The organism is Serratia sp. CY47280, assembly GCF_052168655.1.
Lineage (GTDB): Bacteria > Pseudomonadota > Gammaproteobacteria > Enterobacterales > Enterobacteriaceae > Serratia > Serratia bockelmannii.
Genome location: NZ_JBJNMG010000001.1, coordinates 1 through 111,133, shown reverse-complemented (window position 1 = coordinate 111,133; position 111,133 = coordinate 1). Strand labels below are relative to the sequence as shown.

The 111,133-nt window shown below is 58.1% G+C and carries 117 protein-coding genes, 3 tRNA genes, 1 other RNA gene and 1 pseudogene (1 of these 122 cut by a window edge); 51 read left to right on the top strand and 71 right to left on the bottom strand.

What is annotated here, in order from left to right; genetic code table 11:
• A protein-coding gene (locus ACJ8J4_RS00610) for a sugar ABC transporter ATP-binding protein (RefSeq protein ID WP_025302466.1) crosses the window boundary here: on the bottom strand, positions 1 to 1,341 show its 5' portion. Its footprint begins 144 nt before the window's first position; 1,341 of the gene's 1,485 nt are visible here — the first part of the coding sequence; it begins with the start codon at positions 1,339 to 1,341; its stop codon lies beyond the left edge, outside the window.
• Positions 1,342 to 1,416: 75 nt separating this feature from the next.
• Complete coding sequence (locus tag ACJ8J4_RS00605) at positions 1,417 to 2,346, bottom strand: sugar ABC transporter substrate-binding protein (protein WP_025302465.1); 930 nt, start codon at positions 2,344 to 2,346, stop codon at positions 1,417 to 1,419.
• Between the two features lie 484 nt (positions 2,347 to 2,830).
• Between ACJ8J4_RS00605 and ACJ8J4_RS00600 the strand changes: the two genes are divergently transcribed.
• From ACJ8J4_RS00600 to dcuR, 3 genes are all read left to right on the top strand, one after another.
• The gene (locus ACJ8J4_RS00600) at positions 2,831 to 3,673 is read left to right on the top strand and encodes a class I fructose-bisphosphate aldolase (RefSeq protein WP_049209431.1); all 843 of its coding nucleotides are present in this window, start codon (positions 2,831 to 2,833) and stop codon (positions 3,671 to 3,673) included.
• 125 nt (positions 3,674 to 3,798) lie between these two features.
• Positions 3,799 to 5,412 carry a sensor histidine kinase gene (locus ACJ8J4_RS00595; RefSeq protein WP_148123335.1) on the top strand — a complete coding sequence of 538 codons (1,614 nt, stop codon included), beginning with the start codon at positions 3,799 to 3,801 and terminating at the stop codon, positions 5,410 to 5,412.
• Positions 5,405 to 6,124 carry a two-component system response regulator DcuR gene (gene dcuR / locus ACJ8J4_RS00590; protein ID WP_004940959.1) on the top strand — a complete coding sequence of 240 codons (720 nt, stop codon included), beginning with the start codon at positions 5,405 to 5,407 and terminating at the stop codon, positions 6,122 to 6,124. The genes ACJ8J4_RS00595 and dcuR overlap by 8 nt, the downstream gene beginning before the upstream one ends.
• 37 nt (positions 6,125 to 6,161) lie before the next feature.
• Here the strand turns inward: dcuR and ACJ8J4_RS00585 are convergent, their stop codons facing one another.
• The 7 genes from ACJ8J4_RS00585 to fabV form a co-directional block, all read right to left on the bottom strand.
• Positions 6,162 to 6,497 carry a hypothetical protein gene (locus ACJ8J4_RS00585; protein ID WP_025302462.1) on the bottom strand — a complete coding sequence of 112 codons (336 nt, stop codon included), beginning with the start codon at positions 6,495 to 6,497 and terminating at the stop codon, positions 6,162 to 6,164.
• Between the two features lie 33 nt (positions 6,498 to 6,530).
• Positions 6,531 to 6,956 carry a hypothetical protein gene (locus tag ACJ8J4_RS00580; protein WP_025302461.1) on the bottom strand — a complete coding sequence of 142 codons (426 nt, stop codon included), beginning with the start codon at positions 6,954 to 6,956 and terminating at the stop codon, positions 6,531 to 6,533.
• Positions 6,957 to 7,017: 61 nt separating this feature from the next.
• Positions 7,018 to 7,317, bottom strand: coding sequence for a hypothetical protein (locus ACJ8J4_RS00575; RefSeq protein WP_043141607.1), 300 nt, complete (start codon positions 7,315 to 7,317; stop codon positions 7,018 to 7,020).
• Between the two features lie 170 nt (positions 7,318 to 7,487).
• Positions 7,488 to 7,727 carry a hypothetical protein gene (locus ACJ8J4_RS00570; protein ID WP_072008265.1) on the bottom strand — a complete coding sequence of 80 codons (240 nt, stop codon included), beginning with the start codon at positions 7,725 to 7,727 and terminating at the stop codon, positions 7,488 to 7,490.
• Between the two features lie 227 nt (positions 7,728 to 7,954).
• Positions 7,955 to 8,170 carry a helix-turn-helix domain-containing protein gene (locus tag ACJ8J4_RS00565; protein WP_049295399.1) on the bottom strand — a complete coding sequence of 72 codons (216 nt, stop codon included), beginning with the start codon at positions 8,168 to 8,170 and terminating at the stop codon, positions 7,955 to 7,957.
• A gap of 7 nt (positions 8,171 to 8,177) precedes the next feature.
• A complete protein-coding gene (locus tag ACJ8J4_RS00560; RefSeq protein ID WP_033642723.1) occupies positions 8,178 to 8,741 on the bottom strand; it encodes a DUF2975 domain-containing protein in 564 nt (187 codons plus the stop codon).
• Positions 8,742 to 8,898: 157 nt separating this feature from the next.
• Positions 8,899 to 10,098 (bottom strand): enoyl-ACP reductase FabV, encoded by a 1,200-nt coding sequence (gene fabV / locus ACJ8J4_RS00555; protein WP_025302456.1) that lies wholly within the window; start codon positions 10,096 to 10,098, stop codon positions 8,899 to 8,901.
• Positions 10,099 to 10,383: 285 nt separating this feature from the next.
• Between fabV and ACJ8J4_RS00550 the strand changes: the two genes are divergently transcribed.
• Entirely contained in the window at positions 10,384 to 10,686 is a 303-nt protein-coding gene (locus ACJ8J4_RS00550) for a hypothetical protein (RefSeq protein ID WP_016928136.1), read from the top strand.
• Positions 10,687 to 10,736: 50 nt separating this feature from the next.
• Here the strand turns inward: ACJ8J4_RS00550 and ACJ8J4_RS00545 are convergent, their stop codons facing one another.
• The 4 genes from ACJ8J4_RS00545 to ACJ8J4_RS00530 all read right to left on the bottom strand — a co-directional run bounded on the left by ACJ8J4_RS00545 (position 10,737) and on the right by ACJ8J4_RS00530 (position 14,964).
• Entirely contained in the window at positions 10,737 to 11,087 is a 351-nt protein-coding gene (locus ACJ8J4_RS00545) for a DUF4377 domain-containing protein (protein WP_025302454.1), read from the bottom strand.
• Between the two features lie 135 nt (positions 11,088 to 11,222).
• Positions 11,223 to 11,630 carry a hypothetical protein gene (locus ACJ8J4_RS00540; RefSeq protein ID WP_049204185.1) on the bottom strand — a complete coding sequence of 136 codons (408 nt, stop codon included), beginning with the start codon at positions 11,628 to 11,630 and terminating at the stop codon, positions 11,223 to 11,225.
• Positions 11,631 to 11,996: 366 nt separating this feature from the next.
• Entirely contained in the window at positions 11,997 to 13,229 is a 1,233-nt protein-coding gene (locus ACJ8J4_RS00535) for a hypothetical protein (protein WP_197835492.1), read from the bottom strand.
• 676 nt (positions 13,230 to 13,905) lie between these two features.
• Complete coding sequence (locus ACJ8J4_RS00530) at positions 13,906 to 14,964, bottom strand: acyltransferase family protein (RefSeq protein ID WP_197835490.1); 1,059 nt, start codon at positions 14,962 to 14,964, stop codon at positions 13,906 to 13,908.
• A gap of 77 nt (positions 14,965 to 15,041) precedes the next feature.
• On the opposite strand from ACJ8J4_RS00530, the pseudogene ACJ8J4_RS00525 reads away from it, so the two are divergent.
• Positions 15,042 to 15,233: pseudogene (locus ACJ8J4_RS00525) on the top strand (tyrosine-type recombinase/integrase); the annotation flags it as partial.
• Positions 15,234 to 15,584: 351 nt separating this feature from the next.
• Here the strand turns inward: ACJ8J4_RS00525 and ACJ8J4_RS00520 are convergent.
• From ACJ8J4_RS00520 to ftnA, 4 genes are all read right to left on the bottom strand, one after another.
• Positions 15,585 to 15,926 carry a YebY family protein gene (locus ACJ8J4_RS00520; RefSeq protein ID WP_025302452.1) on the bottom strand — a complete coding sequence of 114 codons (342 nt, stop codon included), beginning with the start codon at positions 15,924 to 15,926 and terminating at the stop codon, positions 15,585 to 15,587.
• A 69-nt stretch (positions 15,927 to 15,995) separates the two neighbouring features.
• Complete coding sequence (gene copD / locus ACJ8J4_RS00515) at positions 15,996 to 16,877, bottom strand: copper homeostasis membrane protein CopD (RefSeq protein ID WP_049209425.1); 882 nt, start codon at positions 16,875 to 16,877, stop codon at positions 15,996 to 15,998.
• A gap of 2 nt (positions 16,878 to 16,879) precedes the next feature.
• The gene (gene yobA, locus ACJ8J4_RS00510; protein ID WP_043141618.1) at positions 16,880 to 17,263 is read right to left on the bottom strand and encodes a CopC domain-containing protein YobA; all 384 of its coding nucleotides are present in this window, start codon (positions 17,261 to 17,263) and stop codon (positions 16,880 to 16,882) included.
• A gap of 324 nt (positions 17,264 to 17,587) precedes the next feature.
• On the bottom strand, positions 17,588 to 18,106 hold the full coding sequence (gene ftnA / locus ACJ8J4_RS00505; RefSeq protein ID WP_025302449.1) for a non-heme ferritin: 519 nt from the start codon (positions 18,104 to 18,106) through the stop codon (positions 17,588 to 17,590).
• Between the two features lie 344 nt (positions 18,107 to 18,450).
• Between ftnA and ACJ8J4_RS00500 the strand changes: the two genes are divergently transcribed.
• Complete coding sequence (locus ACJ8J4_RS00500) at positions 18,451 to 18,681, top strand: DNA polymerase III subunit theta (RefSeq protein WP_043141621.1); 231 nt, start codon at positions 18,451 to 18,453, stop codon at positions 18,679 to 18,681.
• 30 nt (positions 18,682 to 18,711) lie between these two features.
• Here the strand turns inward: ACJ8J4_RS00500 and pip are convergent, their stop codons facing one another.
• Together pip and ACJ8J4_RS00490 are read right to left on the bottom strand one after the other, a co-directional pair.
• Positions 18,712 to 19,665 (bottom strand): prolyl aminopeptidase, encoded by a 954-nt coding sequence (pip, locus tag ACJ8J4_RS00495; protein ID WP_141997776.1) that lies wholly within the window; start codon positions 19,663 to 19,665, stop codon positions 18,712 to 18,714.
• A 156-nt stretch (positions 19,666 to 19,821) separates the two neighbouring features.
• Positions 19,822 to 20,217 (bottom strand): RidA family protein, encoded by a 396-nt coding sequence (locus tag ACJ8J4_RS00490; protein WP_049203470.1) that lies wholly within the window; start codon positions 20,215 to 20,217, stop codon positions 19,822 to 19,824.
• A 148-nt stretch (positions 20,218 to 20,365) separates the two neighbouring features.
• Here ACJ8J4_RS00490 and ACJ8J4_RS00485 point away from each other — a divergent pair, with 148 nt between their 5' ends.
• Positions 20,366 to 21,262 carry a LysR family transcriptional regulator gene (locus ACJ8J4_RS00485; RefSeq protein WP_060432881.1) on the top strand — a complete coding sequence of 299 codons (897 nt, stop codon included), beginning with the start codon at positions 20,366 to 20,368 and terminating at the stop codon, positions 21,260 to 21,262.
• A 4-nt stretch (positions 21,263 to 21,266) separates the two neighbouring features.
• On the opposite strand, the gene dksA is transcribed toward ACJ8J4_RS00485, so the two are convergent.
• Positions 21,267 to 21,692, bottom strand: coding sequence for an RNA polymerase-binding protein DksA (dksA, locus tag ACJ8J4_RS00480; protein ID WP_049203468.1), 426 nt, complete (start codon positions 21,690 to 21,692; stop codon positions 21,267 to 21,269).
• Positions 21,693 to 22,061: 369 nt separating this feature from the next.
• Between dksA and ACJ8J4_RS00475 the strand changes: the two genes are divergently transcribed.
• Both ACJ8J4_RS00475 and exoX read left to right on the top strand, forming a co-directional pair.
• Positions 22,062 to 22,808: a carbon-nitrogen hydrolase family protein gene (locus ACJ8J4_RS00475; protein WP_049209422.1), complete on the top strand. Its 747-nt coding sequence runs from the start codon at positions 22,062 to 22,064 to the stop codon at positions 22,806 to 22,808.
• 26 nt (positions 22,809 to 22,834) lie between these two features.
• A complete protein-coding gene (exoX, locus tag ACJ8J4_RS00470; protein ID WP_004928833.1) occupies positions 22,835 to 23,503 on the top strand; it encodes an exodeoxyribonuclease X in 669 nt (222 codons plus the stop codon).
• A 35-nt stretch (positions 23,504 to 23,538) separates the two neighbouring features.
• Here exoX and ACJ8J4_RS00465 read toward each other — a convergent pair whose 3' ends face one another.
• The 6 genes from ACJ8J4_RS00465 to ACJ8J4_RS00440 form a co-directional block, all read right to left on the bottom strand.
• The gene (locus ACJ8J4_RS00465) at positions 23,539 to 25,572 is read right to left on the bottom strand and encodes a S9 family peptidase (protein WP_049209421.1); all 2,034 of its coding nucleotides are present in this window, start codon (positions 25,570 to 25,572) and stop codon (positions 23,539 to 23,541) included.
• Positions 25,573 to 25,640: 68 nt separating this feature from the next.
• On the bottom strand, positions 25,641 to 26,294 hold the full coding sequence (locus tag ACJ8J4_RS00460) for a tellurite resistance TerB family protein (protein WP_089196517.1): 654 nt from the start codon (positions 26,292 to 26,294) through the stop codon (positions 25,641 to 25,643).
• Between the two features lie 158 nt (positions 26,295 to 26,452).
• A complete protein-coding gene (locus ACJ8J4_RS00455) occupies positions 26,453 to 27,031 on the bottom strand; it encodes a TorD/DmsD family molecular chaperone (RefSeq protein WP_015377474.1) in 579 nt (192 codons plus the stop codon).
• Between the two features lie 42 nt (positions 27,032 to 27,073).
• Positions 27,074 to 27,811, bottom strand: a complete 738-nt coding sequence (locus tag ACJ8J4_RS00450) for a phosphatase (protein ID WP_025302439.1) — start codon at positions 27,809 to 27,811, stop codon at positions 27,074 to 27,076.
• A 90-nt stretch (positions 27,812 to 27,901) separates the two neighbouring features.
• Positions 27,902 to 28,843: a glyoxylate/hydroxypyruvate reductase GhrA gene (gene ghrA, locus ACJ8J4_RS00445; RefSeq protein WP_043141640.1), complete on the bottom strand. Its 942-nt coding sequence runs from the start codon at positions 28,841 to 28,843 to the stop codon at positions 27,902 to 27,904.
• Between the two features lie 126 nt (positions 28,844 to 28,969).
• Positions 28,970 to 30,436, bottom strand: coding sequence for a peptide MFS transporter (locus ACJ8J4_RS00440; protein WP_025302437.1), 1,467 nt, complete (start codon positions 30,434 to 30,436; stop codon positions 28,970 to 28,972).
• A 447-nt stretch (positions 30,437 to 30,883) separates the two neighbouring features.
• Here ACJ8J4_RS00440 and ACJ8J4_RS00435 point away from each other — a divergent pair.
• The 4 genes from ACJ8J4_RS00435 (at position 30,884) to ACJ8J4_RS00420 (ending at position 32,355) form a co-directional block, all read left to right on the top strand.
• Positions 30,884 to 30,973: transfer RNA gene (locus tag ACJ8J4_RS00435), tRNA-Ser, on the top strand.
• Between the two features lie 290 nt (positions 30,974 to 31,263).
• Positions 31,264 to 31,353, top strand: a tRNA-Ser gene (locus tag ACJ8J4_RS00430).
• A gap of 46 nt (positions 31,354 to 31,399) precedes the next feature.
• Positions 31,400 to 31,519: non-coding RNA, RtT sRNA (locus ACJ8J4_RS00425), on the top strand.
• Positions 31,520 to 31,713: 194 nt separating this feature from the next.
• A complete protein-coding gene (locus tag ACJ8J4_RS00420; protein WP_071826111.1) occupies positions 31,714 to 32,355 on the top strand; it encodes a DUF2971 domain-containing protein in 642 nt (213 codons plus the stop codon).
• A 164-nt stretch (positions 32,356 to 32,519) separates the two neighbouring features.
• Here the strand turns inward: ACJ8J4_RS00420 and ACJ8J4_RS00415 are convergent, their stop codons facing one another.
• Positions 32,520 to 32,876: a helix-turn-helix domain-containing protein gene (locus tag ACJ8J4_RS00415; protein ID WP_025302436.1), complete on the bottom strand. Its 357-nt coding sequence runs from the start codon at positions 32,874 to 32,876 to the stop codon at positions 32,520 to 32,522.
• Positions 32,877 to 33,175: 299 nt separating this feature from the next.
• Here ACJ8J4_RS00415 and sdeA point away from each other — a divergent pair, with 299 nt between their 5' ends.
• Both sdeA and sdeB read left to right on the top strand, forming a co-directional pair.
• A complete protein-coding gene (gene sdeA / locus ACJ8J4_RS00410) occupies positions 33,176 to 34,363 on the top strand; it encodes a multidrug efflux RND transporter periplasmic adaptor subunit SdeA (RefSeq protein ID WP_043141656.1) in 1,188 nt (395 codons plus the stop codon).
• 24 nt (positions 34,364 to 34,387) lie between these two features.
• Positions 34,388 to 37,531 carry a multidrug efflux RND transporter permease subunit SdeB gene (gene sdeB, locus ACJ8J4_RS00405; protein ID WP_043141659.1) on the top strand — a complete coding sequence of 1,048 codons (3,144 nt, stop codon included), beginning with the start codon at positions 34,388 to 34,390 and terminating at the stop codon, positions 37,529 to 37,531.
• Positions 37,532 to 37,596: 65 nt separating this feature from the next.
• On the opposite strand, the gene ACJ8J4_RS00400 is transcribed toward sdeB, so the two are convergent.
• The 9 genes from ACJ8J4_RS00400 to hinT all read right to left on the bottom strand — a co-directional run bounded on the left by ACJ8J4_RS00400 (position 37,597) and on the right by hinT (position 44,767).
• A complete protein-coding gene (locus tag ACJ8J4_RS00400; protein ID WP_025302433.1) occupies positions 37,597 to 38,076 on the bottom strand; it encodes an RrF2 family transcriptional regulator in 480 nt (159 codons plus the stop codon).
• 264 nt (positions 38,077 to 38,340) lie between these two features.
• On the bottom strand, positions 38,341 to 38,877 hold the full coding sequence (locus tag ACJ8J4_RS00395; RefSeq protein WP_167325016.1) for a glycine zipper 2TM domain-containing protein: 537 nt from the start codon (positions 38,875 to 38,877) through the stop codon (positions 38,341 to 38,343).
• 357 nt (positions 38,878 to 39,234) lie between these two features.
• The gene (locus ACJ8J4_RS00390; RefSeq protein ID WP_004928794.1) at positions 39,235 to 40,539 is read right to left on the bottom strand and encodes an NAD(P)/FAD-dependent oxidoreductase; all 1,305 of its coding nucleotides are present in this window, start codon (positions 40,537 to 40,539) and stop codon (positions 39,235 to 39,237) included.
• 332 nt (positions 40,540 to 40,871) lie between these two features.
• A complete protein-coding gene (gene ycfP, locus ACJ8J4_RS00385) occupies positions 40,872 to 41,414 on the bottom strand; it encodes an alpha/beta hydrolase YcfP (protein WP_015377468.1) in 543 nt (180 codons plus the stop codon).
• A gap of 79 nt (positions 41,415 to 41,493) precedes the next feature.
• Positions 41,494 to 42,513 carry a beta-N-acetylhexosaminidase gene (nagZ, locus tag ACJ8J4_RS00380; protein WP_197832177.1) on the bottom strand — a complete coding sequence of 340 codons (1,020 nt, stop codon included), beginning with the start codon at positions 42,511 to 42,513 and terminating at the stop codon, positions 41,494 to 41,496.
• A gap of 38 nt (positions 42,514 to 42,551) precedes the next feature.
• Positions 42,552 to 43,418: a phosphotransferase gene (locus tag ACJ8J4_RS00375; RefSeq protein WP_264383916.1), complete on the bottom strand. Its 867-nt coding sequence runs from the start codon at positions 43,416 to 43,418 to the stop codon at positions 42,552 to 42,554.
• Positions 43,399 to 43,989, bottom strand: coding sequence for a penicillin-binding protein activator LpoB (gene lpoB / locus ACJ8J4_RS00370; RefSeq protein WP_197832178.1), 591 nt, complete (start codon positions 43,987 to 43,989; stop codon positions 43,399 to 43,401). The genes ACJ8J4_RS00375 and lpoB overlap by 20 nt, the downstream gene beginning before the upstream one ends.
• A 26-nt stretch (positions 43,990 to 44,015) precedes the next feature.
• Positions 44,016 to 44,405 carry a YcfL family protein gene (locus ACJ8J4_RS00365; protein ID WP_264383915.1) on the bottom strand — a complete coding sequence of 130 codons (390 nt, stop codon included), beginning with the start codon at positions 44,403 to 44,405 and terminating at the stop codon, positions 44,016 to 44,018.
• A gap of 11 nt (positions 44,406 to 44,416) precedes the next feature.
• On the bottom strand, positions 44,417 to 44,767 hold the full coding sequence (hinT, locus tag ACJ8J4_RS00360; RefSeq protein ID WP_004928776.1) for a purine nucleoside phosphoramidase: 351 nt from the start codon (positions 44,765 to 44,767) through the stop codon (positions 44,417 to 44,419).
• Positions 44,768 to 44,988: 221 nt separating this feature from the next.
• On the opposite strand from hinT, the gene ACJ8J4_RS00355 reads away from it, so the two are divergent.
• Positions 44,989 to 45,894: a transporter substrate-binding domain-containing protein gene (locus ACJ8J4_RS00355; protein WP_025302427.1), complete on the top strand. Its 906-nt coding sequence runs from the start codon at positions 44,989 to 44,991 to the stop codon at positions 45,892 to 45,894.
• Here ACJ8J4_RS00355 and ACJ8J4_RS00350 read toward each other — a convergent pair.
• Complete coding sequence (locus ACJ8J4_RS00350; RefSeq protein WP_197832179.1) at positions 45,891 to 46,268, bottom strand: winged helix-turn-helix transcriptional regulator; 378 nt, start codon at positions 46,266 to 46,268, stop codon at positions 45,891 to 45,893. The genes ACJ8J4_RS00355 and ACJ8J4_RS00350 overlap by 4 nt on opposite strands.
• A gap of 99 nt (positions 46,269 to 46,367) precedes the next feature.
• On the opposite strand from ACJ8J4_RS00350, the gene ACJ8J4_RS00345 reads away from it, so the two are divergent.
• The gene (locus ACJ8J4_RS00345) at positions 46,368 to 47,117 is read left to right on the top strand and encodes an SDR family oxidoreductase (protein WP_127146653.1); all 750 of its coding nucleotides are present in this window, start codon (positions 46,368 to 46,370) and stop codon (positions 47,115 to 47,117) included.
• 51 nt (positions 47,118 to 47,168) lie between these two features.
• On the opposite strand, the gene ACJ8J4_RS00340 is transcribed toward ACJ8J4_RS00345, so the two are convergent.
• Complete coding sequence (locus ACJ8J4_RS00340; protein WP_060447386.1) at positions 47,169 to 47,687, bottom strand: YybH family protein; 519 nt, start codon at positions 47,685 to 47,687, stop codon at positions 47,169 to 47,171.
• 158 nt (positions 47,688 to 47,845) lie between these two features.
• Between ACJ8J4_RS00340 and ACJ8J4_RS00335 the strand changes: the two genes are divergently transcribed.
• Positions 47,846 to 48,769, top strand: a complete 924-nt coding sequence (locus ACJ8J4_RS00335; protein WP_025302423.1) for a LysR family transcriptional regulator — start codon at positions 47,846 to 47,848, stop codon at positions 48,767 to 48,769.
• Here the strand turns inward: ACJ8J4_RS00335 and ACJ8J4_RS00330 are convergent.
• Entirely contained in the window at positions 48,761 to 50,065 is a 1,305-nt protein-coding gene (locus tag ACJ8J4_RS00330) for an Nramp family divalent metal transporter (RefSeq protein ID WP_264383914.1), read from the bottom strand. The two genes, ACJ8J4_RS00335 and ACJ8J4_RS00330, sit on opposite strands and share 9 nt — an antisense overlap.
• 230 nt (positions 50,066 to 50,295) lie before the next feature.
• Here ACJ8J4_RS00330 and mntR point away from each other — a divergent pair, with 230 nt between their 5' ends.
• Both mntR and ACJ8J4_RS00320 read left to right on the top strand, forming a co-directional pair.
• Positions 50,296 to 50,766, top strand: coding sequence for a manganese-binding transcriptional regulator MntR (gene mntR, locus ACJ8J4_RS00325; protein WP_025302421.1), 471 nt, complete (start codon positions 50,296 to 50,298; stop codon positions 50,764 to 50,766).
• Between the two features lie 14 nt (positions 50,767 to 50,780).
• Positions 50,781 to 51,146: a DUF4180 domain-containing protein gene (locus ACJ8J4_RS00320; protein WP_089180771.1), complete on the top strand. Its 366-nt coding sequence runs from the start codon at positions 50,781 to 50,783 to the stop codon at positions 51,144 to 51,146.
• 56 nt (positions 51,147 to 51,202) lie between these two features.
• On the opposite strand, the gene ptsG is transcribed toward ACJ8J4_RS00320, so the two are convergent.
• The 14 genes from ptsG to yceD form a co-directional block, all read right to left on the bottom strand.
• Complete coding sequence (gene ptsG, locus ACJ8J4_RS00315; RefSeq protein WP_141997763.1) at positions 51,203 to 52,636, bottom strand: PTS glucose transporter subunit IIBC; 1,434 nt, start codon at positions 52,634 to 52,636, stop codon at positions 51,203 to 51,205.
• A gap of 343 nt (positions 52,637 to 52,979) precedes the next feature.
• Positions 52,980 to 53,756, bottom strand: a complete 777-nt coding sequence (locus tag ACJ8J4_RS00310) for a metal-dependent hydrolase (protein ID WP_025302417.1) — start codon at positions 53,754 to 53,756, stop codon at positions 52,980 to 52,982.
• Between the two features lie 19 nt (positions 53,757 to 53,775).
• Entirely contained in the window at positions 53,776 to 54,783 is a 1,008-nt protein-coding gene (gene holB / locus ACJ8J4_RS00305) for a DNA polymerase III subunit delta' (protein ID WP_025302416.1), read from the bottom strand.
• Entirely contained in the window at positions 54,783 to 55,421 is a 639-nt protein-coding gene (gene tmk / locus ACJ8J4_RS00300; protein WP_025302415.1) for a dTMP kinase, read from the bottom strand. The genes holB and tmk overlap by 1 nt, the downstream gene beginning before the upstream one ends.
• Positions 55,411 to 56,436, bottom strand: coding sequence for an endolytic transglycosylase MltG (gene mltG, locus ACJ8J4_RS00295; protein ID WP_025302414.1), 1,026 nt, complete (start codon positions 56,434 to 56,436; stop codon positions 55,411 to 55,413). The genes tmk and mltG overlap by 11 nt, the downstream gene beginning before the upstream one ends.
• A gap of 13 nt (positions 56,437 to 56,449) precedes the next feature.
• Positions 56,450 to 57,247, bottom strand: a complete 798-nt coding sequence (pabC, locus tag ACJ8J4_RS00290) for an aminodeoxychorismate lyase (protein WP_025302413.1) — start codon at positions 57,245 to 57,247, stop codon at positions 56,450 to 56,452.
• Between the two features lie 145 nt (positions 57,248 to 57,392).
• Positions 57,393 to 58,634: a beta-ketoacyl-ACP synthase II gene (gene fabF / locus ACJ8J4_RS00285; RefSeq protein WP_025302412.1), complete on the bottom strand. Its 1,242-nt coding sequence runs from the start codon at positions 58,632 to 58,634 to the stop codon at positions 57,393 to 57,395.
• 82 nt (positions 58,635 to 58,716) lie between these two features.
• Positions 58,717 to 58,953: an acyl carrier protein gene (gene acpP, locus ACJ8J4_RS00280; RefSeq protein ID WP_004719003.1), complete on the bottom strand. Its 237-nt coding sequence runs from the start codon at positions 58,951 to 58,953 to the stop codon at positions 58,717 to 58,719.
• A 154-nt stretch (positions 58,954 to 59,107) separates the two neighbouring features.
• Complete coding sequence (gene fabG / locus ACJ8J4_RS00275; protein ID WP_016928193.1) at positions 59,108 to 59,842, bottom strand: 3-oxoacyl-ACP reductase FabG; 735 nt, start codon at positions 59,840 to 59,842, stop codon at positions 59,108 to 59,110.
• An 11-nt stretch (positions 59,843 to 59,853) separates the two neighbouring features.
• Positions 59,854 to 60,783, bottom strand: coding sequence for an ACP S-malonyltransferase (gene fabD, locus ACJ8J4_RS00270; protein WP_197832180.1), 930 nt, complete (start codon positions 60,781 to 60,783; stop codon positions 59,854 to 59,856).
• 18 nt (positions 60,784 to 60,801) lie between these two features.
• Positions 60,802 to 61,755, bottom strand: a complete 954-nt coding sequence (locus ACJ8J4_RS00265; RefSeq protein WP_043141705.1) for a beta-ketoacyl-ACP synthase III — start codon at positions 61,753 to 61,755, stop codon at positions 60,802 to 60,804.
• A gap of 6 nt (positions 61,756 to 61,761) precedes the next feature.
• Positions 61,762 to 62,796, bottom strand: a complete 1,035-nt coding sequence (plsX, locus tag ACJ8J4_RS00260) for a phosphate acyltransferase PlsX (RefSeq protein WP_197832181.1) — start codon at positions 62,794 to 62,796, stop codon at positions 61,762 to 61,764.
• Positions 62,797 to 62,807: 11 nt separating this feature from the next.
• Positions 62,808 to 62,975 (bottom strand): 50S ribosomal protein L32, encoded by a 168-nt coding sequence (gene rpmF, locus ACJ8J4_RS00255; protein WP_004927778.1) that lies wholly within the window; start codon positions 62,973 to 62,975, stop codon positions 62,808 to 62,810.
• 16 nt (positions 62,976 to 62,991) lie between these two features.
• The gene (yceD, locus tag ACJ8J4_RS00250) at positions 62,992 to 63,513 is read right to left on the bottom strand and encodes a 23S rRNA accumulation protein YceD (protein ID WP_004927780.1); all 522 of its coding nucleotides are present in this window, start codon (positions 63,511 to 63,513) and stop codon (positions 62,992 to 62,994) included.
• A gap of 141 nt (positions 63,514 to 63,654) precedes the next feature.
• Between yceD and ACJ8J4_RS00245 the strand changes: the two genes are divergently transcribed.
• Positions 63,655 to 64,236 carry a Maf family protein gene (locus tag ACJ8J4_RS00245; protein ID WP_050505169.1) on the top strand — a complete coding sequence of 194 codons (582 nt, stop codon included), beginning with the start codon at positions 63,655 to 63,657 and terminating at the stop codon, positions 64,234 to 64,236.
• A gap of 6 nt (positions 64,237 to 64,242) precedes the next feature.
• Here the strand turns inward: ACJ8J4_RS00245 and rluC are convergent, their stop codons facing one another.
• Positions 64,243 to 65,202 carry a 23S rRNA pseudouridine(955/2504/2580) synthase RluC gene (gene rluC, locus ACJ8J4_RS00240; RefSeq protein ID WP_043141713.1) on the bottom strand — a complete coding sequence of 320 codons (960 nt, stop codon included), beginning with the start codon at positions 65,200 to 65,202 and terminating at the stop codon, positions 64,243 to 64,245.
• Positions 65,203 to 65,754: 552 nt separating this feature from the next.
• Here rluC and rne point away from each other — a divergent pair.
• On the top strand, positions 65,755 to 69,135 hold the full coding sequence (rne, locus tag ACJ8J4_RS00235) for a ribonuclease E (protein ID WP_197835477.1): 3,381 nt from the start codon (positions 65,755 to 65,757) through the stop codon (positions 69,133 to 69,135).
• 60 nt (positions 69,136 to 69,195) lie between these two features.
• On the opposite strand, the gene ACJ8J4_RS00230 is transcribed toward rne, so the two are convergent.
• Entirely contained in the window at positions 69,196 to 69,483 is a 288-nt protein-coding gene (locus ACJ8J4_RS00230; RefSeq protein WP_025302406.1) for a putative quinol monooxygenase, read from the bottom strand.
• Positions 69,484 to 69,696: 213 nt separating this feature from the next.
• Here ACJ8J4_RS00230 and pyrC point away from each other — a divergent pair, with 213 nt between their 5' ends.
• The 8 genes from pyrC (at position 69,697) to ACJ8J4_RS00190 (ending at position 75,269) form a co-directional block, all read left to right on the top strand.
• Positions 69,697 to 70,743 (top strand): dihydroorotase, encoded by a 1,047-nt coding sequence (gene pyrC, locus ACJ8J4_RS00225; protein ID WP_043141719.1) that lies wholly within the window; start codon positions 69,697 to 69,699, stop codon positions 70,741 to 70,743.
• A 75-nt stretch (positions 70,744 to 70,818) separates the two neighbouring features.
• Entirely contained in the window at positions 70,819 to 71,058 is a 240-nt protein-coding gene (gene dinI / locus ACJ8J4_RS00220) for a DNA damage-inducible protein I (protein ID WP_043141722.1), read from the top strand.
• Between the two features lie 130 nt (positions 71,059 to 71,188).
• On the top strand, positions 71,189 to 71,467 hold the full coding sequence (locus tag ACJ8J4_RS00215) for a hypothetical protein (RefSeq protein ID WP_004927809.1): 279 nt from the start codon (positions 71,189 to 71,191) through the stop codon (positions 71,465 to 71,467).
• A 201-nt stretch (positions 71,468 to 71,668) separates the two neighbouring features.
• Positions 71,669 to 71,923, top strand: coding sequence for a biofilm formation regulator BssS (bssS, locus tag ACJ8J4_RS00210; protein WP_004927812.1), 255 nt, complete (start codon positions 71,669 to 71,671; stop codon positions 71,921 to 71,923).
• Between the two features lie 140 nt (positions 71,924 to 72,063).
• On the top strand, positions 72,064 to 73,179 hold the full coding sequence (gene solA, locus ACJ8J4_RS00205) for an N-methyl-L-tryptophan oxidase (protein WP_197835475.1): 1,116 nt from the start codon (positions 72,064 to 72,066) through the stop codon (positions 73,177 to 73,179).
• 216 nt (positions 73,180 to 73,395) lie between these two features.
• Positions 73,396 to 74,022 (top strand): LuxR C-terminal-related transcriptional regulator, encoded by a 627-nt coding sequence (locus ACJ8J4_RS00200; protein ID WP_025302402.1) that lies wholly within the window; start codon positions 73,396 to 73,398, stop codon positions 74,020 to 74,022.
• A gap of 122 nt (positions 74,023 to 74,144) precedes the next feature.
• Positions 74,145 to 74,261: a DUF2770 family protein gene (locus tag ACJ8J4_RS00195; RefSeq protein ID WP_004927822.1), complete on the top strand. Its 117-nt coding sequence runs from the start codon at positions 74,145 to 74,147 to the stop codon at positions 74,259 to 74,261.
• Positions 74,262 to 74,336: 75 nt separating this feature from the next.
• Entirely contained in the window at positions 74,337 to 75,269 is a 933-nt protein-coding gene (locus ACJ8J4_RS00190; protein WP_233494388.1) for a zinc-dependent alcohol dehydrogenase family protein, read from the top strand.
• Here ACJ8J4_RS00190 and ACJ8J4_RS00185 read toward each other — a convergent pair.
• The gene (locus ACJ8J4_RS00185; protein WP_049205122.1) at positions 75,217 to 76,275 is read right to left on the bottom strand and encodes an AI-2E family transporter; all 1,059 of its coding nucleotides are present in this window, start codon (positions 76,273 to 76,275) and stop codon (positions 75,217 to 75,219) included. The two genes, ACJ8J4_RS00190 and ACJ8J4_RS00185, sit on opposite strands and share 53 nt — an antisense overlap.
• A 442-nt stretch (positions 76,276 to 76,717) precedes the next feature.
• Between ACJ8J4_RS00185 and ACJ8J4_RS00180 the strand changes: the two genes are divergently transcribed.
• The gene (locus ACJ8J4_RS00180) at positions 76,718 to 77,272 is read left to right on the top strand and encodes a cytochrome b (RefSeq protein WP_004927830.1); all 555 of its coding nucleotides are present in this window, start codon (positions 76,718 to 76,720) and stop codon (positions 77,270 to 77,272) included.
• Positions 77,273 to 77,295: 23 nt separating this feature from the next.
• The gene (locus ACJ8J4_RS00175) at positions 77,296 to 77,874 is read left to right on the top strand and encodes a YceI family protein (protein WP_016928208.1); all 579 of its coding nucleotides are present in this window, start codon (positions 77,296 to 77,298) and stop codon (positions 77,872 to 77,874) included.
• Positions 77,875 to 77,921: 47 nt separating this feature from the next.
• On the opposite strand, the gene trhO is transcribed toward ACJ8J4_RS00175, so the two are convergent.
• Positions 77,922 to 78,989 (bottom strand): oxygen-dependent tRNA uridine(34) hydroxylase TrhO, encoded by a 1,068-nt coding sequence (gene trhO, locus ACJ8J4_RS00170; protein ID WP_025302399.1) that lies wholly within the window; start codon positions 78,987 to 78,989, stop codon positions 77,922 to 77,924.
• Positions 78,990 to 79,108: 119 nt separating this feature from the next.
• The gene (locus tag ACJ8J4_RS00165) at positions 79,109 to 79,264 is read right to left on the bottom strand and encodes a histidine kinase (protein WP_236689676.1); all 156 of its coding nucleotides are present in this window, start codon (positions 79,262 to 79,264) and stop codon (positions 79,109 to 79,111) included.
• A gap of 264 nt (positions 79,265 to 79,528) precedes the next feature.
• Between ACJ8J4_RS00165 and ACJ8J4_RS00160 the strand changes: the two genes are divergently transcribed.
• The 4 genes from ACJ8J4_RS00160 (at position 79,529) to ACJ8J4_RS00145 (ending at position 84,302) form a co-directional block, all read left to right on the top strand.
• Positions 79,529 to 80,449, top strand: coding sequence for a Kdo(2)-lipid IV(A) acyltransferase (locus ACJ8J4_RS00160; RefSeq protein WP_025302397.1), 921 nt, complete (start codon positions 79,529 to 79,531; stop codon positions 80,447 to 80,449).
• Between the two features lie 101 nt (positions 80,450 to 80,550).
• The gene (locus tag ACJ8J4_RS00155; RefSeq protein WP_025302396.1) at positions 80,551 to 80,835 is read left to right on the top strand and encodes a YciI family protein; all 285 of its coding nucleotides are present in this window, start codon (positions 80,551 to 80,553) and stop codon (positions 80,833 to 80,835) included.
• 199 nt (positions 80,836 to 81,034) lie between these two features.
• Positions 81,035 to 82,273 carry a multidrug efflux MFS transporter MdtG gene (mdtG, locus tag ACJ8J4_RS00150; RefSeq protein ID WP_197758956.1) on the top strand — a complete coding sequence of 413 codons (1,239 nt, stop codon included), beginning with the start codon at positions 81,035 to 81,037 and terminating at the stop codon, positions 82,271 to 82,273.
• A 475-nt stretch (positions 82,274 to 82,748) separates the two neighbouring features.
• Positions 82,749 to 84,302, top strand: a complete 1,554-nt coding sequence (locus ACJ8J4_RS00145) for a peptide MFS transporter (protein ID WP_043141745.1) — start codon at positions 82,749 to 82,751, stop codon at positions 84,300 to 84,302.
• Positions 84,303 to 84,351: 49 nt separating this feature from the next.
• Here ACJ8J4_RS00145 and ACJ8J4_RS00140 read toward each other — a convergent pair whose 3' ends face one another.
• From ACJ8J4_RS00140 to ACJ8J4_RS00125, 4 genes are read right to left on the bottom strand one after another with little or no spacing between them, the layout of a single operon-like run.
• Positions 84,352 to 84,750, bottom strand: coding sequence for a VOC family protein (locus ACJ8J4_RS00140; protein WP_049205120.1), 399 nt, complete (start codon positions 84,748 to 84,750; stop codon positions 84,352 to 84,354).
• Positions 84,741 to 85,169 carry a YeeE/YedE family protein gene (locus ACJ8J4_RS00135; RefSeq protein ID WP_197835473.1) on the bottom strand — a complete coding sequence of 143 codons (429 nt, stop codon included), beginning with the start codon at positions 85,167 to 85,169 and terminating at the stop codon, positions 84,741 to 84,743. Before ACJ8J4_RS00135 ends, ACJ8J4_RS00140 begins: the two co-directional genes overlap by 10 nt.
• A 2-nt stretch (positions 85,170 to 85,171) precedes the next feature.
• Positions 85,172 to 85,606, bottom strand: coding sequence for a YeeE/YedE family protein (locus tag ACJ8J4_RS00130; RefSeq protein ID WP_049208439.1), 435 nt, complete (start codon positions 85,604 to 85,606; stop codon positions 85,172 to 85,174).
• Positions 85,596 to 85,913: an ArsR/SmtB family transcription factor gene (locus ACJ8J4_RS00125; RefSeq protein ID WP_033638023.1), complete on the bottom strand. Its 318-nt coding sequence runs from the start codon at positions 85,911 to 85,913 to the stop codon at positions 85,596 to 85,598. Before ACJ8J4_RS00125 ends, ACJ8J4_RS00130 begins: the two co-directional genes overlap by 11 nt.
• A gap of 136 nt (positions 85,914 to 86,049) precedes the next feature.
• Here ACJ8J4_RS00125 and ACJ8J4_RS00120 point away from each other — a divergent pair, with 136 nt between their 5' ends.
• Positions 86,050 to 86,850, top strand: a complete 801-nt coding sequence (locus tag ACJ8J4_RS00120; protein ID WP_197835471.1) for an AraC family transcriptional regulator — start codon at positions 86,050 to 86,052, stop codon at positions 86,848 to 86,850.
• On the opposite strand, the gene leuA is transcribed toward ACJ8J4_RS00120, so the two are convergent.
• Complete coding sequence (gene leuA / locus ACJ8J4_RS00115) at positions 86,801 to 88,489, bottom strand: 2-isopropylmalate synthase (protein ID WP_197835469.1); 1,689 nt, start codon at positions 88,487 to 88,489, stop codon at positions 86,801 to 86,803. The two genes, ACJ8J4_RS00120 and leuA, sit on opposite strands and share 50 nt — an antisense overlap.
• 210 nt (positions 88,490 to 88,699) lie before the next feature.
• On the opposite strand from leuA, the gene ACJ8J4_RS00110 reads away from it, so the two are divergent.
• Both ACJ8J4_RS00110 and ACJ8J4_RS00105 read left to right on the top strand, forming a co-directional pair.
• On the top strand, positions 88,700 to 89,077 hold the full coding sequence (locus tag ACJ8J4_RS00110) for a MysB family protein (RefSeq protein WP_043141761.1): 378 nt from the start codon (positions 88,700 to 88,702) through the stop codon (positions 89,075 to 89,077).
• A 33-nt stretch (positions 89,078 to 89,110) separates the two neighbouring features.
• A complete protein-coding gene (locus tag ACJ8J4_RS00105; RefSeq protein WP_025302387.1) occupies positions 89,111 to 89,656 on the top strand; it encodes a GNAT family N-acetyltransferase in 546 nt (181 codons plus the stop codon).
• Between the two features lie 6 nt (positions 89,657 to 89,662).
• Here the strand turns inward: ACJ8J4_RS00105 and ACJ8J4_RS00100 are convergent, their stop codons facing one another.
• The 3 genes from ACJ8J4_RS00100 to mdoG all read right to left on the bottom strand — a co-directional run bounded on the left by ACJ8J4_RS00100 (position 89,663) and on the right by mdoG (position 94,191).
• On the bottom strand, positions 89,663 to 89,860 hold the full coding sequence (locus tag ACJ8J4_RS00100; protein ID WP_049205154.1) for a YceK/YidQ family lipoprotein: 198 nt from the start codon (positions 89,858 to 89,860) through the stop codon (positions 89,663 to 89,665).
• 211 nt (positions 89,861 to 90,071) lie between these two features.
• Complete coding sequence (gene mdoH, locus ACJ8J4_RS00095) at positions 90,072 to 92,630, bottom strand: glucans biosynthesis glucosyltransferase MdoH (protein WP_025302385.1); 2,559 nt, start codon at positions 92,628 to 92,630, stop codon at positions 90,072 to 90,074.
• Entirely contained in the window at positions 92,623 to 94,191 is a 1,569-nt protein-coding gene (gene mdoG, locus ACJ8J4_RS00090; protein WP_025302384.1) for a glucans biosynthesis protein MdoG, read from the bottom strand. Before mdoG ends, mdoH begins: the two co-directional genes overlap by 8 nt.
• Before the next feature lie 259 nt (positions 94,192 to 94,450).
• Between mdoG and mdoC the strand changes: the two genes are divergently transcribed.
• From mdoC to ACJ8J4_RS00070, 4 genes are all read left to right on the top strand, one after another.
• A complete protein-coding gene (gene mdoC / locus ACJ8J4_RS00085; RefSeq protein ID WP_043141764.1) occupies positions 94,451 to 95,581 on the top strand; it encodes a glucans biosynthesis protein MdoC in 1,131 nt (376 codons plus the stop codon).
• A gap of 303 nt (positions 95,582 to 95,884) precedes the next feature.
• On the top strand, positions 95,885 to 96,109 hold the full coding sequence (locus ACJ8J4_RS00080; protein WP_033633376.1) for a hypothetical protein: 225 nt from the start codon (positions 95,885 to 95,887) through the stop codon (positions 96,107 to 96,109).
• A gap of 281 nt (positions 96,110 to 96,390) precedes the next feature.
• Positions 96,391 to 98,112, top strand: coding sequence for a potassium/proton antiporter (locus tag ACJ8J4_RS00075; RefSeq protein ID WP_015377414.1), 1,722 nt, complete (start codon positions 96,391 to 96,393; stop codon positions 98,110 to 98,112).
• A 248-nt stretch (positions 98,113 to 98,360) separates the two neighbouring features.
• The gene (locus ACJ8J4_RS00070; protein ID WP_016928228.1) at positions 98,361 to 98,489 is read left to right on the top strand and encodes a hypothetical protein; all 129 of its coding nucleotides are present in this window, start codon (positions 98,361 to 98,363) and stop codon (positions 98,487 to 98,489) included.
• A 62-nt stretch (positions 98,490 to 98,551) separates the two neighbouring features.
• On the opposite strand, the gene ACJ8J4_RS00065 is transcribed toward ACJ8J4_RS00070, so the two are convergent.
• The 5 genes from ACJ8J4_RS00065 to cho form a co-directional block, all read right to left on the bottom strand.
• Complete coding sequence (locus ACJ8J4_RS00065) at positions 98,552 to 98,683, bottom strand: hypothetical protein (protein ID WP_256376330.1); 132 nt, start codon at positions 98,681 to 98,683, stop codon at positions 98,552 to 98,554.
• A gap of 69 nt (positions 98,684 to 98,752) precedes the next feature.
• Entirely contained in the window at positions 98,753 to 99,256 is a 504-nt protein-coding gene (locus ACJ8J4_RS00060; protein ID WP_043141770.1) for a YlaC family protein, read from the bottom strand.
• Between the two features lie 123 nt (positions 99,257 to 99,379).
• Entirely contained in the window at positions 99,380 to 99,679 is a 300-nt protein-coding gene (locus ACJ8J4_RS00055; RefSeq protein ID WP_025302380.1) for a sigma-S stabilization anti-adapter protein IraP, read from the bottom strand.
• Positions 99,680 to 99,863: 184 nt separating this feature from the next.
• Positions 99,864 to 99,960, bottom strand: a tRNA-OTHER gene (locus tag ACJ8J4_RS00050).
• Between the two features lie 112 nt (positions 99,961 to 100,072).
• A complete protein-coding gene (gene cho, locus ACJ8J4_RS00045) occupies positions 100,073 to 100,921 on the bottom strand; it encodes an excinuclease Cho (RefSeq protein WP_025302379.1) in 849 nt (282 codons plus the stop codon).
• Positions 100,922 to 101,137: 216 nt separating this feature from the next.
• On the opposite strand from cho, the gene ACJ8J4_RS00040 reads away from it, so the two are divergent.
• The 8 genes from ACJ8J4_RS00040 (at position 101,138) to ACJ8J4_RS00005 (ending at position 111,000) form a co-directional block, all read left to right on the top strand.
• Positions 101,138 to 102,343, top strand: coding sequence for an efflux RND transporter periplasmic adaptor subunit (locus ACJ8J4_RS00040; RefSeq protein ID WP_080271250.1), 1,206 nt, complete (start codon positions 101,138 to 101,140; stop codon positions 102,341 to 102,343).
• Positions 102,340 to 104,277 carry a MacB family efflux pump subunit gene (locus ACJ8J4_RS00035; protein ID WP_442515973.1) on the top strand — a complete coding sequence of 646 codons (1,938 nt, stop codon included), beginning with the start codon at positions 102,340 to 102,342 and terminating at the stop codon, positions 104,275 to 104,277. The genes ACJ8J4_RS00040 and ACJ8J4_RS00035 overlap by 4 nt, the downstream gene beginning before the upstream one ends.
• A 3-nt stretch (positions 104,278 to 104,280) precedes the next feature.
• A complete protein-coding gene (locus ACJ8J4_RS00030) occupies positions 104,281 to 105,648 on the top strand; it encodes a TolC family protein (protein ID WP_043141775.1) in 1,368 nt (455 codons plus the stop codon).
• Between the two features lie 414 nt (positions 105,649 to 106,062).
• Positions 106,063 to 107,565, top strand: a complete 1,503-nt coding sequence (gene proP, locus ACJ8J4_RS00025; RefSeq protein ID WP_025302375.1) for a glycine betaine/L-proline transporter ProP — start codon at positions 106,063 to 106,065, stop codon at positions 107,563 to 107,565.
• A gap of 99 nt (positions 107,566 to 107,664) precedes the next feature.
• Positions 107,665 to 108,591 (top strand): LysR family transcriptional regulator, encoded by a 927-nt coding sequence (locus ACJ8J4_RS00020; protein WP_025302374.1) that lies wholly within the window; start codon positions 107,665 to 107,667, stop codon positions 108,589 to 108,591.
• Positions 108,592 to 108,701: 110 nt separating this feature from the next.
• A complete protein-coding gene (locus ACJ8J4_RS00015; RefSeq protein WP_025302373.1) occupies positions 108,702 to 110,330 on the top strand; it encodes a GMC family oxidoreductase in 1,629 nt (542 codons plus the stop codon).
• A 169-nt stretch (positions 110,331 to 110,499) separates the two neighbouring features.
• Complete coding sequence (locus ACJ8J4_RS00010) at positions 110,500 to 110,628, top strand: hypothetical protein (protein WP_256376329.1); 129 nt, start codon at positions 110,500 to 110,502, stop codon at positions 110,626 to 110,628.
• A 102-nt stretch (positions 110,629 to 110,730) separates the two neighbouring features.
• Complete coding sequence (locus tag ACJ8J4_RS00005; RefSeq protein WP_025302371.1) at positions 110,731 to 111,000, top strand: hypothetical protein; 270 nt, start codon at positions 110,731 to 110,733, stop codon at positions 110,998 to 111,000.
• Positions 111,001 to 111,133: the final 133 nt, after the last annotated feature.

Here is a 111,133-nt window from a genome sequence, read left to right as displayed (position 1 = left end):
GACGCCGCGGTTGGCCAGCTCGCTGATCAGGCGGTAGATTTCCGCTTTCGCCCCCACGTCGATGCCGCGCGTCGGTTCGTCGAGGATCAGGATTTTCGGCTGCGCCAACAGCCAGCGCGCGATCAGCACCTTCTGCTGGTTGCCGCCGCTGAGGTTATTGATGATCTGATCCATGGTCGGCGTTTTGATGTTGAGCTTTTTGATCTGATCCATGCAGTCTTTGGCCATCTGCACATGGCTGACGAAACCGTTCTTGCCGATGTATTCCGACAGGTTGACGATGCTCATGTTCTCGACCACCGACAGCACCAGAAACAGGCCGGATTTCTTGCGGTCTTCGGTAAGAAACGCCAGCCCGCTCTCGATCGCCTTCGCCGGGGAATCCACCTTCACCGCCTGGCCTTCGATAAAGATCTCGCCGCCGTCCGCCGGGTGCATGCCGAACAGGCTTTCCATCACTTCGCTGCGCCCGGCGCCCACCAGCCCGGCGACGCCGAGGATCTCGCCGCGTTTGACGCTGAACGACACGTCATGAAACCAGCCGCTGCGGCGCAGCCCCGCCACCCGCAGCACTTCCTCGCCGATATTGTTGTTGAATTTGGGGAACATCTGCGTCAGTTCGCGCCCCACCATCATGGTGATCAGCGACTGTTTGGTCAGGTTTTCGGTTTTGTCGCAGGCGATGAAGGTGCCGTCACGGAAAATGCTCACTTCGTCGGTGATGGCGAAGATCTCGTCCATCTTGTGGCTGATATAGATGATGCCTTTGCCCTGCTCGCGCAGTTCACGGATGATGGCGAACAGGTGCACCACTTCGCCTTCGGTCAGCGCCGAGGTCGGTTCATCCATGATCAAGACGTCGGCGTTGTAGGACACCGCCTTGGCGATCTCCACCATCTGCTGATTGGCGATGCTCAACTCGCCCACCAGCGTATCCGGCTGCAGTTTGATGTTCAGCCGCGCCAGCAGCTCGCGGGTCTGTTCGTTCAGCTGCTCGTGGTTGACGAACCCCAGCCGCGCCGGCTCGCGCCCCAACCAGATGTTTTCCGCGACCGTCATGTCAGGCACCAGGTTCAGCTCCTGGTGGATCATGGAAATGCCCGAATGCAGCGCCTGCAGCGTGTCGCTGAAGGTGACCGGCCGGCCTTTGATTTTGATCGAGCCTTCGTCCGGGTGGTAGATGCCGATCAGGCATTTCATCAGCGTCGATTTGCCCGCGCCGTTTTCCCCCATCAGCGCGTGCACGCTGCCGGGTTTGATTTTAATCGAGACCTTATCCAGCGCTTTGACGCCGGGGAACTGCTTACTGATGCCTTCGGCCTCAAGAACATAAGGGTACATACCGCTTACCTCCGCACTGACCCACGTTTTCCGCCGCGATCGCCCCACACCGGCGCCCGCGGCGGGCTTCAAGGCTTATTTCTTGTTTTTATCGGCGAATTGCTGGTAATTGGCCTGGGTGATCAGCTGGTAAGGGATCAGCACGTTGCTCTCCACTTTCTCGCCTTTCACCAGTTGAACGGCGGTTTGCACCGCGCCCTCGCCCTGGCCTTTGGCGTCCTGGAACACGCTCAACGCCAGATCGCCCTTCTTGATGAACTCCAGCGCGTCCGGCGTGCCGTCAACGCCGGCCACCAACACGCCGGATTTCTTGGCTTGCTTCAGCGCCAAAATAGCGCCGATGGCCATTTCGTCGTTGTTGGAGGCGATGGCGTCAATCTGCTGGCCGGACAAAATCCAGTCGGTGGTGACGTCCACGGCCTCTTTACGGAAGAACTTGGCGGTTTGTTTGTCGACTATTTTGATGCCGGGGTAGTTGGCCGCCACCTCTTCCACGCCGCGAGTGCGGTCGCGCGTGGCTTCGCTCGACAGCTCGCCCATCAGGATCATCACGTTGCCCTTGCCGTTCATCAGCTTGGCCAGCTCTTCCATCTGGAGCTTGCCGGCCAGCTTGGAATCGGAGCCGACGTAGGCCATGCCGGCCGGCAGCGCCACTTCCGGCTTGCGGTTGACGAACACCAGCGGGATCTTGGCCTTCTCGGCCAGCTTGATCATCGGCTTGACGCCCTGGGTATCCACTGGGTTGAGGATGATGGCGTCGACGCCCTGGCTGACGAAGTTTTCGATTTGTTGAATTTGCTGCGCAATGTCGCCCTTGGCGTCTTCGAACTGGCCGCTGACGTTGCCGTCGGCCTTCATTTTGCTTTGCATCGACTGGCGCAGAATGGTGAGGAAGTTGTCATCGAAGTAAGCCATGGAAACGCCGATCTTGATGTCTTTCGCCAACACGCTGGCCGGCAGCATACACATCAGTACCGAGGCGGCGATCAGTTTCTTCAGCTTCATGTTCGTTACCCTTTAATCGTTAGAATGAAGAGGTCTGTTGGTTGACAGCTAATGAAAAATATTTTTTACATTCAAACAACAATACGGTCGGTGTTATCCCTTTGATACGGCGAAATTACCGCGTTATCGCCGTATTAAGGCCGTGAAAAAAATGGTGATCGATATCTCAAAACAGATTAAAAACAATCAATTGAAATAAACCCCTGGCACAGCAAACGGCGTCTTTATCGCGTTTTTAAATGTTTATTTCATAATTTAGATTATTGAAACTTTTTAACCCAAACAAGCGAAACATGCATTTTGGAATGGCTTATTAACAAAAACATGACACGGATCTAACAAATGAAATGAAAGCCACCGGCGAGCGTTCCCCTTTCGTGCGCCGGCAAAAACTGCGAGCGGCTACGCAGTTTGCGGTTTCCGCGTTTCCCGACCATTCTTACTCGGCAATAATGGACATATCCCTATCTCAGGAGGACCTGACATGCAGCTCAGCAGTAAGGTGCGGATGAACCGCCTGTTCAACAACGGCAAGTGCCTGGATGTGGCGATCGATCACGGCATCGCCAACGAACCGGATTTTTTAATCGGCCTGGAAGATATCGAACGGGTGATGGGTAACCTGATCGCCGCGCGCCCCGACGCCATTCAGGTCAACTACGGCCAGGCGGAGCTGCTGCAGCGCGCGCCGCAGCGCGAAAAGCCGGCGCTGGTGATGCGCACCGACGTCGGCAACGCCTATAACGCCGCGCGCCACCGTGAGATGTGGGCGGTGTTGCACAACCCGGAAGCGCCGATCCTCGCCGCGCTGCAAATGGACGCCGCCGCGGTGGTGGTCAATCTGTATATGATCCCGGATGAACCCGGCATTTTCCGCCAATGCGTGGAGAACATCGGCCGCCTGCGCCACGCCTGCGATCGCTACGCCATGCCGCTGATGATCGAACCGCTGGTAATGGCGCCAGCCGGCCAGGGCGCCGCCTACGGATCGCTGGGTGACGTGGAGAAGATCGTGCCGCTGGTGCGGCTGGCGCGCGAGCTGGGTGCCGACATCATCAAGGCCGATCCGACCGATCGGGTGGAGGATTTTCACCGCGTGGTGGAAGCGGCGCGCTGCCCGACGCTGGTGCGTGGCGGCGGCAAGGGGGAGCTGGGGCCGGTGCTGGAAAAATCCGCCGCGCTGATGGCCCAGGGCGCTTCCGGCATGGTCTATGGCCGCAACGTTTACCAACACAGCAATCCGTCGCAGGTGGTGCGCGCCCTGATGGCGATCATCCATCAAGGTGCCAGCGGCCAACAGGCGCTGGAGCTCTACCACCAGCAATGACCCGCTTTTGTAACTAAAATAACCCCTCCGCACCCCGGCAGCATGCTATAACCTGCTGCCGGTAACTGCAGCTTGCCTCATTCCTCGCTAGAATATGCCGTGAAATCGCCATTCGGAGAACCGCCATGCCAAAACAACGGGTGCCGCTCAAGCTGAGCACCTCCATCACGCTGATGGTGTCCGCCATCATCGCTTCGGTGCTGCTGGTGGTATTCGCGCTGTTTTTCGTGCAGATGAGCCGCGAAGGGCAAGATCAGCTGCAGCAAAAAGCCATCGCCGTCGCCAACACGCTGGCGCTCTCCAACACCGTGATCGACGGCTTGCAGCGGCGCGATCAAAGCGGCGCCATTCAGCACTTCGCCGAGCAGGTGCGCCATCAAAACGAGCTACTGTTCGTGGTGGTGGTGGATATGCAGGGCATCCGCTATTCGCACCCTAAACCCTGGCTGATCGGCAAGCATTTTATCGGCGACGATCTGGCGCCCGCGTTGCAAGGCAACGTCAACAGCGCCATCAACCGCGGCACGCTGGCCCCGGCGCTGCGGGTGTTCGTGCCGGTGTATGACGATCAGAAAAAACAAATCGGCGTGGTGGCGCTCGGCATCGCGCTGGACACCGTGCAGCGGGTGGTGGCGGAGAGCCGCTGGATCATCTATTGGACCATCGCCTTCGCCGCGCTGGTCGGCAGCCTGGGCACCTTTTTCCTGGTCTCCGCGCTCAAACGCATCATGCTGGGTTTCGAGCCTTACGAAATCTCCAACCTGTTCGAGCAGCGCAACGCCATGCTGCAGTCGATTAAAGAAGGCGTGATCGCGGTCGATAATGAATCCCGCATCACCATCGTCAATGACGAAGCCAAGCGCCTGCTGCGCCAGAGCGGGCCGGTGGAAAACCTGCTGCTGGAAGCCGCCAGCAAGCATTGGCCGGCGCAGCTGCATCTGGCGGAGGTGCTGGCCAGCGGCGAACCGCTGCGCGATCGGCAGATCAGCTTCAACGGCAGCGAACTGCTGACCAATACCGTGCCGGTGATCGTCAACGGCAAGGTGACCGGCGCCATCGCCACCTTCCGCGACAAAACCGAGGTCAGCCGCTTGCTGCAGCGCCTGAGCGGCATGGCACACTACGCCGACGCCCTGCGGGTGCAGTCGCACGAATTTATGAACAAGCTGCATGTGATACTCGGCATGCTGCACATGAAGGCCTATCAGCAGTTGGAAAACTACATCATCAACACCGCCAGCAACTACCAGGAAGAGATCGGCGCGTTGCTGCGCAAGATCCATTCGCCGGAAGTGGCGGGCTTCTTCATCGGCAAGATCAGCCGCGCCCATGAGGCCGGCATCGAACTGACCATCGAGGAAACCAGCCTGCTGCCAGAAACCGACGATGCGGAGACCACCCATGTGCTGATCAGCGTGCTCGGCAACCTGATCGAAAACGCCATCGACGCCATCGACGGCGTTGAGGGACACGAGATCGGCCTGAGCTTCCATCACCACGACGATCAATTACACTGTATCGTCAGCGACGACGGCCCCGGCATCGATCCGGCGATCGCCGCGCGCATCTTCGAACACGGATTTTCCACCAAGGGAACGGGACGCGGCATCGGCCTGGCGCTGATCCGCAGCCATCTGGAGAAACTGGGCGGCAGCATCGATTTCGAATCCGAACCGGGTGAGCTGACCCAATTTTTCGTGCACCTTCCCTATCAGGCCAAGAGCAGAGCCCATGATTAACGTACTGATTGTCGACGACGACCCGATGGTGGCGGAGCTGAACAAATACTACCTGAGCCAGGTCGGCGGTTTTCACTGCCAAGCGACGGTCGCCACTCTGAGCCAGGCGCGCGCCCTGCTGGCCGATGCCAGCGTCAGCATCGATCTGGTGTTGTTGGATATCTACATGCAGCAGGAGAACGGGCTGGATCTGCTGCCCGGCCTGCGCGAACTCGGCGAGAAGACCGATGTGATCATCATCTCCTCCGCCAGCGACGTGAACACGGTGCAAAAAGCGCTGCACTACGGCGTGGTGGATTATCTGATCAAACCGTTCCAGTTCAGCCGCTTTAAGGAGGCGCTGAGCCACTACCGGCAACAGTCTCAGCTCTTGGCGCAGCGCGAGTTTTCGCAGGCCGACGTCGACAGCCTGCTACGCCGCCAGCCCGGCGGCCAGGAGAGCAAGAAGCTGCCGAAAGGGCTGACCAGCATCACCCTGAGCACGGTCTGCGAGTGGATCGAACAGCAGCACGACAGCGAATTTTCCACCGACAACCTGGCCAACGCCATCGGCATTTCGCGGGTGTCCTGCCGCAAGTACCTCATCTATCTGGCGGAGAGCGGCATTCTCGGCACCCGTATTCTGTACGGCGCCACTGGCCGACCGGTCTATCTGTATCAGTTGAAACCGGATGCGATCGCCATGCTGAAAGAGCATTGCCGCCCGGCCTAAACGACGCCGGGCGCTGCAAGCGCCCGGACGTTGAAGGCTAGAAGTTGTGCATGTAACACTTCGCCTCGGGGTGAGGATCTTTCGAGTGTCTGCGCAGGCAACGCTGCTTTTTCTCCTGCTGTTCCAGGTTCCGCTGCTGCCGCTCGGCGGCCTCTGCTGCCTCGCGCTGCTGTTCCCGTGCAATCGCCTGCTCGTTGACCAGCGTCAGGTTATCGACATTCCACACCTTGTGACGCAATGCATCACGCTTTTTCTGGTATTCCTCGGTGATCTTACTGTCCTTCGGCGCCGCCGCATGGTATTCCAGATCCACCCGCGCCTGCGCGAAGCTGGCGCAACACAAGGCCACGCCGGTCAACACTATCATTTTCATCGATAAACTCCTGACAAGTCCCTGTTCTCATCTTTAGCAATTCAGCGGCCGACCATTCAGCCAGGCCCGGCAATATGCGCCGACAAACGGCCGATGCGGCCCCATCAGGGACGTCCGGCGCAGACGCAGCGACAGGCAGCGAACAATATCGGCTCCCTGTTCGCAGGCCGATCGGGCGCTCTGGTGCCCCTGCGCAGAACGTCTCGCCGTTTTCTGTGTTTGCAACCACATTTCCAACGCTTCCCGCTCCGCACGCAGCCGCGCCAGCTGCATGCGCTCCGCCTGAATCTGTTCAACCAACCAAATATGCTGCAACAAGCCATCCAGCCGCGCCGGGCATCCCGCCGCAGAGGGACTTTCCGTCGAGGCGCCGGGCGAGGAATGGCGATCGATGAACGCCTGACTGCAAAATGAGGCCAGCAGCGCCAGCGCCGCAGCGATTAACGAGGGTATTTTCAATACACAAGCTCCATGAATAAGCCGACTGGGGCGCGCCACGAAAAATGACGCAGAGAACCGTTCAACAGCCATTGAGTGAAGACATATGAGGCTCTGCGGGATCGGGCGCATGTTGCCCTCCCGTCGCCGGCGTTTTCGCGTTTTCGGCAGCGCATTCCGCCAGACGCGCCAAGGTTTCAGCCTCGTTCTCCGTGGGTGGTGTCGGCACCGCCATCTCTTGTCGCAGGCCATGCGCCAGCTCTTTCAATTTCTTCTGAAACAGCACGGGAGAAACTCCCTCGCATTGCCGATCGTAACGGGCCGCATTTGCTTGCAGACTCAACAACGACATTATCAACATGGCGACAATACGCTTTGCCATTGAAAACTCCTGTAATGATGTCTAGGTATGTCGATATAAATTCAACAAGCAAAGATTCATCGTTTAAAGATAAATAACGCATCGGAAAAACAGAGTAGCGAATTAATAATAAACCGCTCCATAATATCTCTGAGATAACGTCTGGCGCCACGCTGAATAAAGAGTGGCGATTAGCGCCCCCCTATTTTCGACCAGTCCAGCGTACCGCCGATACCGACCCGGCCTTCATTCAGCACGGAAGCGGCGGATTCACCGGCGATAATACGCTGTTTTTGTTCTCGCGTTGCGGGCTGCGGTGCTCCCCAATTCCCCCGATGAGTGGAGGAGGATGAGGATGAAACCGTGGGGTAAATGGCACTGCATCCGTTTAATACCAGACACAATGCCAGAAGATAATTACGCCATGTCATACTATTCCCCTTAAAATAACGCCATTGGTAGTGACGGTAAATGAAAAATGAGTTTATTTAGTTTAATAACGTTCGCCGCATGCCATCGCCAGCGACAAAAAGAATACGCAAGTGTTAATCACCCGTTATTTTAATTAACCTGAATAAAACAAATATCGCTCAATAAGATAACGCTAATCGCAGAAATGGGCCAGCAGGTTCAGCGCACTTCCGAGTGCGCTGGGATCTTACTCTTCGCCGTCCGGCTGCCAGGTCAACAGATCGCCAGGCTGGCAGTCGAGAATGCGGCAGATCTTGTCCAGCGTTTCCAGCCTGACTCCCTTGACCTTGCCGTTTTTCAACAGAGACAGGTTTTGCTCGGTGATCCCCACCTGCTCCGCCAGCTCCTTTGAACGCATCTTCCTTTTGGCCAACATGACATCAAGACTTACGATTATTGCCACTCTATTCTCACACGAAAGAAAGCTGTTCTTCATTCAGCCGCAACGCTTCCAGAAATACCCGGCTAAATACCAGGATTGCGCAGCCTACGATCAGCGAGCGCACCGACTCGCTATTGACGCCATAATAAAGGATAAACAGCATTTTTTCATCGGCGGTCAATACCATCACCTGCAACAGACCAGCTAACGACGGGAACAACACATCGACGATCAGCAAGATGCCGATGATCTGCAACAGCACCATATTGTTGCGATGCCACACGTTGCCGCGGAAAAATTGATAAAACAGCCCGGCGCCGCACAGCAGCGCGCTGTAATAGGGCAAATAACCGAGCATGTCGATAACCAGCGTGGCGAACAGCGCCCAGCGTTGCTGCGGGATCGCGTAGGCAAGCAGCTCCGGGTAATATTCCCGGTAAGAGGCGACGATATCGCGATAGGCTACGCCCTGCAGCCAATCCCGCACAATGATGAACATCTCAACGCCGGTGCTGACGATCAGCATCGCCATAATGAGCAAACACAGACAACGCACGTACAGCGGCAGATGGATCCTTGGCGCAGCGCCCATAATTTTCTATCCCTTAATCAACAGCAATAAATTATCGTAAAACGATAATTTATTGCTGTCAATGATCAAGTGGACTGATGAGTCAGACGGTGGGCGCCAATGCGCGGGCAATAAAAAAGGCCGGGCTAACCCGACCTTGTTTGACTGCTCGACGCGCTTAGACCAGTTCGATCACGTCGAAGTTGGCTTCGCCGCTCAGATCGGCATCGTAATCAACGCCCTGCAGACCGAAGCCGAACAGGCGCAGGAATTCCGCCTTGTAGCCCTGGTAATCGGTCAGTTCGTTGATGTTATTGTCGTTCAGCTGCTGCCAGATTTCACGGCAGGTTTCCTGCACGGCATCGCGCAGTTCCCAGTCATCCAGGCGCAGACGGTGTTTCTCGTCGGTGTCCGGCGCCGCACCGCTGTACAGCTTGGTCGCGAACAGACGCTGGATCTGCTCGATGCAGCCTTCGTGAATGCCCTGCTCCTTCATGATTTTGAACACGATGGAGATATACAGCGGCATCACCGGAATGGCGGAGGAGGCCTGAGTTACCACCGACTTGAGCACCGCAACGTAAGCCGCGCCGCCTTTGGCCTGCAGCTTCTGGTTGATGGCCTGCGCCGCGCGATCCAGATCTTCTTTCGCCTTGCCCAGCGTACCGTGCCAGTAGATTGGCCAGGTCAGATCGGTACCAATGTAGGAGTAAGCGACAGACTGCGCGTTATCCGCCAGCACGCCCGCTTCGTCCAGCGCGTCCATCCACAGCTGCCAGTCCTGGCCGCCCATCACCTTCACGGTGTCGGCGATTTCTTGCTCGTTGGCCGGCTCGACCACGGCTTCAACCAGCACGTCTTTGTTGGTGTCCAGCGCAACGGATTTGTACGGCTCGCCGATCGGCTTCAGTGCGGAACGCACCACTTCGCCGGTTTCCGGCATTTTACGCACCGGCGAAGCCAGCGAGTAAACCACCAGGTCAACCTGACCCAGGTCTTTTTTGATCAGATCGATAACGGTCTGACGGCACTCGTTGGAGAATGCGTCGCCGTTGATGCTTTTCGCGTACAGGCCTTCTTCTTTAGCTGCCTTGTCGAAACCGGCGGAGTTGTACCAACCGGCGGAACCGGTTTTGCCTTCGCTGCCAGGCTTCTCGAAAAATACGCCGATGGTGGCCGCACCGCTGCCGAAAGCGGCATTGATGCGCGAGGCCAGACCGTAACCGGTGGATGCACCAATGACCAGCACCTTTTTAGGCCCGTTTTTCAGTTCGCCGCGCGACTTAACGTAGGCGATTTGCTCACGGACGTTGGCTTCACAGCCTGCCGGGTGAGCGGTGGTGCAGATAAAACCACGAATTTTAGGTTTGATAATCATAGTAATTTTTTCTTGGTAGCTAAAAACCGAAGGACAATATACCTGATTTTCTCGATATACTTAAGAAAGTGCGAAAACAAGCGCAGTGAACAGACCAGTTTAGTCGAGGGATCAGGGTTGCCCAACTCCGCATCGTGATGCCTCCACGCGCCACGCTTCGCACCCTCAGCGCGTTCAAGCCTTCCCTCTTAAATCAGCAAAAGTTGATCATGCTTCTGGCGTTGCGTTATGGTGTGGCTGTTTTTCGGTCGAATATCAGGGAAGATAAAATCACCAGGAACAGTGATGGAACCAACTTTATATTATATTCTTTCTACTCTCGCTGCCGCGGCCTGTCTGGCCGTGAAATACGGCTTCAGGCCGCCTCTGGGTTCCAAGGGTTATGTCGTTCTGGTTACGATATGTTTTTTAATCCTTTGCTGGCAATTTACCCTTTTTGCCAACGGCAACGCGATGTTTATTGCTGACTCTGAAACATGGACCAAAGAAAATTGGCCTCTACGCTACTGTGCGTTGGGGTTTGCTCTTGCACATGCCTTCGCCACTTTCGAATCCTCCAGAAGAAAGAAAAAAGACAAACTTTCCTGAAGTCGTCACCACCAAATGAAACGCCATTTGGTGGTGACAAGGTAGATCCATTACGCCTTGTTCTTTTCCAGCTGCTCAATCAGCGTATAACGCAGCGATGAGGCATCGGCCGGCACGTTCTCCACCGGGGTAACAAGCACTTTCAGCCGATACTGATAACCCGGTTCGAAGGTGAAACCCTCGATGCCGGTATAGAACAACTCCCACGGCTGCTGCGCGGAGCGGCGCACCTGCATGCACTTCATCGGGCCGACGCCCACGCAGTCCACCAGCGCGCTGTTCACCAGCAACACTTCCGTTTGGCCGCCTTTCTCATTTGCGGGCTGATTCATCGAGGTTCCCTCCTGGCTGCAGCCGGCCAATGCGGCCAACGCAACAAATAACAACGCTTTGATTTTCAATGTACTGCACCAATAGTCATGTAGGTCAGGCGATCCTAACAAATTGACTGGATGAATTGAACCTTGCTCCGTATCACAGGGGCGACATTATTCGCTCGCGCTTATTCTCCAAACTCATGCGTTACAGGACAGAGGTCATGACGGTAAGCTGTCGTTTTTATCATCGCAGTCAATGAGAAAACCGGCATCGCGAATCGCCGCCTTCACCTGCCTGGCGTCCATCACCGCCGTTTTCACATAGCCAAAAAAGGCCACCCGCGCGCCGGGCAAACGGACTGGCGTCGCCAGTTGGGCACTGAGTTCGCGATTGCGCTGCGCCATCAACTCGGCACGCGTCTGCCAAAATGCAGCCGGTTCGGAGGGAGTTTCAGTGGCGGTTTCGAACCGAGACGCCAATTCGCTTAGCGCCTCCCACTCCGCCAACAGGGCGGCAACCACTTCAGGATTAGCCACCTGCCCCCAGTCAGAGGGTAAAATCCCCTCACGCCACGCCTCAAGGTAGCCGGGCAACGCCCTCTTCAACCGACTCAGCCGATCGTTCAACGCAGGTTTCCTTTTACAACGCCTAATGTCTTGATATTCCCCATAATGTCACTCTCGTTTAATCGGTGATGGGTGCATTGACCGGAGCTTATCAGCGCCATAGATGACGTAATGACTTTTAGTGCGGCTAAATTAGCGATATGTGCGGGTGGGGATGGAGATCGGGTTGGTGGCTGTGATTCGAAAGAGGAGCGGGGAATTGTTGCTGGAGGATCAAGAGGAATTTAATTATAAATTAATCACAAACAAAAACGAATACGATACCTATATGTACAAAAGAATGAACACATCTCTATAAAAATACAAAAAACCCCGGATTCTCCGGGGTGAATTATTAAATCAATAGTAAATTAATAGGAGGGAAGGTTATTTTATGGATTCTTTTATCCCATACATGTTCCGATCGCTATCCATCGAAATCCCACCGGGGAACTGCTGAACAGCGTTGGGCCCAGACGTTGCCACATAGTCAGTATTTGAGGGGCTCCCCTCAAAGTACCTCTGGCTAGAGTCATTAGGAAATACAACAGCATTAATCATATTATGGCCTGCGTTATTCCCCCATTTGAGTTGTGCTATTTTATTGTTATGGAGTTGAAGATTGAGGTTATTAACACCAGAATAAGACTCATCATCACCTATTTGAACACCATAAGTTCTGTTGGCATAAAATGTTCCTTGTACGATAGAATCATTAGAACGCAGCAGCAAACCTACACCTTTATTGGCCTCACTTTCAATCCCATAAGCAAGAATATTTGCCCCTGACTCAGTCCTCATGCCATTACCGTTAGCATACAGATGGGTATTAGTAAGCATTAAACCTCCGCCGCTATAAAAGCCCTCCTTATGCAGAACATCAATCCCCCACCCTCCATTGTTAGCAGCAATCATCCCAGAAACGATCGAATCATGCGGTCCTCGCATCGTCCATCCATTACCTTTATTGCTAATTAATTTTACTCGAGTAAAGTAAGACTCCATTGCATCATTTTCATCTGGATGAACAGAACCGCTTGGAATAAATTGAGTAACTAATGCATCTCCAGAGAACCGCTCGATTGATACATCTTCAAGCCAGAACCATAAACCATATATTTCAACACCATTAACGCTGGCTTTTTTTCCATCACCACCATCAATAGTAATGTCTTTTATTTTTATGTATTTAACACCAGGGAGGCTTTTTCTATCACCATCTAATGGCGATGCAATTTTCAATGCATTTTTTTCGCTCAGGCTTGATAGTTTTTCATAGTCAGCACTTTGAATAATAGGCCCAGAAGAAGCCGAGGATAATTTCAACTGAGTGCGATAGATTCCAGAACCGATAACTTGGGATGCATTATCAATTACAATGCAAGGTGACGCACTGCAAGTCCACACGCCTGGCGAAAACTCAATTACTTGCCCAACACCAAGCTTTATTGTAGATTTAATCTCACCCGGTTCATTGGCTTTGATAGTAATTTGCTTGCCATTGGCGGCAATTATCTCTTTATTAATAATGTCGCCAACATCTGCCGTAGAAAATGCATATGCATAATTAGCCACCATAAACGGAATAATTGATAAAAAAGACACATACCCCTTTGTCATTGTTAGACATCCTTTTAACTTAAATTTGAGAGCCAATAATTTAATGATAGATAACAAAATGTCAACTTCAAAATACTTCAAGCGTCACATTTATCGAGGTGTTAGCAACACATCACCATTACTAGCATGGCCTGTCTATCCGAAGTTCGCTCGTCCCCAAATACACCATTACGAGAATTATTTCCTGGTGATGTGATGCTAAGGTTCCTGTGCATCCGTGGTTACAGTTGACCGTCCCCATTGCTGTACTAGTTCTAATGCGGGTTCCTGATAACCATTGACCCTATCCCAAAATCAGTGCAGTGCTAAATCAGAGAGGAGCTCAAAAGTAGGTATTGGCGTCCGCGATGTTCTTAGCATTTCTGCGGCCCCCTCAGCACGATCTGCATCGTCAGATACTCCACTGCTGCTACTTTCGCCTCACGACTAAACTTAAACGCGGCATCAGTCGACTGAGCTGCGCTATCTGCAGACTAGCTACTCTTTGCTTCGTCTGTTGCTTGTTGCGTACTGCAGGCTCCCAGCATAATTTTTTTGCCAACGACGCCATCAACGGGCAATCCTTCAGATGACATAGATGATTCCCCGAGATAATTCAGATTATGAAATGGTTGTTTTAATTGGGACGCGGATAAAAAAGCCCCGAATTACCCAGGGCTTACATTGATTTTTTTATTTATTGCACTGCAAGTTTAACCTCTGCTTTTCTTATGGCTTTTTTCCTTAATTTCTCTGATTGCCTTTCAACGGCTAGATACATTAAAATGCCAAACCCTATCACGAAAGCAAAAGCCATAAATAACTTAACCGGGGTTAAGTCAGTTCTGTCTAGCGCCCAGAAAATATAGTTATACAAATAAATAGAAAACGAGCACTTCCCTACAAATGCTACACTGCGCACAACGTGCGGCACACGCTTTCCTGAGAACCGATTAATAAGTGATACCATTAACAATGCAAAAACCGATGAAATCAACACTTCATATAGTTTAATCTTGTTATTAAAGCCATGCCCTTTGTAGAAAAGAAGCAATACAAATAACGCGATCAATATCCATTGAGCTTTCAATTTTCTTATAAATGAACCTATTCTGTTTTGATATATGGCGCAAAGCCACCCCAAAACGAAAAGTGAAAGGTAAGATGGAATGCCCCATGTTAACAATTGATTCTCACTGTAAACATTAATCAAAATACTAACAGCAAACACACTGACCAACAAAACAACTCTTCCCAAAACAGTGGTAAATAAAACAACCAGAGCAGGGAGAATTAAATAAAACTGCATCTCAACAGCGAGCGACCAATAAACCCCACTAATTGAGAAAAATGTCTTTTCTGAAAAATTGTGAATAAATAAAGCATGGGATATTACATCAAAGCCCCCTGTAGGTTTTGTTGCAATGCCAAAACCTCGAATTAGAACAAACCAAACCGCGATTGATATGTAAAATGGAATAGCTATCCGCAAGTATCTTTTTAAAAAATAGATGCCATACTTCTTTGCTGAAAAGCCACTTGAAAATGCTTTTCCACTTGACCCAGCCATACAATAGCCTGAAATTACAAAAAACATTCCAACGCCGATCCACCCGTTACCAAAAAGCCCCATCACATCGAAGCCGAATGGTAGCGGTCGGCCTAAAGAACCGGACCATAGGAAAAGGTGAAAGGCGGTAACGAGCATAACCGCTACACCTCTAAAAAAGTCAATAATATCATTGCGCTGAGACATGTCATTTCCTTTAGTTATTGACGCAATGATAAGCCACCTACCAGCAGATTACCAACCTATCGGAACATAGGAGTAACTCAATCCATCCCAACGGGCTAACGAAAAAGTTTATCGCCGCGCGGAAAGCATCAGGTTTGGAATTTCAGGCAAGCCCGCCGACGTTCCACGAGATCCGAAACCTGTCCGGCCGCCTGTACGAAAAGCAGAACGACAAGGCATTTGCCCAAAAGCTGCTGGGGCATACAACGGAAATGAAGACGCTGAAATAGCTTAAAACGAGGGGGAAGGAGTACGTGATGCTGTAAAAAACCGAATATCAAAATTCGAGTAAATTTCGACTAATTCCGATTTTTTCAAAAAAAGACTTATAAATCAATCACACAAAAAAAGACCGAATACGATTCCTATATTCGGTCTAGGGAAATGGCTCTTGGGAGAGAGCCGTGCGCTAAAAGTTGGCATTTAATGCAGGGCTTGTTCAGCCGTGCACTTTAAGAGTAGCCTACCGCGCCAGTTTTGCCAGCCGCCCGACGGCCGCGTGATAGTTTCGTGACGAAATAACTATGCGGCAAATGCGCATCAATCCGCGCACGTTGGGCAAGGCGTTGGCAAACAAGCGGTTAGTCAGCGCACAGCTTCTCGGCGCGTTCAATGAACGGCGCCAGGCTCATTTTTTTCCCTGGTTCGGCAGGGTCGTCCAGCAGGAGCACCTCCAGCGGCTGCGCACGCTGATGGCCCTTCTTCACCTGCTGCTCCGCTGCATCGTTGAGCGGGTATTGCATCAAGGTGCTGTTGTTGAGCACGAACAGCGCGCCGCCGCTGCGGCACTGCAGCGTCACCTCTTCCTTGGTGAACGCCCACTGTTTGCCGTACTCCAGTTTAGTGATGTTCACCAGTTTGTCTGCCGCCAGCGCGCCGGTCGCGGTTGCCAGCAGCGTAATGCCGAGTAATACCGATTTCATGTGTTGGCCTTAAGGTTGCTATTCGCGTCGATTTTCCCGCAGCTTGCCTGCCTGCGGCAAGCTGAAATGTCATACCGGCGCATAGGTTGCAAATAAACTGACCAGCAGCAGCACCGCCATCCCCAGCCCGACTTCGAGCCAGCAGGCCAGCACCACGCCGCGCTGCGCCAGCGCCGGCACGCGGCTCATTGCCGGCACGATAGCGTAGCGATTGGCCAGCGCCACCATCACCATCAGCGCCACCAGCGCAGTTTTAATCAGCAGCAGGCGCTGATAAGGCGAGCTGAGGTTAAGCGGCCAACCACCGAGAATGATCAGGCTGTTGACGATGCCGGTGACGATCACCGCCGCCACCGCCAGGTGCCCCCAGCGCGAGAAACGGATCAGCGTGGTGATGGCGTCGCTGCGCCACTGCGGCGGCTGCAGGTAACGCAGGCAAACCAGCAGCGGCGCCAGGCTGCCGAACCAGTAACCGGCGGCCAGCAGGTGTATCGCATGGTTGGCGCGGTGCAGCGCGCCCAACGTGCCTTCGTGCATCGCCGCGTGGCCGATAAACGCCAGGCTCACCAGCAGCAGCGCCGAACACAGCGCCAACGCCTGCGCGCGCGGCCGCTCCGGCAGCAGCAGGCTCAGGATCGCCAGCAGCGACAGGCCCAGATGCCAGCGCCACACTTCGCCGAAGGTGGTGCCGAGCACCGCCCACCAAACCTCCAGCCGCCAGGCGTCTTGCCAACCGTCGCCCATCTGCCCGGCCTGAATAGCCAGCAGCGCCACGGCAGAAAGCCCGGCAGCCCAGGTGCCGGCAAGCAGCAGCGGGCGCACATCGCGGGAGAGGATCGGGGAGAGGCGCTGCGGTGACAATAAGGCGGTGAACAGACTGATGCCGAACATCAGCATCACCGCCGCAAAGTGCACCAAGCGACACAGAACGAACAGGGTCGCCAGAGTCACGATCAGTTTACGGTGAAGCTGTACTGGCCTTTGGTTTTATGCCCGTCGACCGACACCACATGCCAGCTGACGTTGTATTTGCCCGCGCTCAGCTCGCCGTCGATCGGCACGTTGACCTGGGTGTTATTGTTCGGATCGAGCTGCAGCTTGCCGGTTTTCACCACGGTGTTGTCCGGGCCGGTGATTTTCACGCCGCTGAAGTTCGGCTCGATGCCTTCGGAGAAGCTGAGGGTCAGCGCCTTCGGCGCCGGGCTGACGCTGGCGTCGGCCTTCGGCGTTTCCACTTTCAAGTGGGCGTGTGCCAGCGCTTGCTGTGAAGATAGGCCAACGAACAGGACGAAAACGGTGGAAAGCAGGCGACAGGAGGAACGAATTTTACCGATCACAGTGGTATCCCTTAACAGTAAAAGAGGGTCATAAGGGTTAAGGCCACAGCCAAGGCGATGTATCAGCGGCCCCAACCCACCGCAAGTGATTGCGCCACGGGTAAACAGAAAAACGGGTTATATCGGCTAACCCGCTGTTTTGACTCTACCATCCCTGTAGCGTATCGCGGTAAATCATAACGACCACGCCTCAGCAAGTCGAGCGCATCACTGGCATTTTGCGATCCGGCAGCACGTATCGCCGCATAACCGCGATAAACGCAGGGTAAAAAAAACCGCGCGTCAGGCTCGCCTGCGCGCGGTTTTTCGATGTTCTGGTGCAGATTAAGCCTGGCCGTTGCCGCCCTGGCCCATCGCGCCCATTTTCTTCAGATCTTTGTCGATGAAGAACAAGCCTTTGCCGCTGGTGCCCACCAGCGCCAGCTTATCCAGCACGGATTTGAACAGTTTCTCTTCTTCATGCTGCTCCGCCACGTACCACTGCAGGAAGTTGAAGGTGGAGTAATCGTGCGCGGTCATGGCGGCGTGCGCCAGTTCGTTGATCTGACGGGTGATCAGCTGTTCGTGTTCGTAGGTCTGCTGGAACACGTCCGCCAGCGATTCGAACGCCACCGGCGGCGCGGCGATGCTGCCCAGCAGCGGTAGAGAACCGGTGTCGCTCAGGTAGTCGAACAGGCGTTGCATATGCTGCATCTCTTCCTGAGAGTGCTCTTTAAGAAATGCGGCGGCGCCTTCAAAGCCTTTATCGCTGCACCATGCGCTCATCTGCAGGTACAGGTTGGCGGAGTAGAACTCCAGATTCAGTTGCTCATTCAGCTTTTGAGTCATTTCTTGCGTCAGCATAATGATTCCTTTTATTTTGCAGGTCATGAATTTAATTTCCGCGCATTATGCCCTGCTGCCGTAAAAATAAAAACACCTTATTTACACTCAAATCAAATTAATTATAAAAACCATAAATATCAATAAATTAAAATATCACCAATACATTGAGAATTAACATGATAATTATTTTCATCTTTTATTTTAATCATAAAGCGAATCATTCTTATTTAAAAGAATAAATAGATTGCATTACTGCTGGATAAATATCTCCCGCGACGACGGCGCAACGGGCTTGCCAAGCGCCGCCGGGTGGATTACCTTCTGCGCAGATTCAATGCGGCAAAGTAAGTAAGGAGCATAGCGTGGGTTACAATCTGGCCGAGTTGTCCAAAGAAGAGATGGACAGGGTGAACGTGGATCTCGCCGCCTCAGGCGTGGCGTACAAAGAGCGCTACAACATGCCGGTGATCCCGGAAGTGGTAGAGCGCGAGCAGCCGGAGCCGCTGCGCGACTATTTTCGCGAGCGCGTGGCGCACTACCGCGCGGAATCCCACAGATTTTCGCGCCTACCGTACGAGCCGAAGGTCAAATAACAAAACCCGCCATTACGGCGGGTTTTTGCGTCACTTGCCGGCGAACCGGTCGGTGGCGATCATCAGCTGGTGCAAAATACCCGGCTCATCATACGAATGCCCCGCCCCTTCCACGATATGCAGCTCCGCCTCCGGCCAGGCCTTGGCCAGATCCCAGGCGTTCTGCACCTGGCAGGCCATGTCATAGCGGCCGTGGACAATCACCGCCGGAATATGGCGGATCAGCGGCACGTTACGCAGCAGCTGGTCGTCGCTCTCCAGGAAGCCCAGATGCGTGAAGTAGTGGTTTTCAATACGGGCGAACGCCAGCGCGAAATCATCCTCGCCAAACGAAGCAGATTCACGGCTCGGCAACAGCGTGACCGTCTCCCCTTCCCACACGCTCCACAGCTTGGCCGCTTCAAGCTGCACCTGCGGATCGGCCGAGGTCAGCCGCTGCCGGTAGGCGGCGATCACGTCTTTACGTTCTTCATCCGACAGAATGGACAGCACGCGCTCCCATTTGTCCGGGAAGAAGCGCGAAGCGCCGTCCTGGTAATACCAATGCAGCTCCTGCTTGCGCAGGGTGAAGATGCCGCGCAGCACCATTTCACTGACGTGCTCCGGGTGGGTCTGTGCATAGGCGAGCGCCAGCGTAGATCCCCAGGAGCCGCCGAACACCAGCCACTGCTCGACGCCGGCCATTTCGCGCAACCGCTCGATATCGGCCACCAAGTGCCAGGTGGTATTGTTGTCCAGGCTGGCGTGCGGGCGGGAACGGCCGCAACCGCGCTGATCGAACAGCAGCACCTTGTAGCGTTCGGGATCGAACAGTTGACGATGATGCGGGGAGATACCGCCACCCGGTCCACCGTGAATGAAGACCGCCGGTTTACCGTTCGGGTTACCGCTCAGCTCCCAGTAGATCCGGTGGCCATCCCCAGTGTCCAGCCAACCGCTGTCGTATGCCGCTAACGGCGGGTACAAACCTCGTAATTGTTCCATGGCGCTTTCCGTCTCTCTGTGAGTCATGCTTTCATCAAAGCGGAAGCCGCCCGGCAGGTCAACGGTAAAACCCGAAAACTCGAACGCGCGCCGAGAACTCGGCGCGCGTTTGCTCAAAATCACATCGACCTGCCTGCAAAACGCCCACAGGCCCGATCAGTTAAGGTGCGCGATCGCACTGATCTCCACCAATTGCTCAGGCGAAGCCAACCCGGTGACGCCGATCAGCGAACCGGCGGGCCGGTGATCGCCGACATAGCGCTTGAACAACGCAACGCACGGTTCAAAGTGCGCCAGTACATCGGTCAGGTAGATCTCCACATACGCCAGGTTCGAACGTTCGGCACCGAATCCCGCCAATACCCGATCCAGATTGTCCAACGTCTGTTGGGTTTGCCGTTCGATATCGCCCGCACCGACAAACTCCCCCTGCATATCATGGGAAAACTGCCCAGAGATGTAGAGGGTATCCTTGACGCGATAGCCTTGGGACACGCCATTCTCCTCTTCCCAAATGACCCCGTGGTGGTAGTGCGTGATGCCATTTTTCATGCTGTTTCTCCAACCGCTTATCGTTTCCATGACGACTATAATCGTTTGATTGGCGAATGGATGTCGTCACTGAAACGACGTTGGCAATGCATTTAATATATTGAATATGTTAAATTTATTGTCTTTTCACCGGTTCTCGGAGGGCAGCATGCTACGGGCGAATCTCAATGACATTCAGGTTTTCATGGCCGTCGTCGACGCCGGCAGTTTTGTCGCCGGCGGACAGACGATGGGGCTATCGCGTTCGGCGGCGGGCAAGGCCATCGCGCGTCTGGAGCAGCGGCTGAGCGTGCGGCTGTTGCATCGCACCACGCGTTCGCTTGGCCTGACCGACGAGGGACGAGAGTTTTATCGACGTGGCCTGCAGATCCTCGCTTCGGTCGACGATGCCGAGGCCAGCGTGGCCGGCGACAAGGGCACCGCACGCGGAGTGCTGCGGTTGACCGCCCCTTCCGCCTTCGGCAGACGGATCCTGTTGCCGCTGGTGCCGAAATTTCTCGTCGCCTGGCCTGAGGTGCAGGTGGAGATCAGTTTTTCCGATCGCCTGGCGGATGTCGTGGAAGAAGGATTTGATTTGGCAGTACGGATCGGCGTCACGGCGCCGGATACCCGGCTGGTGTCCAGAACCCTCGCCAGGTATCGCGCCCTGCTGTGCGCCTCCCCCGCCTACCTCGCCGCCCGTGGCGAACCACATACCGTCGAGTCGCTCGCCGGGCACGAGGCTCTGCTGTTCAGCAGCCGCAACCAAAAACAGCCCTGGCGGCTGCGTGACGAGCGCGGCGAATGGGTCAAGGCCCCAGTTCGCGGCCGCCTGCGGCTGGACAGCGGAGAAGCGCTGCACGATGCAGCCTTGGCCGGGTTGGGCATCGCGTATCTGCCGGACTTTATGATTGCGGAGGATTTGGCCGCCGGTCGTCTGCAGCAGGTGCTGCGCGCCGTGGAGGGTGAAGAAGTCAGGATTGTGGCGCTCTATCCGAATAAGCGCCTGCTGGAACCCCGCGTCAGGCGCTTTCTCGATCTCTTGGTGGATACGCTCGGCGGCTGAAACCTTACCCGCCTTTGCGCATATGCGGCTCGCGCATCTCCTGCGCGGTTTTCGCCTCGATACTCAGCTCCGCCGTCGGGCGCAACATCAGGCGTGCCAAGCCGATGGGTTCGCCGGTTTCCCGGCAGTAGCCGTACTCGCCGTTCTGCAACCGCGCCAGCGCCGCATCGATTTTCGGCAGCAGGCGGCTTTCGCGATCCAACTGGCGGAACAACAGGCGCAGCTCTTCTTCGCGCGCCGCCTTGTCGGCTTCATCGCCCGTCGCTTCGCCGCTGTCGATCGCCTTCTTCAGCTCATCGATGTGCAGCAGCAGTTTTTGCCGCTCATCCTGCAGCAGCTGGCGGAAAAAAGCCCGTTGAACCGAGTTCATGTAATCAGAATCCGGCATGGCCAGCAGTTGCTGCGCATCCGGTAATGTCATCACTGTCATTGCGTTCTCCGAACCCTAAAAGTGTAATATTATAACATAATAATTATTTTAAGCACCCGGTCATCCAAAAACAAAATTTCACGTACAAACAGCCAGTTACACACTACTGGCACTTTGTCGCTTGCATCCTGTCGGCTTTAGGCGGTTAATGGCTGAGCAAGCCACCCAATCATAGGTAACGAGAGGCCATCATGAGTAAGGGAATGGATAGCAAAAAAAATGCGAAGAAGAAGCCGTTGAAAACCCCAGCAGAGAAACGTGCGGAGAAACGCGCCAAAAAAGCGCATCCGTCTGGTGAGTAAGCGTCCTTCCATCCGTCATTAAACCCGCCAAGGCGGGTTTTTTATTGCCTCACTGGAGAGATGGCCAATGCCCTGCTTTACCCTCGCCGCAGCCCAATACCCCGCCGCTGCGGCCAATATCGCCTGCAACCTTGAACGTCACCTTGAATTTGTCGCGCAGGCAGCCGAACAGCAGGTGCAACTGCTGGTTTTTCCCGAACTGTCGCTAAGCGGCTATGAGCTGGCCGATGCTGCCGAACTGGCGCTGACGCTGGGCGATCCGCGTCTGCAACCGCTCGCTGCGGCGGCGCAATCGCATCAGATGACGATCATCGTCGGCGCGCCCTTGCGCAGCGGCCAGGCGCTGCATATCGCCGCCTTGATCTTTCACCCCAACGGCGCGGTGGCCGCCTATACCAAGCAACATCTGCACGGCGCGGAACAACAACGGTTCTTGCCCGGTAATGGCGGCACGCTGCTGGAAATACATCGGCAACGCATCGCGCTGGCTATCTGCGCCGACACCTCGCAAGCCGGCCACGCAAGCGCCGCCGCGCTGGCGGGTGCGCAGATTTATGCCGCCGGCGTGCTGGTATCTGAAGCCGGTTACGCGAAAGACAGCGCCGCGCTGGCAGGCTATGCCCGTCGTTATGGCATGGTCACGCTGATGGCCAACCATGCAGCGCCAACCGGTGGCTGGATCCCGGCAGGCCGCAGCGCCATCTGGGATGAAACGGGAGCGCTTTTGGTTGCCGCACCGGATGACGCCCCTGGTCTTATCATCGCCGACAAGACCCGCGACGGTTGGCACGGCCGCCTGTGCCGGTTAAGCTGAAGCCTGACGGCAACGCGGAGGAAAACATGACGTTACGCGTAATAGATACCGAGACCTGCGGGCTGGACGGCGGCGTGGTGGAAGTGGCCTCCCTCGATCTGCTCGACGGCCAGTTAACCAACCCGATGAGCGATCTGGTCAGCCCGGATCGCCCCATCAGCCTCGACGCGATGGCGATTCATCACATCACCGAACAGATGGTGGAAGGCAAACCGCGCATTGCGGTGGCGATCGGCCGCTATCAGGGCAGCCCATACTATGTGGCGCACAACGCCGCCTTCGATCGCGGCGTGCTGCCAGAGATGAACGGCGCCTGGATCTGCACCCTCAAGCTGGCGCGCACGCTGTATCCGGACATCAAGTACGGCAACCAGTATCTGCGCTACGCGCTGAATCTGGACGTGCAGCTGCCGGCAGATGCCACGCTGTACCCGCACCGCGCGCTGTATGACTGCTACGTCACCGCCGCGCTGCTGCAACGCATCATCAAGGATTCGGGCTGGACGCCGGAGCAAATGGTGCAGATCACCGAACAGCCGGTGCTGCTGAAGAAGTTCAAGTTCGGCAAGTATCGCGGGCAGGAGATTGATCGCATCGCCCAGGAAGATCCTGGCTATCTGCGCTGGATGCTGAAATCCATCGACGATCTGAGCCCGGACATGAAGCACACGCTGAAATACTATCTGATTGGCTAACACGGCGGGCGGCGCAGGCCGCCCGCCGAACGCTATTATTCCGCCAGCGCCAGAATGAAGGCGTACTCCAGTGCAATATCCTCATAGGCCTTGAAACGGCCGGATTTTCCGCCGTGGCCGGCATCCATGTCGGTATACAACAGCAGCTGCCGATCGTCGGTTTTCAGCTCGCGCAGCTTGGCCACCCACTTGGCCGGCTCCCAATACTGCACCTGCGAATCGTGCAGACCGGTGGTCACCAGCAGATGCGGGTACTCCTGCGCCTTCACCTGATCGTACGGGCTGTACTGTTTGATGTAGTCGTAATAGGCCTGCTCGTTCGGGTTGCCCCACTCGTCGTATTCGCCGGTGGTCAGCGGGATGGACTCATCCAGCATGGTGGTCACCACGTCGACGAACGGCACCTGCGCCACCACGCCGTGGAACAACTGCGGCGCTTGGTTGATCACCGCGCCCATCAGCAGACCGCCGGCGCTGCCGCCCATCGCGAACACCCGCTTACCGTCGCCGTACCCCTGGGCGATCAGCGTTTCGGTCACGTCGATAAAATCGTTGAAGGTGTTCTGCTTGTTGAACAGTTTACCGTCTTCATACCACAGCTGCCCCAGCTCACCGCCGCCGCGAATGTGCGCCAGCGCGAACACGACACCGCGATCCAGCAGGCTCAGGCGGCTGGCGCTGAACGCCGGATCCATACTGCTGCCGTAAGATCCGTAGCCATACACCATCAGCGGGTTGGTGCCGCGCTGGAAGCTGTCCTGGCGATACACCAGCGAGACCGGCACTTCGACGCCGTCGCGCGCCTTCACCCACACCCGCTCGCTGCGGTAGTTTTCTGGCGTGAAGTTCTTCACTTCCTGCTGTTTGAGCATCGTCCGCTCGCCGCTGTCCATGTTCAGCTCGTACAGCGTGGTCGGGGTGGTCATCGACGAATAGCCGTAGCGCAGCAGCGCGGTCTCCGGATCCGGGTTATACGCCAGCCAGGTGGTGTAGGTCGGATCGTCGAAGGCGATGCGCTTCTCTTCGCCGCTTTGCCAGTGGATCTGGCGCAGCAGCGTCAGGCCGGCATTACGCTCTTCCACCACCAACCAATCACGGAACAGGCTGAAGCCCTCCAGCATGACGTCGCCGCGCGGGGCGATCAGCGTCTGCCACTGCGCTTCATCCGCCTGTTCGCTTTGGTACAGGCCGAAGTTCTTGCCGTCCTTGTTGGAGCGAATATAGAAATGCTGGTGATAGTGATCGATGGCGTACTCGTGATCCTTGCGGCGCGGCACGAACAGCTGCGGCTTGGCGTCCGCGCGATCGGCATCCAGCAGCAGGATCTCCGAGGTGGTGGTGCTGCTCAGGTGGATCAGGATAAAGCGCTCGGAGGTGGTCTTCTCCAGCCCGACGTAAAAGGTATCGTCCCGCTCTTCGTAGATCAGCTCGTCCTGCTGCGGATCGCTGCCCACCACGTGGCGATAGACCTGATACGGCAGCAGCGTCTTGGCGTGCTTGCGCACGTAGTAGACCGTCGAGGAGTCGTTGGCCCACTCGAAGCTGCCGGAGGTGTTTTCCAGCACTTCGTCGGCCCAGCTGCCGTCGGCCAGGTTCTTGAAGCGAATGTCATACTGGCGGCGCGACAGGAAATCCTCCGCCACCCCCAGCCGCTGGTTGTCTGGGCTGACGTCCAGCCCGCCCAGGGTATAAAACTCGTGATTCTCGGCGCGCTGGTTGCCGTCAATAAGCACCTCCCAGTGCTCACTCTCGGCCTGAGGCTGGCGCACGGAAATCGCGTATTCGTTGCCCGGCTCGTAGCGCGTCTGATAGCGATAGCCGTGGCGCACATAAGGCACCGAATGTTCCTGCTGCGGGATACGCGCCACCATCTCTTCGTACAGGGTTTCACGCAGCGCCTGCTGTGGCTTCAGCATCGCATCGGTATAGGCGTTCTCCGCCTGCAGGTAGTCCAGCACCTGGCGGTCTGCGCGCTCATCGTCGCGCAGCCAGTAGTAGTCATCCACGCGCGTGTCGCCGTGGATAGTGATGGGATAAGGACGTTTTTCCGCTTTCGGTGGGGTCATCATTGCTAAATCATCCGCTTACATAGATTGCGGCAAGAGTGACACGATTCCCCCCGGCTTGCCAAGCGGCGCTACGCCAGCTCGCGCTTTTTCTCGTTGACGTCGCTCTCGATGCCCTGCTTGACGTCCGCCGGGATCTTCAGCGCCTGTGCCAACGCATCGAGATAGCCGCGCTCCATAAAATGATCGACGTCGATCACCAGACAGCTCAGGTAATAAACCTCCAGCGCCTCGTCTTCGTTTTGCACGCTGCGGGCGATCAATTCCGGGTTGAGCGGCTGATCGAGCGCTTCCTGTACCCAACCCTGCGCCTCTTCCCCCACCTGCAACTGCGCCAGGCTGTGATCGATGGCACGCTGCTCGTCGGCATCGATATGGCCGTCGCTCTTGGCGGCAAACACCAGCGCCTGCACCAGGCGTTTGGCGCGCAGATCCACCGGCGTGGTTTGCAAACCGAACTGCGGTTCGTCCTGATGGGTCTCTTTCACCCGCTGTTTGTACTTGTTCCACAGCACTGCGCCCACCGCCGCGCTGCCACCGATAATCAGCGCATTCTTGCCGAACTTGCCCACCAGCTTGCGCGAGGACTTGTTGGCCAACAGCACGCCGACCAGGCCGCCCAGCGCCGTGGGCGCCAGCAGCTTGCCGATGCCTTCCGCCCCGCCTATCGCGCCGGCCTTCTGCCCGATCAACGTTTGAATCTGCTGCATCCAGTTACTTTTCATCATCTACCCCTTGCGTGAAAAAACGCGGCGCGCAGGCGCGGCCGAACCGACGGTAAACCGCCAGATTAGGGGATCTTTTGTCAATTTACGTCTGGGGGATGCAAACCTGTGTTTAGCGGATCGGCGGGCCGGACGGCCCGCCGGGATAAGCTGCGGCGTTACGCGTCTTCGTCGCCCGCTTCGTCGTCCTGCTCGTACTCCGCCAGCTCGTCGCGCATCGCCTGGATGGCGTCACGAGTCATCAGCGCCAGCGTGCGGTAGAAACCGGTGGTGGCGTGCGCTTCCACTTTACCGAGGAAACGGCCGCACCACGGCAACAGGAACTCGTCGAACAGCGCGATCTGCGCCTGTGCTTCATCTTCCTGCGACTGATCTTCCAGCCAGGACGCCGCCAGCAACAGCTGGCCGAAATGGTCGGCCGGTGCCTCCGCCAGCGGCATGCCGCGCTGCTGCAAGAAGGTGCGCACTTCCGCTTCGCTGGCGCCTTCGACGTAGTCGGAGCGGAACGGCGACACGCTGCACTCGCTGCCGACGAACATCGCGTTGAAGTCGGTCGCCAGTTGGTTGACATCGCAGCCCTGCTGCAGGCGCTTCAGCAGGTCATCCTGCTCCAGCGGCCAGTGCTGCTGCAGCTTGCCCTCTTTGATCAGCGCAAACAGCGGCACCAGCAGCGGATCCTGCGGCTGGCGGTAGAACAGCGTACCCAGCACGCGGCAGACAATCGAAAACTCATTCATGATAAAGCCTTATTCAATACGGAAAATTTTGCCGGGACGATGTCACAAATCGGCCAATTCCGCAATCGCCGGCTTGCCGCGCCGTTCGAGAAAATCCAGCAGCCGGCGCGGGCTGACGTTGAGAATGCGCTCCTGCGGGAAGCCCACCTCGTCGATGATGCGCTCGCAGTGCTCAAAGTTACCCAGCGAAAAGGCAACGTGCGAATCCGAACCCAGCGCCAACCAACCGCCGGCATCGCGCACGGCGGCGGCGATCGCCCGGCAGTTGGCCTCGCTGCCCTTGCGGGAGTGGGTGAACGACGAGTTATTCAGCTCCAGCGCCACCTCGTATTTGGCCGCCGCCGCCGCGACGGCGGGAATGTCGATCGGATAACGTGGGTTGCCGGGGTGGCTGATGATATGCACGTCCCCCTGCGCCATCGCGGCGATCATCGCTTCAGTATTGGACGCTTTATCCTGCGGCGCAAACACCGGCTCGTGGAAACCGGCGATGATCACGTCGGTGGCGGTCAACATCGGGCCGGTGCAGTCGATGTCGCCCTGTAGGTTTTTGATGTTGGCTTCGATACCGCGCAAGATGCCCACGCCGTTCACCCGGCGCGGCCAGACGTGCATGTTCATAAAGTGCCAGTAGTGCGGCGCATCGGCCATGTCCGGGCCGTGATCGGTGATGGCGAACAGCTTGATGCCCTTCTGCTGGGCTTCGGCGATGTAATCGTGCAGCGTGCTGTAAGCGTGGGTGCTGGCGACGGTGTGCATGTGCAAATCAACGGGGTACATTGTTTCTCCTTCCAGAGGGCCCGCCCGCAAAGGTACGGGCAGGCGCGATGACGATAACAGCTTATCAGTTACCGAACGGCGGCTGAAGGATCAGTAACCCCGCTGCCTGTCGACCACGCCGGCCGGGGTGTGCCCCGCCTCCAGCGCGCGGATGTTGGCGGCGATCTGATCCATCGCCTGCTGCGGCAACGTGATGGCAGCAATATGCGGGGTTATGGTGACACGCGGATGACGCCAGAACGGGTGATCCTGCGGCAGCGGCTCGCGGGTGAACACGTCCAGCGTGGCGGCGGCCAGCTGCCCCTGCTCGAGCGCCGCCAGCAGATCGGCCTCCACCAGGTGTGCGCCGCGCGCGATGTTGATGAGATAGGCGCCCGTGCTCAACTGCGCGAACAGCTCGCGGTTGAGGATGCCGACGGTCTCCGGCGTATTGGGCAGCAGGTTGATCAGCAGTTTGACGCCGTCGAGGAAGGCCGCGCGCTGCGCCTCCCCGGCGAAACTTTGCACGCCGTCGATCTGTTTGGCGCTGCGGCTCCAGCAGCGCACGCGAAAGCCAAACTCGGTCAGCTTGCGCGCCACGCTCTGCCCCAGCACGCCGGCGCCGAGGATGCCGATGGTGAAATCATCCAGCGAGTGAGGATCGAGCGGCTGCCATTCCTGCCGCTGCTGCAGCGCCTGATACTCGTCGAAACGGCGGAAATAGCGCAGTACATAGCTCAGCGCATATTCCTGCATCTGCTGCGCCATGCCGGTATCCTCCAGCCGCAGCAGCGGCACGCCGGCGGGCAGCGTGCCGGGGTGTTTGCGCTCCTGATCAAGAATGGCATCGACGCCGGCGCCGAGGGCGAACACCGCTTTCAGATCGCGGCGGTTGGCCAGCATTTCGTGCGGCGGGCGCCACACCAGCGCGTAATCGGCTGGCCGCTCGTCGCCGCGCTGCCACTCGCGGATCTCGGCCTGCGGTAGGCGTTGCTTGATGCCGGCCAGCCATTCCTGGGCGTTAAACAAGGGGTGGTAATAAATGATGTTCATACTGCGGGCTCCCGTTTGTTTTTATTGGTTTTCCTCCAGCCTTCCGCGATTCGCCGCCGGATGCAAGCGTTAAAGCCCAAAATAAAAACAGCCCCGACCAGTGGGGCTGTTGCGCATACTCGCCAATCAGGCGGCAGACGGGCCGTCGCGCCGGATAAGGCGCCGCAGCAGCGGAATGAGAATCAGCATCGCCACGCCGACGCCCGTCGCCCCCCAGCCCAGCGCGCTGAAGATTTCGCTGTAGCCGGGATTGGTTTGCAGCGGCGTGTTGCCGCTGTTTTCCGGCATCAGGCCGGAGACGTAGCCCGCCAACACCGAAGCGACGCCGGTCACCATCATCCAGCAGCCCATCATCACGCCCTGATAGCGCGGCGGCGCCAGCTTGCCGATCATCGCGTAACCGATCGGCGAGATCATCAATTCGCCAACGCTTTGCAGCACATAGCTGATGACGATCCATTTAAACGCCACCAGCCCGTCGCCGCCCACCATGCTGATGCCCAGCGGCAGCACCAGCATGCCGAGCCCGATACAGAACAGCGATCCGGAGAACTGCAGCGGAATGTCGATGTTGCAACCGCGAGCGCGCAGGCGATTGAACCACCAGGCCAGCAGCGGGCCGCCCACCACGATCACCAGCGTGTTGATGTTCTGGATCCACTGCGGCGCCACCTGAATGCCGTAAACGTTCAGATTGATGTTGTGCTCGGAGAACAGCATCAGCCCCATCGGCGCCAGCTGGTACAGCGCCCAGAACACCAGCGAGCCCAGCGCCAGGATCAGATAAGCCGCCATTCTGCGGCGCTCATCGCGCGGATGGTGGCGCAGCGTCACGACGCACAGCATCAGGAAGATCAGCGCGCCGAGCACAATCACGAAATGGCCGCTGAACTCGGCGTGGGTCAGCATCACGCGGATGATCGGCACCAGCGCTACCAGCACCGCCAGCCCGACCAGCATGCGCCAACGGTATTGGCTGCGGCTGGCATCGTGCAGCGGCGTATTGAGATCGGCCAGAATGCGCCAACGGCAGACGGCGACGATAATCGCCGCCGCGTTGCCCAGCGTGGCAAACAGGAACAGCGCGCGGTAGTTTTCCGTCAGTTGGAAATAACCGGCGACGGTAAAGCCGACGAAGAACCCGAGGTTCATGCCGGCGTAGTTCCACAGGAAGGCCGATTCGCGCCGATCATCGTCCGGCTTGAAACGCTGCGTCAGCATCATATTAATGCAGGTCACGTTAAGGCCGCTGCCGGTCAGGAACATCGCCAGCCCCCAGTACAGCCCCCACACGCCCGCGACGGCAATCAGCGCGCAGCCGATCACCTGCAGCACCATGCCGAGCACGAACAGGTTGCGGTTGCTGAGGAAACGGCCGCCGAGATAGCCGCCGAACATGTGCAGGCCATAGTTGAAGGCGCCGAACACGCCCATCATGGCGTTGGCGCTGCTTTCGTTGAAGCCCAGCCGCTTGGTGGCGTACAGCACCAGCGTGGAATAGAGTACGGCGAAACCCAGCGTGGCGAAGATCTGGATGAAGAACAGCGCCCCCGCACCGGGGGGAATGGCATGGCGCGCTTGCGGCGCCGGCATGGCATCTGAAGGAGTCAAAACGAACCTCTACTGCATTATTATGTAATGAGTCTGTCCCTGTCTGCGATATCGCCGGCCTGTCACCCGGCAATCTGCGCGGCGTTGTGATGTTCCTTGCCAAAAACGCCGCGCCGACACAATTCCATTTAGCGACACATCTGACTAATAATCCAGTATTAATGCATATAACAGCAGACAACCTAACGTCAGTGGCGATATATTGAGCTACCTGTACAGAAAAAGGTCAAACAATCGTCTTTTATGGATTCCGACTGCGGTCTACCCTGCCCACGTGTGGCCACGAGTGGGAATATCGTTCGGTAAATCAGCAAATTGCTGCAAGTTTGGCTAAACAGTCATGAGAATGAAATAAGAGGGTTGACGCTGAGATCAGATTCTCCTACATTAGCGCCCGTCGACAGCGCAAAGCGTTATCGACAACAAAACGGTGAGGTGTCTGAGTGGCTGAAGGAGCACGCCTGGAAAGTGTGTATACGCGAAAGTGTATCGAGGGTTCGAACCCCTCTCTCACCGCCAAATTTAAAGAGAAAGCCTGGATTCGCGTCCAGGCTTTTTTTTTTGCATGGCGCTCTGCGCATCTCCCCCCCCTCAGCAACCGTGTTTCCCATTTCCGCCGGTTATCCACGAGCCTTACTTCTGATTTTCTCACCCTTTCATGGCTTCTGCCCTACCGTTCGCCGCAGTTTTCAGCAAAGTGCACACGGCTTGAGCGGACGAACAAAAACACAGAAATTATTCTTGACCGGATCGGCCCCACTCCCTATAGTAGCGCCCCGTTGCAGCGATGATTTCGCAACAAAAAATATGGTGAGGTGTCCGAGTGGCTGAAGGAGCACGCCTGGAAAGTGTGTATACGCGAAAGTGTATCGAGGGTTCGAATCCCTCCCTCACCGCCATATTCTACGAAGAAGCCTGAACTCACGTTTAGGCTTTTTTGTTTGCATAGCGCACCGACCGGGAGGGTGAGAATCCTCGACAGGGTTCGACAAAACGCCCGCGTTTTGGACCGCCAACGGCGGCCCGCAGGGTGAGCGCAGCGAATCTATCCCTCCCTCACCGCCATATTCTAACGAGAAAGCCTGAGCGAAAGCTCAGACTTTTTTGTTTATGATTGTATACTAATCGCCAGATAGAAAATTGGTGTTCAAACAGAGTCATGCGCAACTAGTATAAATTACCGCAATACGTAGCGACAAGAACAAGCTGCAACCATTCAAAATTTCCGCAAAACACGGTATAAGGTTATAAATAAAAATATGATTGTTTATTACTTCACATCAGCAAAGTATGGAATTGATAATCTCAAGCATAAACGATTAAAGATATCAAACTTTTTAAATGTCAATGATCCATTTGAGCTACTAGGTGTCGAATTAGGTGATAAAAAAGTACGGAATGCTGCAAATTTTGAGAAAAATAAAATATCCGAAGAATATGGGTTAATATGCTTTAGTGAAGATAAATATAACCCAGTTCAGTGGGCCCATTACGGCGATAATCACAAAGGTGTTTGTCTCGGGTTCGAGATCCAAGAAGAACTCCTCCAAAAAGTCAAATATGTTTCCGAACGCCTATTGAAAAAAACAATAGAAGAATCAGAATTTAACAAAAAGATACTCACTACTAAATTTAGCCACTGGAATTACGAGAAAGAAAGAAGATTAATAATTAAGAATTGTAATTTCCCTGAAGATAGTAACGGCATAAGATTTAAAGAGTTTGACACTGACATCGTACTTAAAGAGATTTATATCGGCTGTAAATCTAAGCTAACATATCAAGATATTACTTCTTCATATAGCAGTGCAAACAAGAGTGTTGTCGTAAAGATGACAAGGCCAGCATTTAAAACCTTCCGTATTGTCTGGGATAAAAGGAATAAAAGCACGCGTACTTAGCATTATATACAACCCCTACAATAGATAAATAGAAGCATTGTAAATAAAACACAGAATAGAAAAACTCAATAGAACTATTGAATAGCTTTAATAGATAGAATCCTGTCACTGACAAAAAAGCCCGAACGCAAATTCAGGCTTTTTTATCCCCACTGCCCAACCGATCAGTGGTGCGTGCATCTCACCGACGTTGGCTGCGCCAACGCACGGCGCCAGTCACCCGGCGTTTGGCCGAACTGGCGCTTGAAGCTGCGGTTGAACGACTGCTGTGAGTCGAAGCCGAGCGAGATCGCCACGCTGACAATCGGTTCACCGCTGTTGGCCAAACGCTCCGCCGACACCTTCAATTTTTGCATACGGATATACTCCCCCAACGCGTAGCCGGTCTGGCGCTTGAACATGCGCTGCAGATGCCATTTGGAGTAGCCCGCGCGGTCCGCTACGGTGTTGATATCCAGTTTTTCTTCCAGATTGTTGTCGATCCACGTCTTCAAATCGGTAATGAAACCCGTCGTGTTCATGCTGATGCTCCCATCATTCGGCAGGGTCCCCCTCTGCCCGATGCACATACGTTGCAACAGTTTCGCTTTAAATGCAATTTTTATTATTGCATTTACCAGAAAGCCGCCTCTATACTCCACCCAATTAATGTAACCGATATTGATACATTAATGTGACACCAATATGTTTCAAAACCTAACGTTGGGCCATAACAAGGCACAACGCCCCTTCCGCCGAACGCAGGCATACATGAAGGGAAAGCCCGGAAAACAGGGCTGGGTATGGGGCCAGACAGCGCTTACTTATCGGAATAAAAATAATGGCAAATCAACCAAACTCATCGTTCAACGCCGGCGGCCGCACGCGCGCCTTCGCTCTGGGCCAGCGGCTCTCCGGGGTGGCGCTGCTGGCCGCCCTGCTCGCCGGGTGTGACAACAGCGTCGCGCACAACGCCCCGCCACCGCCGCCGGTGGTCAGCGCCGCCAGCGTGGTGGTCAAACCGATCAGCCAGTGGGATGCGTTCAATGGCCGGGTCGAAGCAGTGCAAAGCGTACAGCTGCGCCCGCGAGTTTCCGGCTACATCGAGCGGGTCAACTACACCGAAGGCGACGAGGTGAAGAAAGGCCAGGTGCTGTTCACCATTGACGATCGCACCTACCGCGCCGCGCGCGAACAGGCGCAGGCCGAGCTGGTGCGAGCGCGCAATCAGGCAACCCTGGCGCGCAGCGAATCTTCGCGCACCGAGAAGCTGATCGGCACCCAGGCCATCTCGCAAGAGGTGTGGGAACAGCGTCGTTCGTCCGCCGCACAGGCGCAAAGCAACGTGCTGGCGGCGCAGGCTCAGCTCGATATGGCGCAGCTTAATCTCGACTTTACTCGCGTCACCGCGCCGATCGATGGACGCGCCAGCCGCGCGATGATCACCGCCGGCAACCTGGTCACCGCTGGCGACAGCGCCAGCGTGCTGACGACGCTGGTGTCGCTCGATAAGGTTTACGTCTATTTCGACGTGGATGAAGCCACCTTCCTGCGCTATCAGCAGCAGGGCCGGCACGATGCCCGCCTGCCGGTGAAAGTTGGCCTGGTGGGTGAAGACGGCACCCCGCATCAGGGGCTGGTGGATTTCACCGATAACCAACTGAACGCCGGTACCGGCACCATCCGCATGCGCGCCCTGCTCGACAACCGCGATCGTCGCTTCACGCCGGGGCTTTTCGCCCGCGTGCAGATGCCCGGCAGCGCCGAGTTCAACGCCATGCTGATCGACGATAAAGCGGTGATGACCGACCAAAACCGCAAGTTCGTTTACATCGTCGATAAAGACGGTAAGGCACAGCGCCGCGACATCGACGTGGGCCGCATGGCCGAAGGATTGCGCATCGTGCAGAAAGGGTTGGCAAACGGCGATCGGGTGATCGTCGACGGCATGCAGAAAGTGTTTATGCCGGGCATGCCGGTCGACGCGAAAAGCGTCGCGATGACCACTACCGCTTCCGCACTTAACTAAGCTCCCAGCCGAGACTTCTGACCCATGGACTTTTCCCGTTTTTTCATCGACCGGCCGATCTTTGCCGCGGTGCTGTCGATACTGATTTTTGTCGCCGGGGCGATCGCCATCCCGCTGTTGCCGATCAGCGAATACCCGGATGTGGTGCCGCCCAGCGTGCAGGTGCGCGCAGAATACCCGGGCGCCAACCCGAAAGAGATCGCTGAAACGGTGGCCACGCCGCTGGAAGAAGCGATCAACGGCGTCGAAAACATGATGTACATGAAATCGGTCGCCGGCTCCGACGGCGTGCTGGTGACCACCGTCACCTTCCGCCCCGGCACCGATCCCGATCAAGCGCAGGTGCAGGTGCAAAACCGCGTGGCGCAGGCCGAAGCGCGCCTGCCGGAAGACGTACGCCGCCAGGGCATCACCACTCAGAAACAGTCTCCGGCGCTGACGCTGGTGGTGCATCTGGTCTCGCCTTCCGGCAAGTACGATTCGCTCTACCTGCGCAACTACGCCACCCTGAAGGTCAAGGACGAGCTGGCCCGTCTGCCGGGCGTCGGCCAGGTGCAGATCTTCGGCGCCGGTGAATACGCGATGCGCATCTGGCTCGATCCGAACAAGGTTGCCGCGCGCGGGCTGACCGCCTCCGACGTGGTGAGCGCCATGCAGGAGCAGAACGTGCAGGTCTCCGCCGGCCAGCTGGGCGCGGAACCGATGCCGACGCGCAGCGACTATCTGCTGTCTATCAACGCCCAGGGCCGCCTGCAAACCGAAGAAGAGTTCGGCAACATCATCCTCAAAAGCGGCGACAACGGCGAGATTGTGCGGCTGCGCGACGTGGCGCGCATCGAAATGGGTTCCGGCAGCTACGCGCTGCGCGCCCAGCTCAATAACAAGGATGCGGTTGGTATCGGCATCTTCCAGTCGCCGGGCGCCAACGCCATCGAGCTGTCGGACGCGGTGCGCGGCAAGATGGCCGAGCTGGCAACCCGCTTCCCGGACGGCATGAGCTGGAAAGCGCCGTACGATCCGACGGTGTTCGTGCGCGATTCGATCCGCGCGGTGGTGGATACCCTGCTGGAAGCGGTGATCCTGGTGGTGCTGGTGGTCATTCTGTTCCTGCAGACCTGGCGCGCGTCGATCATTCCGCTGTTGGCGGTGCCGATCTCCGTGGTCGGCACCTTCGCCGCACTGTATCTGCTCGGCTTCTCGCTCAACACCCTCAGCCTGTTCGGGCTGGTGCTGGCGATCGGTATTGTGGTGGATGACGCCATCGTGGTGGTGGAGAACGTCGAGCGCAATATCGAAGAGGGGCTGTCGCCGCTGGCGGCGGCGCACCAAGCGATGCGCGAGGTCTCCGGCCCGATCATCGCCATCGCCGTGGTGCTGTGCGCGGTGTTCGTACCGATGGCGTTCCTTTCCGGCGTCACCGGCCAGTTCTACAAGCAGTTCGCCGTCACCATCGCCATCTCGACGGTGATCTCCGCCATCAACTCGCTGACCCTGTCGCCGGCGCTGGCGGCGCGCTTGCTGAAACCGCACGGCGCGCCGAAAGATATGCCGTCGCGCCTGATCGACCGGCTGTTCGGCTGGCTGTTCCGGCCGTTCAACCGCTTCTTCGCCAGCGGTTCGCAGCGTTACCAGCACGGGGTGTCCCGCGTGCTGGGCCGACGCGGCGCGGTGTTCGTCGTTTACCTGCTGCTGCTGGCCGCCGCCGGGGTGATGTTTAAGACCGTGCCCGGCGGCTTTATCCCGACGCAGGACAAGCTGTATCTGATTGGCGGCGTGAAGATGCCGGAAGGCGCCTCGCTGGAGCGCACCGATGCGGTGATCCGCAAGATGAGCGCCATCGGTATGAGCGTGGACGGCGTCACCGATGCGGTGGCCTTCCCCGGCCTGAACGCGCTGCAGTTCACCAATACGCCGAATACCGGCACGGTATTCTTCGCGCTGGAGTCATTGAGCACCCGTACTCGCACCGCGGCGCAGATCAACGCCGAGATCAACGCGCGCATTTCGCAGATCCAGGAAGGTTTCGCCTTCTCGATCATGCCGCCGCCGATCCTCGGCATCGGCCAGGGTTCCGGCTATTCGCTGTACGTGCAAGATCGCGGCGGACTGGGTTACGGCGCGCTGCAGACGGCGATCAACACGATGTCCGGCGCCATTATGCAAACGCCGGGCATGGGGTTCCCGATCTCCTCCTATCAGGCTAACGTGCCGCAGCTGGACGCCAAAATCGATCGCGACAAGGCCAAGGCGCAGGGGGTGCCGCTCAATGCGCTGTTCAGCACGCTGCAAACCTACCTCGGTTCGTCTTACATCAATGACTTCAACCGCTATGGCCGCACCTGGAAGGTGATGGCGCAGGCCGACGGCCAGTTCCGCGACAGCGTGGAAGACATCGCCAACCTGCGTACCCGCAACGACAAGGGCGAAATGGTGCCGATCGGCAGCATGGTCAGCATCGGCACCACCTACGGCCCGGATCCGGTGATCCGTTATAACGGCTTCCCGGCGGCGGACCTGATCGGCGATGCCGACCCGCGCGTGCTCTCCTCTACCCAGGCGATGGGTGCGCTGACGCAGATGGCCGATAAGCTGTTGCCGAACGGCATGAACATTCAGTGGACCGATCTGAGCTATCAGCAATCGACCCAGGGCAACGCCGCGCTGGTGGTGTTCCCGGTAGCGGTGCTGCTGGCGTTCCTCGCGCTGGCGGCGCTGTATGAAAGCTGGACGCTGCCGCTGGCGGTGATCCTGATCGTGCCGATGACCATGCTGTCGGCGCTGTTCGGCGTATGGTTGACCGGCGGCGACAACAACGTGTTCGTGCAGGTCGGGTTGGTCGTTCTGATGGGGCTGGCCTGTAAGAACGCCATTCTTATCGTCGAGTTCGCCCGCGAGCTGGAAATGCAGGGCAAAGGCATCGTCGAAGCGGCGCTGGAAGCCTGTCGCCTGCGGTTGCGCCCGATCGTGATGACCTCCATCGCCTTCATCGCCGGCACCATCCCGCTGATCCTCGGCCACGGCGCCGGCGCCGAAGTGCGCGGCGTCACCGGCATCACGGTGTTCTCCGGCATGCTGGGGGTCACGCTGTTCGGGCTGTTCCTGACGCCGGTGTTCTACGTCACCCTGCGCCGCCTGGTGGCACGCAAGGCACAGCCGCAGACGGCGTAATCATCGTCTTAACATGCAAAAAGGTCGGGCATTGCCCGACCTTTTTTTATGCATGCGAACCGCGATTATTTATCGGCGGTTTCAGCCTCTTGCGCAGCGGCGTACTCCGCACAGGCGCGCTTGTCGCCCCGCTCCAGTTCGGCCAGCGAATCGGCCACGGTGTGGCGCGCCAGCACCGCAAGCGAAGCCTGTTCGGCCTCGTTTACCACCGACTTGAAATACCAGCAGGCGTTGGCGCTCACCAGGCAGCGAGCCGGCACTTCAGGACGGGAAGCCCAGATGCGCTTGTCGTCGATCACCGCCAGGTAGATGTCCCGCAGGGTGATCTCTTCCGCCGGGCGGCCGAGGTGGATAGAGCCGTTTCGGCCCAGGGTGGAAACGATGATGCCGTCTTTGGTCAGCGGGACCATCAGTTTGCGGATAAAGCTGGGGTTGGCTTCCAGAGCGGCGGCGAGGGTGGCGCTTGTCGAACGCATGCCCTGCTTTTCAGCTACGGCGACGCTAAGGACCATTTGCAACGCTGTCGGAAAGCGAAAATCTAACATGTCGTTATCTCTGCGAGACGAAATACTCGGGTTTGACCGGTGTGGCGATTGGCGCCGATAACACCGCTTAATTGCACAATAATATAACAAACGCGGGGGCTTTTTTGAAGTTTTGCCCAGTGATATCGCACGCAGACATTAGAACGATCGCAAATTCTTAGACAGGCAAAAAACAGAAACCCGCGTCAATGTTAACGCCACTCGCTTAACCGGGTTAAACGATCAGAACTAACACTGCCCGCGGGTTTAATTCGAATGTGGCGATCAGGCTCTGTTCAGCACCAGCTGGCCGTTTTTATCCAACGGGATTTGCGTGCCCGGATCGTGATCCATGCGGATCTTGCCCTGCTGATTGCCGATCTTGTAGGTCACGTCATAGCCCAGCATTTTCTGGGACTTGTCGTAGACCGTTTTGCAACGCTGCTGAACGCTGGTGCTGACGTCGTTGTTCTGCATCGCCCCTTGCACCTGGTTACCGGCATAGCCGCCACCCAGTGCGCCTACCACGGTCGCCACGTCGCGCCCGCGACCGCCGCCGAACTGGTGGCCGATCACGCCGCCCGCCACTGCGCCCAACACAGAACCGGCGATGCGGTTTTCATCCTGCACCGGTGCACGGTGCGTCACGGTGACGTTGCGGCATTCCTGACGCGGCGTTTTGATGGTTTCTTTTATCGGCGTTGCGGCGAGCACCTGCGCATATTGCGGACCGGCAGAAAAGACGTCGAGGCTGGCTACCGCGGCAATCCCCAGAGCGGCAGCGACACCAATTCCAACACCGGCTAACATTGACTTGTTCACAGGAAACCTCCTGAAAGTGTTACCACGCATTTTTTCCGGGGTCTGTTACCGGCATGGCACCGCGCTTATTATTTTGCGCATGGGCGGCTTGCGGTATCCCGGTTTACGGCGTGCGCGACGCGCCGTCTGTAAACGAGATAAAGTCTGCACAATGATCTGAGGACCCGCAATAAGACAAGGGGACCAAAAATGCGGGAAAACGGCTGTTTTCCCGTTGTTTAGGAGGAATCTTAAGAATTTTACCCATATCGGCGACAGCTTATGCTGAAGAATCAAGCAACCGCCGCCGCTCGCCTCGCGCTGCCATAAAAAAACCCGCGCGGGCGAACCGGCGCGGGTTGGTCGACAAAGGCGGGATCAGTGCATCTTCAGACGCGGACGGATCACCCGGTTAATGCCGCCCACCAGCATCATCAGGCCGGTTTTGATGTAGCCATGCAGCGCCACCTGGTGCATGCGGTACAGCGAGATGTAAACGAAGCGCGCGATGCGCCCTTCCACCATCATCGAGCCGCGCATCAGGTTGCCCATCAGGCTGCCGACGGTGCTGAAGCGCGACAGCGACACCAGCGAACCGTGGTCTTTGTACACGTAAGGCTTCAGCGTCTGGCCGTTCATCAGCGCCAGGATATTGGTGGCGCAGCGCGAGGCCATCTGGTGCGCCGACTGGGCGCGCGGCGGCACGAAACCGCCGCCCTCTTTCGGGCAGGAGGCGCAGTCGCCGATGGCGAAGATGTTCGGATCGCGCGTGGTCTGCAGCGTCGGCTCCACCACCAGTTGGTTGATGCGGTTGGTTTCCAGGCCGCCGATATCCTTCATGAAGTCCGGCGCCTTGATGCCGGCCGCCCACACCATCAGATCGGCGTCGATAAACTCGCCGCCCTTGGTGTTCAGGCCTTTGGCGTCCGCGCTGGTCACCATGGTGTTGGTCAGCACGCGCACGCCCAGTTTGATCAGTTCCTGGTGCGCAGCAGCGGAAATGCGCGGCGGCAGCGCCGGCAGAATGCGCTCGCCGGCTTCCACCAGCGTCACGTTGAGCGCGCTGTTGTCCAGGCCTTCGAAACCGTAGCTGTGCAGCTGCTTCACCGCGTTGTGCAGTTCGGCGGACAGCTCAACGCCGGTGGCGCCGCCGCCGACGATAGCGATGTTGACCCGCTCTTTTTGCCCCGGCTGCGCCGAGAACTTCAGGAACAGGTTGAGCATTTCGTTGTGGAAACGACGTGCCTGATGTGGGTTATCCAGGAAGATGCAGTGCTCTTTCACGCCCGGCGTACCGAAATCGTTCGAGGTGCTGCCCAGCGCCATCACCAGGATGTCGTACGGCAATTCGCGCGCCGGCACCAGCTCGCCGCCCTGCTCGTCGCAGATCTGCGCCAGCTGCAGCGTTTGCGTTTCGCGGTTGATGTTGGTCAACGACCCCAGCTGGAAGCTGAAATGGTGATTGCGCGCGTGCGCCAGGTAGCTGAGCGCATCCACGCCGTCATCGAGGGAACCGGTTGCCACTTCGTGCAACAGCGGTTTCCACAAATGGCTGTGGTTGCGATCCACCAGCGTGATCTCCGCTTTGTTCTTGCGGCCAAGTTTATGGCCCAGGCTGGTCGCCAGCTCCAGACCACCGGCGCCGCCGCCAACAATAACGATTTTCTTCTTTGGCGTTGTCAAAATAACCCCCTAAATGTGAACCATTTGTTATCCCAGGGTAAATAAATAATATCCTTAGAATACATAGGGTTCGCGTAAAATAAATCGGCTCTCTGAAGCCAGAATAGCATGTGAGGTTATTTGGTCATACCAAAATTGACGTACATCAATTTTTTTTGGTTAAAGGCTGGACGAGGGGATTTTTTGGGGATTGTGATTCAAATAGTTAGCGCTGAGTCACAGTTTTAAATTTTGCCGATTGCCACGCCAAATCTGGCTTTGTCGCACAAAAAAGCCGCACTTTCCGTCGGTGAAAAACGGGGAGAGCGGCTCGCGGCAGCGTTATGAAACTGTTAACCCAGCGCCTTGAACGCCTTGAGCCGCTGCAGATGCGGCGAGATGTTTTTGAACTTGTGCGTCTGCTGTTCATCCCAGACGATTTCGTAGTAGTGATGCAGCAATTCGGCACTGCGCCGGTTATCCAGCACCTCGTCGTGACGCGACAGCACCACCAGACAGCGATCGCGATTTTTCTCGCGGAAATCCTCCACGCACTTGGTGGCGATATCGCGATACTCTTCCGGCCGGTCTATCTTGCCGTGCATGTGTTCTTCCGGGTACAGATTGGGATTGAACATCGCCTGGCGAATGCCGCACAGGAAGCCGATGCGCTCTGCCCAGAAACCGCCGAGGCCGACCCCGCAGATCAACGGATGCGCGTCGCCGCCCTGCTGCACCGCCTTGTCCACCTCTTTCAACAGATGCTGCATGTCGTGACGCGGATGCAGCGTGCTGTAGCTGATAAAGCGCACGTCCGGATCGATAAACTGCAGCTGTAACACCTTTTCATGATTGCCGGGGCTGGTGGAATCGAAGCCGTGCAAATAGATAATCATGTGGATCCTCGCAACAAGCCAAGGGCCGCGGGCGCGGCCCTCATCATTTCCGCTCTGCGCCGCGGTGCGGCACCTGGATTCACCCTTGCGAACGCTGCTTGTGCTCCTCCCAGCGTTCGCTCAGCGCGCTGAGCGCCTTGTGCGCCTGCTGCCAGCGCTCGGAGTCGCGCAGTTCCTGACGGGTGAACTGACCGCGATGATATAACCGCTTCACCTTCTCTGCTTTGACCGGGGACAGGTTATCCAACACGCTGACCGCGCCTTCGCGGTGGTTGCACACCAGGATCATGTCGCAACCGGCATCCAGCGCCGCCTGGCCGCGTTCGGCATAGCTGCCCATGATGGCGGCACCTTCCATCGACAGATCGTCGGAGAAAATCACGCCGTCGAAGCCCAGCTCCTGACGCAGGATCTGCTGCAGCCAGTAAGGCGAGCCGCTGGCCGGACGCGGGTCCGCTTCAGTATAGATGACGTGAGCCGGCATGACGGCGTCCAACAGCTGACGGTTGATCAGCTCGCGGAAGATCGCCATGTCGTGCTCGCGGATCTGCGCCAGCGGCCGCAGATCGCGCGGCGTTTCCTTGTGCGAATCGGCGCTGACGGCGCCGTGCCCCGGGAAGTGTTTACCGGTGGTTTTCATGCCGGCGCTGTGCATGCCGAGGATGAAGCGTTCCGCCATCGCCAACGCCTGCTGCGGATCGCTGTGGAACGAACGTTCGCCGATCGCCGCGCTGCCGTGGCCGATGTCCAGCACCGGCGCAAAGCTGATGTCGATATCCTGCGCGATCATTTCCGCCGCCATCAGCCAGCCGGCCTCCTGCGCCAGACGGCCGCCTTCCTGCGCATTGTGCAACGCGGCAAACGACTGCGCCGCCGGCAGACGGGTGAAGCCCTCGCGGAAGCGCTGCACGCGCCCGCCTTCCTGATCTACCGCCACCACCAGCCGATCGTGCGATTCGGCGCGGATCTGGCGCACCAGCTCACGCAGCTGCTCCGCATCGTGGAAGTTGCGGGTAAACAAGATCAATCCACCAACCAGCGGATGTTTCAAAATCTCGCGTTCTTCTGCATCCAGCTCGTAGCCGGCGACATCTAGCATTACTGGGCCCACGGGCACCTCACTTCATTATTGTTCATTCAGAATTCGGATGATGATAAACAGAATCGCCGGCGCAGCGCCGCGCCCCAGCGCAAAAATTCGGCGTCGCCGCTCTGCTGCCAGCGCACTTCAAACCACAGCAGCATCAGATAATCCACCCACGGCAGCCAGCGCTGCACCTGCGCCTGCAGCCGGGCGACGTCGTGATAGCCCTGACGCGCGTAGTGCTGCAAAAAGCGCTGCTGCGCCTCCGCCGCCCAGCCGTTGCCGCGAAACAGCGCGGCGATATCCAACGCCACATCGCCGTCGGCGGCATACTCCCAGTCGATCAGCCGCAGCCTCTCGCCGGTCGCGAGCAAATTGCCCGGATGGATGTCCATGTGTAGCGGCGCCAGGCGTAATGGCCGCGGCGGCGCGCAGCGTAAGAAATGACGCTGCCAACTCAGCCAGGCGGGGGTTAAACGCCGCGTATCCAGCTGCTGCCAGTAGCGGCGGAACTGCCGCCGCAGATCCAACCGGTAACCACTGAGCGGCCGCCGGTGCAGCGTCGCCGCCATCGCCGCCAGCTCGCCGCGCTGATTCAGCCTGTCAAACTCAGCTTCTGTGACGACGTCACCTTCGAGCCATTCGAGGACAAGCCACTGATTATTCTGCGCGAAAACCCGTGGCCCCAGCCCCGGCGCGCAGCGCCTCAGGACCTGCGCCTCCCGCCGCCTGCTCACGCCCAGCGCGCGTTTCTCCGCGCTGTTTTGTCGCGCCAGCAGCGTGATGCCCGAACCGTCGATACGCCAGCTCTCGCCGGTCAGCCCCTGCACCGGGCTGAAATGACAACCGGCGGTATTCACCGCCGGCAGTCTGGTTTCCATCAATCGTCGCAGCGCGGCCTCAGCGTTTAACGGCGCCATTGCCCGACCAGACGATCTCGCCGGTTTGCACCAGCATCAGCTGCATATCCAACGCCGGCGACTTCACGTCGCCGCTGACGTCGCTGTACAGCACGTACTGCGCACCGACGATGCGCGCCAGGCCAATCGCCTTGCTGCGCGAGCCGAAGCTGTCATCCGCCGACAGGCCCAGCATTTGTCTGGCGCTGGTCAGCTTCGCTTCCGGCACCACGCTGAAGGTGGAGTTCGACGCCAGCGCCTTATACAGCGCCGCGGTGGCTTTGCCCATCTGCAGCGAGCCGTTGGTGTTGTTCTTGACGCTGTCCAGCAGCAGCACGCTGCCGGCCGTGACGCCATCGGCCTTCAACATCTGATTCACCAGCGGCTGAACGCTGCCCAGCCAGTCGAGCTGCTGGATTTTCGGCGGCTGCGGCACCGGCTCGGTAGTTGGCGGCTGCGGCTGCTCGACCGGCGGCGTCGGCTGTTCTGGTTCGACGGTGACCGGCGGCAACGGCTGATCCGGCTCAGGCGGACGCGACAGACAGCCGCTCAGGGTGAATGCGGCCAGCGCCACTAAGACGTACTTTTTCATGCTTTTTCTCCAAACCTGGCAAGCGCTTACAGGTACAGATACAGACGCGCGCTTTTAGCTTCCAGATTACCGTTAATCGAGTAGATTTTGGCGTCCGAGTTAGGCGCCACGACGATCTCACGCGGTTTCTCGAAGGGGCGAATATCCAGCCCCTGCGCGTCGTACCAATAGAAACGATAATGCACGGTGACCGGCGTCGGTTGGCTGTTATTGAGCACCGAAGTCGCCATCACCCGGCCGGAAGCGTTCGAGACAGAGGGCGTATCGGCAAAAATGCCGGCGGTCAGCACCGAAGGATCCATCACCACCGTTTGCCCCCGGTTAACCGCGATGCCGGATGGCGAACTGCACCCCATCAGCAACACGGCGGGCAGCGCCAACGCCATCAGACAACGCAGAGTTTTTTTACCGCGCATGATTTCCTCGCTTAACGTGACAGCAGCGGCCCCAGCGAGCGGCCACCGACCAGGTGCATATGAATATGATAGACCTCCTGACCGGCGTGGCGGTTACAGTTGACGATCAGGCGGTAGCCGTCCTCGGCGATGCCTTCCTGTTCGGCGATCTTCGCCGCGGCGGTGATCATGCGGCCCAGCGCGGCTTCGTGCTCGACGGTCACGTCGTTGACGGTTGGGATCAGCACGTTGGGAACGATCAGCACATGGGTAGGCGCCTGGGGGGAGATGTCACGGAAAGCGGTGACCAGTTCATCCTGGTAAACCACATCAGCAGGGATTTCGCGGCGGATAATTTTACTGAAAATCGTTTCTTCGGCCATCTGGCGTTCCTTGTTTTACACAATTAGCTGTACGCAGTATGAGTGACAAATTCTACTGCTTTCAACCTGATTGCGCACTTTCCACGTCGAGTGCTGCAGATTCGCGCAGGCCGTCGCCCCGCTTGTGCATCTTTTCACTTTGGTTATTCACTATTGTTGCTTTACTTGCCCCGCGCCGCCGCCAATAGTAACCCCATGATTAACAAAGGATAGAGGGCACTATGCCACTGAAGATTGCGGCGCTGTGCGCGCTGTTGCTGAGCGCTGCCGTGCAGGCGGCCACGACGGGCGGTATCGACCTGCAGGCTAACCGAGAGCCGATACGCACGGAGAAAAACCCGGCGGCTATCGCGCTGATCCCGGCGAACTTTCACTTCGCGGTGCCCGGCAAGCTGACGGTGGCGGTAGCATTCGAGAACTCCCCGCCGCTGGCGCTGTTCGCCGAAGACAATAAAACGCTGATCGGCAGCGATCCGGACATCGCCCGCCTGGTGGCCGACAGCCTCGGGCTGGAGCTGAATCTGGTGCCCACCTCCTGGGAAGATTGGCCCTTGGGCATCAGCGCGGGCAAATACGATGCGGCGATCTTCAACATCGCCGTCACCAAACAGCGTAAAACCAAATTCGACTTCGCCACCTACCGGGTGGACACGCTGGGCTTTTACGTCAAATCCACCAGCCATATCACCTCGATCAATCGCCCGCAGGACGTAGCCGGGCTGCGGATCATCGTCGGATCCGGCACCAATCAGGAAAACATTCTGCTGGGATGGGATAAGCAGAATCGCGCCGCCGGGCTGCCGCCGGTACAGCCGATCTACGTGACCGACGACGCCGCCACCAACCTCAGCATTCAGTCCGGGCGCGCCGATGCGTTCTTCGGCCCCCACTCCACCGGCGCCTACAAGGCGGCGCTGACCGGCAAAACCAAAATGGTCGGCATCGGCCCCAACGTGGCCTACGTCGCGGTCACCACCAAAAAAGGCAACGGGTTGGTGAACGCCGTCAACGCCGCGATCAATGGCGCGATCGTCAGCGGCGAATATGCGCAGGTGCTGGAACGCTGGGGCGAAGGCGACGAAAAGGTCGAGCGCTCAACCATCAACCCGCCGGGCATCGGCGACTAGCTACCGATCAGCTGCGGGGCATGTCGGCGCATCCACTCGGCCAGCGAGTCCAGCGTCGGCCGCAGCGATTTGCCGAGCGTGGTGACCTGGTACTCCACCCGCGGCGGCACTTCGGGATACACCTGCCGCGTCACAAGACCGCGCTGCTCGAACAGCCGCAGCTGGCGCGTCAGCTCTTTTTGCGCAATGGGCGCCACCGCCCGCTGCAGCTCGCTGAATCGCACCGGGCCATCGATCATAATCAGCCGGTACAGGATGGGTATCGCCCATTTGCCCGACACCAGATTGACGAAGTCCACCATCGGGCAGGATTCGCCCGCCGTCGGCAACGCCGACAAATTATTTTTCGCCGCTGAGGGCGCGCGCGCCGTCATTTCATCCCACCTCGTCCTTTAGTATCCAAAAGGTGCCTACTATGCAAAAGGAACCATAGCGCAAATAATGCCGTAACAGACATTAAAGAGGAATCGGTTATGTCACGACTGCAAGGCAAATACGCATTGATCACCGGCGGCACCAGCGGCATCGGGCTGGAAACCGCCCGCCAATTCATCGCAGAGGGCGCAACGGTGGCGATCACCGGCCGCAGCCAACGTGCCCTGGACGCGGCGGGCCAGGCATTGGCGGGCAACGCGCTGTTGCTGCTGAGCGACGCCGGCGACATCCCACAGCAACGTGCGCTGGCGCAGCAGTTGGAGCAACGGTGGCCGCGGCTGGACGTGCTGTACGTTAACGCCGGCGACGTCACGCACCGCCCGCTGCAGGAGTGGGATGAGCAGAGCTACCAGCGGCTGATGGACATCAACCTGAAGGGGCCGTTCTTTCTGATCCAGGCGCTGCTACCGCTGCTGGCCACCCCTTCCTCGGTGATCCTGTGTGGTTCGGTCAGCGCCCATATCGGTCTGCCGCAAAGCAGCGCCTACGCCGCCAGCAAAGCCGGTTTGTTATCTCTGGCCAGAACGCTCTCCGGCGAGCTGCACGCGCGCGGCATTCGCGTCAACGGCCTCAGCCCCGGCCCGACCGAAACCCCGGCGCTGGGAAAATTGGGGCTGACGGAAGCGGATGAACGGGCATTGCGCGACGATATCCGCGCGCTAGTGCCGATCGGCCGCATGGGCAGCGCACTGGAGCTGGCCAAAGCGGCGGTGTTTCTGGCGGCGGATGAGTCGGCGTTTATGGTCGGCGCGGAGCTGCAGATGGATGGCGGCGTGGGGAACCTGTAACCGCGCGCGACACCCTAAGAAGGCCGCTTGCGCGGCCTTTATCTGTCCCTCTCAGCTCACCCCTTGAATCGGGTTGGTATTAAAGGTGTAGACCACGATCTTCCATTGGCCCTGCTGTTTCTCCAATACAAATACTTCACGGTTTAAATCGATCAGGGTAGCACCGTCGCTTATTCGGGTAACCGTTGCGCCGCGATGATGGTGCGTGCGCACATAGGCCATATTCCCGTTCACGTTGACGCTGTCATAAGCAAACTCTGTTTCAAATTTCTCGTTTTTAAATAAGTCATCATATTGTTGGCGGCGCTTTTCATTGCTGTCCGCCGTCGGTTTTTCGTTCCATTGTGAGTAACTTTCTGGCGCAAAAAGTGACAAAATCGTTTGCGTATCGCCGGCGTTAAGCGCTGTCTGGTAGCGGTTTATCAGCTCATACACCGCCTTCTGTTCGGCCGCGACGCCCGCCTCTGCGGAAACCCTGTAACTTTGCGATGCGGCCTCGCTGCTTGCGGCATAAGTTTGGCCGCACAAGCCCGCGCCCGCCAATAACAATACGGCAGTTAATTTTTTCATATAAATATCCTCTTCGGCATTATTTCATTATGGCAATACAGGATGCGATTTCAGATAAATAAAAACGCTGAAAATAAATTATCCAATGCTGCGTCAAATTGACAGCCGGCATATTTAAAAATACTCTTTTAATAATTTAAATAATGGAAGCCGTTAACATGAATGAACTGCACGCGCTGCGCGTATTCTGCCAGGTGGTGGAAATGGAGGGGTTCAGCCAGGCGGCAACCAAAATGGGGCTCTCCCCGGCCAGCGTCACATACAGCATCAATCAGCTTGAAAAACAGTTCGGGCAACCCCTGTTCAAGCGTTCAACCCGGCGCTTCTCGCTGACCAGCGCCGGGGAGCGTTGCTATCGCACCGCACAAGACATCCTGCAGCAGTTTGACCGGCTGAAAAACGACATGTCGGGCGATTTTGAACAACCGCGAGGACCGCTGCGGGTCGAGATAGCCACGATGCTCAGCAGCATGCATATCGCTCCGGCGCTCCCGGCTTTTTTGGCGCAATACCCGGAATTGCAGCTCAGCGTGTCGGTTAGCGATCGCCTGGTCAATCCGGCGGAAGATCGCGCCGACGTATTTATTCGCATCGGCGCCGGCCACATACCCGAGATGGTCAGCCGTCAATTGCTGCAACCACGCTATTTGTGCTGTGCGTCTCCCGATTATTTTGCGCGCCATGGCCGGCCGGAACACCCGGAACAGCTGCAACAGCATCAGCGGCTGGGATTTATCCGTTCAGGCGCGGCGGCGGCGGACGACTGGCAGTTCATTCGTGGTGACGAGCGCTACCGTCTGGCGCCCAGCCCGCTGCTGAGTTTCAACCATTCACAATCGCTGTGCGAGGTGGCCAGGAACCACCTCGGCCTGGTTTACTTGCTGGACTGCACGCTGGAAAACTATCTGAAGGCAGGCGAACTGGAACCGATACTGCAGGAGTGGGCGCCCACAGGGGCACCGATCAATATTCTCTATCCGCGCCTGCGGGATCGCAGCCATAAAATTCGGGTTTTCGTCGACTTCATCAGCGAACTGTTCGCCAACAAATTCGCCGGGCCCCGATCCCGCGTCTCACCCTAACCCAGGGATATCGACGCCGAAAGTCTGCAACAGCAACACCACGTTAAGCAGCACGATCACCACCGTGCCGACCACTGCCGCCAGGCTGGTCCAGCGGCCGTTGGCAAACTCGCCCATGATGTCACGGCGACGGGTGAACATCACCAGCGCGATCATCGGCGCCGGCAGCGCCAGGCTCAGCACCACCTGGCTGTAGACCAGCGCGTCGGTGGCGTTGACGCCCATCGCCACCACGATAAACGCCGGCACCATGGTGACCAGGCGGCGCACCCACACCGGAATACGGAAACCGACGAAGCCCTGCATGATCATTTGCCCGGCCATGGTGCCCACCACCGAACTGGAAATGCCAGAGGCGATCAGCGACGCCAGGAAGATACCGGCGGCGGCCGCGCCGAACAGCGGCGTCAGCGTATGGTAGGCGGTGCCAATTTCGGCCACGTCGCTGTTACCGGCGTGGAAAGCGCTCGAGGCCATGATCACCATCGCGATATTCACCAGCCCGGCGAGCGCCAGCGCGATCACCACCTCAATATTGGAGAAACGCAGCAGCTTGCGCCGCTCGCCGTTGTCGCTGGCCGGGCTGCGGTGCTGGGTCAGCCCCGAGTGCAGGAAAATGGCGTGCGGCATCACGGTGGCGCCGATAATGCCGACGGCGATGGTCAGCGCCTGGGCATCCGGCAGTTGCGGCGTCACCATGCCGATCCCGGCCGCCTGCCAGTCCACCGGCACAATGAACATCTCCACCAGGTAGCACAGCGCGATGATGCCTACCAGGCCGCCGATCATCAGCTCGACCGGCCGGAAACCTTTCTTTTCCACCATCAACAGCGCATAGGTGATCACCGCCGTCACCCCCATCCCCGCCAGCAGCGGCATGTGGAACAGCAGCGCCAGCGCGATCGCCCCGCCGAGAAACTCCGCCAGATCGGTGGCCATCGCCGCCACTTCGCTAAGCAGCCACATGCCGATCACTACCGGCCGCGAAAACTGATCGCGGCACATCTCCGCCAGATTGCGGTTGGTGACGATGCCGAGCTTGGCCGACAGCGCCTGGAACAGCATGGCGATCAGGTTGGCCATCACCACCACCCACAGCAGGCTGTAGCCGTATTTCGCCCCGGCCTGGATGTTGGTGGCGAAGTTACCGGGGTCCATATAGGCAATAGAGGCAATCACCGCCGGGCCGGCGAACAGCAGCGGCGTAAAAGCGCCGCGCTTGCGCCCGGCAAGGGCGGCACCAATCGCAATGTTGGTCCGTTCGGTTAACGATGAGGGAGTTACCGCGTCTCGCATGAAGTACCCTTAATCTTTTGCTGGTTATTTTTCCACCGATCATGCTGACAATGTAGCATCGGCTACACTTTATGCAACAGGCGAAATTAATGGGCTTTGTGTAGAGATATTTCTAACTACCACAATGCGTGGCATCGAATTGATAATGTGTGCTATTTGGACTAACTTAGGGCAACCCTCCCCGCATTGCCGGGAGACGCCATTTTTATGCTTACAGGACGCCCCACGCTATGGTTACCCGCGCGCCAGATAACGCCGACCGCCCCGCCCAGACCGACATGCCGGACGAGGCCGAGCACGCCCTGCGTTTTAGCCGCGCCCGCGAAGCGCAGTCCAATGCGCTGATCGAAGATTACGTTGAGCTGATCGCCGATTTGCTGCAAAGCACCCGTGAAGCCAGAACCACCGATATCGCGCGCCGCTTCGGCGTCTCTCACCCGACGGCGATCAAAAATATCGCGCGGCTCAAAAGCGCCGGGCTGGTGGAATCGCGCCCTTATCGCGGGGTGTTTTTAACCGAGGAAGGCGAGCAGCTGGCGCAGAAGGTGCGCCGCCGTCACCGCATTGTGGTCGATCTGCTGATGTGCCTCGGGGTGCCGAGCGAAACTGCCGAGCTGGACAGCGAAGGGATTGAACACCATATCTCGGACGAAACGCTGGCGGTGTTCGAGCATTACTTGCAGCAACACGTCAAACCCTGACTCCCGGGGCGCCGATGAGCTACGCCGTGCAGCACGTTCATGGCCTGCGCCTGGTGGTTTTCGCCGAAGCCGGGCCGCTGTTGAAAGACGAAAACGACGTCAGCCTGTTTATCGCGCCCGCTTTTGAACACGAGGCCGGGATGATTGCCCTCCCCGTCAACCGCCTCGACGCCGCCTTCTTCCAGCTAAGAAGCGGCGTGGCCGGCGCCGTATTGCAGAAATTCATCAACTACCGCCTGCGCGTGACGCTGCTGGGTGATATCACCCCCTGGCTGGCGCAAAGCTGCGCGCTGCAAGATTTTGTGCGTGAAGCCAATCGCGGCGAACAGATCTGGTTCCTTCCTTCTCTCGCCGAGCTCGAACAGCGGCTTGGTACCTGACGGCAGGCAATAAAAAAGGGAGGCTTTCGCCTCCCTTGATAACTCCCCTGCCTGAATCAGTGATTACGGATGTATTCGTCCATATCGGTTTTCAGGTTGTCGGACTTGGTGCCGAAGATGGCCTGCACGCCGGAGCCAGCGACGACTACGCCGGCTGCGCCCAGTTTCTTCAGGCCCGCCTGGTCAACTTTGGACACGTCGGCCACGCTGACGCGCAGACGGGTGATGCAAGCATCCAGGTTAGTGATGTTTTCTTTACCGCCGAAGGCCTGAACCAGTGCCGCGGACATTTCGGAACCGCCCTGCGCAGTCTGCTCGGCAGCGCTGTCTTCACGGCCAGGGGTTTTCAGATCCAGTTTGGCGATCAGCACGCGGAAGATGGTGTAGTACACCAGACCGTAGACGATGCCGACGATTGGGAACAGCCAGATTTTGCTGCTGTTGCCGCTCAGTACGATAAAGTCGATCAGGCCGTGCGAGAAGCTGGTGCCGTCACGCATGCCCAACAGGATACAGATTGGGAACGCCAGGCCGGCCAGGATAGCGTGGATCACGTACAGGATCGGCGCGACGAACATGAAGGAGAACTCGATCGGCTCGGTGATACCGGTCAGGAACGAGGTCAGCGCGGCGGAGATCATGATGCCGCCGACTTTCGCGCGGTTTTCCGGCTTGGCCGAGTGCCAGATGGCGATGGCCGCAGCAGGCAGACCGTACATTTTGAACAGGAAGCCGCCGGACAGTTTACCCGCGGTTGGGTCACCCGCCATGTAGCGAGGGATATCACCGTGGAATACCTGGCCCGCCGCGTTGGTGAACTCACCAATTTGCATTTGGAATGGTACGTTCCAGATGTGGTGCAGACCGAACGGCACCAGAGCACGCTCAACCACGCCGTAAATGCCGAAGGCCACGACCGGGTTCTGATAAGCCGCCCACTGCGAGAAGGTCTGTATAGCCGTACCAATCGGTGGCCAGATGAAGGACAGCACTACGCCCAGAACGATCGCCGCCAGACCGGAAATGATCGGCACGAAGCGCTTACCGGCAAAGAAGCCCAGGTATTCCGGCAGTTGAATGCGGAAGAAGCGGTTGAACATATAGGCCGCGATGGCACCGGAGATAATCCCCCCGAGCACACCGGTATCCGCCAGGTGTTTGGCCGCAATCTCTTCAGCCGGCAGGTGCAGCACCAGCGGCGCAACCACCGCCATGGTTTTCACCATGATGCCGTAAGCCACCACCGCCGCCAGCGCGGAAACGCCGTCGTTGTTGGTGAAGCCCAAGGCGACGCCGATGGCGAAAATCAGCGGCATGTTGGCGAAGACCGAACCGCCCGCTTCCGCCATCACGTGGGAGACTACCGCAGGTAGCCAGCTAAAGTTGGCGGAACCGACGCCCAGCAGGATACCTGCGATAGGCAACACGGACACCGGCAGCATTAGCGATTTACCTACTTTTTGCAGGTTTGCAAATGCGTTCTTGAACATAGTTGAGTGTGCTCCTGAGTAATAATGCTTTGCTACTTCTTGTCGCGATTGGTCGCGCTGCAAGGGGGGGAGAAAAACCCCTGCAATTCAGGGTGTCTGAGCACCCCTTGAATTTATTACGCAGAGTAAAATAAATAGCCTGCGCAATGTTTGATGACAATCACGTTTCGATGATCGAGCCGCGGCAACTTTGCATAAACCGGCCGTTTTTTGGCAAAGCCGGCCAAAAAACACGCACCAATCCCCCTGAAACGGGAGGGAACCTTACCCGTTTCAGTGATTAATTACGAGCTTAAAAAAAATTACGCAGACAATGACCTACAGCTATAGCCTAGGTCAAAGATCACAGATCGAGGTGAAATAAGCGTGAAAAGTTGGCGGTGGTGGCTTCGGCCAGCTGTTCCAGGTTGACGCCCTTCAATACCGCCATGTATTCAGCCACATCGCGCACATAGGCGGGTTGGTTTTCTTTACCGCGATGCGGCACCGGCGCCAGATAAGGCGAGTCGGTTTCCACCAGAATGCGATCCAGCGGCACGTAGCGCGCCACTTCACGCAGCTGTTCGGCGTTGCGGAAGGTGACGATGCCGGAGAAGGAGATGTAGAAGCCCAGATCCAGCAAGGCTTCGGCCGTGGTCAAATCTTCAGTGAAGCAGTGCAGCACGCCGCCGCAGTCTTGTGCGTTCTCTTCACGCAGGATCGCCAGCGTGTCCGCGCGCGCATCGCGGGTATGGACGATCACCGGCTTGTTCAGATCCCGGCCAATGCGGATATGTTCGCGGAAAGAGTCCTGCTGCAGCTCAAGATTGTCTTTCTGGTAGAAGTAATCGAGCCCGGTCTCTCCCAGCGCTACCACCTGCTCCGCCGCCGCCAGGCGACGCAGCTCGGCGTAATCATACCCCTCTTCCAGATTGAGCGGATGCACCCCGCAGGAGAAAGCCACATCGTTGCGCTCGCCGATCAGCTCGGTCATGGAACGGTAGCCCGGCAGCGTGGTGGCGACCGCCAGCACATAGCCGACGTCGCGCGCTTTGGCTTTGGCCAGCGCATCGTCCACATTCTGATGCAGCGTTTGATAATCCAGACTGTCAAGGTGGCAATGAGAATCGACTAACAACATAATTTTTAACTCTTTTACTTTACAGCGAATGAGGGTGGGAATAGCCGGCGGCGCCAAGCATCTGTTCCCAGCGAAGTAACTGTTCGGTCAGCAGCAGCTCGCGATTGACACCCACCACGCTGAGCAGCTGATGGCGGCAGGTCAGCCACTGCTGCACGATCTGCTGCAGCGAGGCGCTGCTCAGCACGCTGGCCAGCTGATGCACCAGTGGTTGCTGATCCTGATTCAATACATAGTGATGCGCGCCCTGCTGCCACTTCATCGCGTCCACCAACAGCGCGCACAACCAGTGCAGGCGCTCGGCGACATCTTCATGGTTCAGCACCGGCAACAGCGACAGCATATCGCGCTGCGGCAGCGCGGCGCTCAACGCGGTGCACAGGGCGCTGCGCTGTTGCCACTGCTGCGGCTGTAACAGCTGTTCGGCGGCCAGCGGCGCGCCGTCGTGCAGGCGCAGCGCCGTGAGGCGGTCTGTCTGAGAACCGGCCGCCTGCCGGCCCAGCCACTGCAGGCTGAGCTGCTCATCCGGGCTGGCCAAATGCCAATAAAGACAGCGGCTGCGCAGCGTCGCCATCAGCCGCGACGGCTCACGGCAACCCAGCAGAAAATAGGTTTTCTCCGGCGGCTCTTCCAGCGTTTTAAGCAGTGCGTTGGCCGCCGCCTCGGTCAACTGTTCCGCCTGCGGCAGCCAAATCACCTTGGCGCCGCCCTGCTGCGCGTGGGCGTACAGCGTTTCAATCACCTGGCGGATCGGTTCGATACCCAGGTTGCTCTTGCCCTTTTCCGGCGCCAGCACGTGATAATCCGGGTGATTCCCCGCCAGCATCAGCCGGCAGCTGTGGCACTCGCCGCAGCTTTTTTCGCCGTTGCGCTGTTGGCAGATCAACCAACGGCTCAGGCCGTAGGCCAGCGCATCGTCACCATTGCCCGCCGCCGCATGCAGCAGCAGCGCATGGTGGCCGCGACCGTCGGCGTACTGCCCAATCAGCTGGCGATAAGGGCCATTCAGCCACGGGTACCAGTTCATTATGCGCCTTCCTGCTGCCGCAGCCAGTGGCCGACGCAGTCGCGGATCGCCGCGGTCACCTGTTCCAGCGGCTGGGCGGCGTCAACGGTAACGATCGTTTCATCCTGCGCCGCCAGCTCAAGATAGCGAGCGCGGGTGCGTTCGAAGAACGGCAGCGCCTCCTGTTCGATGCGATCCAGCTGGCCGCGCGCCTGTGCGCGTTGCAAGCCGACCAGCGGAGGCAGATCGAGATAAACCGTCAAATCCGGGCGGAAATCCCCCAGTACGGTGTCGCGCAGCGAGCTCATCAGCTGTGGGTCCACACCGCGGCCGCCGCCCTGGTAAGCCTGTGAAGAGAGATCGTGGCGGTCGCCCACCACCCAGGCACCACGCGCGAGGGCGGGTTTGATCACGGTTTCCACCAGCTGCACGCGCGCAGCGTACAGCATCAAGACTTCGGCCTTGATGGTCGGCAATTCGCCGTCGATGCCGCGTTTGAACAGTTCGCGCAGCTTCTCCGCCAGCGGTGTGCCGCCCGGTTCGCGGGTGAAAACGATGTCGTTGATGCCATGTTCGCGCAGCACATTGACTACCGTGTCACGCGCTGTGGTTTTGCCCGCGCCTTCCAGCCCTTCGATTACAACGAATTTACTTTTCATTCTTTTCCTTTAACGCCTGACGGTACACGCGCACCGCCTGGTTATGGCTCGCCAGATTGGTGGTGAAGGTATGCCCACCCTTGCCGTCGGCGACAAAATAGAGATATGGCGTTTTGGCCGGATTGGCGGCCGCTTGCAACGAGGCCTCGCCCGGCATGGCGATCGGCGTTGGCGGCAGGCCGGCGATCACATAGGTGTTGTAAGGCGTCGGCGTCTCCAGATCCTTGCGCGTGATGTTGCCATTATAGCTTTCGCCCATGCCGTAGATCACCGTCGGATCGGTCTGCAGGCGCATGCCGATGCGCAAACGGTTGACGAACACCGACGCCACCTTGCTACGCTCTTCCGGCACCGCGGTCTCTTTCTCGACGATCGAGGCCATGGTCAGCAACTCTTCCGGCGTTTTATACGGCAGGCTGGTGTCGCGGCCGGCCCAGGCGGCCTGCAGCGCTTTATTCATGCGCACGTGCGCGCGTTTGAGCAGCGCGATGTCGCTCATGCCGGCGGTATACTGATAGGTATCCGGGTACAAATGCCCTTCCGGGGTTTCTCCTGCCGCAATACCGAGCGCTGTGGCGATCTCCGCGTCGCTCTTGCCCGCCAGGGTGTGTTTCAGGTATTTGGACTGCTGCAGCACCTGCTGCCAATCACGCAGTCGTGAGCCTTCAATAAAGCGTGCGGTGAACTGCGCCTCTTTGCCACTGGCCAACAGTTTCAGCATCTGGCGCACCGTCATGCCCGGCGTGAACCGGTAGGTACCGGCTTTAAACTCCGCCAGCTCCGGCTCCAGTTTCAGCAGCCACTGGAACCAGCGGCCGTTGCGCACCAGTTTATCGCGCACCAGTAATCCTTCCAGCGCCACCCGGCCGGTGCCGGCAGGCAGTTTGAAGATGGTTTCTTGCTGGATAGCCAGCGGCGTATCGGCAAAGCGTTCGATCTTCTGGTAGCCCCAAAACAGCAGCGCCAATACCAGAACAACAATAACAGACAGGACCTTCAGCTTTCTTTTCTTCATCAATCAGCCATGGTTAACAGTGTGGACGCAAAAAATCATACAGCTGGCGCGAATGATAACGCCATGATTGAGCAACGTTTACCGGCAGCAGCGGCATCAGCGCGTTGCTCACCAGGACTTCGTCGGCATCGGCCAGCGTCTCCAGCGGTTCGCTGACGCAGTGCAGACGGTATTCCGAGCCCGCCAGCAGCGCGATCACCCGCCGCCGCATCAGGCCCGCGACGCCCGCCTGGCTCAGGTCCGGGGTAAACACCGCTTTTCCCTTACGCCAGAACAAATTAGCCGCACAGCATTCCACCAGCATACCGGCAGTGTCAAGCACCAGTGCCTCGTCGGCGGCCGTCTGGTCAAGATGCGCGCGGATCAGCACCTGCTCCAGGCGGTTCAAATGCTTCAACCCCGCCAGCAGCGGATTGCGCGCCAGCGCCACCGGGCTGAGCGCAAGCGTGATGCCCTGCTCGCGCCACTGCAAATAGTGCGCAGGGTAGCTGCTGCGGGCGACGATGCGCGTTGGATTTTCGCACCCCGTCGGGCTGTAGCCCCGCCCGCCGCTGCCGCGCGTCAGTATCGCTTTGACCACGCCGAGCGGAATTGATTCGGCCGCCTGAGCCATCTCGCGCTCGAAAGCGGCCCAATCGGTAGTGGGCAGCATCAGCCTCTGTGCCGCTTGCTGCAGCCGCTCCAGATGCCAGGGCAGCAGCTCGATTTTACCGTCGATAACCCGGGCGGTAGTAAAGCAGCCATCGCCGAACTGCAGGCCACGATCGCTCGGCGCCAGCGCATCGTGGCGTTGTCCGTTAATCCAGTACATGCTTCCTCCTGTTGCCGGGTGATTTCATTACGCTCGCAGAATAGCAGGCGACGAGGCAATACGCAGCCCTGCTGACGGCCGGACGCCAGGCGTAAAAAAGCCCGGTTAAAAAACCGGGCTTTTCATCAGCGAACAACCGCGCGAGTTACACTCGGCGGAAGATCAGCGAGCCATTGGTGCCGCCGAAGCCGAAGGAGTTGCACAGGGTGAACTCCATATCGCTGACCTGGCGCGCTTCGTGAGGCACGAAGTCCAGATCGCAACCTTCATCCGGGTTATCCAGGTTGATGGTTGGCGGTACCGCCTGATCGCGCAGCGCCAGCACGGTGAAGATGGACTCGATCGCGCCCGCCGCACCCAACAGGTGGCCGGTCATCGATTTGGTCGAGCTCACCAGCACGCGCTGGGCATCAGCGCCGAAGACGGATTTCACCGCCTGCGCTTCCGCCTGGTCGCCCGCCGGCGTAGAGGTGCCGTGCGCGTTGATGTAACCGATTTGTGACGGGGTCACACCGGCGTCAAGCAGGGCATTTTCCATCGCCAGCGCAGCGCCTGCGCCGTTTTCCGGTGGTGACGTCATGTGATAAGCATCGCTGCTCATCCCAAAGCCAACCACTTCGGCATAGATTTTCGCGCCGCGTTTTTTCGCGTGTTCGTACTCTTCCAGCACCATCATGCCGGCGCCGTCGCCCAGCACGAAGCCGTCGCGGTCTTTATCCCACGGACGGCTCGCCGCCTGCGGGTTGTCATTACGGGTGGACAGGGCGCGCGCTGCGCCAAAGCCGCCGACGCCCAATGGGGTGCTGGCTTTCTCTGCCCCACCGGCCAGCATCACGTCAGCATCATTGTAAGCAATGATACGCGCTGCATGGCCGATGTTGTGCACACCTGAAGTACAGGCGGTGGCGATGGAAATGCTTGGGCCACGCATGCCGTACATGATTGTCAGGTGGCCTGCAATCATATTCACGATGGTGGAGGGCACGAAGAACGGACTGATTTTCCGTGGGCCACCGTTAACCAGTGAACTGTGGTTTTCTTCGATCAAACCCAGGCCGCCGATGCCGGAACCGATCGCGGCTCCAATACGGCTGGCGTTAGCCTCGGTGATGTCCAGACCTGCATCCTGCATGGCTTGCATGCCGGCAGCGATACCGTACTGGATAAAGGCATCCATCTTGCGCGCATCTTTGCGGGAGATGAAATCCTCAGAATTAAAATTCTTTACCAGGCCAGCAAACTTGGTCGCATAGGCAGTGGTATCGAAATGGTCGATCAGGCTGATGCCACTCTGACCGGCAAGAAGAGCGTTCCACGTGGACTCTACCGTATTGCCGACAGGAGACAACATGCCCAGTCCGGTCACAACTACTCGACGCTTAGACACGTTTGTCCTCCAGGGAGGGAAAAATATGACACTAGGGATAGAAAAAACTTAGGCGGTCGAACGACCGCCTAGATATGTTCTCTTACTGCTGGCTGGCGTTGATGAAATCAATAGCTGCCTGAACAGTAGTGATCTTCTCAGCTTCTTCGTCTGGAATCTCGGTGTCGAATTCTTCTTCCAGTGCCATTACCAGCTCAACGGTGTCAAGAGAATCAGCGCCCAGATCTTCAACGAAAGAAGCGTTGTTCAAAACTTCTTCCTGTTTAACACCCAGTTGCTCAACAATGATTTTCTTAACGCGTTCTTCGATAGTGCTCATACTCTTAAATTTCCTATCAAAACTCGCTTTCGCGATGGTTTTCGTAGTGTATAAAATGCTGAAAAAGATGCAACTAAATCCCGGCTGGTCAAACCACGATTTTACGCTATTTTGCGGTTTTTGCCTCAAATAACGCAAATGGTTTTCACATTTTTTAAATCATGTACATGCCGCCATTGACATGTAACGTTTCACCGGTGATGTAGCCGGCCTCATCAGAGGCCAAAAATGCAACAGCGCTGGCGATTTCTTTAGCATCGCCCAGCCGGTTGGCTGGAACTGATGACAAAATGCCTGCGCGTTGATCATCTGTCAACGCCCGTGTCATGTCCGTCTCAATAAAGCCAGGTGCCACGACGTTGACCGTAATGCCACGTGAAGCAACTTCACGTGCCAAAGATTTGCTAAAACCAATCAGGCCGGCTTTAGCCGCCGCGTAGTTCGCCTGCCCTGCGTTCCCCATGGTGCCGACGACGGAACCGATGGTGATGATACGGCCAAACCGCTTTTTCATCATAGCGCGCATTACCGCTTTTGACAGGCGGAATACGGAAGTCAGGTTGGTGTCGAGGATATCCTCCCACTCGTCATCCTTCATACGCATCAGCAGGTTATCACGCGTAATGCCGGCATTATTCACTAAAATGTCGATTTCGCCAAATTCGGCGCGAATCGATGCCAGCACGCTGTCGATAGATTGCGCATCAACAACGTTCAACATAAACCCTTTGCCGTTTGCACCCAGGTAGCTGCTGATCGCTTCAGCGCCGCTCTCGCTGGTCGCGGTACCGATCACTTTGGCGCCGCGTGCCACAAACGTTTCTGCAATAGCTCGGCCAATACCGCGGCTTGCGCCGGTGACCAGAACGATTTTACCTTCGAAGCTCATCATTTTCCTCTTTATTGTTCAAGCGCCGCCGACAGGCTGGCGGTGTCGTTCACCGCCGCAGCCGTCAGGGTGTCAACAATACGTTTAGTCAGACCGGTCAGCACTTTGCCCGGCCCCACTTCCAGCAGCGACGTCACTCCCTGTGCTGCGATAAACCCTACGCTTTCGGTCCAACGCACCGGGCTGTACAGCTGACGCACCAGCGCGCTGCGGATCGCTTCCGGATCGTTTTCGGTGCGCACGTCGACGTTGTTCACCACCGGCACCTGCGGCGCGTTGAAGGTGATGTCCTGCAGCGCCACGGCCAGCTTGTCGGCGGCCGGCTTCATCAGCGCACAGTGCGAAGGCACGCTCACCGGCAGCGGCAGCGCACGTTTGGCGCCGGCAGCTTTACAGGCGGCGCCTGCGCGTTCAACCGCTTCTTTGTTGCCGGCGATGACCACCTGGCCCGGCGAGTTGAAGTTGACCGGAGAAACCACCTGCCCCTGCGCGGATTCTTCGCACGCCTTAGCGATCGCGTCGTTGTCCAGACCGATGATGGCGTACATCGCGCCGGTACCTTCCGGCACTGCTTCCTGCATCAGCTTGCCGCGCAGCTCGACCAGACGGATCGCCGCCTTGAAGTCCAGCACGCCGGCGCAGACCAGCGCCGAGTATTCGCCCAGGCTGTGACCCGCCATCAGCGCAGGCGCTTTACCGCCCTGCTGCTGCCAAACGCGGAAAATCGCCACCGAGGCAGCCAGCAGAGCCGGTTGGGTCTGCCAGGTTTTGTTCAGTTCTTCCACCGGGCCTTGCTGCACCAGCTGCCACAGGTCGTAACCCAGGGCGGAAGAAGCCTCGCCAAAGGTTTCTTCGACGATCGGGAACTGTGCGGCCAACTCGGCCAGCATGCCAACGGTCTGCGACCCCTGGCCCGGGAAAACAAAAGCAAATTGCGTCATTTTTTCTTCCTGTCCAAATCAGAAACGAACCAGCGCCGAGCCCCAGGTAAAGCCGCCGCCAAAGGCTTCCAGCAGCACCAGTTGGCCACGCTGAATTCGCCCGTCACGCACCGCTTCGTCCAGTGCGGAAGGCACCGAGGCGGCAGACGTGTTGCCGTGACGATCGAGCGTCACCACCACTTTGTCCATCCCCATGCCCAGCTTTTTCGCCGTTGCGCTGATGATGCGCAGGTTGGCCTGGTGCGGCACCAGCCAATCCAGCTCGCTACGGTCCATGTTGTTGGCCTGCAGCGTCTCGTCGACGATGCGCGCCAGTTCGGTAACCGCAACCTTGAAGACTTCGTTGCCCGCCATGGTGACATAGGCCGGCTTGTCTTGATTCTGACGATCCTTGTACGGCAGCGTCAGCAGGCTGCCGTAGCTGCCGTCGGCATGCAGATGGGTAGACAGAATGCCCGGCGCTTCAGACGCCCCCAGCACCACCGCACCCGCGCCATCGCCAAACAGAATGATGGTGCCGCGATCTTCAGGATCCAGCGTGCGCGACAAGACGTCCGCGCCGATAACCAGCGCATGTTTGACCGCGCCGTTTTTCACGTACTGATCGGCCACGCTGAGCGCATAAGTAAAGCCGGCGCAGGCCGCAGCCAGATCGAACGCCGCGCAGTCTTTGATGCCCAGCATTTGCTGCACCAGGCACGCCGCGCTCGGGAATGCGTGAGTCGTGGTGGTGGTCGCCACGACGATAAGCCCAATGTCTTCTTTAGCCACACCTGCCATTTCCAGCGCTTTCTCAGCGGCCTGGAAGCTCATCGTCGCGACGGTTTCATCCGCAGCGGCGATGCGACGTTCGCGGATACCGGTACGCGTGACGATCCATTCGTCAGAGGTATCCACCATTTTTTCCAAATCAGCATTGGTGCGCACTTGTACGGGCAAATAACTCCCCGTACCGAGAATCTTTGTATACATGTACGATCAGTCACTCTTAGGTAATACAGCCTCAAGGCGCGCAGCAATCCTTTCCGGGACTTGCCGCTGCACCGCCTGCACAGCCTGTTCGATTGCGACTGCAAACGCGTGAGGGTTCGCAGCGCCGTGGCTCTTGACTACGGTGCTGCGCAATCCTAACAGACATGCGCCATTATACTGGTCGGGGTTCAGGTGGCCGAACCGCTTAACCACCCGTTTTTGCAACCAACGGCCCAACAATTTCAGCCACCACGCTTGCTTGTTTCCGTCGCCGGACGATTTCAGCAGCGATAAGAATACCCTGACCACCCCTTCCATGGTTTTCAGGGTGACGTTGCCCACGAAGCCATCGCAGACCAACACGTCGGTCTTGCCGGTGAGCAGTTCGTTTCCTTCCAGGTAACCAATATAGTTGATTGCCGGAGTATTTTTTAGCACAGCGGCCGCTTCGCGGATATTATCCAGGCCTTTGGTCTCTTCTTCGCCAATATTCAGCAGCGCCACCCGCGGTTGCGCAATGCCGATCACCTCTTCCGCCATCACCGCGCCCATCACGGCAAACTGCACCAGCATGGTGCTGTCGCACTCGACGTTGGCGCCCAGATCCAGCACCACGGTTTTGCTGCGCTGCTGGTTCGGGATCGCCGTCATCAGCGCCGGGCGCTCAATGCCCTCCAACGGCTTGACCAACAGCTTCGCCAATCCCATCAGCGCGCCGGTATTGCCGGCGCTGACGCAGCCCTGCGCGTTGCCGATGCTGAGCTGTTCGAGCGCAATGCGCATCGACGTGCCGCGGCTGGCGCGTATCGCTTGTGAAGGTTTTGCGTCGCCGGCGATCACAGACTCGGCGGGCACGACTTGCAGACGCTCCAGAAGAACCGGATCGGCATGGGCAAGCAAAGGGGAGATAGCGTCGGGATTGCCGACCAGCAGGAGATGAAGCTGTAAATTAGAGGCCAGTGCCTGCAACGAAGCAGGCACTGTGACGCAGGGACCGAAGTCCCCGCCCATTGCATCTAACGCCAGGGTTAGACGAGTCAAGGTATCGCTACTTAGCCGATAACCTTGCGACCGCGGTAGAAACCGTCGGCAGTGATGTGGTGACGACGGTGAGTTTCACCGGATACTTTGTCTACAGACAGAGTAGTCGTGGTCAGAGCATCGTGCGAACGACGCATGCCACGCTTGGAACGGGTTGGTTTATTCTGTTGTACGGCCATGGACCTTACTCCTCAATTACTTACGCTTTAAACTGGCTAATACGGCAAACGGATTCGGTTTCTCCGCCTCGGGAGGCAGTTGGCCAAATACCATGTCCGCTTCGGACACTTCACAGTGTTCAGATTCATGTACCGGAACGACAGGCAGTGAAAGAATAATTTCGTCTTCAATCATTGCCAACAGATCGACTTCGCCAAACTCGTCAACTTCGATCGGTTCGTACGCTTCCGGTAATGCCTCAGCCTGCTCATCATTGACGACCGGGCTAAAACAATATGTTGTGTGAACCTGATGTTCGAACGGGACTCCACAGCGTTGGCACATCAACGTTACCGTGACGTCCGCATGCCCTGTTATCACCGCGAGGCGTTGATTGTCGATATTAAACGACAACGACACCTCAACATCACTGTCCACACTGACCACGGAGTCGGCAACACGAGTAACCTGCTCAGGCGCATAGACACCAGCATAGTCCAGGCGTTTCTGAGCGGTACGTACCGCATCAATGGTCAAGGGTAATTTTACCTTTTGCATAGGGCGCGCATATTAACTTTGTAACGACATAGAGTCAAAGAAAAAGGCCGTAAAACGGCTCCTTTCACCAATATTCGCTTCCACAGCGGCCGACAGTTTAAAATGCCGTACCTATTTACGCTACGGTTTGCGAAAAAAATTATGCAGAGATTGCTTTTAGCCTCCACCTCCCCCTATCGAAAAATGCTGCTGGAGAAGCTGCAGCTGCCGTTCGACTGCGCCGCGCCGCAGGTGGATGAAACCCCATTGCCGGGCGAAAGCGCCGAAGCGCTGGTGCTGCGCCTGGCGGCAGCGAAGGCTCAGGCGCTGGCCCTCGCCTACCCCGAGCATCTGATCATCGGTTCCGATCAGGTCTGCGTGATCGATGGCAACATCACCGGCAAGCCCCATACCGAGGAAAACGCCCGCGCGCAGCTGCGCCAGGCAAGCGGCCAGGCCGTGACCTTTTATACCGGCCTGGCGCTGTACAACGGCCGCAGCAAGCAACTGCAGGCCCTGTGCGAGCCGTTCCACGTGCATTTTCGCGCGCTGAGCGAAGCGGAGATCGCCGCCTATGTACGTCTGGAGCAACCGCTGAACTGCGCGGGCAGTTTCAAGAGCGAGGGATTGGGGATCGCGCTGTTCGACAGGCTGGAAGGCCGGGACCCGAACACCCTGATCGGCCTGCCGTTGATCGCGCTGTTGGAGATGTTGCGGGCTGAAGGCATCAACCCGCTGGTCTGACACGGATTATTTGGTCGCCTGCTGGCGCAGCACCTGCAGGCAGTGACGCAGTTCTTCATCCATCGGCGCTTCGATGCGCATCGTTTCGCCGGTGGACGGATGCTCGAAGCGCAGCGCCGCAGCGTGCAGGAACAGCCGCTTCAGGCCGGTACCCGCCAGCTGACGATCGAACTCGCGGTCGCCATAGCGATCGTCAAAAGCGATCGGATGCCCGGCATGCAGCGTGTGCACGCGGATCTGGTGAGTACGCCCGGTTATCGGGCTGGCCTTCACCAGGGTGGCGAATTCGTAGCGCTCCTCCACCTTGAAGCGGGTTTCCGAAGGCTTGCCTTCGCTGTTGACGCGCACGATACGTTCGCCGCTTTGCAGAATGTTTTTCAGCAGCGGCGCCTGTACGGCCTTGCAGTGGGACTGCCATTGGCCGCGCACCAGCGCCAGATAATCTTTCTGCATGCCTTTCAACCGCAGCTGTTCATGCAGCGAACGCAGCGCCGAACGCTTCTTGGCGACCAGCAGCACGCCGGAGGTGTCGCGATCCAGGCGATGCACCAGCTCCAGGAAGCGGGCTTCCGGGCGCAGCGCGCGCAGCCCTTCAATCACGCCGAAGCTCAGGCCGCTGCCGCCGTGCACCGCGGTGCCGGAAGGTTTGTTGAGGATCAGCAGGTGGTCGTCTTCATACAGGATGCAGTCTGCCAATGCGGCCACTTTATCCAGCTTCGCCGACACCGGCGCCTCTTCGCGCTCGGCTACGCGCACCGGTGGTACGCGCACCACGTCGCCGGCCGCCAATTTGTATTCGACCTTGATGCGCCCTTTGTTAACCCGCACCTCGCCTTTACGCACGATGCGATAAATCATGCTCTTCGGCACGCCTTTCAGGCGAGCGAGCAGAAAGTTGTCGATTCTCTGACCGGCTTCGTCGTCGGAAATCGTGATGAATTGTACTGCTGGATTGTTCGTTTTCATGGTGCGGGATTCTAAATAGAGCGCGTGAATAGCGCCACATCTTTTTCTGTGCTTAACTGTCTCTCTGACGGCGGGCGAAACCCCAGCGGACAATAAGGCAGCAAGCCGATTTGAACGTTTGCGATTTCTTCCGCAGTTAAGGAAAAGTCACCTTGCTATAACGGCATCAGCAGTGGAATAATGCAGTCACTTTCCGCGTTGATTCTCGTTAAACAGGGAAAACGGTGGAATTATAAAATTTGTCTGATTGCGCAAAAACGCAGCAATGGCGTAAGACGTAATGCGAAATCAAACAATTAGCGGGCTGCGGGTTGCAGCTTGGCCGGCAAATGGAATCAGATCTGTCGACGTAAATCAGAGGCTATTCCCCTAGTAAAAGTGCTGTCTTTCACAAAGAAAAGCAGGCTTACCGAGATAATGCGCCCCTATGCAGGCGACAACCGTGAGGTTGACGGCTTTGCGAGAAGACACGGGGCTTTCGGTTTAACTCCGGCCATGAGGTTATTTTGCCCGCAGCTTTGTCGATAATGTAAAAATAACGAGTAAGTTAAGATGAAAAGAATGTTGATTAACGCAACTCAGCAGGAAGAGTTGCGTGTTGCCCTCGTAGATGGACAGCGGCTGTATGATTTGGATATCGAAAGTCCGGGTCATGAGCAGAAAAAAGCGAATATTTACAAAGGCAAAATCACCCGCATTGAACCAAGTCTTGAAGCAGCGTTCGTGGACTACGGCGCAGAACGACATGGTTTCCTCCCTCTTAAAGAAATCGCCCGCGAATACTTCCCTAGCAATTACTCTTCCCATGGCCGCCCGAACATCAAAGATGTGCTGCGCGAAGGCCAGGAAGTCATCGTTCAGGTAGACAAAGAAGAACGTGGCAACAAAGGCGCCGCCTTGACCACCTTCATCAGCCTGGCGGGCAGCTATCTGGTGCTGATGCCGAACAACCCGCGCGCCGGCGGTATTTCTCGCCGCATCGAGGGTGACGATCGTACCGAGCTGAAAGAAGCGCTCTCTTCGCTGCAACTGCCAGACGGCATGGGCCTGATCGTTCGCACCGCGGGCGTAGGCAAATCCGCCGACGCGCTGCAGTGGGATCTCTCCTTCCGTCTGAAGCACTGGGAAGCGATTAAAAAAGCCGCCGAAGGCCGCCCTGCACCGTTCCTGATCCACCAGGAAAGCAACGTTATCGTGCGTGCCTTCCGCGATTACCTGCGCCCGGACATCGGCGAAATCCTGATCGACAACCCGAAAATTCTCGATCTGGCCAAAGAGCACATCGCTGCGCTGGGCCGCCCGGATTTCAGCAGCAAAATCAAACTGTACAGCGGTGAAATTCCTCTGTTCAGCCACTATCAGATCGAATCGCAGATCGAATCCGCCTTCCAGCGCGAAGTGCGCCTGCCGTCCGGCGGCTCGATCGTCATCGACAGTACCGAAGCGCTGACCGCCATCGACATCAACTCCGCACGCGCAACCCGCGGCGGCGATATCGAAGAGACGGCGTTCAACACCAACCTGGAAGCGGCGGACGAGATCGCTCGCCAGCTGCGCCTGCGCGACCTCGGCGGCCTGATCGTCATCGACTTCATCGACATGACGCCGGTACGCCACCAGCGCGAAGTGGAAAACCGCTTGCGCGACGCCGTGCGTCAAGACCGCGCGCGCATCCAAATCGGCCGCATCTCCCGCTTCGGCCTGCTGGAAATGTCACGCCAGCGCCTCAGCCCGTCGCTGGGTGAGTCCAGCCACCACGTGTGCCCACGCTGTAACGGCACCGGTACCATCCGCGACAACGAATCGCTGGCGCTGTCCATCCTGCGCCTGATCGAAGAAGAAGCGCTGAAGGAAAACACCAAAGAAGTTCACGCTATCGTGCCGGTTCAGGTCGCTTCGTACCTGCTGAACGAAAAGCGCGAATCCGTCAGCGCGATCGAAAAACGTCAGGGTGGCGTGAAAGCCGTCATCGTGCCGAACGATGAAATGCAAACCCCGCACTACTCGGTGCTGCGCGTGCGCAAGGGCGAGGAAACCTCTACCCTCAGCTACCTGCTGCCGAAACTGCACGAAGAAGACATGGAGCGTCCGCTGGAAGATGCGCCGATGGAACGCAAGCGTCCGGAGCAACCGGCCCTGGCTTCCTTCTCCCTGTCCGCCGATGTGCCGCCGCCGGCTGAAGAACCCGTCGCCGTTGCCAAACCTGCCGCTGCAGCCGCCAAGACTAAAGCCGCAGCGCCGGCCGCCGCTAAACCGGGCTTCCTGGGCCGCCTGTTCGGTGGTCTGAAGAACTTGTTCGCCGGTGAAGAACAACCTGCCGTCGAAGAAGCCAAACCGGCCGAAACGCCGAAGGCGGAAGGCAACGGTGAGAACCGTCGTCAGGATCGTCGCGGTCAGCGCCGTCAAGGCACCGGCCGTAAAGAGCGCGGTGAGCGTAGCGACCGTGGCGATCGCCCGGAACGCGGCGAGCGTAAAGAGCGCGGTGAAGGCCGTGACAATCGCGAGCGCGATAACCGTGAACCGCGTGAGAACCGTGAAGGCCGTGAATCGCGTGAATCCCGCGATGAACAGCGCCGTAACCGCCGCAACCAGCAGCAGAACGCGCCGGTAGCGGAGGAAACCGCTTCGGAAGAAGGTGCTAAAGCGCCGCGCGAAGATCAGCAGCAACGCCGTGAGCAGCGTGCTGAACGCCAGCGTCGTCGTCAGGAAGAGAAACGTCAGGCTCAGCAGGAAGTGAAAGCGCTGGAAAGCGTTGACGCAGTCGAGAGTACCGACGAAGAGCAGGAAGAGCGCCAGCAGCAGAACATGCAGCGCCGTCAGCGCCGCCCTCTGTCGCAGAAAGTGCGTATCCTGTCTGCGGAAGAAGAGCTGCAGCGTGCAGCGGAAGAGCTGTTGGCGCCGAAAGCGCCGGTAGCGAAAGCCGAAGACGCGCAGCCGACCGCCGACGATAGCGTCAAGCTGTTGCCGGAAACCGTTGCCGCACAGCCGGAAGACGATGCCCAGGGCGAAAGCCGCGGCAACGGCGAAGGCATGCCGCGTCGTTCCCGTCGTTCACCGCGTCACCTGCGCGTCAGCGGCCAGCGTCGCCGTCGTTACCGCGATGAGCGTTACCCGCTGCAATCCCCAATGCCGTTGGCGGGCGCGTTCGCTTCGCCGGAAATGGCATCAGGCAAAGTATGGGTAAGCTACCCGGTCGCTCAGGTTGAAGAAGCCGAAGTGCAAACCGAAGCCGTAGAGCAGGCGCCGGTTGTCGCCGCAGCGGTTGAACAGCACAGCGTTACCGTGGAAGACACTCAGACCACGGCCAGCGTCAACGAACCGGCACCCGAAGCCGCCGTTGAGACTGCTAGCGTTACCGTAACGGAAGAAGCTGCAGTCGTAGCACCGGTTGTAGCCACTCCGGCCGAGGAAATCCCGGCGCCGGTGGAAACCGCCCCGGCAACTGTTGCAGTTGAACAGCCGAAAGTGGAAGAGACTGCCCCTGCAGTGGAAGCCGAGCCGGTAGCTGAAACCGTAGCTGTAGAGCCCGTGGTTGAACCTGCGCCAACGGAAGACGAGCCTGTGGTCGAAGTTGCACCGGTGGTAGAAGCCACGCCAGCGGAAGAAACGCCAGTGGTAGAAGCCGCACCTGCGGCAACCTCCGTGGAAGCTGCTCCGGTCGAAAAAGCCCCAGCGCCAATCGCCGCAGAACCTGCACCTGCAGTTGCGCAGCAGCCGGCGCCGGTGAAAGCCGTGCAGGACGCGCTGTACAAACACATCGCCACTGCGCCGATGACTAAAGCGCCTGCGCCAGCCTACGTGCCGGAAGAACGCAAGCACAGCAACTGGCAGCGCCCTTCCTTCAACTTTGAAGGCAAAGGTTCAGCCGGTGGTCACTCGGCAGTGAGCCAGGCCACCGCGCCTGCCACAAAGCCGCAGCCGGTTAACGAATAAGTTAATCTGCAACCCTAAAAAAACCCGCCATCGGCGGGTTTTTTCTTGCCTGTAAAAAGCTCAGGCGATCTTTTTCAGTTTCTTGATGTCCAGAACATCCAACTTGCCGTCAAGTCGACTGACGAACTGCTGAAAATGCGCCGTCTCATTATGCTTATCCAGCGCTTCGCTGCTGGCCCAACGCTCAAAGAACACGAAGGTGCCCGGCTTTTCCAGATCGCGATGCAAATCATATTGCAGGTTGCCCAGCTCCTGGCGGCTCGGCTCGAGAATGTCGTGCACCGCTTCACTGACTGCGGCCTCAAATCCCGCTTTCGCTTGCAGGGTGGCGATAACGCGTACTTCCATTGTTTTCTCCCTTTCCACTTGATGAAAGTCGACGGTATTGGCGTCGGCATCGTTGAAATCCTTGTCACTATGCGCCTGCTGCGCCGTTGATTTCAACTTGTCGCCAACAAACAGATGCATCTGCGGCACTTTCCGCTTATCCTTACACCCCGGCGTGAATAAACCCATTATTCGCTTTTCATTAGACGTATTTGACCGCCGGAGCCTAGCTAGATGACCGCACAACCTCAAGTTCTGAAAATCCGCCGCCCAGACGACTGGCATATCCACCTGCGTGACGATGAGATGCTGAAAACGGTGGTGCCCTATACCAGCCAGGTATTTGGCCGGGCGATCGTGATGCCGAACCTGGTTCCGCCCGTGACGACCGTGGCCGCCGCACGCGCCTACCGCGATCGGATTCTGGCGGCGGTGCCGCAGGGTCACAACTTCACTCCGCTGATGACCTGTTACCTGACCAACTCTCTGGCGGCCAGTGAACTGGTCAGCGGTTTCGAGCAAGGGGTGTTTACCGCCGCCAAGCTGTATCCGGCCAACGCCACCACCAACTCCAGCCACGGCGTCAGCGACGTGACCGGCATTTACCCACTGTTCGAGCAAATGCAAAAAATCGGCATGCCTTTGCTTATCCACGGCGAAGTGACCGATCCTGCCGTGGATATCTTCGACCGCGAGGCGCGCTTTATCGAACAGGTGATGGAGCCTATCCGCCGTCACTTCCCGGAACTGAAAATCGTCTTCGAGCACATCACCACCAAAGAAGCGGCACAGTACGTGCAGGCAGGCAACCGTTTCCTCGGCGCCACCATCACGCCGCAACACCTGATGTTCAACCGCAACCACATGCTGGTCGGCGGCATTCGCCCACACCTGTTCTGCCTACCGATCCTCAAGCGCAACGTCCATCAGGAGGCGCTGCGTCAGGCGGTTGCCAGCGGCTCGGACCGTTTCTTCCTCGGCACCGACTCCGCGCCGCACCTCAAGCATCGCAAAGAGTCCAGCTGCGGCTGCGCCGGCTGCTTCAATGCGCCGAATGCCATCCCGGCTTACGCAGCGGTCTTCGAACAGCTCGGCGCACTGGAGCACTTCGAGGCTTTCTGCTCGCTCAACGGCCCACGCTTCTATGGCCTGCCGCTCAACGAAGACTTCATCGAACTGCAGCGCGTGCCAACCACCCAACCGGAAGAGATTACCCTCGGCAATGAATCCGTGATCCCCTTCCTGGCGGGTGAAACCCTGAACTGGTCGCTGAAAGACTGATATTTTTGCATCGCCCTCTTGCCCTCGCACTCGGCTAACTGTATAAATAAACAGTAAATCGCTTCGGGGGCAATTATGCGTGTTGAAGTCACTCTAGATAAAACCCGGCCGCTGCCGTCGGGCGCCATTGAGGCGCTGACCGGTGAACTGGGCAAACGGGTCAATCGCCAGTTTCCAGACGCCGTCGTTCATGTACGTTATGCCGGCGCCAACGGGCTCTCCGTGCTGGGGGGCGCCAAAACCGATCGGGATCTGATCGAGGAAATCCTTCAGGAAACCTGGGAAAGCGCGGACGAATGGTTTAGCGCAGAATAACACTGCAATGCTGTTTTTGCCGGGGGTCGCTCTCCGGCTTTTTTGTTTCTGGCGCCCTGCCCATTCATCGCTTACCCTTACTCTGAAACAAAATCTGCCTCAGCGCTGTATTTAACGCAAAGGAGTAAGCATGGCCCCGGACAAGGTGAAATCCGAAGACGCAATGACGTTTGGCGAACTGCTGGCGCTGATTGCCGATCAGAAAAGGCGCTTGAACGTACTGGAAGTAGCTTTCTCTTATCTGGCCTTCAGCCTGGATGACAAAGCCAACCAACGGCTGATCCACAGCCTGAAGCTGGAATCGCACAGCCAGAATCGTGATGCCGAAACGCAAAAGCATTTCGCCCATTTGGCCGAAGAGCTGGAAAAATGTCTGCATGGTGCATCGCCACCTGCCGACGCGGAATAACGCGCTGCGCTTGACTCGTCCACTGCTGCACCTGCAAATTTGTAGAATAATTGTTCAAATAAATATTTATTTTGCAAATTTCGGTGACAACCCCCTCCACCGATGAAAGCGGATGCGTATACTGTAATTGCTCTCATGATGATGAGCCGCATTGATCCTCGTTAGTCACTCACGGTAGTTACTACTCAATAAGGGGTCTTTATGGACAGAAATGATGAAGTAATTCAGACGCACCCGCTTGTCGGTTGGGATATCAGTACTGTCGACGTTTACGACGCCATGATGATACGCCTTCATTACCTGTCTTCACTAGACCAAACGCCCGAAGAAGCCCAAGTAGACCGAACGCTTTGGCTGACTACAGATGTCGCCCGTCAATTAATCAATATCTTAGAAGCCGGCATCGCCAAGATTGAAGCTACGGATTACCAGGATCTTGATCGCAGAAAACATTGATTTATCGTCTCCTAACCTCTAAGGCGCCGTGACCATTCCCGGCGCCTTTTTCTTTGCCTTTCATCGTTCAATCAGTGCATTGCGCCCGCCAACCTTTTATCATGGGGCGATAAGAAATCGCTATCAGAGAGGGTGGGTACGTGGAATATGATTTGATTGTGGTGGGCAGCGGTTCCGTCGGCGCAGCGGCAGGCTATTACGCCACGCGGGCCGGCTTGAAAGTGCTGATGATCGACAGCGCCATTCCCCCGCACCGCAACGGCAGCCATCACGGCGATACCCGCATCATCCGTCACGCTTACGGCGAAGGCGAAAAGTACGTGCCGCTGGTGCTACGCGCCCAGGCGCTGTGGAATGCGCTGATTCAACAATCCGGCGAGGAACTGTTTCAGTCGTGCGGCGTCCTCAATTTGGGGCCGCAGCACTCCGACTTCATTCGCAATGCTCAGCAGAGCGCGCAAACATTCCGTCTGAATGCGCAAACCCTCAGCGCCGAACAGATCGCTCAACGCTGGCCGGAATTCCGAGCCCCGGAAGGTTATGTCGGCGTGTTCGAGCCCGACGCCGGCTTCCTGCATGCTGAGCTGGCGATAGCCACTCTGGTCAAGCTAGCAAAAGAAGCCGGCTGCAGCCAGTTGTTCAACTGCCCGGTCAGCGCGGTGGAGCCTATCGATGGCGGCGTTGAGGTCATCACCGGCGAAGGGCGTTTCACGGCGCGAAAAGCGGTGATCACCGCCGGTACCTGGGTCAAAGCGCTGTTGCCGCAGTTACCCGTCGCGCCACTGCGCAAAGTCTTCTCCTGGCATCAGGCAGATGGCCGCTACAGCGTGAACAATCGTTTCCCGGCCTTTACCGTCGAAGCGCAAGACGGCACGCACTATTACGGTTTCCCGGCGGATAACGACGGCCTGAAAGTAGGCAAGCACGACGGCGGCCAGCCGATGGATGCCCCCGAGCAGCGCAAACCCTTCGGCAGCTACGCCAGCGACGGCACGGAAGTTTTCTCCTTCCTGCGGCAATTTTTACCGGGTGTAGGCGTATGTTTACACGGCGAAGCCTGCAGTTATGATATGAGCCCCGACGAAGACTTTATTATCGATACGCTGCCGGATTGCGATCGCCTGATGGTTATCAGCGGATTGAGCGGCCACGGCTTCAAGTTCGCCAGCGCGTTGGGTGAGATTGCCGCGCTGTTCGCGCAGGACAAAGCGCCGCCGGTCGACGTCTCCAGCTTTGGTCTGAAACGATTTAGCTAAGCGAAGGATTTCTCTGTCCAGGTTGCCGTCGTGCCCTGGACAGCAAAATTTAGCGGTTACAATTTATTAACCTGCTAACTCTTTTAAATACCAAGTAAAAATCCTGATAACGGAAATTTCTTATATTCAGCATTTGAATTTCCGAATTGAACACTTGCAGTGTAAGTCCTATTTTACAGAAGATATGCTCCATCGGCTTTCAACAAGGACGTCACCATGAAACTACTTGTCGTGGACGAATGCTGCTTCACCCGGGTCGGTATAGCCAGCTACTTTGCTGATAGTGGGATTACGACGATCAAGTGCTGCCACAGCATTGAATACGCTACGCCGCTGTTGGCCAGCTTTCAGCCGAGCCACATTCTGGTGAACCTCAGCAACCAGTGCCGTTATAACGAAGCAGACGCGCAGCTGCTGGCGTTTATGGAAGCCAGCCAGTCTGCCTTGCTGTTTATCTATCTCGATACGCCTTACCCTTACAGCGAAACGCCAATGCGCATCGCCGATAACGCCTTTCTGTTCAATAAAAGCATTCTGCCACTCACTTTACGCACGCTGCGCGAAAATCCGCTGGCGCTGGCCGATGACGGCGAAGAGCGTTCCTTGTTCAGTCCGCAGGAACTGACGGTGATGAAATATTGGATGGCGGAGATGCCCAACTACCGCATCGCGAAAAAGCTGCAAATCAGCTCGCATACGGTGTACGTGCACAAGCGTCACATCACGGAGAAGATCAACGCGCGCAACCGGCTGGAGTTCTACTCGCTGTATAACGTGCTGCGCTATTTCTACCCGCCGAGCACGCCAACAAATTCGACGCCGCTGGCGCTGCTAGCCGTGTAACCTCAAGCCTGCGATAACGCAGGCTTTTTTATCGCCTCTCTTCCCGCACTCACGCGCGGCGCGCTGTAAAAGACGCCGAGAAAAGGACTATAATCAAAGGTCCCTTTCTTCAGGCAGCTGAAATGTTAAACCGAATACTGGCGGCTATCGTCAACAACGTGCGTGAGCACCTGGTGCTGTACCTGTGTCTGTGGCTAGTGCTGCTGGCGTTGGATGTCTATTTCTTCTTCGTCATGTAATCCATGCCGCCGTTATTTCCCCGATTGAGCTTCAACCGCTTCGGTGATCCTGCCCAGGTGCTGGAATTGCAGCAGATGAGCAGACCGCTGCTGCGCCCCGGACAGCGGTTATTGCAGATGCGCTATGCCCCGATCAACCCTTCCGATCTGATCCCGATCCACGGCCAATACGCGCACCGCATCGCCCTTCCTCAGGTGCCGGGATATGAAGGCGTGGGCGTCGTCGTCAACCCGCAGAATGGGCATTCAACGGGCCGCCGCGCGCTGGCGGTAGCGGGTACCGGCAGTTGGCAAACGTTCGTCACGCTGCCTGAAGATCGGGTGATCTGGGTGCCGGACGACATCGACGACGCCTGCGCAGCGCAAATCTATATCAACCCGCTCACCTGCTGGGTGCTGTTGACGCAATGGCTGCCGCTCAACGCCGGCGACTTACTGCTGCTCAACGGCGGCGGTTCCGCCGTTAGCCTGCTGTTGGCGCAGATGACGGCGCTGCGCGGCATTCGTCTGGCGGTCGTGGTGCGCAACACCGCTCATCGCCAGGCGTTACTGGCCGCCGGCGCCTGGCGCGTTATCGAAGCGTCGCAGCTGGTGGAAATGACGAATTTTGGCGCCCGTGCGGCCATCGACTGCATCGGCGGCGAAGACGGATTGCAGTTGGCGCGGGCGGTCCGCACCGGCGGCGATTTTGTGGCGCTGGGCCTGCTTAGCGGCCGCCAGGTAGACTGGCGGCGCGTGGTGGACGAGTTAAAGCTGCGGGCTTCGCTGTTCCACTTGCGCAAATGGAACGCACAGGCGGCACCGGCGCAATGGCAGACGGCGTTTTATCAGTTATTCCAGCTGTTGCGACGCGGCCAGCTGGCGCTGCGCCCACCCGCCGCGATTTATCCTTTGCCTCAGTACGCAGCGGCGCTGCACCACGCCGCCCAGCCCGGCGTGAATGGCAAAATATTCCTCACTCCGGCGCCGCCGGAGGCTGGCGCGGCGGGCGACCGTCCCCCAGGATAACCGCCAGCCGATAGCCGTCTTCGGTGGTCTCCAGCGCGATGCGCGCCACGATCGTCAGCGGCACCGACAGCAGCATGCCCACCGGGCCGAGCAGCCAGCCCCAGAAGATCAGCGACAGGAACACCACCAGCGTCGACAGCCCCAGCCCGCGCCCCATCACGCGCGGCTCGAGGATATTGCCGATCACCATGTTGACAGCGATAAAGCCACCCGCCACCACCAGCGCATCACCCAATCCGTTGAACAACAGCGCCTGAATCAGCGGCGGAATGGCGGCCAATACCGAGCCAATGTTGGGAATGTAGTTAAGCAGAAACGCCAACAGCCCCCAGATAAAGGCAAAACGCACGCCGACCGCCGCCAGGAAGATCCAGACGATCACCCCAGTGGCCAGGCTGATGATGGTTTTAATCACCAGATAACGCGTCACGCCGTCCAGCGCCCGCCGCACCGCGGCGAGCCCCTCGTTCGGCTTATCCAGCGCCTGCTGCAGCTTATACGGCAGCAGCTGCACTTCGAACAGCATAAACACCACGGTCATCAGCAGCAGGAAGACGTTGGTCATGGCGCCAGACAGGTGCCCCAGCATGCGGGTGACCAGATTCATCGCCGCGCTGGGATCGACATACTGCAGCATCGCTTCGCTGGAGAGACTGATATTGAAGCGATCGGCGTAATGCTGCAGCTCGCGCAGCTTCTCGATCATCATGCCGCGGTACTGGGGCAGCGAGCGGGCGAACTCGTTCAGCGAAGCACCCAGCATGCCGATAAACAGCATCACGACCACGATCACCGCCGTCACCAGCAGCGTCACCCCGACGATACGCGGCACTCGGCGGCGTTCCAGCATCGCCACCAGCGGGTTCAGCACCATGGCGAGGAACACCGCCAGCAAAAACGGCACCACGATGTCGGCGGCGGCTTTCACCCCGGCCAAAATGATCACCAACATCGCCAGCAGGACGGCCAGACGCAGGCTACTGTCGGTCACACGGGTTCGGCCCATGACGTTTCCTTGTTATTTCACTGGGTTAACCGGCCACCAAGAGCCGACTCTTGGCGCTAATGGTAGCAAAGTCCACCGTCACGCCGCAGAGGATTTCGCCTAACCGTTCGAAAAAATTAATCTTTCCGCCCTGCTCTTTGCCGCAAGAAATAGGCATAACGTTTGCCAACAAATAATTCCACCGAGCAACTCATGGACGATTTACGTAAAATGACAAAAGCTGACATTAATAGATAATAAGCCTAATTTTCAACAACTAGCACAACCGCCCCATGAGGGAAATAATATCATCTTCAACGATTTATCTGATGAAGCCCGAACATCTCAAACAAATTCACTGACTAATATTTCTAAGAAGTAACATAGTTAAATTTATTATTGATTTTATGTTTCCTAAAGTTTAATTATTGCAGCCAGCCAATCGGTAATCGAAGGAAACAGGATGCTCTGGAAAAATACCGCCGATCGTTTCGGCCATGTGTCAGTGTTAATCCACTGGCTGGTGGCGCTGACGGTGTACGGCATGTTCGCACTCGGTCTGTGGATGGTTACGCTGGGCTATTATGACGTCTGGTACCATCAGGCGCCGGAGATCCACAAAAGCATCGGCACGCTGCTGTTCATCGTGATGGTGATCCGCGTGATCTGGCGCTTTGTCTCGCCGCCACCCAAGCCGCTGGCCAGCTATGGTCGCCTCACTCGCGTCAGCGCTATTCTCGCGCATCTGGCGCTGTATGCCGTGCTGTTCGGCATTCTGATCAGCGGCTATCTGATCTCGACCGCCGACGGCCAACCGATCAGCGTATTCGGCTGGTTCGACGTGCCCGCCACCGTCACCGGCATGGCGGAACAGGCCGACACCGCCGGCGCCATACACCTTTACCTGGCCTGGGCCGTGGTAGTGCTTTCGGTACTGCACGGGCTGGCCGCGCTTAAACATCACTTTATCGATCGTGATGTCACTTTGAAACGGATGCTGGGTAGCAGCGCCGATTAACCTTTGGATTTATGGAGATTGCTATGTTGAAAAAGACCGTATTGGGCCTGACCGCAGGCGCCCTGCTGCTGAGCGCCGGTTCCGCACTGGCGGCGGACTACAAGATCGACAAACAGGGCCAGCACGCCTTTATCGAGTTCCGCATCCAGCACCTGGGCTACAGCTGGCTGTATGGCAGCTTTAAAGACTTCGACGGCGGCTTCACCTTCGACGAGAAAGATCCGTCCAAGGACAAGGTCAACGTGACCATCAATACCGCCAGCGTCGACACCAACCACGCCGAGCGCGACAAGCACCTGCGCAGCGCCGAGTTCCTCAACGTGGAGAAGAACAAGCAAGCCAAGTTTGAATCCACCGAAGTGAAGAAAAGCGGCGACGGTTATGCGGTGGTCGGCAACCTGACGCTGAACGGCGTGACCAAGCCCGTTACGCTGGACGCCAAACTGATTGGCCAGGGCAACGATCCGTGGGGCGGCTACCGCGCCGGCTTTGAGGCCAACGGTAAGATCAAGCTGAAAGATTTCGGCATCACCACCGATCTGGGCCCGGCGTCGCAAGACGTTGAGCTGATCATCTCCGTAGAAGGCGTACGCGAGAAATAAATAAAAAAAAGCCCGGTTTGGCGGCCGGGCTTCTCATTTCCTCAGGCTCAGCGGGCTGGGCCTTCTTCTTCCGGTGCCGGAATGTGCATCGTAGTCTGCAACAAGCCTTTTGACTTATTGAAGATCTTGACGCCGTTTTCACGGCCGGCACGGCGCGCGCGTTGCTCTTCGCGCGGCAGCTTCAGCTCTTCGCGGCAAATCTCGCTACAGCACCCTTCAAATTTGGCGGCGCAGCTCGGGCACTGAATGAACAGCAGATGGCAACCGTCGTTCTTGCAGTTGGTATGGGTGTCGCACGGCGCTCCACACTGGTGGCAGTTGGCGATCACATCGTCGGAGATGCGCTCACCCATACGCTCATCGAACACGAAGTTTTTGCCGATAAACTTCAGCGGCAACCCCTGTTCTTTCGCTTTGCGGGTGTACTCGATAATCCCGCCTTCCACGTGGTAGATGTTTTTAAAGCCTTTGTGCAGCATATAGGCGCTGGCTTTTTCACAGCGAATGCCGCCGGTGCAATACATGACAATATTCTTGTCTTTACTGTCCTGCAGCATCTCCACCGCCATCGGCAGCTGATCGCGGAAAGTATCCGACGGCACCTCAATGGCGTTTTCGAAATGGCCGACTTCGTACTCATAGTGGTTGCGCATATCGACGAATACCGTATTCGGATCGTCTATCATCTGATTGACGCGATCGGCCTGCAGATACTCGCCGACGTTGCTTGGGTCGAAGCTCTCGTCATCGATGCCGTCGGCCACGATGCGCTCACGCACCTTGAGGCGTAGTACCCAGAAGGATTTGCCATCGTCTTCGAGCGCAATATTCAGGCGTACCTGATCCAGCGCCGGGTGTGAGGCGAACAGCGCGGCTTTGAACGCGTCGAAGTGATGCTGCGGCACGCTGATCTGCGCGTTGATGCCCTCTTTCGCCACGTAGATGCGGCCGAACACCTTCAGTTTTTCGAACTGAACGTACAGGCTGTCGCGAAACGCTTTGGGATCGTCGATGGAGAAGTATTTGTAAAAAGAAACTGTGGTGCGCGGCTCGGTTTCCGCCAGCATGCGCGCCTTCAGTTCCTCATTAGAAATTCGGTTATGTAACACTGGCATGGTGTACTTTCCTGTCTTTCGGGAGGTGACTGATTATCGCGCGCCGCCTGCCGGCCCGCGCGCGGCGCATATCATACCCGAAAAACCGCCGCCGCGCAGCCCTGGCGCCAGCGCCCCGTTCAGTGTCCGTCGCCTTCGGTAAACGCAGAAGCCACTATGCCGAGCGCCATCATCACGCCGGCGAGCGCCAATATCGCGTTCACCTGCAGATGCGCGCCAACGCTGCCGACCATCGCGCCCAAAACCAGCAGCCCCGCACTGATCCATGGTGCCAAAATATTTACCCTCTGAATAATTACCAGTAATAATATCGCCATTATCTTTGGCAGGAAAGATTGTGGAAAAATTCGGCATTCGATGCATATTTAACGCCCAAAGAGGGATTTTAATGCGTTGTGTTTTCCCGGATCGCCAGAAAAATGCCACAATAGTCGCAAACAAACGGCAGAAACGAACCTTGCCGCCGAGCTCACCCGGCTGCCAGACCATGCGATGACTCTGTCATTACACTTAAACAACCGTATTCAAACAGAGAACCCATGACTCAAGTTCCTACTTTCAATCGTTCCTTATTGCATCCGCGCTATTGGCTGACCTGGGTCGGCATCGGCTTGCTGTACCTGCTGGTGTTGCTGCCTTACCCCGTCATCTACTGGCTCGGCACCTCGATTGGGCGATTTTCCATGCGCTTTCTCAAGCGACGCGTCGCTATCGCCCAACGCAACCTCGAGCTCTGTTTTCCCGACATGCCGCAGGCCGAACGCGATGCGCTGGTGGTAAAGAATTTCGAATCGGTCGGCATGGGGCTGTTTGAAACCGGTATGGCGTGGTTCTGGCCCAACTGGCGCATCGAGCGCTGGTTCAAGGTCAGTGGCCTGGAGCACATCCAACAAGCGCGCGACAACCAGCAGGGCGTGTTGCTGATTGGCCTGCACTTTTTGACGCTGGAGCTGGGCGCGCGCATCTTCGGCATTCACAACCCGGGCATCGGCGTTTACCGCCCGCACGACAACAAGCTGATGGACTGGCTGCAAACCTGGGGCCGCATGCGTTCCAACAAATCGATGCTGGACCGCAAAGACATCAAAGGCATGATCCGCGCCCTGAAACAGGGTGATATCATCTGGTATGCGCCGGATCACGACTACGGCCCGCGCAGCAGCGTTTTCGTGCCGCTGTTCGCGGTGGACAAGGCTGCCACCACCACCGGCAGCTACGTGCTGGTGCGGATGGGTAAACCGGCGATCGTTCCGTTCACCCCGCGCCGCCTGCCGGACGGCAAAGGGTATGAGCTGATTATGCAACCGGCGGTGGAAAACTTCCCGCTGGATAACGAACTCGAGGCCGCCGCCTTTATGAACAAAGTGGTGGAGAAAGAGATCCTGATGGCGCCGGACCAATACATGTGGCTGCATCGCCGCTTCAAGACCCGCCCGGAAGGCGAGCCTTCGCTCTACTGATCAAGCCAACCCGCCACCGGCGGGTTTTTTATTGCGCGCCTCTTGAGAATCGACGGCGAGGGTGGGATGGTAAAGCCTTTGCCGCCCACCCTGGAGCCGTTATGTACATTGTCAGCCTGACCTACCATCGCCCAATCGCCGACGTAGACAGCCACCTTGAAGGCCACATCGCCTGGCTTAAAAAATATTTTCAGGACGGTACCTTCATCGCCTCCGGCCGTAAGAATCCCCGCACCGGCGGCGTGATCCTGGCCAAGGGCATTGACCGTGCGCAGTTAGACGCCATCCTGGCCGAAGATCCCTTCAACGCCGTAGCCCACTACGAGGTCACCGACTTTAGCGCCACCACCACCGCCGCCGGTTTCGAGGCGCTGACCGGACTATAAAACGCTGTAAATTCCGCGCGCTAAGCGCGGAATAAGGTTTAAACGTCATTTTTAAAACTTTATTTCATTTTTCGCCCAATCTTTGTCCCCTCGTTTGCCGTCACCGCGCTTGCGGCGCATACTTACCAGGCTAACTTTCACGTTTTGCCCCTTCATCTTGCCGCTGGCAAAACGCGTCACCTTTCGGCAGTGGACATTTATGGCTTCGGCAGCAGAACCCGTTAACTGGAAACGCAACCTTTTCGTCGCCTGGCTGGGATGTTTTCTCACCGGCGCCGCCTTCAGCCTGGTGATGCCGTTTCTGCCGCTGTACGTAGAGACGCTGGGCGTTACCGGCCATCAGGCGCTCAACATGTGGTCCGGTCTGCTGTTCAGCATCACCTTCCTGTTTTCCGCTATCGCCGCGCCGTTCTGGGGCGCCCTGGCAGACCGACGCGGCCGCAAACTGATGCTGCTGCGTTCAGCGCTCGGTATGGCGATCGTCATGGCGCTGATGGGCATGGCGCAAACGGTCTGGCAGTTTCTCGCGCTGCGTGCGGTGCTGGGGCTGCTCGGCGGGTTCATTCCCAACGCCAACGCGCTGATCGCCACCCAGGTGCCGCGCAACCGCAGCGGCTGGGCGCTCGGCACCCTGTCTACCGGCGGCGTCGGCGGTGCGCTGATAGGCCCATTGATCGGCGGTTTGTTAGCCGATCTGTACGGCCTGCGCCCGGTGTTTTATATCACCGCCGCAGTGTTATTCGTCTGCTTCGTACTGACGCTGCTGTATGTCAAAGAACAATTTACCCCGGTGCAAAAACGCGACATGTTGCACGCAAAACAGGTGTTCGCCTCGCTGAAGAACCCGAAACTGGTGCTCAGCCTGTTTGTCACCACCATGATCATCCAGATCGCCACCGGCTCGATTGCGCCGATCCTGACGCTGTATGTGCGCGATCTGGCCGGCGCCACCCACAATCTGGCGTTTATCAGCGGGCTTATCGCCTCAGTGCCCGGCGTCGCGGCATTGATGAGCGCCCCGCGGCTGGGCAAGCTGGGCGATCGCATTGGCCCGGAGCGCATTCTGGTCTTTATGCTGATCGTCTCGGTGCTGTTACTGATCCCGATGGCGTTCGTGCAGACGCCGTGGCAGCTCGGGGTACTGCGTTTTCTGCTGGGGGCGGCCGACGGCGCGTTGCTGCCGGCGGTACAGACGTTGTTGATTTACAACTGCACCAATCAGGTGGCCGGCCGTATTTTCAGCTACAACCAGTCGTTCCGCGATGTTGGCAACGTCAGCGGCCCGCTGCTCGGCGCCGCAATCTCCGCCGGCTACGGTTTTCGCGCGGTCTTCGCGGTCACCGCGCTGGTGGTGCTGTTCAACGCCGGTTATTCCTGGTGGTGTCTGCGGCGACGGCCGGGCTATAGGCGGGAAGACACGCTGCAGGAAGAGTCATAGCTGCATTTATCGCCACTTTCCGCCGTTGGTCAGATCAACGGCGCGTTTCCCCTACTTTTAATAATGCTTCCTTCAGGCCTGTGAACTTTCGCCCCGCTCAGAACATTCTTATCTCAACATCTTGTTTATCAACAATTAATTAACTTTCAGCGCATAAAACCCGCTGTCAATCATATTCCTGTCATAACCAACAGAAAAACCAGAAAAGGAGATGCTTGTCGACTTTTCGTCTAAAAAATGGGATACAGGTACTAGACAAAACCAACGACCAGTTATCAAATGGTTAAATAATATCACGCCAGATGTGAAGCATCGGCCAAGTGAAGAAAAGGTCAGCACGCTTTCCACGGTTTATCAGCGTTGCAGCCGCGGTGTTTGTCGGGTAATCCGCATTGGGCGGATCGCCTTCATTAAATACACATACATACCACAGTACGGGCTGCAGCCTTGCAGCGCCTTTTATTGGGAAATCGTTATGCAATCCTCTGTCAATAAGTCAGAAAGCCGGACCTTCTTCGGCCATCCCTATCCACTGGGTTCTTTGTTCTTCACCGAAATGTGGGAGCGCTTCTCGTTCTACGGCATCCGTCCGCTGCTGATCCTGTTTATGGCTGCCACCGTGTACGACGGCGGCCTGGGCCTGGCGCGTGAGAACGCGTCGGCGATCGTCGGCATCTTCGCCGGCAGCATGTACCTGGCGGCGCTGCCGGGCGGCTGGCTGGCAGATAACTGGCTCGGCCAACGCAAGGCCGTCTGGTACGGTTCGATCCTGATCGCGCTCGGCCACCTGTCGATCGCCCTGTCCGCAGTGATGGGCACCAACCTGTTCTTCATCGGTCTGATGTTCATCGTGCTCGGTTCAGGCCTGTTCAAGACCTGTATCTCGGTGATGGTCGGCACGCTGTACAAGAAAGGCGATGCACGTCGCGACGGCGGTTTCTCGCTGTTCTACATGGGCATCAACATCGGTTCGTTCATCGCCCCGCTGATCTCCGGCTGGCTGATCAAGTCACACGGCTGGCATTGGGGCTTCGGCATCGGCGGTATCGGGATGCTGGTGGCGCTGGTGATCTTCCGGGTGTTCGCCGTCCCGGCAATGAAACGCTATGATCGCGAAGTGGGTCTGGACTCCACCTGGAACAGCCCGGTCGCGAAGAAAAAAGGCGTCGGTGCCTGGTTGCTGGCGTTGGCGGCCATCCTGGTGGCGGCCATCGTGCTGATCGCTCAGGGCACGATCGTTATCAACCCGGTCGAGGTGGCCAGCGTGCTAGTGTACGTCATCGCCGCCTCGGTCACCCTGTACTTCATCTATCTGTTCGCCTTTGCCGGCCTGAGCCGCAAAGAGCGCGCACGCCTGCTGGTGTGCTTCATCCTGCTGATCTCCGCCGCGTTCTTCTGGTCAGCGTTTGAACAGAAACCGACCTCGTTTAACCTGTTCGCCAACGATTACACCAATCGCATGATCGGCGACTTCGAGATCCCGGCGGTGTGGTTCCAGTCGATCAACGCCCTGTTCATCATCCTGCTGGCACCGGTCTTCAGCTGGGCCTGGCCTGCGCTGGCGCGCAATAACGTGCGTCCGAGCAGCATCACCAAGTTCGTGATCGGCATCCTGTGCGCCGCCGGTGGTTTTGGCCTGATGATGTTGGCCGCGCAGAATGTGCTGAGCAACGGCGGCGCCGGCGTATCGCCGATGTGGCTGGTAGGCAGTATCCTGATGCTGACGCTGGGTGAGCTGTGCCTGAGCCCGATCGGGCTGGCCACCATGACGCTGCTGGCGCCGGAGAGAATGCGCGGTCAGATGATGGGGCTGTGGTTCTGCGCCAGCGCGTTGGGCAACCTGGCGGCCGGTCTGATCGGCGGTCACGTCAAGGCCGACCAACTGGATATGCTGCCGAATCTGTTCGCTCGCTGCTCCATCGCGCTGCTGATCTGCGCCGCCGTGCTTATCGTGCTGATCGTGCCGATTCGCCGCATGCTGGAAAATACCCAGTCCAAGAGCGCGCAAAAACCGGCGACCAACGTCTGACGGATACCCCGTTTTATCTCGCAAACCGGCGCTCGATGCGCCGGTTTTTTTATGCCTGCCAAGCCTGATGTTGCAATACCACCCGATAGCCATCAGGATCTTCAAAGGTTTGCCCCGCCCGATCCCAATAGGGATTATAGGCGGCGACCGATAAAAACCCTGCCGCCTGCATCCGCTCACACGCAGCCCGCCATTCGTTCTCATCCGGCAGATAAAATACCAGCAGATGATCCTGCGTCGGCGCCTGCCCGACCCGCACCCCACGATGCTGCGTGAACTCCAGATGGTAGGCATGCTGCGGATGCCCAATCATCATGCCGTCAAACCCCTGATGATCGACAAACTCACCCAGCTTTTCGAAACCCAGCCCGCGGCAATACAGCGTAGCAACCTCTTGCAACCGATCGGTCGGGCGCGCGATGCGCAACACCGCTTTGGCTATCGACACGTACTCCTCCTCCTCATGATAACGTCATACAGCGCCATACCCGCCAGCATCGCCAGCAGGAACGGCCATACCCGGCTTATCTCCGCCCCGGCCAACACCCAGGCTGGACCGGGGCAAATACCCGCGATACCCCACCCGATGCCGAACAGTGCGCTGCCCACCAGCAAACGACGATCCAGACGCCCGGCGGCCGGGATCTGCAGCGTTTCCCCCAACAGGCTACGCTCGCGTCGCCTCGCCCACAGGAAGGCCGGCGCCGCCACCGCGATCGCACCCGCCATCACCAACGCCAGCGAGGGATCCCACACGCCGGTAACGTCGAGAAACGCCAACACTTTGGCCGGATTGGCCATGCCGGCGACGATCAGCCCCAGACCAAAAATGATGCCGCTCAGCAGCGCCAACAGCGTTTTAAGCATTCTCAACCTCCCGCCAGGTAGCGCATCAACCACACGGTCATAAAGCCCAGCAGCATAAACACCGCCGTGGCGGCCAGCGAACGCGGCGCCAACCGTGCGACGCCGCATACGCCGTGCCCGCTGGTGCAACCGCTGCCCAATCGAGTGCCCAATCCCACCAACAGCCCTGCGGCCGCCAGCCCGCCGTTGCCGATCGCGATCTCACCGGACGGCAAAGTCGCAGCGGCAGCATACAGCCAAGGCGAGAGCAGCAACCCGCCAATAAATGCGGCGCGCCAGCCCCGCTCCCAGCCAGCGGCACTCAAGACACCGCCGGTAATGCCGCTGATGCCAGCGATCCGGCCGTTGAACAGCAGCAGCAGCGCCACCGCGCCGCCGATAATGGCCCCTCCCGCCAGCGCGGAATAAGGCGTGAAGTGTGGCCAGTCAATGGTCATCGCGGTTCTCCGGTTGCGGGCAATAAAGTTGATACAGGGTGTGGAGCAGCGCCAACGCTTTAGCATCGGCCACCGCATAGTAAATCTGCTTGCCGGCGCGCCGGGTGGACACCAACCCTTCCTCCCGCAGTACGCCAAGCTGCTGGGACAGCGTCGGCTGGCGGATATCCAGCGCCTGCGCCAGCTCGCTCACCGCCATCTCGCCCTGACTGAGCCGGCACAGCAGCAGCAGCCGATCTTCGTTGCCCAGAGTGCGCAGCATCGCGCCGGCCTGCGCCGCCGCCTTGCGCATCGCGTCAATATCCATTGCCCCTCCATCAATATATAAAATTATATAATATCATTTTATAAACTATTTTGCCGTACCACGCCACAGACTGGTGTGAAACAGCGCCGCATGGCATCCTGTCATTTCCCCTTTTGCCGTGCGGAGACTGCTTACAATGCTGTTGTTTCACGACGTTCTGCCGCCCGATCAGCCCATCCGGCCGTTAGCCAGGGATTATCGCCACGGCGACAGCGAGCCGGAGCACTACCATAACTGCGCGCAGCTGATCCACAGCCTGAGCGGCGTGGTGCAGGTCACCACCCGGCTCGGCAGTTGGGTGGTGCCACCCGGCCGCGGCGTCTGGGTACCGGCGAAAGTGGTGCACAGCCTGCGCATCACCGGCCAGGTAGCGGCCAGGACGCTGTTTGTCGATCCGCTGGCGCGCGCCGATCTGCCGGCCCAATGCCAGGTGGTGCAGATTTCGCCGCTGCTGCGCGAGTTGATTATCTGTGCGATGGAGATTGCGCCCGGCTATCCCAGCGGCGGGCGCGATGAGCGCGTGATGGAACTGATCCTGGATGAGTTGCGAATGCTGCCGAGTCTGCCGCTGCACTTGCCCGAACCGCGTGAGGCCTCACTGCTTGCCCTGTGCCGCCATATTCAGACTACGCTGGTACAGCCCTGGACGCTGGAACAGGCGGCCGCTCAGCTCAGCGTCAGTGGACGCACCCTGTCGCGGCGCTTCCAGCGAGAAACCGGGCTGCATTTTAGTGATTGGGTGCGACGCGCCCGTTTGCTGGCGGCGTTGAACGCGCTGGCGACCGGCCGCTCGGTGTTGGAAGTGGCCCTGGATCTCGGCTATGACAGCCCCAGCGCGTTCAGCGCCATGTTCCGCCGAGTGCTGGGGGTCGCGCCCAGCGACTATTTCAGCCGGGCCGCGCCGACGTTGACACCAGATAGCGCCCGGCAACGTTGAACAGCGCCTGCAGCGAAGCACTGGCGGAGTCGACGTCGATGCCAACGCCGTAGCTCGCCTCACCGTGCGGCAGCGCACAGCGGATATAGGCCACCGCTCGACTGTCGCTCTGATGCCCCAACGTGTGCTCGTGGTAATCCTCGATCGCCAACGGCAAGCCGAAGCGTTGGCGCAGCGCATCCACCGCGCTGGAAAGCAGGCCGTTGCCAGCGCCCTGCAACCGCAGTGTCTCCCCCTGCCAGGCGACTCTCGCGTTGAAACTGTAGGCCTCTACCCCGTGACTTTCCGTCTGGTAGCTCAACAGCTGCAAGCACGGCTGCTCCACCAGCCCGTAAGTGTCGCGGAATAAGCGCCACAGCTGCGCAACGCTCATTTCCTTACCGCTGCCGTCGGTCGCCCGCTGGACCACCTGGCTGAAATCAATCTGCAAACCGCGCGGCAACGCCAGCCCATGGTTCTGCTCCAACAGCCAGGCGGCGCCGCTTTTGCCGGACTGGCTGTTAACCCGGATCACCGCCTCATAGCTGCAGCCGACATCGGCGGGATCGAGCGGCAGGTAAGGCACCTGCCACCAGCAATCTTGTCGCTGGCGTTGCGCGGCGAAACCTTTCTTGATCGCATCCTGATGCGAACCGGAGAAGGCGGTAAACACCAATTCGCCGGCATAAGGATGGCGAGGATGCACCGGCAGCTGATTGCACTGTTCCACCACTTCCACCACCTGTTTCAGGCGGCTGAAGTCCAGGCCCGGCGCCACGCCCTGGGTATAAAGATTCAACGCCAGCGTAACCAGATCGACGTTGCCGGTACGCTCTCCGTTGCCGAACAGGCAGCCTTCGACCCGATCGGCGCCGGCCAACAGCGCCAGCTCCGCGCAGGCCACGCCGGTACCGCGATCGTTATGCGGATGCACGCTGATCGCCACATCGGTGCGACGGCTGAAATGGCGGCAGAACCATTCAATCTGATCGGCATACACGTTGGGTGTACTCACTTCCACCGTCGCCGGCAGGTTGATAATCATCGGCCGCTGCGGCCCCGGTTGCCACACCTCCGCCACCGCTTCGCAGATCTCCAGCGCGAACTCTAATTCCGTAAAACAAAAGGTTTCCGGCGAATACTCGAAGCACCAGGCGGTATCGGGCTGAGCCTCACAATGCCGGCGAATGCGCCGCGCGCCGTTCACCGCCAGCGCCACGGTAGCGGCCTTATCCTGGCGGAACACGATGTCGCGAAACATCGGCGCCGTGGCGTTGTACAGATGCACGATAGCCCGCGGCGCCCCCTGCAGCGCCTCGAAGGTACGATCGATCAGATCGTCGCGCGACTGCGTCAGCACCTGAATCGTGACGTCATGCGGGATCAGCTGCTCGTCGATCAGGGCACGCACAAAATCGAAATCCGTTTGCGACGCCGAAGGGAAAGCCACCTCAATCTCTTTGAAACCGCACTGCAACAACAATTGATAGAATTCGCGCTTGCGCGCGTTATCCATCGGCTCCGCCAGCGCCTGGTTGCCGTCGCGCAGATCGCTGGAGCACCAGCGCGGCGCCTGCCGCAGCGTGCGCGCAGGCCACTGGCGATCCGGTAACGTCACCGGCGGGAACGGTCGGTATTTGCTTGAAGGGTCGATTAACATGGGCTTCTCCTGATGCCTGAGTGAACGATACCGTCATTATTTCCCGTCTCCGCGCCTGCTTCTCCCGCTTTGCGGACAACCGTCGTCGCAGAGCGGACAACAAAAAAATTTGCATCCTGCGCCAGTGAGACAACAATTAGTTTTGACGTTTTTCCCCACCGCGCCGGCAGCACGCCGGACGCTTTATTCTCATTGTCAACGGAGGCGAACATGAGCCTGTATGCAACCCTGGAAGAAGCCATCGAGGCCGCACGCGAAGAGTTTCTCGACACCGCCGAAGGCGGCAGCGGTGACGAACCGCCGGTGCCGCAGCAGTTCAATCTGCAAAAGTACGTGATGCAGGATGGCGACACGATGTGGCAGGCGGAGTTCTTCGAAGAAGAGGGTGAAGCGGTGGAATGCCTGACGCTGCGCAGCGGTGCGGCGGCACAGGCGATCTTCGACGGGGACTACGACGAGGTGGAAATTACCGCCGAGTGGATAGACGAAAATACCCTGTATGAATGGGAAGAAGGCGACTTCCAGCTCGAACCGCCGCTGGATACCGAAGAAGGCCAGGCCGCGGCCGATGAGTGGGATGAACGTTAACCCGCACCACATTTTTATCGCCAAGGAGGCAACATGATTATCCGCCGGGCCCGCTCTACCGACTACCCCGCCATTTTGCAGCTGCAGGGGGAAAACGTGCCGGAAGCGCTCGACGAGCGCCAAAAACGGCAGGGATTTATCGTATCGCGCATGAATGAGGCGCAGCTGACGGCGATCAACCGCGGCATCGGCATACTAGTGGCCGAACAGGAGAACCAACTGGCAGGGTTCGTTTGCCTGATGCCTGCCGACGTGCAACCGCGGCCGCCGGTGGTGGATGCGATGCTGGCGACGCTCGCCACGCAGTCCTTCGCCGGGCGGGCGCTGAGTGAGCAGCGGGTGTTTCTCTACGGCCCGGTTTGCCTCGACGCCGCCTGGCGCGGCAAAGGCGTGCTGAAACGCCTCTACGCCGCCGTCAAAGCGCACACCAGTCATGACTACGACGTGGGCGCGCTGTTTATCGACGACGACAATCCGCATTCGTTGGCCGCTCACGTGCAAGGGTTGGGCATGACGGCGCTGGCACCTTTCCACTGTGGGCAGAAAGGCTATCAGCTGGTGGTGTTCGCCACCCGCTGAGCAGGTTTATTCATAGGGGCCGTGCTGCGCATCGAACGGCAGCATAAAGGTGTCCACCACCATCGACAACGGCACATCTATCACCGTGACGTAACGCCAGGGCGTATCGCGCAAATCCCACTGCACGCCGGGATAGTACTGGTGGCCATGCCCCGCGCCGGGCATGGTGCGGCTGATGATGCTGCCGCAACCGGTTAAGACCATCACGCCGGCCGCCACGCAGGCCAGCCGAAGGTAGGAAGAGAGCTTCACGACATTGACTCTGAGCAAAGGGTTGTTTCGCGAGTGAACAACGCATCGGCCGCAGTCTATCACAGTTCCCTTTCTCCACCGGCACCGGCGCGCGTAAGCAAAAGGTAAAAAAAACGGGGAACGCGCCATGCGCATTCCCCGTTTGAGCGTTGCCGTTCAGCGATTAACGCCGGCCCGTTGGGTGCGCCAGCGGGTTGTGCGGCAACTGCTGATAGTGCTCACGCCAGGCGGCGCCTTCCGGCAACAGCCAAACGCGCTGGTGCAAACGAGCCAGCGTAACCGGATCGCTCAGCAGCTCCAGACGTTTGCCCTTCACCAGTTTCTCCGGCCCCAGCTGCAGCGCTTCGTTCACCCGCTCCTCGCGGTTGCGATCGAGCGTCGCACGCAGATGGTGACGCGCCGTCGCCAACGCCGTCGCCAGCGCGTTGAAGGATGGGTTGACCACCGCATGCATAAAGCCGTTGGTCAGCGCGCGGTTGCGGTTGAGATGCAGATATTCTTCCGTCGCCAGCAACTCGCGCGGCGGGTTGTACTCTTCCGGGATCAGGAACAGCTTGGCGCGTTTGCTCTTCATGCCCAGCGTTGCGCGGCTCGACAGCACCGACACGAACGGTGACAGGATCAGCGAGAACACGATCGGCGCCAACCACCACAGGAAGCGCAGATCCAGCCACGCCATGCCGCCGGCCCACACCAGGCCCAGCAACATCTGCGAGCCATGGCGGCGGAACGCTTCACCCCAAGGCGTATCGTCATCGTCACGCTGCGGAGAATTCCACACCACTTCCCAACCGAGGAAGGCGCTCACTACGAACACGGTATGGAACAGCATGCGCACCGGCGCCAGCAGCACCGAGAACAGCATTTCCATCAGCATCGAAATGAACAGGCGGAACGCCCCACCGTACTCTTTCGCGCCCTTGGCCCAGATCAGCACAATACTGAGCAACTTCGGCAGGAACAGCAGCACCAGCGTGGTGGAGAACAGTGCAATCGCCAGCTCGGGCCGCCACTGTGGCCAGACCGGGAACAGCTGCCGCGGCTGCAGGAAGTATTGCGGTTCCATCAGCGTATGCACCACCTGCAATGCGGTGGAGAGCGCCAGGAACATGAACCACAGCGGCGCCGACAGGTAAGACATCACGCCGGTCAGGAACACCGCACGGTGCACCGGGTGCATACCCTTCACCAGGAACAGGCGGAAGTTCATCAGGTTGCCGTGGCACCAGCGGCGGTCGCGTTTCAGCTCGTCCAGCAGGTTTGGTGGCAGCTCTTCGTAACTGCCCGGCAGATCGTAAGCGATCCACACGCCCCAGCCGGCGCGGCGCATCAGCGCCGCTTCAACGAAGTCGTGCGACAAGATTGAACCGGCGAAGGAGCCCTCGCCCGGCAACGGCGCCAGCGCACAGTGCTCGATAAACGGCTTCACGCGGATGATGGCATTATGGCCCCAGTAGTGCGACTCGCCCAACTGCCAAAAATGCAGGCCGGCGGTGAACAACGGCCCGTAAACGCGGGTGGCGAACTGCTGCACGCGCGCATACAGGGTATCCATACCGGACGCCTTCGGCGCCGACTGGATAATGCCGGCGTTCGGGTTGGCTTCCATCAAACGCACCAGCCCGGTGAGGCATTCGCCGCTCATTACGCTGTCGGCATCCAGGATCACCATGTAACTGTACTCACCGCCCCAACGACGGCAGAAGTCGTCGATGTTGCCGCTCTTGCGTTTTACGCGGCGGCGGCGGCGGCGATAGAAGATGCGGCCGTGGCCGTCGACATCGCGGCACAGCTCCATCCACGCCTTTTGCTCCGCCACGCAGATGTCCGGATCGTAGCTGTCGCTCAGCACGTAGATATCGAAGTGTTCCAGCTGACCGGTCGCGGCGACGGACTCATAGGTCGCACGCAGGCCGGCGAACACGCGTTCGACGTCTTCGTTGCAGATCGGCATGATCAGCGCGGTGCGGTGCGCCGGGTTGATCGGCTCATCGCCCTTGATGGTAGAGGAAATACTGTATTTGTCCTTGCCGATCAGCAACTGCAGGAAGCCCATCAGCGCGGTCCAGAAACCGGCCGAGACCCAGCAGAACAGCACGGCGAACAGGATCAGAATGCCGGTTTGCAGCACATACGGCAGCAGCTGCAGGACCGACTGCATCAGATCCTGATCCAACATGGCGATAGGATCGATCAGCGCCCAGCCCTGATAAGGCAAGATGGTTTTCATGTACCAGGTGGCGATGCCGGTCTGCACCAGCATCAGCACCAGCAGCACATAGCGGCGCATGGAGCCGACGACACGCCAGCGGTTCTCGGCCGCGGCTTCCTCTTTGGTGGCGTGCCGATTGTGCGGCGAACGCCCCAGCAGAGAATCCCAGAAGCGCGCCACCGGGTTGGTGCGCCAGGCTTCCGGGAACATGGTGGTGCGTTTGATCGGCGGCGTCGCCTTCAGAATGGCACGCCCTTCGGCGTCGGTATCGAAGTCGTCATCGCTGACCGCATCCGGCCAGGCGTTTTCGATACGCGGTTTGACCGAGGCCAGCGCCACGTCATCCGCCGACAGGCTATTGACGTTGGCGTCGGCGGCGCCCATCTGCCGATGGAGCGCCTCCAGAGCCTGAGCGTCATCCGCCGTTTGAGGGTTGAGCGCCTCTGACCGCTCAGCGGTCAGAGGCAACGCCGCAAGATAATCCTGGGCGGGTTGAGTAGGCTTATTCATTGGCAGGTAGCTGATAGCTCCAGGTTTCCGACAGAGTCTTATCGCCATTGACCAGCGCCGCACGCATTTCTACCGGCTTCTTGTCGTCTTTCACTTTCAGACGCACCGTCAGGCGCCAGCCTTTGGTCACTGGGTTATAGCGGACGTTGTTTTCTACCATTTCACCATTGTCGCCGATGCTGATCTGAGAGGCGACCGGGGTATTGGCATCCAGTCCTTTCAGCACCGGGCCAACGAAGTCGACCAGGAAAGCCACGCTGCCGTCTGGCTCGCGAATCAGGTTGGACTGCTTCACGTCACCGGTCGAACGCATGGTCCGCGCCACATAGGCGATGTCTTGCGAATGCAGCTTGTCTTCATCGCGGGTGAAGTTCAGGCGGTAGCTCAGCGTCAGCGGCTTTTTGGCTTCCGGCAAGGTATCCGGCGTCCAGAACGCGACGATGTTGTCGTTGGTTTCATCCGCCGTCGGGATCTCCACCAGCTCGACCTTGCCTTTGCCCCAGTCGCCCTTCGGTTCGATCCAGGCGCTCGGACGCAGATCGTAACGATCGTCCAGATCTTCATATTCTTTGAAGTTGCGACCGCGCTGCAGCAGACCGAAGCCTTTCGGATTCTCAACGGTATAGGTGCTGACGGACAGGTGTTTAGGATTGTTCAGCGGACGCCAGATCCACTCGCCGTTGCCGGCATGGATAGACAGACCGTTGGAATCGTGCAACGCCGGGCGGTAGTTCAGCGTCGGTGACGGCTGGTTCGGCCCGAACAGGTACATGCTGGTCAGCGGCGCCAGGCCCAGTTTGCCCACCTTGTCGCGCAGGAACACTTTAGACTCGACGTCCACGGTGGTGTCGCGGCCCGGGATCACCGTGAAGCGGTAAGCGCCGGTGGCACGCGGGGAATCCAGCAGCGCGTAGATCACCAGGTGCTTGTCGCCCTGCTTCGGACGTTCAACCCAGAATTCGCGAAAACGCGGGAACTCTTCGCCGGACGGCAAAGCGGTGTCGATAGCCAGGCCGCGAGCGGAAAGGCCGTAAACCTGCCCTTTACCCACCACGCGGAAATAGCTCGCGCCCAGCAGGCTCATGATCTCATCGTTTTTGTCGGCACTGTTGATCGGATAAAGCACCTTGAAGCCGGCAAAACCGAGATTTTTCACCGATTCAGGGTCGTGTTTGACCGAACCGAAGTTGAAGTAATCTGGGCTGTACTTGATCTGTTTTACGCTGGTGGAGGTGACTTCGTTGATTTTCACCGGCGTATCGAAGTACATCCCCTGATGATAAAACTCAAGCTTGAAAGGGGTTTTCAGCTTGCTCCAATAGGCTTTATCGTGATTGAACTGAATCTGCTGATAGTCTGCGAACTTCATCTCGCGGAACTGAGAAGGAAGGTTGCTCTTCGGGGCTTCGAAACCTTTCGCCGCCAGATCCTGCGCCTGCTTGGCGACATCATCAATAGAAAAGGCCCATGCCGGCGAACTGAACAGCGTGAACAATACGGTAGCACCTAACCAACGAACGCTCGCGGCGCGTGGTTGTCCGGATAATATATTAACTAGCACATCCCCCCCTATTCGTGTGCTCAAATCATTTAAATCCATATTAATGGATTACTCAGCTTTCCGACAACATGATAAATGGATGGTTCATGTTTACGGCTCATTGTTTAAGCAGCTGATGGAACACCAGCGTAGCAAGCCGCGCAACAAGACGCTATGGAAAAATGCGGGGGGCTATAGTAGGGTTCCGGATAACAATTTAACGTTTGACGACTTATTAAGCGTGTTAATGAACTCTCGATTAAATCACCAGCGGTAATCTATGACTAAAGGCAGCAAACAGCGCGAGTTTTTCCTCGATTCGATCCGAGCCTATTTGATGTTGCTCGGCATTCCGTTTCACCTCTCCCTGATTTATTCCAGCCACGCCTGGGCGGTGAACAGCGCGTCGCCCTCCTTCTCGCTCACGGTGCTGAACGACTTCATCCACGCTTTCCGCATGCAGGTGTTCTTCGTGATCTCCGGCTACTTCTCCTACATGCTCTACGAGCGCTACGAGCGCCATCAGTGGTTGAAGGTCAGGCTGGAGCGGGTGGCGATCCCGCTGTTGAGCTCCATCCCGCTAATTACGGTGCCGCAATTTTTCATGCTGAAATATTTCACCGATAAATTAAACGGCTGGGACGAGTTTTCTCTCTATCAGAAAATAAATGTAACAGTTTGGGAATTGGTGTCTCATCTGTGGTTCTTATTGACCCTGTCATTGTTGACCTTCGCCTGCTTTTATCTGTTCCGCAAAATCAAGCGTCAAACCCGCGATCCTATTCCACCGTTAATAAACAGAATGCGTGGATTAGGAAATGTCTCACTGTGTTTCTTTATTTATGCGGTATGCTATTCGGCCGCGCACCGTATTATTTTAATTTTCGCGCCGCAGCTATTATCCAATGGCCTGTTCAATTTCGTGGTGATGGAGACGATGTTCTACCTGCCGTTCTTCATCCTCGGCGCCTATGCGTTTAAGTATGTGTGGCTTAAAGAGATTTTTCTGCGTCGTTCGCCGCTGGCGCTGCTCGGCTCGCTGCTGCTGTTTATCGCATATATGCTGAACCAGAAACTGTTGGCGCACAGCAGCTATATGTTCGAGCTGGAAGTGGTGATCAAAACCCTAATGGGGATCCTGATGACCAATGTGGTGTTCTCTTTCGGGCATAACCTGCTGAATTATCACTCGCCGCGCATCACCTATCTGGTCAACGCCTCGCTGTTTATATATCTGGTGCACCACCCGTTGACCCTGATATATGGCGCTTTCGTGACGCCGTATATCGGCAATAACCTGTTGGGATTTTTGCTGGGCCTGCTGTTTGTGTTCTCGCTGGCCTTCGCGTTATATGAGCTGCACAAGCGCATTCCGGTGCTGCGTTTCCTGTTCTCCGGCAAGCCGCAATAACCTTGTCCCCTGTAAACCTGACCGTTCGCAGGGTTTTTCTGTCATATTAACGCCGCGCAGAAAGCCTATACTGGTCGTTTGCATACAGAGCACACATTGCTCAGCCTGGCGTCGCCCGTTAGGGCACAGTGATACGGCAGCATAGATTACCTAGTCGTTATAACTGCAATGCATAAGTAAAAATCCATATCCCTGCCTTACGGTAGTGATTGGGCTCGACACCCCCGAAGGGCTGCGCGATCGTTTAATTCATTCGATGGCGTTAGCTGCATCTCCCTTCCGTCACGACAGAGAGGATTTTGAATGACCGATAAGAACACCCCGGCTCAGGAAGCCGTAGCGGAAAACGCTACCCTGCTGAAGATCCTCGGCAGGCTGCTGTCCGCGCTGGACGCCTCAATCAGCGGCAAAGAACGCAGCGTTTTGGTCGCTGAGCTCTCCAACTTTAATCTCGACGGCATTTCTGAAGCGGAAAGCAAGCTGGCCACCGAGCTGATCAAACGGGCGCTGGAATCGCTCGACCACTAACCCTACCGCGCCTGCAAACCATTAAGCCTGCCTGCGCGGGCTTAATGGTATTTCCTCCGAGCCGCTCGATCATTGTTGCCACAGCAAAAATACAGCAGCCTGATAATGTTGGATAAAAGGCAGAATTTCCCCTCTTCTCCTCACTTTCTTAGTTTAATCGTACCAAAGGGCAATAATTGATCGATTGTTTTCACAATCAGCCTTGGCGTTTTACCCACTAAACACGTTATCATCGGCACACGCGCAGTGCCCCCTATCCCCAGCCTCAGGAGAGCGAAATTTTGGATGCCAGCACCATTAACAGCTTGTTCGTCATCGGTGCCGTGCTGGTGGGGGCAAGCATTCTGCTCAGCTCATTTTCTTCCCGACTCGGCATTCCGATCCTGGTGATCTTCCTGGCGATCGGCATGCTGGCCGGCGTCGACGGCCCCGGCGGCATCGTCTTCAGCAATTACCCGGTCGCTTATCTGGTCAGTAACCTCGCGTTGGCGGTGATCCTGCTCGACGGCGGCATGCGCACCCGGGTCAGTTCGTTCCGCGTGGCACTGTGGCCAGCACTGTCTCTCGCCACCGTCGGCGTGGTGATCACCGCCGGCCTAACCGGCATGGCCGCCGCCTGGCTGTTCAACCTCGATCTGCTGCAGGGCTTGCTGATCGGTGCCATCATCGGTTCCACCGACGCCGCCGCAGTCTTCTCGTTGCTGGGCGGCAAAGGGTTGAACGAACGCGTCAGCGCTACGCTGGAGATCGAATCCGGCAGCAACGATCCGATGGCGGTATTTCTCACCATCACGCTGATTGCGATGATCGCCGCCGGGGAAACCGCGCTAAGCTGGACCTTCCCGCTGCATCTGATGCAGCAGTTCGGCATGGGCATCGTCTTCGGTCTCGGCGGCGGCTGGCTGCTGCTGACGCTGATCAACCACATCAAGCTGGCGGACGGTCTCTACCCGCTGCTGGCGGTGAGCGGCGGCATTCTTATTTTCGCGCTGACTACCGCGCTGGACGGCAGCGGCATTCTGGCGGTGTACCTGTGCGGTCTGCTGCTGGGCAACCGTCCAATCCGCAACCGTCACGGCATCGTGCAAACCTTCGATGGCCTGGCCTGGCTCAGCCAGATCGGCATGTTCCTGGTGCTCGGTCTGCTGCTCAACCCGCATGAGCTGCTGCCGATCGCCATCCCTGCCCTGCTGCTGTCGCTGTGGATGATCCTGTTCGCGCGCCCGCTGTCGGTGTTTATCGGTTTGCTGCCGTTCCGCAGCTTTACCCTGCGCGAACGCGGCTTTATTTCCTGGGTTGGCCTGCGCGGCGCGGTGCCGGTGATCCTGGCGGTGTTCCCGATGATGGCCGGGCTGCCCAACGCCCAACTGTTCTTTAACGTGGCGTTCTTCGTGGTGCTGGTTTCCCTGCTACTGCAAGGCACCACGCTGTCATTCGCCGCCAAAAAGGCCAAGGTGATCGTGCCGCCGGCGCTGACGCCGATCTCCCGCGTTGGGCTGGACGTACACCCGGAAAACCAGTGGGAACAATTCGTTTATCAGCTTTCGGCGGAAAACTGGTGCGTCGGTGCTGCGCTGCGTGAACTGAAAATGCCGCCTAATACCCGCATCGCCGCCCTGTTCCGCGGCAAAGAGCTGTTGCACCCTAGCGGCAGTACCCGGCTGCGCGAGAACGATATTTTGTGCGTCATCGGCCATGAGCACGACCTGCCGATCCTCGGCAAGCTCTTTAGCCAGGCACCGGCAGTGACGCTCGACGAGCGCTTCTTCGGCGACTTTATCCTGCAATCCGACGCCCGTTTGAGCGACATCTCACAGGTTTATGGCCTCAACCTGCAAGACGACGTGGACGAGCAGCAGACGCTGGGGCAGTTCGTCATTCAGCTGATCGGCGGCGAACCGGTGATCGGCGACCAGGTGGAGTGGGACGGCCTGACCTGGACCATTGCAGAAATGGACGGCAATCAAGTCAGCAAGATAGGCGTCAGGATCGTGACCGACTGACGCTGCCGCACAGCGGCGCTATCAGATGAGGGAACTTCTGGCCTTAAGAACGTTCTTAATCACTATCACGATGTATGCGATTCGGCGCCGCTGAATTATATCCCTTTGATATAAAAACTTAACAGCGGCGCCCACAGGGATTAAGGGTGTGAACGGCAAGACTCGATTTCTTTCGGTGATGATGCTCATGGCGCTGGGTGTAGCGGCAGCCGATCTCAGCATCGCCGGTTTGGTCCATAGACTTTTAATTGGATAATTTTAACGTGACGCAGCAGGAACAAGAAAAAGACATTCTGGGGAAAATACTGGTGACGGTGTCCGCGCTTTGCCTGATTCTGGTGGCGGCGTTCCTGATCTGGGGATTCGTGCTGGATTGATGCCACGCGACGCTCAGACATAAAAAAAACCGCCGCGGCGGTTTTTTTTATGGGTCAGGCGATCAGATCTTGCAACCTTCGCAGTCCGCTTCGTCTTCGAGGATTTCAGGGACCTCTTTTACCTTCTGCGCCGCTTTTTCTTCGGCTTTCGCCAGTTCGGCATCGATATCAAAATCGAAAATATCATCACTCATCGCTTGGTCCTTATTCTGCTTCATGTTCAAACGCTGAGTATAATCGACATGCCGCCGGCCGGAAACCTTTCAGTTTGCCGCCGCCAGCTGCGGTGGCTCATCCTGCGGCTTTTTTCCGTATGCCATATCGTACACGTCGTAGAAGTCGATTTCGCCCTTGTTGCCGATGATGACTCGCATCTTCTGTTTCAGCGCGGCGCCGATGGAGGGCTCATCCAGCAATTGCTGCACCGCATAAGGCGACAGCGCGCGGGTGAAGTACCATTCGCCATTGTAGCAAACCCGCAGATCCAGCACCCCGATGTCCTCGAAACGGTACACCGGCCGGATCTCGATCAGCAGCATGGCGAACATGAACAGCACGAAGGCGGTGAAGCCCAGGAAGGCATACACTCCCATGTACGGCACCTGATACATCACGGCGATCACCGCGAAGTAACCGGCGAACATGGCAAGGCACAAATAGCGGTGAGTACGGGCGAATTCGCTGTTGAAGCGCGGCTTGCCGTCACGCCCTTCGCGCCGATTGATCTGCTCAATCTCTTTAACCAAGATGCTTTTAATCGCGTCCATCGTTACAACCTTATGCTGGAAACAGCATTGCCATCAAATCTCGCTGCTAAAAGTAACACAAGTACAGTTTTGCCGGGTAGATCAGTTAGCCAACTTAATGACGGCAACTGTTATAGTTCGGCTTCAGCGCGGCTGAGCGGCCTTGCCTTGCGCAAACATGAACATGCGCTGGGCCACATCGTCGGCCTGCTTGATTTTCTGCTTTTGCGGTTCGTTGCTGCGCTGAATGGCGCGGGCGTAGGCGATTTCATGGGCCTGATCGATCATCGCGATGATCCGATCACGTTCGGTCTTCTCCATATTGCCTAACATGGTGGTGATAATCGCCTGATAAGCGTTGGACGCGGCGGTCAGCGCTTTCTCTCTCGCCTCGAGGGCGGCGACGCGTTGCAAGAGTTCCTGCAGTTGATCGGAGTGAGACATATCGACCTCCTGTTGCCGGGCAGCAAGCCTGCCTGATTACAGTTTAGCAAAGGATCGAAAGAGAAAGAGGAAGGAAAGCCAGCGGTTACGGTAAAGCGCACCCGAAAATCCCAACGAGGAGCCGATAGTGCAAATCAACCCGGGTGCGCTTTACGGTAAGCGCGATGAGACGAAGGAAGAAAGCTGGCGCGCTATGCAGGACTCGAACCCGCGTCTATCAATTTTCAAGCCAAAACAAGCCATTATAAAACCAATCACTCTGCCAACTGAGTTAATAGCGCGTTCCTTCGCTTCGGGGCGCCATTATCCATAACAACATTATGGATTCAAGCTTTTTTAGCATAATGCCCTGACTTTACGGATAAATCTTAGGTTATCACCAGCATGATGGCCTTACGGCAGCTCAATAATCGGGTAATCGCCGGCGATGAGCGGCTTGCACAAAATCTTGTAGCCATCGCTGTCGAAATGGCTGGCCGCGCTCTGTAGCTGCTCCGCCTGCGCCAGATCGCCGACCGAGCCCAGATAAAACCAATTGTGGATCACATGGTACTGACGCAGCGTCTCGCCCTGCTCCTCCAGCGCCACGCGCCCGGCGAACGGCCAACAGGCGATGCGCAACTGCTCAAGCGCCGCGCCGAGCCGCAGCGCATGCTCCTGCGCCGACTCCACGCCACAGCAGGCGCCCGCGCACTTGCGCAGGCTGTAGCGGAAACAGGCTCGCCCTGCCGGCAGCTTGTCGATCCCCAGCTTGCCGTAACATAAACGATGCTCGTCGGCGATGGCGCGTAGCTTTTCCAGCGCGGCGTGGCGATTAGCAAACAGCCCGTAGAGGTGGGGCGTGACGGCGAAGTCGATCTCTTTGGCGTGAGCAATCGTCACCACATCTGCCTGCAAGCGCAGCGCGCACAGCTGTTTCGAACGCCGCAGACGTTTGTTGAACAGCGGCTGTTGCTGTTTGATCAATTGCGCCTCCAGCAGCAATGCCCCCAACTCGCCTGCGGTCTCGATAAAGCTGATGCGCCGGGTTTGGCGCAGCATTTTAGCCTCGTCCTGCGCGCGGAAGTGCGCCATCACCCGGCTGCGTATATTGACGCTTTTACCGATGTAAAGCGGCAGGCTCTCGCTTTGACCGTGAAACACATACACGCCCGGCCCTTTGGGCAACGGCGCCAGGCAGGCGCGCAGGTGCTCCGGGTATTGGTAAATGTCGAGTTCTGGCTCGAGGCGGTTTGGCATCATGGCGGTGGTGTTATCCTGCTGATGAATGAATACTGGTTTTTTACCCAGTATAACGCCCAACGCAGCCGGTTGCACACGTGGTGGATAATAACTCGCCGTGATCTTTAGCGGGAAAGCCTTTACTATCCCCTTTCCAGCGGGAAAGCGCCTCACGTTTAGCGCCAGTTCAAGCTGGCGCTGCCATGATGGCAGACTGGAACCGCCGCTTTTATCGTTATGGAAAACCTGGGTATGTCATCACTGAAACTCCCCTCCCGCCGTCTGGCGTTGATCGCCGCCATCGTTTTCATCGCCGTCGCCGTCGCGCTGGCCATTTTTTGGCAACGCCCGCCTCAGCAGGATTACGTTACCGCGCCGGCCCGCCTGGGCGATATCGAAAACGCCGTGCTGGCCACCGGGCGGCTGGATGCCATCGAACGCGTCAACGTCGGCGCCCGCGTCTCCGGCGAAGTCAAATCGCTGAAGGTCAAGCTGGGCGATCGCGTCACCAAAGGGCAACCGATCGCCGACATCGACGATCTGCAACAGCGCAACGATCTGCGCAACGCCGAGGCAGCGCTGAACGTAGTCAAAGCCAATATGTTAGCCAAACAGGCCTTGCTGAAACAGGCGGAGTCGCGTTTTAAACGCCAGCGCCGCATGCTGAACGACGAAGCCAGTTCGCGGGAAGACTTCGAGACCGCCGAAGCCTCGCTCGCCACCACTCGCGCCGATCTGCAGGCGCTCAATGCGCAGTTGGTGCAATCGCAGATCGAAGTCGAAAAGAAAAAAATCGATCTGGGCTATACCCGCGTGGTTGCGCCGATGGACGGCATTGTTATCGCCGTGGTCACGCAGCAGGGACAAACGGTCAACTCCAGCCAAAGTGCACCGACCATCGTCAAGCTGGCGCGGCTGGATATGATGACCATCAAGGCGCAGATCTCCGAAGCCGACATCACCCGCATTTCGCCGGGACAAAAGGCGTACTTCACTATTTTCTCCGATCCGGATAAGCGGTACGACGCCACGCTACGCACCATCGAGCTGGCACCGGAATCGGTGATGAAAGACGACTCGCTCGCCGGGACCAGCTCTGCTTCCGGCTCCGGCACCTCGAACGCCTCGGTCTATTACAACGCGCTGCTGGACGTGCCCAACCCGGAAAACCGCCTGCGCATCGCCATGACCGCGCAGGTGTCCTTGCTGCTCGGCGACGCGAAGAACACCCTACTGGTGCCGATCCAGGCGGTGCATAAAATCGATGGCCAAGAGCAGCAGGTGCAGGTGCTGACCCAAGACCAGCGGCTGGAAACGCGCAAAGTGACCACCGGCATCACCAACAACGTCGACATTCAGATCCTCAGCGGCCTGAAAGCCGGTGAAACCGTGGTGCTGTCGCAACCCGCCGCCAAATCGGCTGAGGATGGCATCTTCCTGTGAACGCGATCATCGAACTAAAAGGCATCAGCCGAACCTACACCAACGGCGGCCAGGCGCTGACGGTATTGAAAGACATCGATCTGACCATCGCCGCCGGCGAGCTGGTGGCGATCATCGGCGCCTCCGGTTCCGGCAAATCGACGCTGATGAACATCATGGGCTGCCTCGACGTGCCGGATCGCGGCGATTACTACATCAGCGGCCAGAACGCCGCCCACCTGTCGCCGGACGAACTGGCCCGCCTGCGCCGCGAGCATATCGGCTTTATTTTCCAGCGTTACCACCTGATGCCCGATCTCAGCGCGCTGGGCAATGTCGAAATCCCGGCTATCTACGCCAACGCCCGGCGCGATCAGCGGCGGCAGCGGGCGGCGCAATTGCTGGCGCGGTTGGGGCTTGAGGGACGCGAAGACCACAAACCCGGCCAGCTTTCCGGCGGCCAGCAGCAGCGCGTCAGCATCGCCCGTTCGCTGATCAACGGCGGTGAGATCATCCTGGCGGACGAACCGACCGGCGCGCTGGACACCCAATCCGGCCAGGAAGTGCTGGCGATCCTGAGCGAACTGAATCAGCGCGGCCACACCGTGGTGATCGTCACCCACGATATGAAAGTGGCGCAACATGCGCAGCGCGTCATCGAACTGCAAGACGGCAAGATCATCGCTGACAGTGGCCGCAAGTCGGCGCCCGGCGCATCGCTGCCGCCGCCGAACCGCAGCCGGCAAAGCGGCTGGCAACGCCTGATCGACCGCACTCGCGAATCGCTGCACATGGCGTTGAAGGCGATGAACGCTCATCGTCTGCGCACCGCGCTGACCATGACCGGCATCATCTTCGGCATCGCCGCCGTGGTCACGGTAGTGGCGCTGGGCGAAGGCGCCAAACAGCGCACGCTGGAAAACCTCAAAGATCTCGGCACGAATGTGGTAAGCATCTATCCGGGCCGCGATTTCTTCGACGACGCCATCGACAGCATCCGCACCCTGGTGCCGGCCGATGCCGACGCGCTGGCACAGCAAAGCTTCGTCGACAGCGTCAGCCCGGAAGTAGACGCCTCCGACAGCATCCGTTTTCGCAGCAAATCCGCCACTGCCTCGATCACCGGCGTCGGGCGCGACTATTTCCGCGTTAACGGCGTCGAGCTGTTACAAGGCGTGACTTTCCGCGACGATCGTAATGCGCTGCAGGAAGTGATCATCGACGACAATGCGCGCCAGGCGCTGTTCGGCGATTTCGGCGTCGAGCCGCTCGGCCAGATCGTGTTTCTTGGCTCGGTGCCGGCCCGGGTGATCGGTGTGGCTAAAAGCAATCGCAATTACGCGCCCAATCGCATCACTGTATGGATGCCCTACAGCACTGTCATGTATCGCATGGTAGGCAAACCGACGCTCAGCGGCATCACCGTTCGCCTAAAGGACAATGTCGCCAGCGAATCGGCCGTCACCGCTATCACACAGCTGTTGACCCAGCGCCACGGCGTAAAAGATTTCCGTTTGTACAACTTCGATAAAATCCGAAAGTCCATCGAACGCACGTCAATGACTTTTAGCCTGCTGATCCTGATGGTGGCATCCATCGCGCTGGTGATCGGCAGCCTGGGGGTGATGAACATCATGCTGGTCTCGGTGACCGAACGCACCCACGAAATCGGCGTGCGCATGGCGGTCGGCGCGCGGCGCAGCGACATCATGCAACAGTTCATGATAGAGGCGGTGCTGGTCTGTCTGATCGGCGGCGCATTGGGCATCGCGCTGTCGTTCGCCGCCGGGTCGCTGTTCACCTCGCTGGCGGGCGGCATGTTCACCGCCATCTATTCCTGGCAAGCTGCCACGACGGCGTTTTTCTGTTCAACTTTAATCGGCATGATCTTCGGTTATCTCCCCGCCCGTAAAGCGGCAAGGATGGATCCGGTCGTTTCATTGGCCAGCGAGTAACCCATGAAAATTTTATCTCCCCTGGCGCTAAGCCTCGTCGCCCTGCTCACCGCCGGCTGCGGCAACGCCCTGAAAAGCGACTACCGGGCGCCGCAGGTCAACTATCCGACGAGCTGGCAGCACGACGCCCACAACGCCGCGCCCACGCCGTTCGACTGGCGCGATTTCCACGATCCTGAGCTCGATCGCTGGCTGCAACAGGTGATGGCGAGCAATAACGATCTGGCCGCCGCCGTACTGCGCGTTTACCGCGCGCAGCTCGAGGCGGAACGCGTCGGCATCAGCACCGCGCCCGGCATCAGCGCCTCATTAGGCAGCGGCATCAATCGCCCGCTGTCCGAGTCCTCCGCGTGGAATAAAACCAGCAACGCGTCGCTCACCACCAGCTATGAAGTCGATCTGTGGGGCAAGCTGGCGCGCCAGCGCGACGCCGCCGAGTGGAGCAGCCAGGCTTCCGTGCAGGATCTGCAGGCGGCGCGCCTGAAACTGTTGGCCGACGCCGCCACCAACTACTGGCGCATCGGTTTTCTCAATCAACAAATCAGCGTCAGCCAGGCGAGCATCGCCTATGCCAAAACGACGCTGCGGCTGGCCAACGCCCGTTATCAGGCCGGCAGCATCTCGGCGCTGGACGTAGTGAACGCGGAACAAAACTTGCTGGCGCAGGAACGCAGCCTGCTGGCGTTACAACACGATCGTCAACAGGCGCTGAACGAGCAGGCGGTGCTGCTGGGCGCGCCATCAGGCCAGGCCACCATCGCGCCCGCGCGCCTGCCGACGACGGCGATGCCGCAGATCAACACCGGCATTCCCGCTAGCGTCCTGAGCCGTCGTCCGGATCTCAGCGCTCAAGAGCTGCGGTTGCGCGCCACCCTGGCCAACGTCGATGAAAAACGTCTGCAATACTATCCTGCGTTCAGCCTGACCGGTTCACTGGGCGCCAGCAGCAGCGCGCTGCTGGAATTCCTGCGCAACCCGACGGGCAGCCTCGGCGCCGGCCTGACGCTGCCGTTCCTGCAGTGGCGGCAAATGGGCGTGGAGATCAAGATCGCCCGCAACGATTATGAACAGCAAGTTCTGGCCTTCAAGCAGGCGCTGTACAAAGCGATGGGCGATGTGAACAACGCGCTGTCACTGCGCACGCAGCTGCTGGCGCAGGAGACGCAGTTGCGCGCCTCATTAGCGTTGGCGCGTAAATCGGAACGGCTGAACGAGGTGCGTTACCGACAGGGCGCCGTCACCATTACCGACTGGCTGAATGCTCAGGAACAACGCCGTCAGGCGGAACTGTCGGTGGATGAAAACCGCTTCGCGCAGTACCAGAATCTGGCGAAAATCTATCTCGAATTCGGCGGTTCATCGGTACCTTAATCCAAACTGCCTGGCCAGTGGGTCAGGCATTTTTTTGACGGCAAACACATCAATTTTTCCTGTTTTATCTCCCGTACTCTCTATACTTAAAACATGACCAATTAGACGAAAAATCGTCAAATCGCACATTTATTAGACCATTCTCGCACCAAATCGGTGCAAACACTTAAGTTAAACTGCTGGATTTGATCGCCGCAAGATATAACGCTAAGCTATAGATGCAAAATAATTAGTCACCTAAATGACATAACCTCGGCATAAACGACGGTATTTTGTGATCCACATCCCAACTTAAATGTGGATAATGAATCGTCTTGAACCGCGATTCGATTAGCCGATTTGATAACTCGAAAACAACAGTGAACGGAGATTACGCTTTCACGAACAACGAATAATTCATTAAGGGATGATTATATGAAGTTAAGAAAAAAACGACATAAACCGATGCACATTAACGACATCACCATCATCGATGACAGCAAACTCAAGAAGGCGATCACCGCGGCGGCCCTGGGTAACGCGATGGAGTGGTTCGACTTCGGCGTATACGGCTTTGTCGCCTATGCGCTTGGCCAGGTCTTCTTCCCGGGCGCCTCTCCCGGCGTGCAAATGATCGCCGCACTGGCAACCTTCTCCGTGCCCTTCCTGGTGCGTCCACTCGGCGGCCTGTTCTTTGGTGCCATGGGCGATAAGTTCGGTCGCCAGAAGGTTCTCTCGGTCACCATTATCATTATGGCGGTCAGCACCTTCTGTATCGGCCTGATCCCGTCCTATGCATCGATCGGCATCTGGGCCCCGATCCTGCTGCTGCTGGCCAAACTGGCGCAGGGCTTCTCCGTCGGCGGTGAATATTCCGGTGCGGCGATCTTCGTCGCCGAATACTCGCCGGACCGCAAACGCGGCTTTATGGGTAGCTGGCTGGACTTCGGCTCCATCGCCGGCTTTGTGATGGGCGCAGGCGTAGTGGTGCTGATCTCCAGCATCGTCGGCGAAGCCAACTTCCTCGACTGGGGCTGGCGTATCCCGTTCTTCATCGCCGCGCCGCTCGGCCTGATCGGCCTCTACCTGCGCCATGCGCTGGAAGAAACCCCGGCGTTCCAGCAGCACGTGGACAAGATGGAGAAAGAGGATCGCAACGCCATCGAAAATCCGCCAAAGACCTCGTTCAAAGAGATCGCGGCCAAACACTGGAAAAGTTTGCTGGTGTGTGTCGGTATCGTGATTTCCACCAACGTGACCTATTACATGCTGCTGACTTATATGCCGAGCTACCTCTCGCATAACCTGCACTACTCGGAAGATCACGGCGTTCTGATCATCATCGCCATCATGATCGGCATGCTGTTCGTGCAGCCGGTGATCGGCCTGACCAGTGACCGCATCGGCCGTAAGCCGTTCATTATCGGTGGCAGCATCGGCCTGTTGGCGTTGGCGATCCCGTGCTTCATTCTGATCAACAGCAACGTCATCGGCCTGATTTTCGTCGGCCTGCTGGTGCTGGCGGTGCTGCTCAACTCCTTCACTGGGGTGATGGCCTCCATCCTGCCGGCGATGTTCCCGACGCACATCCGTTACAGCGCGCTGGCGATTTCGTTCAACATTTCGGTACTGATCGCTGGTGCGACGCCGACCGTTGCCGCCTGGCTGGTGGAAGCGACCGGCAACCTGTACATGCCGGCCTACTACCTGATGGTCGTTGCGGTGATCGGTCTTATCACCGGTCTGTACATGAAAGAAACCGCCAACAAGCCGCTGCGCGGCGCGACGCCGGCCGCCTCTGACCGCTCCGAGGCAAAAGAGCTGCTGCAGGAAACCTACGACAACATCGAACAGAAAGTCGAGGACATCAACGCGCAGATCGCCGAACTGGAAAAGAAAAAACAGATCCTGATCGACCAGCACCCCAAACTGGACTGATTCGCTCTGACAAGCAAAAAACCACCCATCCGGGTGGTTTTTTTTGCCTGGCGTGCAGAGAGTGGTAACTTGACCCGGCGGATGCCGAAGGAGAGATGAATGAATCAGTTTCAGGAGATGGCGACCTATATCGCCGTGGTCGAGGCCGCCAACATCAGCGCCGCCGCCCGCCGCTTGGGCACCACCAAGTCGGTGGTCAGCAGACGCATCCAGCAGTTGGAGACGCGCCTTGGGACTGTGCTGTTCGAACGCGGGAAAACGCTTGGGCTGACCGACGCCGGCCACCTGTTCTATCAGCGCGCCGTTCTCATATTAAGCGAAGTGAGCGATGCCGAAGAGTCGGTGCGAACACTGCACGGCCAACTGCAGGGCCCGCTGCGGTTAACCGCGCCGATGGCGTTCAGCATCCGCTATCTGGCACCGCTGTTATCCACCTTTATGGCACAGTACCCGAGCCTCAATCTGGACGTGGAGTACAGCGATCGCCTGGCCAATCTGAATCAGGAGAATTTCGATGTCGCCATCCGTATCGGCCCCTTGGCGGATTCCGACCTGATCGCGCAGCGCATCTGCGCCAACCGCCATTTGATTTGCGCCAGCCCAGCCTATCTTGCCCAGAAAGGCACGCCGATGCACCCGCAACACCTGCAACAGCACCAGGGGTTGCTGTATATTCAGCGCGAACCGACCGGCATGCTGCAGCTCCCCATCGAGGGCGAAATCCGGTCGTTTCGTATCGGTAAACGGCTGCGCACCGATAACGCTTTTCACCTGTTGGCGGCGGCTAAAGCCGGTTTGGGCCTCGCCATCCTGCCCGCATTTATCGCCGCCGACGCGATACGCGCAGGGGAACTGCGCATTGTGTTGGCCGCCTATTCACCCGACGGCGGCGACATTTCCGCCGTCTATCGCCGTTCAAAACGCGCATCCCCCAAGATCAAGGCGCTGGTGGACTTTCTGAGTGAACACATTGGCCATACGCCCAGTTGGGAAACCGCACTCTCCTCTTTCCTGACGTCAACCTGAAAGGTTCGCAGAACGCGAACCCGAGGTTCGAATTTCGCCTGCTTGTTGCTTGTGCTTCAGGGTTTTAGTCTGCAGAACACACACTTTCTGCCCGCTCTGGAGACTCTGCCATGAAAGACTTATCACGCCGTCAGCTGATATCAAAAACGCTTGTCGCTTCAGCCGCCGCCACGCTCGGCGCTTCCACATCGGTTTCCGCATTATCGGCGCAATCACAACCGGCCCAACGGACCAGAGAGACATCCCCTACTTTCGACGTAGTCATCGTCGGCGGCGGCTCCGCCGGCGCAGTGATGGCGGCTCGCCTCAGCGAAAACCCTGCGCGCCGGGTCCTGCTGTTAGAAGCCGGGCACAGTTATGCACCCTACGATTATCCGCGCCTCATCGCGGACAGCGACGTCCTCGGCGCCAATGGCAACCCGGAGTTCGAATGGGGATACCGGACAGAACCCGGCTATGTCAGCCACGCGATCGGCGCTATCCGCGGTAAAGTCTTGGGTGGCAGTTCAGGCGTCAACGGTGCCGTGGCGATCCGCGCCCGTCCGGAAGATTTCAACCGCTGGGATCTGCCGGGATGGGGCTATCAGGACCTGCTGCCCGCCTTCAAAAAACTGGAGACTCGTCATGGCCTGCACGACCGCGCAATCCATGGCGATAGCGGCCCTTTTCCCGTCGTGCAACTCACATTGGATGACATCACGCCAATGCAACGCGCTTTCGTCGCCGCCACGCGCGCCAACGGCTATGACGCGATTGACGATTTTGATGGCCCTTCAGCCAATGGCGTCGGCCCCTACCCGATGAATATCGTCAACGGCGTACGCGTTAACACCGGCATGGCCTATCTGGATGAGAAAACCCGCGCCAGAGACAATCTTACCCTCCGTGCAGATACGCTGGTCGACCGCGTGATATTTGACGGGCAGCACGCGATCGGCGTCCGCCTGGCCAGCGGCGAAGAAATCCATGCCGCTGAAGTGATCCTGAGCGCGGGAACCTACGGTAGCGCCGCCGTTTTGATGCGATCCGGCATCGCGCCTGCGCAACAGTCGAAGCGTCTGGGGATCCCCGTCGTCGCCGATCTCCCCGTCGGCGAAAACCTGGTCGATCACCCCTTTTATTACAATGCCTACGCCGCCCGCCCCGATGTCATCGGCAGCCAATCGCCGGTTATCGGTGCCAAGCTGTGGACCCACAGCAGCCAGGCGGAACCGGGAGAGCTCGATCTGCACATTACCGCGACGCATCTGTTTCCTCATGACCAAAGCCCTACCGGCGTCGGTTTTGTCTTGGCGGTGGCGCTGACTCGGCCACAATCCACCGGACGAGTCTGGCTGGAAAGCCGCGATCCAGCGGCAGCCCCTCACATTGACCTTAACTTCCTGGCGCAAGAGAGCGACCGCGTTCGCTTGCTGGAGGGGGTTAAACTGGCGCGAAAAATAGGGCAAACCGCTCCGCTGTCTACGCTTATCCACAGCGAGCTTGCGCCCGCTGCAGACAGCGACGAGGCCATTCTTGCCTCGATGGCGGCGACGTTGGATACCTATCATCACCCGACCTCTTCCGCGCCGATGGGAAATGCCGGCGAACCGAAGGCGGTCGTTGACCTTCAGGGCCGCGTACACGGCGTATACGGGCTTCGGGTCGTCGACGCATCCATCTTCCCCGACGTTCCCTCCGTCGCCACTAATGTGACGACGATCGCCACCGCCGAGCATATCGCCCGACACTACGCCTGACCGTTTGGCGGCAAGATAGGCTGTTGAAACCCGGCCGGTCATCCTGATGGCCGGCCTTCGCCATTCCGCAGCGGCACAATCGAAATAACGGCGGCACATTTTATCCTGCCGGGAAACGATGTTACCCTCGTGGCCACCGTCACCTCTGCAAAACATTCTCATGGGCAAAATGGATCTTCCCGTCATCATCGGCATCCTGGTTATGCTAACCCTATGGCTCGGCGCGCTCTTCAACATCGGCGATCTCAGCCTCACCATTTCGCGCCTGTTTCACTGGTTCGAAAGCCAACGTGGATAACCTGGGTTCGCGATAACGCAGGCAGCGAGCAAACATCGGCTATGATTGAAAGACGTTACGTCATTTTCCGAGACTGTCGCGCGCGATAAAGAGGACCGCATCATGACCGACTATGGATTCTACAATCAAATCCTGACCCGGCTGGCCGCCAATCACCCCGGCACGCTGGATGAGAAAACTTACGAACTGTGGAAGCAGGACGCCACCAGCCCGCACGCCTTCGCCGATCCCTTCGCCTATCTCAAAACCAAGGGGCTGATACAGGCCTATGTGATGAGCGACATCGACGAGAACAACTATGATATCGACCCGCATCAAACGCGGATCACCGCCGCCGGCCTTGAATTCATTCGCAACGGCGGGTTTAAATAAGGGGGATACGCGCCAGTAAAAGACCACCTCCTGAGGAGGTGGCTTTACATGACGCCCCCTAAAAGGGGGCAATTTTCGAGTTAATCCTGCAACAACTCCATCTGCTGTTCGATCTCTTGGTCCTTCTTATCCT

Coding starts and splice junctions, on each gene's coding strand:
- ACJ8J4_RS00605 (WP_025302465.1), bottom strand. CDS start 2,346: ATGAAGCTGAAGAAACTGATCGCCGCCTCGGTACTGATGTGTATGCTG.
- ACJ8J4_RS00600 (WP_049209431.1), top strand. CDS start 2,831: ATGCAGCTCAGCAGTAAGGTGCGGATGAACCGCCTGTTCAACAACGGC.
- ACJ8J4_RS00595 (WP_148123335.1), top strand. CDS start 3,799: ATGCCAAAACAACGGGTGCCGCTCAAGCTGAGCACCTCCATCACGCTG.
- dcuR (WP_004940959.1), top strand. CDS start 5,405: ATGATTAACGTACTGATTGTCGACGACGACCCGATGGTGGCGGAGCTG.
- ACJ8J4_RS00585 (WP_025302462.1), bottom strand. CDS start 6,497: ATGAAAATGATAGTGTTGACCGGCGTGGCCTTGTGTTGCGCCAGCTTC.
- ACJ8J4_RS00575 (WP_043141607.1), bottom strand. CDS start 7,317: ATGGCAAAGCGTATTGTCGCCATGTTGATAATGTCGTTGTTGAGTCTG.
- ACJ8J4_RS00570 (WP_072008265.1), bottom strand. CDS start 7,727: ATGACATGGCGTAATTATCTTCTGGCATTGTGTCTGGTATTAAACGGA.
- ACJ8J4_RS00560 (WP_033642723.1), bottom strand. CDS start 8,741: ATGGGCGCTGCGCCAAGGATCCATCTGCCGCTGTACGTGCGTTGTCTG.
- fabV (WP_025302456.1), bottom strand. CDS start 10,098: ATGATTATCAAACCTAAAATTCGTGGTTTTATCTGCACCACCGCTCAC.
- ACJ8J4_RS00550 (WP_016928136.1), top strand. CDS start 10,384: ATGGAACCAACTTTATATTATATTCTTTCTACTCTCGCTGCCGCGGCC.
- ACJ8J4_RS00535 (WP_197835492.1), bottom strand. CDS start 13,229: ATGACAAAGGGGTATGTGTCTTTTTTATCAATTATTCCGTTTATGGTG.
- ACJ8J4_RS00530 (WP_197835490.1), bottom strand. CDS start 14,964: ATGTCTCAGCGCAATGATATTATTGACTTTTTTAGAGGTGTAGCGGTT.
- ACJ8J4_RS00520 (WP_025302452.1), bottom strand. CDS start 15,926: ATGAAATCGGTATTACTCGGCATTACGCTGCTGGCAACCGCGACCGGC.
- ftnA (WP_025302449.1), bottom strand. CDS start 18,106: ATGCTGACGCAAGAAATGACTCAAAAGCTGAATGAGCAACTGAATCTG.
- pip (WP_141997776.1), bottom strand. CDS start 19,665: ATGGAACAATTACGAGGTTTGTACCCGCCGTTAGCGGCATACGACAGC.
- ACJ8J4_RS00490 (WP_049203470.1), bottom strand. CDS start 20,217: ATGAAAAATGGCATCACGCACTACCACCACGGGGTCATTTGGGAAGAG.
- ACJ8J4_RS00485 (WP_060432881.1), top strand. CDS start 20,366: ATGCTACGGGCGAATCTCAATGACATTCAGGTTTTCATGGCCGTCGTC.
- dksA (WP_049203468.1), bottom strand. CDS start 21,692: ATGACAGTGATGACATTACCGGATGCGCAGCAACTGCTGGCCATGCCG.
- ACJ8J4_RS00475 (WP_049209422.1), top strand. CDS start 22,062: ATGCCCTGCTTTACCCTCGCCGCAGCCCAATACCCCGCCGCTGCGGCC.
- exoX (WP_004928833.1), top strand. CDS start 22,835: ATGACGTTACGCGTAATAGATACCGAGACCTGCGGGCTGGACGGCGGC.
- ACJ8J4_RS00465 (WP_049209421.1), bottom strand. CDS start 25,572: ATGATGACCCCACCGAAAGCGGAAAAACGTCCTTATCCCATCACTATC.
- ACJ8J4_RS00460 (WP_089196517.1), bottom strand. CDS start 26,294: ATGAAAAGTAACTGGATGCAGCAGATTCAAACGTTGATCGGGCAGAAG.
- ACJ8J4_RS00455 (WP_015377474.1), bottom strand. CDS start 27,031: ATGAATGAGTTTTCGATTGTCTGCCGCGTGCTGGGTACGCTGTTCTAC.
- ACJ8J4_RS00450 (WP_025302439.1), bottom strand. CDS start 27,811: ATGTACCCCGTTGATTTGCACATGCACACCGTCGCCAGCACCCACGCT.
- ghrA (WP_043141640.1), bottom strand. CDS start 28,843: ATGAACATCATTTATTACCACCCCTTGTTTAACGCCCAGGAATGGCTG.
- ACJ8J4_RS00440 (WP_025302437.1), bottom strand. CDS start 30,436: ATGCCGGCGCCGCAAGCGCGCCATGCCATTCCCCCCGGTGCGGGGGCG.
- ACJ8J4_RS00420 (WP_071826111.1), top strand. CDS start 31,714: ATGATTGTTTATTACTTCACATCAGCAAAGTATGGAATTGATAATCTC.
- ACJ8J4_RS00415 (WP_025302436.1), bottom strand. CDS start 32,876: ATGAACACGACGGGTTTCATTACCGATTTGAAGACGTGGATCGACAAC.
- sdeA (WP_043141656.1), top strand. CDS start 33,176: ATGGCAAATCAACCAAACTCATCGTTCAACGCCGGCGGCCGCACGCGC.
- sdeB (WP_043141659.1), top strand. CDS start 34,388: ATGGACTTTTCCCGTTTTTTCATCGACCGGCCGATCTTTGCCGCGGTG.
- ACJ8J4_RS00400 (WP_025302433.1), bottom strand. CDS start 38,076: ATGTTAGATTTTCGCTTTCCGACAGCGTTGCAAATGGTCCTTAGCGTC.
- ycfP (WP_015377468.1), bottom strand. CDS start 41,414: ATGATTATCTATTTGCACGGCTTCGATTCCACCAGCCCCGGCAATCAT.
- nagZ (WP_197832177.1), bottom strand. CDS start 42,513: ATGCTAGATGTCGCCGGCTACGAGCTGGATGCAGAAGAACGCGAGATT.
- ACJ8J4_RS00375 (WP_264383916.1), bottom strand. CDS start 43,418: ATGGCGCCGTTAAACGCTGAGGCCGCGCTGCGACGATTGATGGAAACC.
- lpoB (WP_197832178.1), bottom strand. CDS start 43,989: ATGAAAAAGTACGTCTTAGTGGCGCTGGCCGCATTCACCCTGAGCGGC.
- ACJ8J4_RS00365 (WP_264383915.1), bottom strand. CDS start 44,405: ATGCGCGGTAAAAAAACTCTGCGTTGTCTGATGGCGTTGGCGCTGCCC.
- hinT (WP_004928776.1), bottom strand. CDS start 44,767: ATGGCCGAAGAAACGATTTTCAGTAAAATTATCCGCCGCGAAATCCCT.
- ACJ8J4_RS00355 (WP_025302427.1), top strand. CDS start 44,989: ATGCCACTGAAGATTGCGGCGCTGTGCGCGCTGTTGCTGAGCGCTGCC.
- ACJ8J4_RS00350 (WP_197832179.1), bottom strand. CDS start 46,268: ATGACGGCGCGCGCGCCCTCAGCGGCGAAAAATAATTTGTCGGCGTTG.
- ACJ8J4_RS00345 (WP_127146653.1), top strand. CDS start 46,368: ATGTCACGACTGCAAGGCAAATACGCATTGATCACCGGCGGCACCAGC.
- ACJ8J4_RS00340 (WP_060447386.1), bottom strand. CDS start 47,687: ATGAAAAAATTAACTGCCGTATTGTTATTGGCGGGCGCGGGCTTGTGC.
- ACJ8J4_RS00335 (WP_025302423.1), top strand. CDS start 47,846: ATGAATGAACTGCACGCGCTGCGCGTATTCTGCCAGGTGGTGGAAATG.
- ACJ8J4_RS00330 (WP_264383914.1), bottom strand. CDS start 50,065: ATGCGAGACGCGGTAACTCCCTCATCGTTAACCGAACGGACCAACATT.
- mntR (WP_025302421.1), top strand. CDS start 50,296: ATGGTTACCCGCGCGCCAGATAACGCCGACCGCCCCGCCCAGACCGAC.
- ACJ8J4_RS00320 (WP_089180771.1), top strand. CDS start 50,781: ATGAGCTACGCCGTGCAGCACGTTCATGGCCTGCGCCTGGTGGTTTTC.
- ptsG (WP_141997763.1), bottom strand. CDS start 52,636: ATGTTCAAGAACGCATTTGCAAACCTGCAAAAAGTAGGTAAATCGCTA.
- ACJ8J4_RS00310 (WP_025302417.1), bottom strand. CDS start 53,756: ATGTTGTTAGTCGATTCTCATTGCCACCTTGACAGTCTGGATTATCAA.
- holB (WP_025302416.1), bottom strand. CDS start 54,783: ATGAACTGGTACCCGTGGCTGAATGGCCCTTATCGCCAGCTGATTGGG.
- tmk (WP_025302415.1), bottom strand. CDS start 55,421: ATGAAAAGTAAATTCGTTGTAATCGAAGGGCTGGAAGGCGCGGGCAAA.
- mltG (WP_025302414.1), bottom strand. CDS start 56,436: ATGAAGAAAAGAAAGCTGAAGGTCCTGTCTGTTATTGTTGTTCTGGTA.
- pabC (WP_025302413.1), bottom strand. CDS start 57,247: ATGTACTGGATTAACGGACAACGCCACGATGCGCTGGCGCCGAGCGAT.
- acpP (WP_004719003.1), bottom strand. CDS start 58,953: ATGAGCACTATCGAAGAACGCGTTAAGAAAATCATTGTTGAGCAACTG.
- fabG (WP_016928193.1), bottom strand. CDS start 59,842: ATGAGCTTCGAAGGTAAAATCGTTCTGGTCACCGGCGCAAGCCGCGGT.
- fabD (WP_197832180.1), bottom strand. CDS start 60,783: ATGACGCAATTTGCTTTTGTTTTCCCGGGCCAGGGGTCGCAGACCGTT.
- ACJ8J4_RS00265 (WP_043141705.1), bottom strand. CDS start 61,755: ATGTATACAAAGATTCTCGGTACGGGGAGTTATTTGCCCGTACAAGTG.
- rpmF (WP_004927778.1), bottom strand. CDS start 62,975: ATGGCCGTACAACAGAATAAACCAACCCGTTCCAAGCGTGGCATGCGT.
- yceD (WP_004927780.1), bottom strand. CDS start 63,513: ATGCAAAAGGTAAAATTACCCTTGACCATTGATGCGGTACGTACCGCT.
- ACJ8J4_RS00245 (WP_050505169.1), top strand. CDS start 63,655: ATGCAGAGATTGCTTTTAGCCTCCACCTCCCCCTATCGAAAAATGCTG.
- rluC (WP_043141713.1), bottom strand. CDS start 65,202: ATGAAAACGAACAATCCAGCAGTACAATTCATCACGATTTCCGACGAC.
- rne (WP_197835477.1), top strand. CDS start 65,755: ATGAAAAGAATGTTGATTAACGCAACTCAGCAGGAAGAGTTGCGTGTT.
- ACJ8J4_RS00230 (WP_025302406.1), bottom strand. CDS start 69,483: ATGGAAGTACGCGTTATCGCCACCCTGCAAGCGAAAGCGGGATTTGAG.
- pyrC (WP_043141719.1), top strand. CDS start 69,697: ATGACCGCACAACCTCAAGTTCTGAAAATCCGCCGCCCAGACGACTGG.
- dinI (WP_043141722.1), top strand. CDS start 70,819: ATGCGTGTTGAAGTCACTCTAGATAAAACCCGGCCGCTGCCGTCGGGC.
- ACJ8J4_RS00215 (WP_004927809.1), top strand. CDS start 71,189: ATGGCCCCGGACAAGGTGAAATCCGAAGACGCAATGACGTTTGGCGAA.
- bssS (WP_004927812.1), top strand. CDS start 71,669: ATGGACAGAAATGATGAAGTAATTCAGACGCACCCGCTTGTCGGTTGG.
- ACJ8J4_RS00200 (WP_025302402.1), top strand. CDS start 73,396: ATGAAACTACTTGTCGTGGACGAATGCTGCTTCACCCGGGTCGGTATA.
- ACJ8J4_RS00195 (WP_004927822.1), top strand. CDS start 74,145: ATGTTAAACCGAATACTGGCGGCTATCGTCAACAACGTGCGTGAGCAC.
- ACJ8J4_RS00190 (WP_233494388.1), top strand. CDS start 74,337: ATGAGCAGACCGCTGCTGCGCCCCGGACAGCGGTTATTGCAGATGCGC.
- ACJ8J4_RS00185 (WP_049205122.1), bottom strand. CDS start 76,275: ATGGGCCGAACCCGTGTGACCGACAGTAGCCTGCGTCTGGCCGTCCTG.
- ACJ8J4_RS00180 (WP_004927830.1), top strand. CDS start 76,718: ATGCTCTGGAAAAATACCGCCGATCGTTTCGGCCATGTGTCAGTGTTA.
- ACJ8J4_RS00175 (WP_016928208.1), top strand. CDS start 77,296: ATGTTGAAAAAGACCGTATTGGGCCTGACCGCAGGCGCCCTGCTGCTG.
- trhO (WP_025302399.1), bottom strand. CDS start 78,989: ATGCCAGTGTTACATAACCGAATTTCTAATGAGGAACTGAAGGCGCGC.
- ACJ8J4_RS00160 (WP_025302397.1), top strand. CDS start 79,529: ATGACTCAAGTTCCTACTTTCAATCGTTCCTTATTGCATCCGCGCTAT.
- ACJ8J4_RS00155 (WP_025302396.1), top strand. CDS start 80,551: ATGTACATTGTCAGCCTGACCTACCATCGCCCAATCGCCGACGTAGAC.
- mdtG (WP_197758956.1), top strand. CDS start 81,035: ATGGCTTCGGCAGCAGAACCCGTTAACTGGAAACGCAACCTTTTCGTC.
- ACJ8J4_RS00145 (WP_043141745.1), top strand. CDS start 82,749: ATGCAATCCTCTGTCAATAAGTCAGAAAGCCGGACCTTCTTCGGCCAT.
- ACJ8J4_RS00135 (WP_197835473.1), bottom strand. CDS start 85,169: ATGCTTAAAACGCTGTTGGCGCTGCTGAGCGGCATCATTTTTGGTCTG.
- ACJ8J4_RS00130 (WP_049208439.1), bottom strand. CDS start 85,606: ATGACCATTGACTGGCCACACTTCACGCCTTATTCCGCGCTGGCGGGA.
- ACJ8J4_RS00125 (WP_033638023.1), bottom strand. CDS start 85,913: ATGGATATTGACGCGATGCGCAAGGCGGCGGCGCAGGCCGGCGCGATG.
- ACJ8J4_RS00120 (WP_197835471.1), top strand. CDS start 86,050: ATGCTGTTGTTTCACGACGTTCTGCCGCCCGATCAGCCCATCCGGCCG.
- leuA (WP_197835469.1), bottom strand. CDS start 88,489: ATGTTAATCGACCCTTCAAGCAAATACCGACCGTTCCCGCCGGTGACG.
- ACJ8J4_RS00110 (WP_043141761.1), top strand. CDS start 88,700: ATGAGCCTGTATGCAACCCTGGAAGAAGCCATCGAGGCCGCACGCGAA.
- ACJ8J4_RS00105 (WP_025302387.1), top strand. CDS start 89,111: ATGATTATCCGCCGGGCCCGCTCTACCGACTACCCCGCCATTTTGCAG.
- ACJ8J4_RS00100 (WP_049205154.1), bottom strand. CDS start 89,860: ATGGTCTTAACCGGTTGCGGCAGCATCATCAGCCGCACCATGCCCGGC.
- mdoH (WP_025302385.1), bottom strand. CDS start 92,630: ATGAATAAGCCTACTCAACCCGCCCAGGATTATCTTGCGGCGTTGCCT.
- mdoC (WP_043141764.1), top strand. CDS start 94,451: ATGACTAAAGGCAGCAAACAGCGCGAGTTTTTCCTCGATTCGATCCGA.
- ACJ8J4_RS00080 (WP_033633376.1), top strand. CDS start 95,885: ATGACCGATAAGAACACCCCGGCTCAGGAAGCCGTAGCGGAAAACGCT.
- ACJ8J4_RS00065 (WP_256376330.1), bottom strand. CDS start 98,683: ATGAGTGATGATATTTTCGATTTTGATATCGATGCCGAACTGGCGAAA.
- ACJ8J4_RS00060 (WP_043141770.1), bottom strand. CDS start 99,256: ATGGACGCGATTAAAAGCATCTTGGTTAAAGAGATTGAGCAGATCAAT.
- ACJ8J4_RS00055 (WP_025302380.1), bottom strand. CDS start 99,679: ATGTCTCACTCCGATCAACTGCAGGAACTCTTGCAACGCGTCGCCGCC.
- cho (WP_025302379.1), bottom strand. CDS start 100,921: ATGATGCCAAACCGCCTCGAGCCAGAACTCGACATTTACCAATACCCG.
- ACJ8J4_RS00040 (WP_080271250.1), top strand. CDS start 101,138: ATGGAAAACCTGGGTATGTCATCACTGAAACTCCCCTCCCGCCGTCTG.
- ACJ8J4_RS00030 (WP_043141775.1), top strand. CDS start 104,281: ATGAAAATTTTATCTCCCCTGGCGCTAAGCCTCGTCGCCCTGCTCACC.
- proP (WP_025302375.1), top strand. CDS start 106,063: ATGAAGTTAAGAAAAAAACGACATAAACCGATGCACATTAACGACATC.
- ACJ8J4_RS00020 (WP_025302374.1), top strand. CDS start 107,665: ATGAATCAGTTTCAGGAGATGGCGACCTATATCGCCGTGGTCGAGGCC.
- ACJ8J4_RS00015 (WP_025302373.1), top strand. CDS start 108,702: ATGAAAGACTTATCACGCCGTCAGCTGATATCAAAAACGCTTGTCGCT.
- ACJ8J4_RS00010 (WP_256376329.1), top strand. CDS start 110,500: ATGGATCTTCCCGTCATCATCGGCATCCTGGTTATGCTAACCCTATGG.
- ACJ8J4_RS00005 (WP_025302371.1), top strand. CDS start 110,731: ATGACCGACTATGGATTCTACAATCAAATCCTGACCCGGCTGGCCGCC.